General features: G+C 44.1%; 86 protein-coding genes (1 of these 86 running past the window's edge). 55 read left to right on the forward strand and 31 right to left on the reverse strand.

What is annotated here, in order from left to right:
- Positions 1–771: 771 nt before the first annotated feature.
- Positions 772–1,347: an imm11 family protein gene (locus R7F07_RS05125; protein ID WP_171343171.1), complete on the forward strand. Its 576-nt coding sequence runs from the start codon at positions 772–774 to the stop codon at positions 1,345–1,347.
- A gap of 139 nt (positions 1,348–1,486) precedes the next feature.
- On the opposite strand, the gene R7F07_RS05130 is transcribed toward R7F07_RS05125, so the two are convergent.
- A complete protein-coding gene (locus R7F07_RS05130) occupies positions 1,487–3,847 on the reverse strand; it encodes an EAL domain-containing protein (RefSeq protein WP_171343172.1) in 2,361 nt (786 codons plus the stop codon).
- 473 nt (positions 3,848–4,320) lie between these two features.
- On the opposite strand from R7F07_RS05130, the gene rbsD reads away from it, so the two are divergent.
- The 13 genes from rbsD to vctC all read left to right on the forward strand — a co-directional run bounded on the left by rbsD (position 4,321) and on the right by vctC (position 16,932).
- Entirely contained in the window at positions 4,321–4,740 is a 420-nt protein-coding gene (gene rbsD, locus R7F07_RS05135; RefSeq protein WP_005382620.1) for a D-ribose pyranase, read from the forward strand.
- A gap of 23 nt (positions 4,741–4,763) precedes the next feature.
- Positions 4,764–6,269 carry a ribose ABC transporter ATP-binding protein RbsA gene (rbsA, locus tag R7F07_RS05140; RefSeq protein WP_005373147.1) on the forward strand — a complete coding sequence of 502 codons (1,506 nt, stop codon included), beginning with the start codon at positions 4,764–4,766 and terminating at the stop codon, positions 6,267–6,269.
- Positions 6,266–7,249 (forward strand): ribose ABC transporter permease, encoded by a 984-nt coding sequence (rbsC, locus tag R7F07_RS05145; RefSeq protein ID WP_025767873.1) that lies wholly within the window; start codon positions 6,266–6,268, stop codon positions 7,247–7,249. The genes rbsA and rbsC overlap by 4 nt, the downstream gene beginning before the upstream one ends.
- 87 nt (positions 7,250–7,336) lie before the next feature.
- On the forward strand, positions 7,337–8,215 hold the full coding sequence (gene rbsB, locus R7F07_RS05150; RefSeq protein ID WP_005373143.1) for a ribose ABC transporter substrate-binding protein RbsB: 879 nt from the start codon (positions 7,337–7,339) through the stop codon (positions 8,213–8,215).
- Positions 8,216–8,437: 222 nt separating this feature from the next.
- The gene (rbsK, locus tag R7F07_RS05155) at positions 8,438–9,355 is read left to right on the forward strand and encodes a ribokinase (protein ID WP_318110453.1); all 918 of its coding nucleotides are present in this window, start codon (positions 8,438–8,440) and stop codon (positions 9,353–9,355) included.
- Positions 9,356–9,390: 35 nt separating this feature from the next.
- Positions 9,391–10,413: a substrate-binding domain-containing protein gene (locus tag R7F07_RS05160; protein ID WP_025767871.1), complete on the forward strand. Its 1,023-nt coding sequence runs from the start codon at positions 9,391–9,393 to the stop codon at positions 10,411–10,413.
- Between the two features lie 499 nt (positions 10,414–10,912).
- Positions 10,913–11,644: a nicotinamide riboside transporter PnuC gene (pnuC, locus tag R7F07_RS05165; RefSeq protein WP_025767870.1), complete on the forward strand. Its 732-nt coding sequence runs from the start codon at positions 10,913–10,915 to the stop codon at positions 11,642–11,644.
- A 10-nt stretch (positions 11,645–11,654) separates the two neighbouring features.
- Complete coding sequence (locus R7F07_RS05170; RefSeq protein ID WP_017635382.1) at positions 11,655–12,386, forward strand: nucleoside phosphorylase; 732 nt, start codon at positions 11,655–11,657, stop codon at positions 12,384–12,386.
- A gap of 134 nt (positions 12,387–12,520) precedes the next feature.
- A complete protein-coding gene (locus R7F07_RS05175) occupies positions 12,521–13,201 on the forward strand; it encodes a Crp/Fnr family transcriptional regulator (RefSeq protein WP_171343173.1) in 681 nt (226 codons plus the stop codon).
- 163 nt (positions 13,202–13,364) lie between these two features.
- Entirely contained in the window at positions 13,365–14,273 is a 909-nt protein-coding gene (locus R7F07_RS05180; protein ID WP_065275234.1) for a siderophore ABC transporter substrate-binding protein, read from the forward strand.
- A gap of 22 nt (positions 14,274–14,295) precedes the next feature.
- Complete coding sequence (vctD, locus tag R7F07_RS05185) at positions 14,296–15,231, forward strand: iron chelate uptake ABC transporter permease subunit VctD (protein ID WP_017820306.1); 936 nt, start codon at positions 14,296–14,298, stop codon at positions 15,229–15,231.
- Positions 15,224–16,174 (forward strand): iron chelate uptake ABC transporter permease subunit VctG, encoded by a 951-nt coding sequence (vctG, locus tag R7F07_RS05190; RefSeq protein WP_005376631.1) that lies wholly within the window; start codon positions 15,224–15,226, stop codon positions 16,172–16,174. Before vctD ends, vctG begins: the two co-directional genes overlap by 8 nt.
- Before the next feature lie 2 nt (positions 16,175–16,176).
- On the forward strand, positions 16,177–16,932 hold the full coding sequence (gene vctC, locus R7F07_RS05195; RefSeq protein ID WP_017635379.1) for an iron chelate ABC transporter ATP-binding protein VctC: 756 nt from the start codon (positions 16,177–16,179) through the stop codon (positions 16,930–16,932).
- A 42-nt stretch (positions 16,933–16,974) separates the two neighbouring features.
- Here vctC and cueR read toward each other — a convergent pair whose 3' ends face one another.
- The gene (cueR, locus tag R7F07_RS05200; protein WP_171343174.1) at positions 16,975–17,361 is read right to left on the reverse strand and encodes a Cu(I)-responsive transcriptional regulator; all 387 of its coding nucleotides are present in this window, start codon (positions 17,359–17,361) and stop codon (positions 16,975–16,977) included.
- Between the two features lie 87 nt (positions 17,362–17,448).
- On the reverse strand, positions 17,449–18,417 hold the full coding sequence (locus R7F07_RS05205; RefSeq protein WP_171343175.1) for a helix-turn-helix domain-containing protein: 969 nt from the start codon (positions 18,415–18,417) through the stop codon (positions 17,449–17,451).
- Positions 18,418–18,533: 116 nt separating this feature from the next.
- On the opposite strand from R7F07_RS05205, the gene R7F07_RS05210 reads away from it, so the two are divergent.
- Both R7F07_RS05210 and R7F07_RS05215 read left to right on the forward strand, forming a co-directional pair.
- Complete coding sequence (locus R7F07_RS05210; protein WP_005382608.1) at positions 18,534–20,540, forward strand: TonB-dependent siderophore receptor; 2,007 nt, start codon at positions 18,534–18,536, stop codon at positions 20,538–20,540.
- Between the two features lie 41 nt (positions 20,541–20,581).
- Positions 20,582–20,863, forward strand: coding sequence for a DUF2218 domain-containing protein (locus tag R7F07_RS05215; RefSeq protein ID WP_005376622.1), 282 nt, complete (start codon positions 20,582–20,584; stop codon positions 20,861–20,863).
- 88 nt (positions 20,864–20,951) lie between these two features.
- Here the strand turns inward: R7F07_RS05215 and R7F07_RS05220 are convergent, their stop codons facing one another.
- Complete coding sequence (locus R7F07_RS05220) at positions 20,952–21,203, reverse strand: YgjV family protein (RefSeq protein ID WP_005376619.1); 252 nt, start codon at positions 21,201–21,203, stop codon at positions 20,952–20,954.
- A gap of 861 nt (positions 21,204–22,064) precedes the next feature.
- Here R7F07_RS05220 and R7F07_RS05225 point away from each other — a divergent pair.
- Complete coding sequence (locus tag R7F07_RS05225) at positions 22,065–40,682, forward strand: retention module-containing protein (RefSeq protein ID WP_318110454.1); 18,618 nt, start codon at positions 22,065–22,067, stop codon at positions 40,680–40,682.
- Between the two features lie 184 nt (positions 40,683–40,866).
- Here the strand turns inward: R7F07_RS05225 and R7F07_RS05230 are convergent, their stop codons facing one another.
- The 3 genes from R7F07_RS05230 to yccS form a co-directional block, all read right to left on the reverse strand.
- A complete protein-coding gene (locus R7F07_RS05230; protein ID WP_171342898.1) occupies positions 40,867–41,169 on the reverse strand; it encodes a hypothetical protein in 303 nt (100 codons plus the stop codon).
- 80 nt (positions 41,170–41,249) lie between these two features.
- The gene (locus R7F07_RS05235) at positions 41,250–41,480 is read right to left on the reverse strand and encodes a hypothetical protein (protein WP_005376575.1); all 231 of its coding nucleotides are present in this window, start codon (positions 41,478–41,480) and stop codon (positions 41,250–41,252) included.
- A gap of 189 nt (positions 41,481–41,669) precedes the next feature.
- Entirely contained in the window at positions 41,670–43,823 is a 2,154-nt protein-coding gene (yccS, locus tag R7F07_RS05240; protein WP_005376573.1) for a YccS family putative transporter, read from the reverse strand.
- Positions 43,824–44,147: 324 nt separating this feature from the next.
- Between yccS and helD the strand changes: the two genes are divergently transcribed.
- Complete coding sequence (gene helD, locus R7F07_RS05245) at positions 44,148–46,217, forward strand: DNA helicase IV (protein WP_005376572.1); 2,070 nt, start codon at positions 44,148–44,150, stop codon at positions 46,215–46,217.
- Between the two features lie 77 nt (positions 46,218–46,294).
- On the opposite strand, the gene R7F07_RS05250 is transcribed toward helD, so the two are convergent.
- The gene (locus tag R7F07_RS05250; protein ID WP_005376571.1) at positions 46,295–46,750 is read right to left on the reverse strand and encodes a methylglyoxal synthase; all 456 of its coding nucleotides are present in this window, start codon (positions 46,748–46,750) and stop codon (positions 46,295–46,297) included.
- A gap of 64 nt (positions 46,751–46,814) precedes the next feature.
- Positions 46,815–47,864, reverse strand: a complete 1,050-nt coding sequence (gene torT, locus R7F07_RS05255; protein ID WP_081051359.1) for a TMAO reductase system periplasmic protein TorT — start codon at positions 47,862–47,864, stop codon at positions 46,815–46,817.
- A gap of 43 nt (positions 47,865–47,907) precedes the next feature.
- Between torT and torS the strand changes: the two genes are divergently transcribed.
- The gene (torS, locus tag R7F07_RS05260) at positions 47,908–50,871 is read left to right on the forward strand and encodes a TMAO reductase system sensor histidine kinase/response regulator TorS (protein WP_005376567.1); all 2,964 of its coding nucleotides are present in this window, start codon (positions 47,908–47,910) and stop codon (positions 50,869–50,871) included.
- A gap of 50 nt (positions 50,872–50,921) precedes the next feature.
- Here torS and R7F07_RS05265 read toward each other — a convergent pair whose 3' ends face one another.
- From R7F07_RS05265 to R7F07_RS05275, 3 genes are all read right to left on the reverse strand, one after another.
- On the reverse strand, positions 50,922–51,113 hold the full coding sequence (locus R7F07_RS05265) for a hypothetical protein (protein ID WP_005376565.1): 192 nt from the start codon (positions 51,111–51,113) through the stop codon (positions 50,922–50,924).
- Positions 51,114–51,132: 19 nt separating this feature from the next.
- A complete protein-coding gene (locus R7F07_RS05270) occupies positions 51,133–53,487 on the reverse strand; it encodes a fatty acid cis/trans isomerase (protein ID WP_171342899.1) in 2,355 nt (784 codons plus the stop codon).
- An 80-nt stretch (positions 53,488–53,567) separates the two neighbouring features.
- Positions 53,568–53,954 carry a winged helix-turn-helix domain-containing protein gene (locus tag R7F07_RS05275; RefSeq protein WP_005376561.1) on the reverse strand — a complete coding sequence of 129 codons (387 nt, stop codon included), beginning with the start codon at positions 53,952–53,954 and terminating at the stop codon, positions 53,568–53,570.
- Between the two features lie 306 nt (positions 53,955–54,260).
- Between R7F07_RS05275 and R7F07_RS05280 the strand changes: the two genes are divergently transcribed.
- Positions 54,261–55,808 carry an arylsulfatase gene (locus R7F07_RS05280; protein ID WP_005376560.1) on the forward strand — a complete coding sequence of 516 codons (1,548 nt, stop codon included), beginning with the start codon at positions 54,261–54,263 and terminating at the stop codon, positions 55,806–55,808.
- 135 nt (positions 55,809–55,943) lie between these two features.
- Here the strand turns inward: R7F07_RS05280 and R7F07_RS05285 are convergent, their stop codons facing one another.
- Complete coding sequence (locus tag R7F07_RS05285; RefSeq protein ID WP_005376559.1) at positions 55,944–56,801, reverse strand: LysR family transcriptional regulator; 858 nt, start codon at positions 56,799–56,801, stop codon at positions 55,944–55,946.
- A 141-nt stretch (positions 56,802–56,942) separates the two neighbouring features.
- On the opposite strand from R7F07_RS05285, the gene R7F07_RS05290 reads away from it, so the two are divergent.
- The 11 genes from R7F07_RS05290 (at position 56,943) to yegS (ending at position 69,048) form a co-directional block, all read left to right on the forward strand.
- Positions 56,943–58,469 (forward strand): arylsulfatase, encoded by a 1,527-nt coding sequence (locus tag R7F07_RS05290; protein WP_171342900.1) that lies wholly within the window; start codon positions 56,943–56,945, stop codon positions 58,467–58,469.
- A 106-nt stretch (positions 58,470–58,575) separates the two neighbouring features.
- Positions 58,576–59,877 carry an anaerobic sulfatase maturase gene (locus R7F07_RS05295; RefSeq protein ID WP_137282694.1) on the forward strand — a complete coding sequence of 434 codons (1,302 nt, stop codon included), beginning with the start codon at positions 58,576–58,578 and terminating at the stop codon, positions 59,875–59,877.
- An 85-nt stretch (positions 59,878–59,962) separates the two neighbouring features.
- Positions 59,963–60,946 (forward strand): AAA family ATPase, encoded by a 984-nt coding sequence (locus R7F07_RS05300; protein WP_005376549.1) that lies wholly within the window; start codon positions 59,963–59,965, stop codon positions 60,944–60,946.
- A gap of 12 nt (positions 60,947–60,958) precedes the next feature.
- A complete protein-coding gene (locus R7F07_RS05305) occupies positions 60,959–61,921 on the forward strand; it encodes a DUF58 domain-containing protein (protein WP_054577822.1) in 963 nt (320 codons plus the stop codon).
- On the forward strand, positions 61,922–62,500 hold the full coding sequence (locus tag R7F07_RS05310; protein ID WP_005376546.1) for a DUF4381 domain-containing protein: 579 nt from the start codon (positions 61,922–61,924) through the stop codon (positions 62,498–62,500).
- A complete protein-coding gene (locus tag R7F07_RS05315) occupies positions 62,493–63,563 on the forward strand; it encodes a vWA domain-containing protein (protein ID WP_171342901.1) in 1,071 nt (356 codons plus the stop codon). The genes R7F07_RS05310 and R7F07_RS05315 overlap by 8 nt, the downstream gene beginning before the upstream one ends.
- The gene (locus R7F07_RS05320; RefSeq protein ID WP_318110455.1) at positions 63,556–65,286 is read left to right on the forward strand and encodes a VWA domain-containing protein; all 1,731 of its coding nucleotides are present in this window, start codon (positions 63,556–63,558) and stop codon (positions 65,284–65,286) included. Before R7F07_RS05315 ends, R7F07_RS05320 begins: the two co-directional genes overlap by 8 nt.
- A complete protein-coding gene (locus R7F07_RS05325) occupies positions 65,283–66,584 on the forward strand; it encodes a BatD family protein (RefSeq protein WP_171342903.1) in 1,302 nt (433 codons plus the stop codon). The genes R7F07_RS05320 and R7F07_RS05325 overlap by 4 nt, the downstream gene beginning before the upstream one ends.
- Positions 66,585–66,633: 49 nt before the next feature.
- Complete coding sequence (locus tag R7F07_RS05330) at positions 66,634–67,059, forward strand: bifunctional diaminohydroxyphosphoribosylaminopyrimidine deaminase/5-amino-6-(5-phosphoribosylamino)uracil reductase RibD (RefSeq protein WP_171342904.1); 426 nt, start codon at positions 66,634–66,636, stop codon at positions 67,057–67,059.
- 172 nt (positions 67,060–67,231) lie between these two features.
- Entirely contained in the window at positions 67,232–68,137 is a 906-nt protein-coding gene (locus R7F07_RS05335) for a LysR family transcriptional regulator (RefSeq protein WP_171342905.1), read from the forward strand.
- 8 nt (positions 68,138–68,145) lie between these two features.
- Positions 68,146–69,048, forward strand: coding sequence for a lipid kinase YegS (gene yegS / locus R7F07_RS05340; protein ID WP_151515638.1), 903 nt, complete (start codon positions 68,146–68,148; stop codon positions 69,046–69,048).
- 81 nt (positions 69,049–69,129) lie between these two features.
- On the opposite strand, the gene R7F07_RS05345 is transcribed toward yegS, so the two are convergent.
- The 4 genes from R7F07_RS05345 to R7F07_RS05360 all read right to left on the reverse strand — a co-directional run bounded on the left by R7F07_RS05345 (position 69,130) and on the right by R7F07_RS05360 (position 73,205).
- Positions 69,130–69,465 carry a YgiW/YdeI family stress tolerance OB fold protein gene (locus tag R7F07_RS05345; RefSeq protein ID WP_042520734.1) on the reverse strand — a complete coding sequence of 112 codons (336 nt, stop codon included), beginning with the start codon at positions 69,463–69,465 and terminating at the stop codon, positions 69,130–69,132.
- A 15-nt stretch (positions 69,466–69,480) separates the two neighbouring features.
- Positions 69,481–70,128 (reverse strand): AcfA family outer membrane beta-barrel protein, encoded by a 648-nt coding sequence (locus R7F07_RS05350; RefSeq protein ID WP_149192062.1) that lies wholly within the window; start codon positions 70,126–70,128, stop codon positions 69,481–69,483.
- A gap of 163 nt (positions 70,129–70,291) precedes the next feature.
- Positions 70,292–71,905 carry a VRR-NUC domain-containing protein gene (locus tag R7F07_RS05355; protein ID WP_171342906.1) on the reverse strand — a complete coding sequence of 538 codons (1,614 nt, stop codon included), beginning with the start codon at positions 71,903–71,905 and terminating at the stop codon, positions 70,292–70,294.
- A gap of 67 nt (positions 71,906–71,972) precedes the next feature.
- Entirely contained in the window at positions 71,973–73,205 is a 1,233-nt protein-coding gene (locus R7F07_RS05360; protein WP_171342907.1) for an OFA family MFS transporter, read from the reverse strand.
- A gap of 576 nt (positions 73,206–73,781) precedes the next feature.
- Here R7F07_RS05360 and R7F07_RS05365 point away from each other — a divergent pair.
- On the forward strand, positions 73,782–74,138 hold the full coding sequence (locus tag R7F07_RS05365) for an NADH:ubiquinone oxidoreductase (protein WP_318110456.1): 357 nt from the start codon (positions 73,782–73,784) through the stop codon (positions 74,136–74,138).
- A 103-nt stretch (positions 74,139–74,241) separates the two neighbouring features.
- On the opposite strand, the gene dcuC is transcribed toward R7F07_RS05365, so the two are convergent.
- Together dcuC and R7F07_RS05375 are read right to left on the reverse strand one after the other, a co-directional pair.
- The gene (gene dcuC / locus R7F07_RS05370; RefSeq protein ID WP_005376528.1) at positions 74,242–75,609 is read right to left on the reverse strand and encodes an anaerobic C4-dicarboxylate transporter DcuC; all 1,368 of its coding nucleotides are present in this window, start codon (positions 75,607–75,609) and stop codon (positions 74,242–74,244) included.
- Between the two features lie 358 nt (positions 75,610–75,967).
- A complete protein-coding gene (locus R7F07_RS05375; RefSeq protein ID WP_017821552.1) occupies positions 75,968–77,092 on the reverse strand; it encodes an acyl-CoA desaturase in 1,125 nt (374 codons plus the stop codon).
- 271 nt (positions 77,093–77,363) lie between these two features.
- Here R7F07_RS05375 and R7F07_RS05380 point away from each other — a divergent pair, with 271 nt between their 5' ends.
- The gene (locus tag R7F07_RS05380; RefSeq protein ID WP_104980607.1) at positions 77,364–77,912 is read left to right on the forward strand and encodes a GNAT family N-acetyltransferase; all 549 of its coding nucleotides are present in this window, start codon (positions 77,364–77,366) and stop codon (positions 77,910–77,912) included.
- An 89-nt stretch (positions 77,913–78,001) separates the two neighbouring features.
- Here R7F07_RS05380 and R7F07_RS05385 read toward each other — a convergent pair whose 3' ends face one another.
- Positions 78,002–78,619, reverse strand: coding sequence for an HAD family hydrolase (locus R7F07_RS05385; RefSeq protein WP_171342909.1), 618 nt, complete (start codon positions 78,617–78,619; stop codon positions 78,002–78,004).
- A gap of 363 nt (positions 78,620–78,982) precedes the next feature.
- Here R7F07_RS05385 and R7F07_RS05390 point away from each other — a divergent pair, with 363 nt between their 5' ends.
- Positions 78,983–81,028 (forward strand): response regulator, encoded by a 2,046-nt coding sequence (locus R7F07_RS05390; RefSeq protein WP_137282685.1) that lies wholly within the window; start codon positions 78,983–78,985, stop codon positions 81,026–81,028.
- Positions 81,029–81,131: 103 nt separating this feature from the next.
- Here the strand turns inward: R7F07_RS05390 and cqsA are convergent, their stop codons facing one another.
- Both cqsA and ylqF read right to left on the reverse strand, forming a co-directional pair.
- Positions 81,132–82,313, reverse strand: a complete 1,182-nt coding sequence (gene cqsA, locus R7F07_RS05395) for an alpha-hydroxyketone-type quorum-sensing autoinducer synthase (protein ID WP_053349163.1) — start codon at positions 82,311–82,313, stop codon at positions 81,132–81,134.
- A gap of 337 nt (positions 82,314–82,650) precedes the next feature.
- Positions 82,651–83,595 carry a ribosome biogenesis GTPase YlqF gene (gene ylqF, locus R7F07_RS05400; protein ID WP_005376521.1) on the reverse strand — a complete coding sequence of 315 codons (945 nt, stop codon included), beginning with the start codon at positions 83,593–83,595 and terminating at the stop codon, positions 82,651–82,653.
- Between the two features lie 447 nt (positions 83,596–84,042).
- Between ylqF and R7F07_RS05405 the strand changes: the two genes are divergently transcribed.
- The 5 genes from R7F07_RS05405 to R7F07_RS05425 all read left to right on the forward strand — a co-directional run bounded on the left by R7F07_RS05405 (position 84,043) and on the right by R7F07_RS05425 (position 91,872).
- The gene (locus R7F07_RS05405; protein WP_318110457.1) at positions 84,043–87,708 is read left to right on the forward strand and encodes an ATP-binding protein; all 3,666 of its coding nucleotides are present in this window, start codon (positions 84,043–84,045) and stop codon (positions 87,706–87,708) included.
- Positions 87,692–88,858 carry an EAL domain-containing response regulator gene (locus R7F07_RS05410; RefSeq protein WP_318110458.1) on the forward strand — a complete coding sequence of 389 codons (1,167 nt, stop codon included), beginning with the start codon at positions 87,692–87,694 and terminating at the stop codon, positions 88,856–88,858. The genes R7F07_RS05405 and R7F07_RS05410 overlap by 17 nt, the downstream gene beginning before the upstream one ends.
- Positions 88,851–89,447 (forward strand): response regulator transcription factor, encoded by a 597-nt coding sequence (locus tag R7F07_RS05415; protein ID WP_017635347.1) that lies wholly within the window; start codon positions 88,851–88,853, stop codon positions 89,445–89,447. The genes R7F07_RS05410 and R7F07_RS05415 overlap by 8 nt, the downstream gene beginning before the upstream one ends.
- 9 nt (positions 89,448–89,456) lie before the next feature.
- Positions 89,457–90,827: a GGDEF domain-containing protein gene (locus R7F07_RS05420; protein ID WP_017635346.1), complete on the forward strand. Its 1,371-nt coding sequence runs from the start codon at positions 89,457–89,459 to the stop codon at positions 90,825–90,827.
- A 157-nt stretch (positions 90,828–90,984) separates the two neighbouring features.
- Positions 90,985–91,872: a LysR family transcriptional regulator gene (locus R7F07_RS05425; protein WP_017635345.1), complete on the forward strand. Its 888-nt coding sequence runs from the start codon at positions 90,985–90,987 to the stop codon at positions 91,870–91,872.
- On the opposite strand, the gene R7F07_RS05430 is transcribed toward R7F07_RS05425, so the two are convergent.
- The gene (locus R7F07_RS05430) at positions 91,869–92,477 is read right to left on the reverse strand and encodes a response regulator transcription factor (protein WP_017821556.1); all 609 of its coding nucleotides are present in this window, start codon (positions 92,475–92,477) and stop codon (positions 91,869–91,871) included. The two genes, R7F07_RS05425 and R7F07_RS05430, sit on opposite strands and share 4 nt — an antisense overlap.
- A 684-nt stretch (positions 92,478–93,161) precedes the next feature.
- Between R7F07_RS05430 and R7F07_RS05435 the strand changes: the two genes are divergently transcribed.
- Entirely contained in the window at positions 93,162–94,142 is a 981-nt protein-coding gene (locus R7F07_RS05435) for a chemotaxis protein (protein WP_025998672.1), read from the forward strand.
- Between the two features lie 49 nt (positions 94,143–94,191).
- Here R7F07_RS05435 and R7F07_RS05440 read toward each other — a convergent pair whose 3' ends face one another.
- The gene (locus R7F07_RS05440; RefSeq protein WP_005376513.1) at positions 94,192–94,722 is read right to left on the reverse strand and encodes a prepilin-type N-terminal cleavage/methylation domain-containing protein; all 531 of its coding nucleotides are present in this window, start codon (positions 94,720–94,722) and stop codon (positions 94,192–94,194) included.
- Between the two features lie 444 nt (positions 94,723–95,166).
- Between R7F07_RS05440 and R7F07_RS05445 the strand changes: the two genes are divergently transcribed.
- The 4 genes from R7F07_RS05445 (at position 95,167) to R7F07_RS05460 (ending at position 98,020) form a co-directional block, all read left to right on the forward strand.
- A complete protein-coding gene (locus tag R7F07_RS05445; protein ID WP_005390054.1) occupies positions 95,167–95,889 on the forward strand; it encodes a sulfite exporter TauE/SafE family protein in 723 nt (240 codons plus the stop codon).
- Positions 95,890–95,991: 102 nt separating this feature from the next.
- On the forward strand, positions 95,992–96,897 hold the full coding sequence (gene rarD, locus R7F07_RS05450; RefSeq protein WP_258495792.1) for an EamA family transporter RarD: 906 nt from the start codon (positions 95,992–95,994) through the stop codon (positions 96,895–96,897).
- A 209-nt stretch (positions 96,898–97,106) separates the two neighbouring features.
- Positions 97,107–97,493 carry an MAPEG family protein gene (locus R7F07_RS05455; RefSeq protein ID WP_005376510.1) on the forward strand — a complete coding sequence of 129 codons (387 nt, stop codon included), beginning with the start codon at positions 97,107–97,109 and terminating at the stop codon, positions 97,491–97,493.
- On the forward strand, positions 97,487–98,020 hold the full coding sequence (locus R7F07_RS05460; RefSeq protein ID WP_033906497.1) for a hypothetical protein: 534 nt from the start codon (positions 97,487–97,489) through the stop codon (positions 98,018–98,020). The genes R7F07_RS05455 and R7F07_RS05460 overlap by 7 nt, the downstream gene beginning before the upstream one ends.
- A gap of 284 nt (positions 98,021–98,304) precedes the next feature.
- On the opposite strand, the gene R7F07_RS05465 is transcribed toward R7F07_RS05460, so the two are convergent.
- Positions 98,305–99,669, reverse strand: a complete 1,365-nt coding sequence (locus tag R7F07_RS05465) for an endonuclease/exonuclease/phosphatase family protein (RefSeq protein ID WP_258495791.1) — start codon at positions 99,667–99,669, stop codon at positions 98,305–98,307.
- Positions 99,670–100,063: 394 nt separating this feature from the next.
- Between R7F07_RS05465 and R7F07_RS05470 the strand changes: the two genes are divergently transcribed.
- On the forward strand, positions 100,064–100,378 hold the full coding sequence (locus tag R7F07_RS05470; RefSeq protein WP_005376506.1) for a DMT family transporter: 315 nt from the start codon (positions 100,064–100,066) through the stop codon (positions 100,376–100,378).
- Between the two features lie 79 nt (positions 100,379–100,457).
- Here R7F07_RS05470 and R7F07_RS05475 read toward each other — a convergent pair whose 3' ends face one another.
- On the reverse strand, positions 100,458–101,363 hold the full coding sequence (locus tag R7F07_RS05475) for a DMT family transporter (RefSeq protein ID WP_005376505.1): 906 nt from the start codon (positions 101,361–101,363) through the stop codon (positions 100,458–100,460).
- 169 nt (positions 101,364–101,532) lie between these two features.
- Here R7F07_RS05475 and R7F07_RS05480 point away from each other — a divergent pair, with 169 nt between their 5' ends.
- The 3 genes from R7F07_RS05480 (at position 101,533) to R7F07_RS05490 (ending at position 104,206) form a co-directional block, all read left to right on the forward strand.
- Positions 101,533–101,991 carry an NUDIX hydrolase gene (locus tag R7F07_RS05480; RefSeq protein ID WP_005376504.1) on the forward strand — a complete coding sequence of 153 codons (459 nt, stop codon included), beginning with the start codon at positions 101,533–101,535 and terminating at the stop codon, positions 101,989–101,991.
- A 104-nt stretch (positions 101,992–102,095) separates the two neighbouring features.
- Positions 102,096–102,668: a GNAT family N-acetyltransferase gene (locus R7F07_RS05485; protein ID WP_033906501.1), complete on the forward strand. Its 573-nt coding sequence runs from the start codon at positions 102,096–102,098 to the stop codon at positions 102,666–102,668.
- Between the two features lie 125 nt (positions 102,669–102,793).
- On the forward strand, positions 102,794–104,206 hold the full coding sequence (locus R7F07_RS05490; protein ID WP_033906502.1) for a coniferyl aldehyde dehydrogenase: 1,413 nt from the start codon (positions 102,794–102,796) through the stop codon (positions 104,204–104,206).
- 175 nt (positions 104,207–104,381) lie between these two features.
- On the opposite strand, the gene R7F07_RS05495 is transcribed toward R7F07_RS05490, so the two are convergent.
- The gene (locus R7F07_RS05495) at positions 104,382–104,861 is read right to left on the reverse strand and encodes an aminoacyl-tRNA deacylase (protein WP_171342915.1); all 480 of its coding nucleotides are present in this window, start codon (positions 104,859–104,861) and stop codon (positions 104,382–104,384) included.
- Between the two features lie 156 nt (positions 104,862–105,017).
- Between R7F07_RS05495 and R7F07_RS05500 the strand changes: the two genes are divergently transcribed.
- The 4 genes from R7F07_RS05500 (at position 105,018) to R7F07_RS05515 (ending at position 110,010) form a co-directional block, all read left to right on the forward strand.
- The gene (locus tag R7F07_RS05500; protein WP_005376500.1) at positions 105,018–106,559 is read left to right on the forward strand and encodes a glutamate synthase-related protein; all 1,542 of its coding nucleotides are present in this window, start codon (positions 105,018–105,020) and stop codon (positions 106,557–106,559) included.
- A gap of 186 nt (positions 106,560–106,745) precedes the next feature.
- The gene (gene katG / locus R7F07_RS05505) at positions 106,746–108,920 is read left to right on the forward strand and encodes a catalase/peroxidase HPI (protein WP_005376499.1); all 2,175 of its coding nucleotides are present in this window, start codon (positions 106,746–106,748) and stop codon (positions 108,918–108,920) included.
- A 165-nt stretch (positions 108,921–109,085) separates the two neighbouring features.
- Entirely contained in the window at positions 109,086–109,538 is a 453-nt protein-coding gene (locus tag R7F07_RS05510) for an antitoxin Xre/MbcA/ParS toxin-binding domain-containing protein (protein ID WP_005376498.1), read from the forward strand.
- A 1-nt stretch (position 109,539) separates the two neighbouring features.
- The gene (locus R7F07_RS05515; RefSeq protein WP_005376497.1) at positions 109,540–110,010 is read left to right on the forward strand and encodes an RES family NAD+ phosphorylase; all 471 of its coding nucleotides are present in this window, start codon (positions 109,540–109,542) and stop codon (positions 110,008–110,010) included.
- Between the two features lie 79 nt (positions 110,011–110,089).
- Here R7F07_RS05515 and R7F07_RS05520 read toward each other — a convergent pair whose 3' ends face one another.
- Positions 110,090–111,940, reverse strand: a complete 1,851-nt coding sequence (locus R7F07_RS05520) for an acyltransferase family protein (protein WP_005376496.1) — start codon at positions 111,938–111,940, stop codon at positions 110,090–110,092.
- Positions 111,941–112,181: 241 nt separating this feature from the next.
- Here R7F07_RS05520 and R7F07_RS05525 point away from each other — a divergent pair, with 241 nt between their 5' ends.
- Positions 112,182–112,457 (forward strand): nitrogenase-stabilizing/protective protein NifW, encoded by a 276-nt coding sequence (locus R7F07_RS05525; RefSeq protein ID WP_005376494.1) that lies wholly within the window; start codon positions 112,182–112,184, stop codon positions 112,455–112,457.
- 117 nt (positions 112,458–112,574) lie between these two features.
- Here R7F07_RS05525 and R7F07_RS05530 read toward each other — a convergent pair whose 3' ends face one another.
- Entirely contained in the window at positions 112,575–113,675 is a 1,101-nt protein-coding gene (locus R7F07_RS05530; RefSeq protein ID WP_005376492.1) for an alkene reductase, read from the reverse strand.
- Between the two features lie 11 nt (positions 113,676–113,686).
- Positions 113,687–114,073, reverse strand: a complete 387-nt coding sequence (gloA, locus tag R7F07_RS05535; RefSeq protein ID WP_005376490.1) for a lactoylglutathione lyase — start codon at positions 114,071–114,073, stop codon at positions 113,687–113,689.
- A 211-nt stretch (positions 114,074–114,284) separates the two neighbouring features.
- Here gloA and R7F07_RS05540 point away from each other — a divergent pair, with 211 nt between their 5' ends.
- Complete coding sequence (locus R7F07_RS05540) at positions 114,285–114,713, forward strand: PaaI family thioesterase (protein ID WP_005376488.1); 429 nt, start codon at positions 114,285–114,287, stop codon at positions 114,711–114,713.
- Between the two features lie 26 nt (positions 114,714–114,739).
- Positions 114,740–115,129 carry a MazG nucleotide pyrophosphohydrolase domain-containing protein gene (locus R7F07_RS05545; protein WP_005376487.1) on the forward strand — a complete coding sequence of 130 codons (390 nt, stop codon included), beginning with the start codon at positions 114,740–114,742 and terminating at the stop codon, positions 115,127–115,129.
- 43 nt (positions 115,130–115,172) lie between these two features.
- On the opposite strand, the gene R7F07_RS05550 is transcribed toward R7F07_RS05545, so the two are convergent.
- A protein-coding gene (locus R7F07_RS05550) for a universal stress protein (protein ID WP_005376485.1) crosses the window boundary here: on the reverse strand, positions 115,173–115,343 show its end. The gene runs 705 nt beyond the window's last position; only the last 171 of its 876 coding nucleotides appear in the window; the start codon falls outside the window, past its right edge; the stop codon is at positions 115,173–115,175.

Below are 115,343 nucleotides of genomic sequence, written 5' to 3' on the forward strand. Positions count from 1 at the left end.
AATGTTTCTTATTGCACGCTTAGGTGCTTGATATTGGGTTGACGATAAGTTTTCGAGTTAAAAACTAACTGATTGAAACTTATATAAAATATGAAGTTTAACGATGGTTTCTATAAACTTCGGCGTAAATAATATCTGATATATGTAATTAATAAAACTGTGTTTAAGGATATTTGTGAAGTTGCTAATTTATAAAAACGGCGTTTTATTTTTCGTACTTTAGAAACTCTTTTTATTTCAATGTGTTTTCTTTTTCTACACTTTATCCAATACCTCAAAAGTTTGTGATTTAACTCGTAACAAATCGTAACGCCGGATCGTTATGTGTATAAATGCATTTATAATGTATGAATAAACAACAGGGTGGTAAGAAAAGGCAGTAAAACAACGGTGAATCGGTTGTTTTTAATTCACGATTGACAAAGCTAAGTCTAAGTCGTACAAAAATTGAACTTGTGAATGTATCATTTAAGTGAGGGTGATGAGCTCAACAAAAGTGAAGTGACGCGTGCTACTGTTTATTTTCTAATTTATTCGATTACATAAGGAAGGGTACATAGTAAAAATTGAAAAAATAATTCTATCGTGTGGATTAAAATATATAAATAATAAAACTTCGAAATTAAAAGATAAGAACGCCAGATCTTAATTCATTAAATTTTTGAACATGAAATTAAACTCTATCTATTATGCTTGGTTTGGTTTGGTTTGGTTTGGTGTGAAAGCGCTCATCTCATTAAGAAAAGCGCTAGAATTTATTTAAGGACGGTTATGACAGCATTTAATAAAGTGTTTATTGTCTCTCCCAATGTTAATGATTTTGCAATGTTGCAAGAGTCGCCATTGGAAATGTCTCTTCAAGTAACGGCAAGCAAACCTATCCAACTCTATGGAGAGTCTGTTAAAGCCAGTTGGAAAAGTATTGATATTGAATGGTTAGACGTTATGGGTGAAAAGCCATTGCCCAGGCCTGATATTGCAGCATGGGGATCTTTTACTCTTGCTGTATCCGCTTCTATTGCGGATAAGCTCGATGTGTTGAGCGAGAATGTCGAATTTTTACCATTAAATCTACAAGGAAAGCCTTGGCGAGCATTAAACATTGTCACTCAAATTGATGCCATTGATACCTCTGCTACCGAGTATAATCTTCGTCATGGTAAGCTAAGTCGTGCTAGACCGTTTAAGAAACTCGTTTTGAATAGAGAAGCCGTTAATGAATCTGACTTGTTCAGAGTAAAAGGTGCTGGGCTCAGAACGTTTTGCACGGACAAAAAAGGTGGCTTGTACGATAGCGTCAAAGCGCTGAATTTGACCGGTTTGGATTTCAAGGAAGTGCTGGTTTAAAAACGAATAAATAGTGATTTACTCAACTAAAGTCATAGATATAGGTATGGGGGAACAAAAGCTGAGCATCTATCAATGAAGCTCATATACAGCTAAATACAGCCGCCACAGTTGTGACTGCTGTACGTCTCCCCTTAACTTATGTTCTTGAAACCCTAATTGAGCTGACCATGGACGCATCAAATCGACTGTCGTCATTTGCCGATTGCCACCACAAGCTCAATTGTTCTTTAGTCATTGGTTTGCCAAATAAATAGCCTTGCATATAGTCGCAGCGGTATGCCGATAGCCATTCATGCATCATATTGTGTTCAATACCTTCTGCTGTAACCGTTTTATTTTGGGCATGGCATAGCTCAATAATAGGTTTGATCACATGGCCGTTGTTGGTGTTCATCAATGTAACGAGGAACTCTCGATCAAATTTGATTTTTTGAACCGGATACTGAACGAGCTGAGTTAACGATGTGTAACCAGAACCAAAGTCATCAATTGCAAGACGGTAGCCACGTTTTGATAGCTCATCAAGTAGAGCCGTGCCTTGTTGTTCTGCGGCAAAGGTTTCGGTTATTTCTATCTCAATACATTCTGGTTTAACACTGTGCAGTGTCGCTTGTTCATGGATGTAGTTTGCCATTTCTATCGAGTTTAGCTCTGCTGATGAAAGATTGACCGAAAGAACAATATCCTTACCGAAAATATTCCTTAATTGATGGTATTCCGCCGTTGCATTGGCGAAAACCCAGCGGTCAATTTTATCAAATAATCCGGCTTGCTCTGCAATTGGAATAAACTCCTTTGGGGGGATAGGGCCGATACCTTCGGCTTCCCAGCGCAACAAGACTTCTAACCCCTCAATTTCATTGCTTCGATTGTTCATATAGGGTTGAAAAACAAGGTGGAATTCTTCCTCTACATTGCTTTTTCGGAGCGCACGTTCAAGCTGACTTCGTCTTTGAGACTCAATATTGAGAGCGGCTGAATAATAGGCGTATTGATTTTTCCCTGCCCGTTTTGCTTGATACATAGCCGCATCGGCACTGGAGAGTAACTTCGCGATGTCAGTACCGTCTTGAGGATATTGTGCAATACCTACGCTTGCCGTAACGGGAAATGAATTACTCCAAGATGAACTGAGATTACTAATCGGTTTTAGTAACTCTGATGCAAGCAAATCAGGCAAGCGTTTTACCTCTTGATTTGAGCTCAGCAAAATTGCAAATTCGTCACCAGACAACCTGGCGGCAAAGCAGGGGCTGTTGTAATCGTGCGAGAACTTTTGACAAGCATTCTTGATGTGTGATGAGAACACTTTTAATAAGTTATCTCCCAATTCATGCCCGTATTTATCATTCACGTATTTAAAGTTATCAAGATCGACGTAAACAACCCACAGAAACTGCGAAGGGGAGATAAGTTCACGAGTGGCAATCTCATGAAAACGATGGCGATTGGCGAGTTGCGTCAGGTGATCCGTTTCAGCTAGGCGTTTTGTCTTTTTATAGATGACATTAAGTTCCTCATACATATCAAAAAAGCGTGCAGAGAGGCGTCCTATTTCATCGTTTGTTTCTAGCTTTTCAATATTGTCACGTTGATTAGATTCAAGTTCGTTCAGCTGCTTATCAAGGCGAGAAACAGGGCGCAACACATAGCGGTACAACACCAAAATGATTAATGTGATAGTGAAAAACGCCGCTACGCCAAAGGAGAAAGCAAGTTCTAGCCACACTTTATCGACTTTATTCCACATTAAATATTCGGCAGGAGAAAGCACGGCATAAAAGTGCGGCAGCAGCTCAATGGTTTGAGCGAGAGGAATATCAAGATAAATGGGTTTGTCGGCGAAAGTAATCACGCTGTGCGTGTCAAACTCGATGTCATGCTTAATCTCGTTAAAGGCTTCAAGTGATACGGAAACTACCACAAAAAACACATTTTTTGAGTCAAAGCTCAAAGGGTGAGTCCCCGTTCTTTTGTCGACGACCTCATATTGAAGAAGAATGCTTTGTCCACTGGAGTTATAAATAAAGCCAGTGTGACTGAAAGCCTCTCTCTCATTGAAACTTCGTGATATGTACTCTAACACCTTTGGGTCGACCACACCTGATGATTCGTAATATTTGTTTTCTGTGTAGTAGAGAAGGTTTTGTTTGCCGTCGAGGATCGCCATGCTCGCATCGCCTTTGTAACCATGGCTTAATACTTCAGCGGTCTCGTCTAATCGATTAAACAAGACTCGCTCACGATAGGGGTTGTTATGATTAACCAAATAGTCTTGTAATACATCACTTTTACTGAGCGTATAGGCATAACTATTAAGAAAAATATTCGCTTGTCGAAACTGCCCGGCGAGCTTTTCCATTTGCAACTGAATATAGCTATCTTCCCGCTTGATGAGCGTCACTTTTTGAATGCTATAAATAATATAGCTAGATACTAACGCGCTTAATAAGATCACTGGCGCGACAAGCAAAATGACTCTATTGCTTAACTTCATTATGGTTCTTAGTTTCCGTTTGTGTCCCTACAAACGTCGCGTACCAGGTAAGGTACTGAACGGATGATGTGTTTTGGCAAATTGTAACCAGATTGTAAGGTGAGCGTTCTCCAAAATCAGGCAGCTATCTAAGAATTGTGATGACGTGAAAGGTTTCGAGCTTATTAACTAGAGGTTTTCTCAGTAGTTGGACGTCCCTTTTCCTTCCTCCCTGTATAAAACCTAACCGTAATGACAGGGAAATACCGTCATCGAAACGTTTCGATGGTAAAGTGTGACTCAAGTGCACTTTTCCTATTCAATGACAATTGAATTACAGATCATTCTCACACCTTATCGATCTCACACTGGTCAAATTGCGATGACGAATTATTATTCTATCGAAACGTTTCGATGAGTTTTCTGTTAATAACGAAAACACTTTAAAACAGGCGCTCATGGTTGTATGAACGTGTAACCGAAAGGTCGATGAGATGAAAAAAAGTACCCTAATTAACTCAGATATTTCTTACTTGGTGGCGACGCTAGGCCACACCGACGAGATCACGATATGTGATGCTGGTCTACCAATCCCAGAGCATGTTCAGCGAATCGATTTGGCGCTAACGCATGGGGTACCAAGTTTTCTTGATACTGTTCGCGTAATTCTATCTGAGTCCCAAATCGAAGGGGTCATCATTGCGGAAGAGTTCTCTGATGCAAGCCCAGTTTTGCATGAAGCGTTGCTCAACGAACTGAGCAAAGAGAGTGAAGAAACGGGCAAATCTATTGAGGTGAGCTACGTGTCACATGAAGCGTTTAAAGCACGCACGGCCCAAAGTCGCGCTATCGTAAGAACGGGCGAATGCTCGCCATATGCGAACGTTATTTTCCAAGCGGGCGTGGTTTTTTAAGCCAGAGATATTGAGGACAGATTATGACTCAAGCCATTCTACAACTAAGCGAAATTGAGAAGGCGTTTCCGGGCGTAAAAGCACTCGACAAAGCAAGCCTGAATGTTTATCCAGGCCGTGTTATGGCGCTGATGGGTGAAAATGGAGCAGGCAAGTCAACGTTAATGAAGGTGTTGACAGGCATTTACCACATGGATGCGGGGAGCATTCAATATCAAGGTCAGCCGGCGGCCTTTAAAGGGCCACGCGATTCACAGGAAGCTGGTATTAGCATTATTCACCAAGAGCTGAACCTGATTCCTGAACTGACGATTGCCGAAAATATTTACTTGGGACGAGAGTTCACTGGCTCCTTAGGGCGTATCCAGTGGGGCAAAATGTATGACGAAGCTGACAAGCTTTTAAAACGTCTGAATGTAAAGCACTCATCAAAAACATTGCTTGGCGATTTAAGCCTTGGTGAACAACAAATGGTGGAAATTGCAAAGGCACTTTCGTTTGAGTCGAAAGTCATCATTATGGATGAGCCAACGGACGCATTGACCGATACCGAAACGGAATCACTATTTAAAGTGATTAATGAGCTTCGCGAGCAAGGATGCGGCATCGTATACATCTCGCATCGTCTTAAAGAAATCTTTGAAATCTGTGACGACATTACCGTGCTTCGTGATGGTAAGTTTATCGGTGAGTGCAAGGTGTCCGACACTGATGAAGATGGCCTAATTGAAATGATGGTTGGCCGAAAATTAGAAGAGCAATATCCACGTATTGATGTCCAACATGGCGAAACTTGTCTTGAAGTCATTGGTTTGACTGGGTCTGGCGTTCAGGATGTGAGCTTTACTCTCAAGCGTGGTGAGATTCTTGGAATTTCTGGCTTGATGGGCGCAGGCCGCACTGAACTCATGAAAGTCATTTACGGCGCATTACCTAGTGAGCATGGTGTTATCAATCTTGATAACAAAACTATTAACCCGGTTAGCCCGCAAGATGGTTTGGCAAATGGTATCGCTTACATCTCTGAAGATCGCAAAGGCGATGGTTTGGTTTTAGGTCTTTCGGTTAAGGAGAACATGTCACTTTGTTCGCTAAACCAGCTGACCAAAGGCTTCCAGATTCAACACAGCGACGAAGTGATTGCTGTGGAAGATTTTATTAAGTTATTCAACATTAAAACCCCAACGCGAGATCAAATCATCGGCAACTTATCTGGTGGTAACCAGCAAAAAGTTGCGATAGCGAAAGGGTTAATGACGAAGCCTAAAGTTCTGATTCTGGATGAGCCGACACGTGGTGTTGATGTCGGAGCAAAAAAAGAGATTTATCAGCTCATCAACAAGTTTAAGGCCGAAGGCATGAGCATCATCTTGGTTTCTTCCGAGATGCCTGAAGTGCTCGGCATGAGCGACCGTATTTTAGTGATGCATGAAGGTCGTATCACTGGCGAATTTGATGCGAAAGACGCCGATCAAGAAAAATTACTCGCCTGTGCCGTAGGCAAAGAGATCAATGAGGAAGCAGCATGAGTACGAATACCATGAGCAAACCAACCGAAACTGGCAACAAGAAGTTGTTCACAAAAGAGTGGCTGATTGAACAAAAATCACTGATAGCTCTGATCTTTCTGATCGTTGTTGTGTCATTTTTGAACCCGAACTTCTTTACGGTCGACAACATTCTCAACATTCTTCGTCAAACCTCCGTGAATGCCATTATCGCAGTGGGTATGACATTAGTTATTTTAACAGCAGGCATCGACTTAAGTGTTGGTTCGGTATTGGCGTTGTGTGGTGCCTTTGCGGCAAGCATGATTGCGCTTGAAGTCCCGGTGCTGGTGGCGGTTCCCACTGCTTTACTTGCGGGCGCAGCGTTAGGTGCGATCAGCGGTATCATTATTGCGAAGGGCAAGGTGCAGGCATTTATCGCTACGCTGGTTACCATGACGTTACTACGTGGTGTGACCATGGTGTACACCGAAGGTCGACCAATCTCGACAGGCTTTACTGACACCGCGGATGCGTTCGCATGGTTTGGTACTGGCTACGCGCTAGGCATTCCGGTTCCTGTTTGGTTAATGGTGGTTGTGTTTGCAGCGGCTTGGTATTTACTTAACCACACGCGCTTTGGTCGCTATGTTTACGCACTAGGCGGCAATGAGTCTGCGACTCGCCTATCAGGTATCAATGTAGACCGAGTGAAGATTGGTGTCTACGCCATCTGCGGTATGTTAGCAGCGCTTGCAGGCATTATTGTAACGTCTCGTCTTTCTTCGGCGCAGCCAACAGCGGGTATGGGCTACGAGCTAGACGCTATCGCAGCGGTTGTTCTTGGCGGTACCAGCTTGATGGGCGGTAAAGGTCGTATCATGGGTACCTTGATTGGTGCGCTGATCATCGGTTTCTTGAACAATGCACTTAACCTACTTGATGTTTCTTCCTACTACCAAATGATTGCAAAAGCAGTGGTTATCTTGCTTGCGGTATTGGTAGACAACAAAAACAAGTAATTCATAACAATCTGTATATATAAAACAGTGAATACAAACCGAGTCAGGGGACGTGTACTGGCTCACCCTACACAAAGGACTAGAACGATGAAAAAACTTGCAACTCTTATCTCTGCTGCACTTCTTTCTTCAACCGTATCGGTAGCGGCGCAAGCTCAAGATACCATGGCGATTGTGGTTTCGACGCTAAACAACCCGTTCTTCGTAACGATGAAAGACGGTGCGGAAGCAAAAGCGAAAGAATTGGGGTACGACTTAATTGTACTGGACTCGCAAAATGACCCGAGTAAAGAACTGTCGAACATCGAGGATTTAAGTATTCGCGGCGTAAAAGCAATTCTTATCAACCCAACGGATTCTGATGCAGTGTCTAATGCAATTCGTATGGCGAACCGTTCTAAGATCCCTGTGTTGACATTAGACCGTGGTGCAAGCCGTGGTGAAGTCGTGAGTCACATCGCGTCGGACAACGTAATTGGTGGTGAAATGGCAGGCCACTACATCATGGAAAAAGTCGGCGAAAAAGCAAAAGTCATTCAACTTGAAGGTATTGCAGGCACATCGGCAGCGCGTGAGCGCGGTGAAGGCTTTATGAATGCCGTGAAGGGCAGCGATATGGATCTTCTTGCTAGCCAACCGGCTGACTTTGACCGCACGAAAGGTCTAAACGTAATGGAAAACCTGCTAGCGGCTAACCCGGATGTACAAGCGGTATTTGCACAGAATGATGAAATGGCGCTAGGTGCACTTCGCGCAGTTCAAGCTTCTGGCAAAGATGTCGTTATCGTTGGTTTTGATGGTACGGAAGACGGCATTGCAGCAGTTAACCGTGGCAAACTAGCGGCAACTATTGCTCAGCAACCAGACCTTATCGGTGCTTTAGGTGTTGAAACGGCTGACAAAGTTTTGAAAGGTGAAGAAGTAGAAGAGTACATCCCAGTGCCACTAAAAGTAGTCACTAAGTAAGTTTTAAGTTCAATAAATCATCCTAATTTTTGCTCTCTCCTCCGTTTATATCTGTCGTTTAGGAGGTGAGGGCAAGCTTACCCAAAATACTGCAAAGTGTGGGGTATAGATGCCTTTGGCTTTTTGTCGAGACTCCTTCGTCAGGAAGAGAAGTTAAAGTCATCTAATGTATTTTCCTAAACAGTTTTTAAAAAGGGTTCATTCAGAACCGAGGATAACCGTATGAATAAGTTAGTGGTGTTAGGTAGTGTAAACGCTGACCATGTTCTTCAAGTGCCTTCTTTCCCTCGCGCAGGCGAGACGCTGCATGGTCGCAACTATCAAGTTATCCCAGGTGGCAAAGGTGCCAACCAAGCCGTCGCGGCGGCGCGATTAAATGCAGACATCGGTTTTATCGCTTGTGTGGGCGACGACTCATTCGGCATTAACATTCGCGAAAACTTCAAAATGGATGGCATCGATATCACTGGTGTGAAGATGCAGCCAAATTGCCCGACAGGTATCGCGATGATTCAAGTGTCGGACAGTGGTGAGAACAGCATTTGCATTTCAGCTGAAGCGAACGCCAAACTGACAGCAGAAGCGATTGAGCCAGATTTAGAGCGTATTCGCCAAGCAGATTACTTGCTAATGCAATTGGAAACGCCGATGTGCGGCATTGAGAAAGCCGCGCGAATCGCGAAAGATGCCAAAACCAACGTAATTTTGAACCCTGCGCCAGCTCGTGAATTGTCTGATGAATTACTGTCTTGCATTGACGTGATTACGCCAAATGAAACCGAAGCTGAAGTTCTGACAGGTATTACTGTAACAGACAACGAAAGCGCGCAAGAAGCGGCGAATGTGCTACATGGTAAAGGTATAGAAATTGTCATGATCACACTCGGTGCAAAAGGCGTTTGGCTAAGCCAAAACGGTCGAGGCGAAATCATCTCGGGTTTCCGCGTTGAAGCGACGGATACTACCGCAGCGGGCGATACATTTAATGGGGCATTCGTCACTGGTCTCCTAGAAGATTTACCTTTAGAATCAGCGATTAAGTTTGCACATGCGGCGGCTGCAATTTCTGTGACCCGCTTTGGCGCGCAAACGTCGATTCCAACCCGCGAAGAGGTGGACGCGTTTCTCGCTGAACAATAAGGCGCACAACGCCTCATTAAAATAGGAGTAGTAACATGGCGACGATGAAAGACATCGCAAAACTGGCAGGGGTTTCCACTTCAACAGTGAGCCATGTTATTAACAAGACGCGTTTTGTGAGCGAAGAGATCTCTGAACGCGTTAACAATGCCGCAAAAGAGCTTAACTACTACGCGCCCTCTGCGTTGGCGCGTAGCCTCAAAGTTAATCGTACCAAAACCATTGGTATGCTCGTGACAACCTCAACCAACCCATTCTTTGGCGAAGTCGTAAAAGGCGTCGAACGCAGCTGCTACCAAAAAGGCTACAGCCTCATTTTATGTAACACCGAGGGTGATAACGAACGTATGCGTCAATCCATTAATACGCTATTGCAAAAGCGTGTCGATGGTTTGATCTTGATGTGCTCGTCGCTAGAAGGAGAGCGTATCGATGTATTTGAGCGTTACCCAGATATCCCAGTTGTGGTAATGGACTGGGGGCCAATGCTATTTACAAGCGATAAAATCCAAGACAACTCACTTCGTGGCGGTTACTTAGCGGCGAAATACTTAATTGATTGCGGCCATACCGAAATTGGGTGCATCACAGGCCCTTTGATTAAACACCAAGCGCAAATGCGATACGAAGGTTATAAGCGAGCAATGAACGAAGCTGGCTTGGAATTTAATGCCAATTGGATCATTGAGTCTGACTTCGAATGTGAGGGTGGGTATCAAGCGTTCAAAAAAATGGCTCAACGTGGCGCATTACCTAGCTCGATTTTCGTCTCTAACGATATGATGGCGATGGGGGTGATTAACGCCGCAAATGAGCTCGATATTAAAGTGCCGGACGACCTGTCCATTATTGGTTACGATGACATCCATATCGCGAAATTTATGTCGCCATCGCTAACTACCATTCATCAGCCTAAGTACCGTTTGGGGCAGGCTGCCGTTGAGACTCTTGTCCGAAAGTTGGATGAAAAGTCAACAGAGGCACAGGTCGTACAATTAGAACCGACTCTAGTGGAACGGAAAAGCGTCAAGAGGTTAAAGTCAAACGTCACTGAATGACGTGTGATGTTGAGCTAAAAAATTAAAAAAGTCGTTTCTCTTTATACGATAAAGCCTTACTATCGTCGTTGATTATAAATAAAACTATTAATTGTTGTCTGGCGGATTAGTTAAATGTTATCAAAAGGTTACGCTAAGTTATCTGTAAAACACCCTTGGTTTCACCGAGTTAATGTTATTACAGTTGTATTGATTTTTTTTGTGAGCTGCTATCAGCTACTGGTTAATGAAGCATTTGAGTACGCAATTGGCTTTATTATTACACTTTTGGCGTCAGCTTTATTTGCATCAGCTTCTGCATTCAAAAAACGCTATCTAGGCTTGGATTCATAGGCACGTCTATTTCCAACATCGTTCAATAGCATCATTTATTGCTTTCAAGTAAACATTGAACTGAATTATGATCGAGTGCATCAAGAGGAGGACAAATGTCCTCCTTTTTGTTGGGGATCACGCTCTAATATAAGCGTATTCCAAACAAAATAATAAAGGACATGTTATGGACCTCTTTGCCTTACTCGATATTAATAATACTCTCGTTAACATTCCGATCGGCGACGGCTACGCAATGAGTTGGATCGAAGCTTTCGGTACAGTTTTTGGACTGCTTTGCATTTGGTTTGCCAGCCAAGAAAAAACCATCAACTACTTATTCGGTTTGCTGAATGTCACGCTTTTTGCCGTTATCTTTTTTCAAATTCAGTTATACGGATTATTGCTTCTTCAATTGTTTTTCTTCTGTGCGAACATTTACGGCTGGTATGCGTGGACTCGTCCAAACGCACAAGGTGAAACGCTGGAGGTTCGCTGGTTAAATAAACAGAAACTTATTACTACTGCCTCTATTAGCGTTGCATGTATCGCATTATTAACGATCTATATCGACCCATTTTTCTTTGCGCTAGCAAACATTGCTGTTGATAGCTTGAATCTCTTTGGTGCTGGCTTGGCTGAACCGGTGCTTGAACCTGACGCGTTTCCGTTCTGGGATGCAACCATGACAGTACTTTCTGTTGTTGCACAAATTCTGATGACACGTAAATACGTCGAAAACTGGATTCTATGGGTCGTGATTAACATCATCAGTGTGGGTATCTACGCGACGCAAGGTGTTTACGCAATGTCTGTTCAGTACGCGATTCTTATGTTCATCGCTGCCAATGGCACGCGTGAGTGGGCTCGTAGCGCTAAGCGCAATGGCGATAAAACCTTAGCGCACGCTGCTGCGTAAGGAACGAAAAATGGCCAAACAACCTCATATCGGAGTGGATGAAACACAAATCGCTCCCCTCGTTATTGTATGCGGCGAGCCAGATCGAGCGAATCGTATCGCGGCATTATTTGATGATGCAGAAATGGTGTCGGAAAACCGCGAGTACCGTGTGTTTACCGGCAACTACAAAGGCAAGCCTGTTTCAGTGTGTAGTACAGGTATAGGTGCGCCATCGATGATCATCGCAGTGGAAGAGCTAAAACAGTGCGGTGTGACTCATGTGGTACGCGTTGGATCTGCGGGGGCAATGCAATCAGGCATTCATCTTGGCGAGTTGATCATTGCCGAAGGCGCGGTAAGAGATGAGGGCGGCTCTAAAGCGTATGTCGATTCGTCTTATCCAGCCTACGCAAGCTTTTCACTGTTAAAGGAAGTTGAGCGTTACTTGTCGATGCAAAAAGTGCATTATCATTTTGGTGTGGTGCGTTCTCACGACAGTTTCTATACCGATGACGAGGATGCAATATGCCAACATTGGAACAAGAAAGGCATCTTAGGTGCAGATATGGAAACCTCTGCGCTGTTTACGGTCGGTCGACTACGAGGCCTTCATGTGGCTTCGATATTAAACAACGTGGTGCTGTATCAACAAGATGTGAAAGAAGGGGTTGGTCAGTACGTTGATGAGGCCAAAGTAATGATGCAAGGTGAGAAGAGTGCCGCGATTACGGCATTAGAAGCCTTGGTTGCTCAGCGTTAGCCAGTCTCTATCTCAGTAAGTCACATAAACAGAATAGATGTAAAGCGACAGGTCACTGTCGCTTTTTTATTTGGAGTTACGGGGTACAATCCACCTTAAATAGTTGTCCGTAACTTTTTCTGAGAGAGCAGAAAATGAAAATCAGCCCTTATCCGACTGGTCGCTTCAAAACATACCTTGAAGAAAAGAGTACCACCTTTCGCGATTTGATTTATCAATGCCAAATAAATTCGCGTTACTTTGATGCTGGGGAAGCAATTCTCCGCCAAGGTGAGCAACTTCAGTACTTGTATGTTGTGCCAGTAGGTCGAGTCTCGATGAACATATTGGCCGCAAATGGACGACGTTTTCAATTAGGGGAAGCTAACTGCGACTATCATATTTATGGTGAAATGGAGTTCTTCACTCAGACCCCTTGTCAATGGAATGTGATAGCAGATGAACATATGCAGGTTGATGTTATCTGTATCCAAAAACTAACCGAAGCTCTGCAAAATCATCCTGAAATGATGGTGTTCTTCGCTTCAGCATTGGCTGAGGATTATCAAGACTCCATGGATATCTACACTAATCGTTTGTTGCATCCCATTACTTACAACATTGCCTATGATCTTCTCGTCCGTAATCAGACGGATAAGCTCCTTGGTGGCTTTGATAAAGTGAACCAAGAGGCTGAGCGGTTTGGCACCTCAGGCCGAGTCTATCGACGTGCAGTTAAGGACTTGATTGAAAAGGGATTGATTACCAAAACAGACAACGGTTTGGAGATTATTGATGAGCTGGCACTCAAAGCGTTTATTGAAGCGCATGAATGATACGCCCAGGTATTGAAACTAATGGGTTTTATAAGTCTTTGATATATCTAAGTCTTGAGTAAACGTAACTAATGTAAAGTACCTTAAATTTTGTTGAATGCATTAAAGAGTAGCGTTATATTGCGAACGCGTATGATAATAGATCTCATTAAGGCTTAACAAAATGAAAAAATTCGTCGGTGCGGCTATGCTGTCGTTATTTACTGTTTCTCCTTCTTTCGCTGCTAAAGTTGTGATTGACCACTACATGGGTCAAACAGAGCTAGAACAATCCCCAGAGCGTGTGGTTGTGATTGGCTTTGGCCCGCTAGATGCGCTGGACAACTTTGGTATCGATCCCGTTGCAGTATCTAACTCTTCTAATCTTCCTAGTTACCTTTCAAAATACAGCAAAGATAACTACACCTCTGCGGGTAGTTTGTTTGAACCTGATTTTGAAACCATCTACATGCAAAAACCGGATTTGATTTTGGTTGGTCCGCGAGCGTCTGCGAAATATGAAGAGCTGAGTGAAATTGCCCCTACAGTTGTTTTCGCGGCGAAAGAAAACCAAGGCTATTGGGAAGGCACGCAAGCGCAATGGCGCAATATTGGTAAGATCTTCAATATCGAAGAAAAAGTAGAGCAGAAAATTGAAGCGTTAGATACTCAATTCAAAGCAATCCGCGACTACAACCAATCGAACAAAAATGATGCATTAACGATTTTAAGCATGGGTGACAACATCAGCGCGTTTGGTGCCCAGTCGCGATTTGGCGTCATTTATAACGACTTTGGCTTCTTGGAAACGGTTGAGCACGTGAAAACGGGCACTCACGGAGATGTCATTTCTTATGAGTTTATTCGTGAAGCTAACCCGAAAAATATTCTCGTGGTTGACCGAAATTCTCTGACAGGTACGCCGGATAACGATATTCGTAAATCCATGGATAACGACTTAGTCAAAGCGACTGCGGCATATAAAAATCATAAAATCACTTATTTAGATGTGGACGCGTGGTACTTGTCGATGTCTGGTGTGACAGCAACAGAAAAAATGGTCAGTGAGATAAAGCAAACCGTTGAACTGTAATCCAAGATAGCAGAGGTTAACTTTGAAGAAGTTATTGCTAACCCTTGTGGTTTTAAGCACGGTTTCGTTATTTGTTGGGGTGGCAAACATGACACCCCAACAACTCTTTTCAGGTGATGAGAAAGCATTAGAACTTTTCTTTACCAGCCGTATACCACGTTTATTTGCCATATTGCTTGCTGGTGCTGGCTTGAGTATTGCGGGTCTTGTCATGCAGCAAATCAGCCAGAACCGATTTGCTGCACCTTCTACAACTGGTACGATCGAATGTGCCATGTTGGGCTATGTACTGAGCGTGGTTTTCTTTGGTAACGACAATCACCTTTGGCTCGTATTCGGCATCTCGGTATTTGGGACGCTGGCGTTTGTTTTCTTTATTCAGCGCATTCAATTTAAGAGCGTGGTTTTTGTGCCGCTTGTCGGGATTATTTTCGGCAATGTCATCCAATCCATGACTACGTTTATCGCTTACAAATATGATGCACTTCAAAGTCTGAATGCTTGGACAGTCGCAAACTTCGCTAACATCTTGCGTGGTGATTTTGAACTGCTGTACATCGCGGTACCAATGGTTATCCTCAGCTATCTTTTTGCCGCAAGGATCTCCGCCGTAGGTATCGGAAAAGATTTCGCGATTAACTTGGGTTTGAATTATCAGCAGGTTGTGACGATTGGCGTGCTATTGGTGTCCATCATGTCAGCAAGTGTCGTGATGATTGTTGGCCAGTTGCCATTCTTAGGGCTGATTGTACCGAATCTCGTGAGTCACTTTTATGGCGATAACCTCAAAAAGAACATTCCGCTTACGGCCATGTATGGGGCCATTTTAGTGTTGTGTTGCGACTTGGTGAGTCGTTTAATTATTTTCCCTCATGAAATGCCAATCTCTATCGTGATCAGCATATTGGGTGGAGTGGTATTCATCGCTATGTTGTTGCGAGGTAAGCAACATGCGTGATTCAACGAAAATCCTGCTGCTAGGTGGCATTGCGATTCTTTTCGCGTGTCTGTTTATTGGTATTGGGCTAACGGCTGACAACTACCAATATTTTTTGTCTCGTAGAGTTCCTAAAGTATTGGCGATAGTGCTAGCGGGTGTGGCCATTGCTCAGTCTTCACTTGTATTTCAAACCATTACGCACAACCGAATTTTAACGCCAAGTATCATGGGTTTTGATGCGCTGTATGTGTTAACCCAAATTTTGATCGTGTTGATTTTTGGTGGGTTGAGTACCTTAGTTCTTAACTTGTACGTCAATTTCGCGATTGCAGTCATTGTAATGGTGTCGTTTTCGCTACTGCTGTTTGGGTTTTACTTTTCAAAAGGCAGCAAGAACTTGATTACGTTGCTATTGGTCGGCTTGATCTTTGGTCAGCTATTTTCCAATGCGGCGTCATTCTTTTCTTTGCTGATGGACCCAAACACATATGCAATTGTTCAGTCGAAACTGTACGCCAGTTTCAATAATGTCAAAGTGAACTTGGTTTACTTTAGTGCTCCGGCTTTGATGTTTGCATGTTGGTTGTTGTTTAGGATGCATCGCACTTTAGATGTGTTTTGGCTCGACCAAGACAATGCGAAAAGTTTGGGTGTTGATGTACCTAAAGTGACGAGAAATGTGTTTATTATCTCGGCGGTTTTGATTGCTATTTCTACGGCTTTGGTAGGGCCAATCATGTTCTTTGGTTTACTAGTGACCAACTTAAGCCGAGAAATGTTCCGAAGTTACCAACATAAAACGCTATTGGTCGGATGTTCGTTTCTATCCATCAGTTCATTACTTGCTGGGCAATGGATAATCGAAAACGTGTTCAGTTTTGAGACGACGTTGAGTGTCGTAATTAACTTTATCGGCGGTGCGTATTTCTTATACCTGCTGCTGAAAAACAAAGTTGTATAAATATGATAGTAATAGACAAATTAACGAAGGCTTTCGGTTCAAACAAAGTCGTAGACGAGGCCAATACTCAGTTTGAAAAGGGCAAGGTAACATCGATTATCGGTCCAAATGGCGCGGGAAAGAGCACGCTGTTATCTATGGCCTCGCGCTTAACGGAGCGAGATGGCGGTAGTGTTATCATTGATTGCAAGGAAATCGCGGAATGGGACACAAAAGAGCTAGCGAAAAAACTGGCAGTACTTCGCCAAGCTAACTCGATTACAATGCGGTTTACCGTAAAAGAGTTAGTCTCTTTTGGTCGTTTCCCATACTCTAAAGGAAATCTGACTAAAGAAGATCATGAGGTCATAGAACAAGCGATCGACTACTTAGATTTGCAAGATATTCAAGACAAATACTTGGATGAATTAAGTGGTGGTCAGCGACAGCTTGCATTTATTGCTATGGTGATTGCACAAGATACAGATTATGTCTTTCTTGATGAACCTCTTAATAACTTAGATATCAAACACTCTCTTCAGATCATGAAAGTTGTGCAGCAGTTAGCCCATGACATGAATAAAGCCATGGTGGTCGTGATTCATGATATTAATTTCGCGGCGTGTTACTCAGATGTCATATTGGCGCTTAAGAAAGGCAAGGTTGTGGCGAGTGGTGCGGTTGAAGAGGTTATTCAAGCGTCTACGCTAGAGGACATCTACGAAACGCCATTTAACATCATAGAATTGAACGGTAAGCGCATGTGTACTTATCATTAAGCGAGCTAGTTCGTTTTTAACGAGACCAATAGATAGGCGGGCTTACTTGGTGAGCTCGTCTATGATTGGGCATCGGCTCTCTGCATCTCCAGGACAAGAAGAAACCCAACCTTCAAGTTGCGTTTTGATCTCCATGAGGTGTGCAATTTTTTCTTCAACCTCTCTCAGTTTGTCCATGGTTCTTGCTTTTACTTCACTACTTTTGCGGTTGGGGTTATGAGCAAGTTGTACGAACTCTTTGCATTCTTGCAACGAAAAGCCTGCGCTTTTTGCGCGTGATACCAAGTTAAGCTCTTGAATATGATTATCTGAATATTCGCGATAGCCAGAGTCGCTACGCGCTGGTGGAGATATGATCCCTTTGTCTTCATATAATCGAATCGACTTAGATGAAAGCCCTGTGAGCTTCGCGATAGCACCAATATTCATGTTTAACCTCCATAACGTTTAAGGCGAGTATATACCGATGTTGTGGATAAGACACTCCTAAATAACAGTCAGTTACCTAGAGTCCCCTTACTCTTTAATCACTTCATGTGGTGGCACACCAAATGCCTTTTTAAAGGCATAAGTGAAGTTAGAAGGGTGGTGGTATCCGGCTTCATAGGCGGCTTCTGTTATCGTCACTAGGCCACGTTCCAAATGTTGCTTAGCAATCTCAAGACGTCGAAAACGAATGTAGCCGTTTATGGTCATATTAAGTGATTGTTTAAATCGGCGCTGCAGGTTTGAAACACTCATTGAGAATTGGCTCGCCAACTTTTCCAAGCGTAGTTCTTGATCAAGGTGAGTTTCAATATAGCTGACAATATCCTCAATCCGACCATCAATGTGTCGTTCAATACTGCTGTTTTTAGCACTGAAATTCTTAGGAATTTGCTTGGTGGCTTGATGTAATATTTGATAGATCAAGCTTTCGACCTCTAGCTTCTCTTGAAACTCTTGCGGTGTTTCTCTATTTGTTAACGTTTCAGCCAGCTCGCATAGCGTCTGGTTAAGCTCCAACTGTTGAAACGCCTGATGAGAGTTAAAAAAGGCTTGATGACTACAATTTTGCTCAAGGCGGGCCTCTAGCCATTGGGGCTTAACCAATATGTTGATCTTATTAATGAGGTTATCTTTGAGCAGTGAACGACGAAAATTTGCAGGTTTGAGTAAGTTCACCACTACACCCTTAGGGCCGTCGCTCGCGTCTAAATCAAATTGCAAATCGTCGTAGCCAAACGAGAGTCTACCTTCTAAAAGAATAGTGACCAGCAGTGAGGCGTGTGCAGTAGAAACAATATTCGAATCAATAAGTTCTAGACAACGCCCGCCATGAACAAAAATTTGATCATTATACTGATATGATAGGAACTTACCTTCGGCCAGTTGAGTTTGACAAGGTTGGCCTTGCGTGACAATCCATTGTTTCTCTGTCGCCTCTAGTCTTTGGGTTAAAGCTATCTTGGCAATTTTAGTTCGTTTTGTTGTGACTTCCTGCATTTGACACTTCCTCATAACACTTGTGCGATTTCGCATAACCAAATCGCCTTTGTATTTATAAAACTCATGCTTATTATATCTGAGAATTATTATCATTAATATTTAGGAATGAAGTTATGGAAAGCCCTGCTTGTTCACCTATCAAGCTTTCAAGCCTTTGCCTTGCAGTGGGAATGGCGCTATCAACCCCTGTTTTAGCTCAAGATACTGAGTCACATTTTGAAGAGGTCGTTGTATGGGGAACGAAAGTTTCCAGCAACACTGAGTCGATGTTTGCGGACGACATGTCACTGAAGCAAGCGGATCATATGTCTGATTTACTGCGCGATATTCCCGGTGTGGATGTTGGTGGCACACACTCTGTGAATCAACGTATTACGATTCGTGGTTTGAGCGAAACCGATTTGGACATTCGTCTTGACGGTGCTTCTCAGCATGCGAGCATGTTCCATCATATTGGTAACTTGACGTTGAACCCTGACATTCTCAAATCTGCGGACATTCAGGTAGGTAATAACTCTGTGACTCAAAACGGGTTAGGCGGTTCGGTCTACTTTGAAACGAAAGACGCTCGTGACTTACTTCGTTACGATGAAAAGTTTGGTGCGCGTGTTTATGGCGGCTATGCATCCAACGACAACCAACAAGGTTCGTTGACACTGTACGGACTTTTGTCCGAAAACATTGATGCGATGGTCTATGGCCATTACGTTACGCGTGATGATTTTGAAGATGGTGATGGCAATAAAACCTATGGTGCTGCAGGTGATGTTTACAACATTCTGGCTAAGCTGGGGTATGAACTAAATGACATCCATCGTTTTGAGCTCTCTTATGACATGTACCGAGACAGTGGAGATTACAGTCCGCGTCCTGATATGTCGGGTAGTGCAAATAATAGCCTGTCGAGCAAGTTACTTATCCCTACGGATTATGACCGCGATACCGTTACCTTGAGTTACGAGTTGCGAGGCGAACAACACCAAGGAAACGTCACTCTTTATAATACCGAGACAGAAATTAAACGTGACGAAACGGTGATGGCCCCTCGTTGGCCCTCGAACCGTTTATCAAAGAACACCGCCAAAAACCAAAACTTTGGTTTGAATGGCAAATTCCAGTCAGATGTTATGTTAGGTGAGTTTGATAATCGAGTCACTTATGGCTTCGACTACATGGATAAAACGTCTTCGAGTTACTACGGTAGTCGTAAGTTTATGGACGAATCGGCGATTTCAACCGCACTGTTTGTAGAAGATCAGTTCTTCTTCTCTGATGCCTTCTTTATTACCGCAGGTATGCGCTTTGATGATTACAAACGCAAAGCTGAGACAGGAACCAGTAATTATGATGATGTGACTTGGGCTCTAGCAGCAGAGTGGGCGGTGACTCAAGATTGGACGTTGTTTGCGAGTGCACGCTCTCTATTTAAAGGTCCAGAGCTAATGGAAACCTTTATTGCTTACCAAGACGTTGCATTTTTAGAGGATGGGTTAAAGCCAGAAACGGGATTGAACACGCAGGGTGGTGTTCGTTTTGATAAAACCTTTGATAAGCATTTCTTTGGGGCGAATATTACGGTATTCCAAACGGAAATTGATGATTACATTGCAGATCAGTACCAAAACGCGACTCAAACTTACCTGATTTACAACTTAGGTGATGTTGAGATTAAAGGCTTTGAAGCAAGTGCTTCTTATGGTTACGACAAGTTTAACAGCAAACTTTCTTACTCTAAGTCGGACACCAAAAACAAGAATACTGGTGGTCCTGTTGCTGGGGGCAATGGGCGTAGCATTGATATGGGTGATAGCATTGCTCTAACTTTGGATTACCAGTCAGACGCTTTAGAAACGATCTTCGGGTGGAACTCAATGTTTGTTCTAGAGGAAGACAACGTCTTTGATGGTCAGCCAAAGAAAGCAAGTTATGATGTGCATAATCTATACGCTCAATGGGTGCCGTCTGATATTGATGGGCTGTCGGTGACCTTTGGTATTGATAATGTATTTGACGAGTTGTACAGCTCTCATGCGTCTCGTTCGGGTACTGCACGTGGCTTCACGCTTGATGACTACGAGCCGGGTCGCAACTTCAAGCTCTCTGCAGCTTATCAATTCTAACAAGGTTCTTCATAGGACGTTTCAAAGTAACGAGTAAGTTCATGATTAAAGAAAGCACCCGAATAGATAGCGAACACGCTGACAAATACTTAGTGACGCTTTGTCGGCATTTTGGACGAAAAGTTCCTGCTACTTGGAATGAAAATAGCGGTTTGGTGACATTTCCGACGGGAAAAGCGGAGTTTAACCTTTGTGCATCTAGCTTAACTATAACCTGTGAGGCGGATTCAGAAGAGAAACTGAATACGGTTAAGGCGATCATTTCATCGCATGTGGACATGTTTTCTCGTCGAGAAACATTAGCACTTAGCTGGGTTCGTTAGCGCTCGTTTAAGGATGCTGTGATAGAAAGGGAATGTTAAAAGCAAAAGCCCGCAATCTTATGATTTGCGGGCTTTTATTGTTTGAATGCTATTGCGCTTTCTCAGGCTCTAGGCTTTTTTTTTCCTGCTGCATTTTTGCTAGGAAGTAGATGTTAACGCAAGCTATAAAACCGTTAGTTAGTACTACAGGCCAAGAATCAATCATTAGTCCGTAAGCAGTAAATAGCGCACAACCAATAAAGTTAAGGATACGAAGCTTAACAATATCTTTCATAGTTAGCGAAATAGCGACCATGATTGAAGCTGCATAACCTAAAATCTCAACCATATTCATGTCCATTTTTTGACCCTCTTAAAATCTGCCGAATTTTGTCGGTACCAATTCTTCTCATCTTGAGATTAATGAGGAAGCTCCATGCCTCGAATGGTCTTTTTTTGTTGTATGGACGCACTATATCAATGGAAAAACCGTGATAAAAGCCTCAAATCAAGGTTAAGAGAAGGTTAGCGATTACGCAAACGTTTAGGACTGGAATTACTGATAATTTTACTTATTGTGTTGATTGATAATAACGATGACATTAATAGCTCAAACACCATTGAAAGTAAGGGAATATTTACATATGATTGAAAATGATAATTATTTTCAAGTGCTGTGTTTATGTATTTTATTATTAGCTTGCTCGTGTTTTTTTTGCTGTATATCAGAACAAAACCGAACTCGTGGTGTGCGGGGATTCATATCGTAAGCCACATTTTTATCGTTGCATTTTGTCCTGCAATTTATGTTGTTCAATATTTAATCGTTACGTTTTTTTCGTCACCGATATTGATTAAGCTGTCATCACGCTCCGGTGTATACAACATTCTCATTGCTTTTCTTCCATTATTGATCGCAACCGGCAGTCTGGCGTTTAGCTGAATGATTTCATCTCTCTTCTTTTCTTAAAACAACTACACTTAATTAGAATAAGGTATCAATTTCATATAATTATTCGATATCTACGTGTTAGCACATGTGTCACATTTCTGTGACTACGAGTAAGTTTTACTTATGTTGCTCGGTAGTAGGGTATTTATCGATTGTTTAATGATTCAATACTTAGTTTAATCGCATAAAGGTGTGCAGTATGCCGCACTAAATTAATAAGAAATTATCTAAAAAGGTTAATGGGAAACGTAAGCCATTAGCGGAGGTCAGATGAGTACGCACACGGTACCGCAGAGCGCGATTGTAAATGCTGTCAAAGGTGAAGTTTTGGTTTTGGGCCTGGATGGAAACGTTAAGGTCATAAAAGCGGGGGATGAGTTAAGACCTGGCGAGATTATTATCACAGAAAATAATGCTTCTCTCGACGTACAGATAAATAATGAGCTTTATCTGGTCGATGCAAATTGTGTTGCTTGTCTTCCTGTGCCTTCTTCTGAATCACTAGAACCAGTATTGGTACAATCTCCAGTTAATGGCTTGGTGACTTTTGACCCAACGGCTATTGGAAGTGCTGACTTCGACGCCAACGATATTGCCGCTATCCAGCAAGCTATTTTAGACGGAGCTGACCCTACCGCTATCTTAGAAGCAACAGCTGCTGGCGCAGGTGCTGAAGGCTCGGCTAATGCTGGCTACGTGACGGTTGAATATAATAACCCGGAAGTACTCGCGTCTACTTTTTTTGAAACGTCTGCGACTCGCAGCGGAGAAGATGATCGCGACGAAGATGACGGTTTGAATGTCACGATTTTTGCTGATGGTGGGCAGTCACTGCAATCTAGCGTAACAGAAGGCTCAATTTCTCTATCTAGCTACCCGCAAACCATTTCTTCTAGTGTGCTGGTTGAAGCAGGGGATCTCGCACTTGATACTGCTTCATTTGTACCTGAAACGTCCTCATTAGAGTCTTTGTTAACCGAGTTAAATAGTGACATTACCTCTGGTGGTCAGCCAGTAGCGTTCGTTTACGACGAAGCGCAAAATGCCATTATCGGCACTCAAGGTGGTAACGAAGTGCTTCGTATCGAGATCGAAGCGACATCTTTAGGCCGTGATTTAGAGTTAGAGGTCGTTACCACGATTAGCCAGGGTATTGACCATGTGGCGTCCATCGCTGATGGCCAAGTATCTATCGTCGGTGATCAAATCAATATCGCTTTTGATATTACTGGCGCAGATATTGGTGGGAACAGCATTCAAGCGCCTATTGATTTTACGACAACCGTTATTGATGGCGATGATCCTGCGCCGCAAAACGTTACTTTTGAAAACGTTGAATCTTCTTCTACACCAATCACTGGCACCTTTGTTGATATTGGTAGTGATCAATTGGCAACGGTCACGTTTAATCAAGAAGGACTTAGTCAGTTCGATGGCCTATTGAGTGATAATCAGGCGACAGAAGCGGTACTCTCTGAAGACGGCAGTACTATCACCTTGTCCATTGCTGGCTCGAATGAAACCGTCTTAACCATCAGTCTGAATACTGATGGTACCTACCAATTTGAGCAATTTAAGCCGTTAGAACAAACAAACGGTGAAGATACGATTGAGCTCTCTTTGCCAACCACAATCGTCGACTTTGACCAAGATACAGCAAGCAACACCTTTACGATGACCATCCTTGATGGCGATAATCCAGTGATTGAGAACGTGACGGGATTGTCTTTAGACGAGGCGGGTGTTGACCAAGGTTCACAGGAAGGCGCGGTAGTAACAAGTGGTACTGGGGCGATCACGACAGCGGTCGGTAGTGACATCATTGATCACTATGAGTTGGAACCTACAGAGTTCAATGTTGGTGGAGAACTCCAATCTCAAGGGCAGGTTGTTCAACTAGAACTAGCGTCCGAGAGTAACGGCGTACGTACTTACGAAGGCTTCATTGAGCTGGATGGTGTGCGTATTACCGTATTTGATGTGGCGATTGATGCACCTGCATTGGGCGAATACCAATTCAACTTGTATGAACAACTTGACCATACGGGTGCTAACGATGACTCGCTCACTTTCTCACTGCCAGTTTACGCGGTAGATGCGGATGGTGACCGCTCCTCTATTACCGAAGGTTCGAACACACCAGAAGCTGCGCAAATTGTCATTCAAGTTCAAGATGACGTTCCTTCGATTGATGGCGTTGATGCGCTAGCCGTCGATGAAGACGATTTATCAAGCATTGGCTCCGATCAAAGCGACTCTGTGTTCGCGCAAGGTAGCTTCACGACGACTCAGGGCTCAGACCGTGTTGTAAGTTATCAATTAGAGAGCGGCACTGATCCACTCAATGGGTTGGAATCGCAGGGGCGATCTATCTCTCTGACGGAAACAACCAATTCAGATGGCAGCTTTACCTATTCTGCAACGGCAGAAGGGGACGCTATTTTCACCTTACAAGTGAACCCTGACGGTTCTTATTCATTTACCCTTGAAGGTCCAATCGATCATGCTGTGGGTAGCGATAGCTTAACTCTAGACTTCACTATTGTCGCAACGGACTTTGACGGTGACACCAGCTCACTTGTTCTACCGGTTACCATTACTGATGATGTGCCAACTATTAATGACGTTGTCGCTCTTAACGTCGATGAAGATGACTTAAGTTCGGTAGGCTCAGACCAATCACAGCCAACATTGGTTGAAGGTCAGTTCACGACAACTCAAGGTTCTGATGGCGTCGTACAGTATCAGTTGGATGTAAACGCTGATTCTTTAAATGGCCTGCAATCTCAAGGTCAAACCGTTTCCATTGCCGAAACGCAAAATGCAGATGGCAGTTACACCTACAGCGCAACGGCAAATGGCAGTGCAGTTTTCACATTAATTTTGAATACCGACGGCTCGTACAGTTTTGAGCTGCAAGGTCCAATTGACCATGCGGCAAATAGCGACAGCTTAACCCTTGATTTTAGCGTTATTGCTACAGACTTTGATGGTGACACAAGTCAAATCGTATTGCCTGTTACCATTGTGGATGATAAGCCGACCATTACCGATGTCGATGCGATTACCGTTGATGAAGATGATTTGGGCACGATTGGTTCGGATCAGACTGACCCGATTTCAATCGATGGTAACTTCACCACCACACAAGGCTCTGACCGAGTAGTGAGCTATCAGCTTGATGCTTCAGCAACACCAGTGGCTGGACTCACATCACAAGGCGTGGCAGTCACACTGACGGAAACCGCAAATGGTGATGGCAGCTTTACTTACGAGGCGACAGCGGGGACTGAAGCGGTCTTTACGCTGACAGTGAATACTGATGGTAGCTATAACTTCACGCTTGAAGGTCCAATCGATCATGCTGTTGATAGCGACGAGCTGACACTGAACTTCCCAATCATCGCAACAGACTTTGATGGCGATACCACAAACGCCACGATCCCTGTGACGATCGTGGACGATAAGCCTGTTATTACCGACGTCGACACCATTACGGTTGATGAAGATGATCTAGCGTCAATCGGTTCAGACCAAAGCAATCCAATTTCTATTGATGGTAACTTCACCACCACACAAGGTTCAGACCGAGTGGTGAGCTACCAACTCGATGGCACATCAACACCAGTTGACGGTTTAACATCGCAAGGTGTAGCGGTAACGCTGACTGAAACGGCAAACGGTGACGGCAGTTTCACTTATGAAGCGACTGCGGGTGGAAACCCAGTATTTACTCTGACAGTAGATACTGATGGCTCTTACAACTTCACACTTGAAGGGCCAATTGATCATGCGGTTGATAGTGATGAGTTGACACTGAATTTCCCAATTATCGCAACCGACTTTGATGGCGACACCGTTACTGAAACCATTCCAGTCACGATTGTTGATGATGTACCGACCATCACAGCGGTGGATGCGTTAAGTGTCGATGAAGACGATCTTAGCGGTGTGGGTTCCGACCCTGGCGGCGATCTGTTCGTTGAAGGCGCGTTTACGACCACTCAAGGCTCTGACCGAGTGGTGAGCTATCAACTGGATTCAACTGCTGATCCTGTTGCGGGGCTAACCTCTCAAGGTGAGGCGATTACCTTGGTGGAAACCGCGAATGGCGACGGCAGCTTTACCTATGTGGCGACCGCTGACGGTAATCCAGTCTTCACGTTGAATGTCGCAACAGATGGTACGTACGACTTTACGCTGCAAGGTCCGATTGACCATGCAGCTAACAGCGACAGCCTGACGATTGATTTCCCAATTGTTGCCACCGATTTTGATGGTGATACGACCACGGCAACCATTCCCGTTACGATCACGGATGATGCACCAATCATCGATAATGTTGTGCCTCTGGCTGTAGACGAAGATGATTTATCAGGTATTGGCTCAGACCAAACTGACGCTGTGTTTGTTGAAGGCGCGTTCACCACTACCCAAGGTTCAGACCGCGTGGTGAGCTACCAACTTGATTCAACTTCTGATCCTGTTTCGGGGCTAACCTCCCAAGGTGAGCCAGTTACTCTGGTAGAGACGGCGAATGCCGATGGCAGCTTTACTTACGTGGCTACCGCGGATGGCAATCCGGTTTTCACCATGAACGTGAATGCAGACGGTACATACAGCTTCCGTCTAGAAGGTCCGGTTGATCATGCGTTAAACAGCGATGAACTAGTTCTGAACTTCCCAATCATTGCAACAGACTTTGATGGCGATACGACGACCGCGACCATTCCAGTCACGATTACTGATGACGTTCCAACCATCGATAACGTTGTCCCACTAACAGTAGACGAAGATGACCTTGCCTCAATTGGCTCAGACCAAAACGATGATGCGTTTATGTCGGGCTCTTTCACCACAACTGAAGGCTCGGACAGTGTTGTTAAATACCAGCTTGATGCAACAGCAGATCCAGTAGCAGGGTTGACCTCTCATGGTGAGCCTGTCGTGCTTACTGAGACAACAAATGGTGATGGCAGCTTTACTTACACTGCCACAGCAGATGGCAATGCCGTATTTGAATTGGTGGTGAAGCCAGATGGCAGCTACACCTTTACTCTGCAGGGCCCACTAGACCATGCGGTGAATAGCGACGGTCTGCAAATCGACTTCCCGATTATCGCAACAGACTTTGATGGCGACACCTCATCGAAGACGTTACCTGTCACCATCGTTGATGATAAACCAACCATCACTGACGTAGACGCAATCCGTGTGGATGAAGATGACCTAGCGACGATTGGCTCTGACGGCTCAGATCCAATTTCAATCGATGGCAACTTCACTACAACGCAAGGCTCTGATGGGGTAGTAAGCTACCAATTAGATACTGCTGCAACGCCAGTTGATGGCCTAACATCGCAAGGTGTGGCAGTGACGCTGACGGAAACTGCAAACGGCGACGGTAGCTACACTTATGAAGCGACAGCAGGAACTGAAGCCGTATTTACGCTGACCGTGAATACGGATGGTTCATACAACTTCACGCTTCAGGGGCCAATTGACCATGCGACAGACAGTGATGAGCTGACACTGAACTTCCCAATCATCGCGACGGATTTTGATGGTGATACCACCACAGAAACGATCCCAGTCACCATCGTGGATGATAAGCCGACCATTACCGATGTCGATGCGATTACCGTTGATGAAGATGATTTAGGCACGATTGGCTCAGATCAAACTGACCCGATTTCAATCGATGGCAACTTCACCACCACACAAGGCTCGGACCGAGTGGTGAGCTATCAGCTTGATGCTTCTGCAACACCAGTTGACGGCCTTACATCACAAGGCGTGGCCGTCACGCTGACTGAAACCGCAAACGGTGATGGCAGCTTTACTTACGAGGCGACAGCGGGTACTGAAGCGGTCTTTACGCTGACAGTGAATACTGATGGTAGCTATAACTTCACGCTTGAAGGTCCAATCGACCACGCAGTAGATAGTGATGAGTTGATACTGAACTTCCCAATCATCGCGACCGACTTTGATGGCGACACCACAAATGCCACTATCCCAGTGACGATCGTAGACGATAAGCCAGTTATTACTGACGTGGATTCCATTACGGTTGATGAAGATGATCTAGCGTCAATTGGCTCAGACCAAAGCAACCCGATTTCTATTGATGGTAACTTCACCACCACGCAAGGTTCAGACCGAGTGGTGAGCTACCAACTCGATGGCACATCAACACCAGTTGACGGTTTAACCTCGCAAGGTGTGGCTGTCACGCTAACAGAAACTGCAAATGGTGATGGCAGTTTTACCTACGAAGCAACAGCGGGCTCTGAAGCGGTCTTTACGCTGACAGTGAATACTGATGGCTCTTATAACTTCACGCTAGAAGGGCCAATTGATCACGCGGTTGATAGTGATGAGCTGACACTCAACTTCCCAATTATCGCAACCGACTTCGATGGCGACACCGTTACTGAAACCATTCCAGTCACGATTGTTGATGATGTACCGACCATCACAGCGGTGGATGCGTTAAGTGTCGATGAAGACGATCTTAGCGGTGTGGGTTCCGACCCTGGCGGCGATCTGTTCGTTGAAGGCGCGTTTACGACCACTCAAGGCTCTGACCGAGTGGTGAGCTATCAACTGGATTCAACTGCTGATCCTGTTGCGGGGCTAACCTCTCAAGGTGAGGCGATTACCTTGGTGGAAACCGCGAATGGCGACGGCAGCTTTACCTATGTGGCGACCGCTGACGGTAATCCTGTCTTCACGTTGAATGTCGCAACAGATGGTACGTACGACTTTACGCTGCAAGGCCCGATTGACCATGCCGCTAACAGCGACAGCCTGACGATTGATTTCCCAATTATTGCCACCGATTTTGATGGTGATACGACCACGGCAACCATTCCAGTCACCATTACGGATGATGCGCCAATCATCGATAATGTTGTGCCTCTGGCTGTAGACGAAGATGATTTATCAGGTATTGGCTCAGACCAAAGTGACGCTGTGTTTGTTGAAGGCGCGTTCACCACTACCCAAGGTTCAGACCGTGTAGTGAGCTACCAACTTGATTCAACGGCTGATCCTGTCGCAGGTTTAACTTCTCACGGTGAGCCTGTTACTTTGGTAGAGAATGCGAATGCTGATGGCAGCTTCACTTACGTGGCTACCGCGGATGGCAATCCGGTCTTCACCATGAATGTTAATGCTGATGGCACATACAATTTCCGTCTTGAAGGGCCGGTGGATCACGCGTTAAACAGCGATGAATTGGTTCTGAACTTCCCAATCATTGCAACAGACTTTGATGGCGATACGACAACCGCGACTATTCCAGTCACGATTACTGATGACGTTCCAACCATCGATAACGTTGTCCCACTAACAGTAGACGAAGATGACCTTGCCTCAATTGGCTCAGACCAAAACGATGATGCGTTTATGTCGGGCTCTTTCACCACAACTGAAGGCTCGGACAGTGTTGTTAAATACCAGCTTGATGCAACAGCAGATCCAGTAGCAGGGTTGACCTCTCATGGTGAGCCTGTCGTGCTTACTGAGACAACAAATGGTGATGGCAGCTTTACTTACACTGCCACAGCAGATGGCAATGCCGTATTTGAATTGGTTGTGAAGCCAGATGGCAGCTACACCTTTACTCTGCAAGGTCCACTAGACCATGCGGTGAATAGTGACAGTCTACAAATCGACTTCCCGATTATCGCAACAGATTTTGATGGCGACACGTCGACGGAAACACTACCTGTCACCATCGTTGATGATAAACCAACCATCACTGATGTAGACGCAATCCGTGTGGATGAAGATGACCTAGCGACGATTGGATCTGATGGCTCAGATCCAATTTCAATCGATGGCAACTTCACTACAACGCAAGGCTCTGATGGGGTAGTGAGCTACCAATTAGATACTGCTGCAACACCAGTTGATGGTCTGACATCACAAGGTGTGGCCGTCACGCTGACGGAAACTGCAAACGGCGACGGTAGCTACACTTATGAAGCGACAGCAGGAACTGAAGCCGTATTTACGCTGACCGTTAATACGGATGGTTCATACAACTTCACGCTGCAAGGTCCAATCGACCATGCGACGGGTAGTGATGAGCTGACACTGAACTTCCCAATCATCGCGACGGACTTTGATGGTGATACCACCACAGAAACGATCCCAGTCACCATCGTGGATGATAAGCCAACCATTACCGATGTCGATGCAATTACCGTTGACGAAGATGACTTAGGCACGATTGGTTCGGATCAGACTGGCCCGATTTCAATCGATGGCAACTTCACCACCACACAAGGCTCTGACCGAGTAGTGAGCTATCAGCTTGATGCTTCAGCAACACCAGTGGCTGGACTCACATCACAAGGCGTGGCAGTCACATTGGCTGAAACCGCAAATGGCGACGGCAGCTTTACCTATCAAGCAACAGCAGGCACCGAGTCGGTCTTTACACTGACAGTGAACACTGATGGCTCTTATAACTTCACGCTTGAAGGCCCAATCGATCATGCTGTTGATAGTGATGAGTTAACGCTCAACTTCCCAATCATCGCAACCGACTTTGATGGCGACACGTCTGCTGAGACAATTCCTGTCAAGATCGTTGATGACAAACCGACACTTGGTGGCATCGAAGCAACAAGTGTGCAAACGGTTGACGAGGACGATATCCCAACAGTCGGATCTGATGGTACGCAGTCGAACAGCATTGCAGGTAACTTCATCGCGACTGATGGCTCTGATGGCATTGTGGAGTACAGCGTTTCTGACCTAACCACGCCAGTACAAGGCCTGACCTCTGGTGGTCAATCTCTGGTTATGGTTGAAGTATCAAACGCAGGTGGCGTTTCAGTTTACGAAGCTCGTATTGATGGCACGACGACACCAGTATTCCGTGTGACTCTCGATGCTTCTGATGATAGCTACACTTTCGATTTGCTTGCTCCTCTCGATCATCCAAATGCTGATGGCCAAAATGAACTGGTCATCAATTTACCGATAAACGCGACTGACTTTGATGGAGACGTGTCGAACAACATCACCTTACCAATTACGGTTGTGGATGATGTTCCGACCATTGACGGTTTACTAGCAGGCAGCGAACAAACCGTTGATGAAGATGACCTACCAGCAGGTACGGATGCTGCAAGTGCAGAAGATACTGTTATTTCAGGTACTTTTGATATCACCGAAGGTGCTGACCAAGTTGCTTCTATTCAGCTGAGTGACCTGACCACGCCTGTTGCGTCACTGACTTCAGATGGTGAAGCTATCACCTTAGTTCTGTCTTCTAGCGCAAACGGCGTGAACGTATACCAAGGTGTCGCAGGCAATCCTGCTGAAGTGGTGTTCGAACTGACGTTGGATGCAACGAACAACACCTACGAGTTCGATTTACAGAAGCCGCTTGATCATCCCGATGGTAATCAGCAAAACGAGATTGTTATTAACCTCCCTGTGACGGCGACAGATAATGATGGTGATACTTCACCAGCCTTCACATTGCCAATTACCGTTGTGGACGATGTTCCAGTTGTTACCAATATTGAAAGTCTACGTGTCGACGAAGATGACTTACCTCTTGGTTCTGATGGAACGAAAGAGCCATTAACGGTATCAGGTGAGTTCGAAGTCACTAGCGCAGATGGTATTGATGCTTTCGAATTGGATCTAAGCTCAAATCCTATCCCGAATCTGAAATCGGGTGGAGAAGAGGTAACACTTTCTCAAGACGTTGGCGCTTCAACTGCTGACGCGCTTGTTTACGTGGGACAAACACCGGGTGGAGTGACGGTCTTCACGTTGACACTTCATCAAGATGGTAAATACGACTTTGAGTTATCTGGTCAGTTAGATCACGCGGTTAACTCTGATGAGATTTTGTTGAATCTACCTGTGAAGATCACGGATGGCGACAACGATACCATCACTGCGACCTTGCCAGTTACGATCGTAGATGACAAACCAACCATTGATGCTATTAGCTCTGGTAGTACCTTGTCTGTGGATGAGGATGATATTCCAAGCCAAGGTTCGGACGACACGCCAGAATCCAATATCATTGGTGGCAACTTTGACGTTACTGATGGTGCCGACTCTATCGTTAGCTTCCAGTTGGATAGTTTAACATCGCCTGTTTCTGGCCTTACCTCAGGTGGTCAACCGCTTGAGTTGGTTGAGTTTTCAAATTCAAACGGTGTGATTGAGTACCGAGCTTATGTACAAGGTACGACGGACACCGTCTTTAAACTGACGCTAAATGGTTCAGCAGACAGTTATGAATTTGAACTGTTGGGTGCACTTGATCATCCTGCGGGTAACGATGAAAACTCGTTGGTCATTAACTTCCCAGTCAACGCGACTGATTTTGATGGCGATGTGTCCAATAACATCACCTTGCCGATCACCGTGGTGGACGATGTCCCAGCTATTGTGAAAGTGACAGACTCTAGCCAACAAACCGTTGATGAAGATGATCTTTCCGGTGGCTCTGACACGACAAGTAGTGATTCAACGGTATTGAACGGCGGATTTGAGGTCGTTGCTGGTGCAGACAAGATTGTCAGCTACCAAGTTTCAGACCTCGATGCAGTCGTGTCTGGTTTAACGTCGAACGGCAGCAGCATCGAGTTGAATCTAGTAAGCACGAATGGTGGAGTAACCAGTTACGAAGCGGTTATTACTGGCACATCAACTAAGATCTTCACGCTGTCTCTTGATGCGAATAATGACAGCTACCAATTTGAGCTGTTGGGACCAATCGACCATGACGCTGTTCAAGGTGAAAACAACCTTGTCATTGATATTCCAATTACAGTAACAGACTTTGATGGTGACACGTCATCATCACTGAATCTTCCAATTACCGTAGTTGATGACATTCCCGAAATTAAATCAGCAGATGCTTTGGCTGTTGATGAGGATGACCTTGCCAACGGCTCTCAGGCAACCAACAAAGACAGCCTAGAAGCAACGGGCAATTTCGATACGGTGGAAGGGGCAGATACCGTTGTCTCTTATCAGCTGGATCTTACTTCTAACCCGATACCAGGAGTAACTTCAGGTGGTTTTGCGGTGACGTTAGTTCAAACCGCGGTAAGCAACAACAACTTTACTTATCAAGGTCAAACACCTGATGGTAACTCAGTGTTCACACTAGTTTTGAACGCTGACGGCTCTTACAAGTTTACGCTTGAGGGTGCGCTAGATCACTCAACTCAAGGCGAAGATACACTCATACTTGATCTCCCAGTCTTTGCGACCGATGTCGATGGTGATACGGCAGGTATTAACTTACCAGTGACGATTACCGATGATGTTCCAACCTTGCACGATGCATCTATTTCGCGTGTTGAGGGGCAAGGCAGCCGCACGGTTCGTTTATTCCGAGACCCTGTAGAGGGGGATGATGACCTTGGTGCTGACGGCGCACAAGTGACTTCATTCTCGGCTGATGATTCAGGCATTTACTTTAAGCAAAACGGTGTTGATTCTGATTCTGTCGATTTGAACGGCAGCGACCAAGTCGTATTTGTTCACAAGGTTCTTGACGGAGTGGATACTGAAATCGGTCGTTTGGTTGTTCGAACCGATGGCAGTGTGTCATTCCGTCCGAATGACGATCTTGACCATACCGAAACCGACTCGATTGATTTCACCATCAACGTTGTTGCAACCGATGGTGATGGCGATATCGCAGATGCCGATGTGGATATCTCGATAAGAGACCGCAATGCGCAAATTGACACGTCTACCGTTACTGCGTTCGAAGACCAAGGGCGTGATGGTGTCGTTGTGGGCGTTGACTCTGCAAATACTCAGGACAACTTGTCGACGCTGGATGTTAACCCTGCGAAAGTCGACTTGGTTATCAATTTACACGATATCGACCGTAACGAGAGCTTAGGTGACATCACTATTCGAGATGCTGATACTCACAACGGTACGTTCTACTACCGAGACGGCAGTGGCAACTACATTGAATTAACATCTGTGGGCAATACGGTTGTTCTCGACGCATCAAATGTTGAGCAGTCATTCAATGGTGAGCTTGTCTCGTTAGATAACTTGTACTTCGTACCAGATCGTCATACATCAACCGATGCTTCTGGTATCGATCCTCGTATCCGCGTGGAAATTCTTAACAATGGTACGCCAGATCATACGATTAATGGTCGTTTAGACATTGAAGTTGCTGCCGTCGCAGATATTGCAACGTGGACGGCAAGCAGCGAATTTAACTACTCGGTTGATGAAGATGGAAACAATGTCGCACTTAACATCACGGCTGAAACCCAAGACACTAGTAACCCTGAAGGCATTGTGTACGAGCTTGTCTTTACACAAGGAGAAGGTAACGCAGAGTTAGTCTATTCAGATGGTAGTGCGATACCAAAATCCGGTGGTGTTTATCTGGTGGATGCAAGCCGAATTGATGAAGTTCAAGTTGATCCGATAGATAACTTCTCGGGCGAAATCAGAATTGATGTCACCGCTATTACGACGGAAAACAACAATCCACTGCTTGGGAAAGATACTGCTCGCTCAGAAACCGAAACCATCATTATTGATGTAAACCCAGTTGCGGATAAAGGTAGTTTTACTGTAAATCGAATTAATGTGTTTGAGGATAACGCTCGAACTCAAAATACGGTAGACCCTGTCACTGATCACGACCCACTCCAATTAAGTGAAGTGATCACCATGAAACCATCAGCGGACTTAGATGGTTCTGAAGCGTTATTTGTGCGCATTTCTAACTTCTCAATTGATGGGGTTACTTTGGTGTGGCTGGACTCAGCAAACCCAAGTCAGATAGTAGAAGTGACCGATTCAGGCGGCAATGTACTTTATTACGAAGTGCCAGAGTCTGAATTAGCGAACGTCGAAGTTCTTCCTCCGTTGCACAGCAATGATGACTTTACTTTCAATGTCGAAGGCATTGTGAAAGACACAGCATCATTGTCTACCGGTACGACAGAAGATGTGTTGTCACTGGGCAGTAAGACCGTCATCGTTGGTGTAAAAGGTGTTGCTGACATACCAGACACGGTATTAATTGACGCGGGGAACGTTTGGAACCGATTCGTAGACGGAGATGTGGCCGGGATAGAGACGACTATTGAAGAGAATGGTGTTGTAAACCTCAACTTCTCGGTTGTATCAGGTGAAGTTGCCGATAGACCACAGGATGATTCAGAAGCCATTACTGTTATCCTGTCCAACATCCCCGACGGTGTTCGTGTCGTAGATTCAGACGGTTCAAGCGTTGACCTCACCTTTGTTGGCTATGATGGTAACGGTCAACCGATTTACGAAGCAAACATCACTGGGCTGAATTTTAATTCCGGTATTCAAATTATTCCAGAAGCCTCTTCAACCGAAAACATTGCGATTACAGGGACGATCATTGTTACCGAAAATGATGGTCATAGTCGTGTGATTGAAAGAGAGGTAAGGATCAAGGTCGAACCCGTTATTGACGCTCAAGATAACTACGTTGTTCGATCGGAGGGAGATGAAGATACGCGCTTTGACATCGATTGGAAACCGACGCTCGTACAAAGCCCTGATACCGATGAATTCTTTAGTGATGTAACCATCTCTGGATTTCCTCCAGGCAGCACGGTCTATGTAGATGGTGTGGCACAAGCGCTTGTTTCTGGAACACTAACGCTTTCACCGCAAGCTGGTGAATCAGAGCAAGATTTTTCCGCTAAAATCTCTCAAAGTGGCTATGTTCAAGTCCAGTTGGAGCAGGATTCAAGTACTGACTTTGACTTGACCACGACCGTCACTGTGAAAGAGATTGACCATGAATATGTTGACGCTTCGAATCCCGGTGAAGGTATCGCTGAGAAAACCATCAATGGTACGGTGAATGTCCAAGTTAATCCAATCGTTGAGCCAGAGGATAATACGGGGGCAATAGATGACCAAACCCGTCTGCTTGTCACTGAAAGTGGTGGTGGTGCTACCGATATCGTGAAGTCAGATGATCAAGGTAACATTGACTTTACGATCAACACTTCTATGGGGGGCGAATCTGGCGCTCATATCATTAAATACCAAGAGTTTGATGCGTCTTCAGATGAAGTGGTGACTCAACTTGTTGTTCAATTTCACAATGTGGACCCTGAGATCCTCAACCAATTGGTTATCGTCGGTGCACTAAATGAAGGTGGAGGTCGTTGGACAGTAACTAATGAAGACAACTTCTCAATTAAAGCGCCGTCTGGACTTGATTTAACACCAAACGATGACAGTGACGATGGCGATAACGGTGGTCTCTCTCAAATTGGCTTAACCATTTACGCAGAAGTGAATGATTTGGGCGAAGATTTGGGCAACGAAAAAGATGCGACGGTCGTGCGTCAAACGGATGTGACACTAGAGTTTCCAACCGTCCTCACACCGAAAATGAGTGTAGCGGCAGAGATTCAGGTGGCTGATGATGTCCAAATTCAAGCGTTGGAAGACAATTCTATTAACCTTGGTGCTCAGTTGACGTCGAAAGTCGATGCGATTAATGCAGATGGTGTGGAAGATGTCTTAACTATTATCGTCGACCCGACAGCTCCTGGCATTCCTCCTGGTTTGGTGATCACGGGGACGGATGTTGATTTTGTCAATGGTAAATACGTGTTCCAAGCCCATATCGATGCGAGTGGAAATATTACTGGCCTTGATGGCTTGACGATGCACTTGGCAGAAGATTACGCAGGTGATTTCGAATTACCAATTCGGTTTGTCACTAAAGACACTGAGTCCGGTGATGAAAAAGAAAATAATGTCCAGTTTCCAGTTCAGGTTTTACCGGTTGCAGACGTTCCGAGTTCAGCCGGGGATCAGCCGTTGGATAGCGATGTCACACCGAATGTAAAAGTAGATATCGTTGGTACTTTCGGCTTGGATGCAAACAAACAACCTGTAACTGATCTAAATAACGACGTTCCCACGGCGGATGGTGTTGGTTACGAAGATGGCTTAATCCAACTTAACTTGAGTGTTGATTTTGCCGATCAATTTAACAACACTCAAGGTGGTCGAGAAACACTAACGAACATCAAGTTAGAGCTTGATGACACAACATTAGGTGAGTTTGTTGATGCCAATGGTAACAGCTTAGGAACCAGTATTGAGTTTAATGAAGCTGAGATTTTAGCTGGTGCGCTTGACAATGTTCTGTTTAAGCCAAAAGAAAATTACCCCGTAGGTGGTGGCCAAAATACCGTCAAGATTAATATCGAGGGAGAAATTACTGATGAAGCTGTGTTTGATCAGTCTATCTTGAATAACTCTGGCGATAATATAGATGTGAGAACCTTCACTGACGATGTCACATTTGAAGTTACGCCAGTCGTTGATGACATTACCATTACAGGTGCCGATCCGACGCAGCCAATCACGGTGATTGGTGACGAAGATACTTTAATTTCGCTGAATCAATCGGGCTCTGGTGTTTCGATCAGCCTGAACGATAATGACGGTTCTGAGAGTTTCGTTTCACTCAAGTTAACGGGGCTTCCTGATGACTTTATCGTTAAATCCAATTCCTCTGATTATGTTGTTAAGAACAACGGTGGGGGCGAATGGAGTATTCAACTAAAAGATCTCACTCAGACGTCCATTGACCTGAGTGACATCCAAATTAAACCGCCAAAACACTTTAGTGGCGAGGCTGAGATAGGTATTACGGTCTTCATTCAAGAGGAGTTGCTACAAGTTCCAACGGAACGAAACAACAACTTTACGCTTATTGTCAATCCTATTGGTGATGATGTTGATGTGAATCCCGATACTTCGGCTGCAGGTAATGAGGGCGAAGACATTGTTATTAATGTAAATGCGTTAGTGGTTGATAACAAAGAGTCCATCGGAGATGGTGCAAACTACCAGGAAAATGATCCAGAGACGCTGAGAGTTGAGGTCTCCAATGTCCCTGATGGGGCGAGTGTTTCATTACCTGATGGGACAGTATTTACTGACCAAGGCGGCGGCGTTTTTGTCTTAGAAATCAATGCTCAAGACTTGGATCAAGTGGTGTTTAATTCTGGTGATCGCAACGATAACTCATGGGATGGTTCGCTGCATTTCAAAGTGCAAGCCGTTGATACTGGGCTCGATGGCAGTCAAAGCTTGGGCTCCGCAGAGGAGTTTGATGTCACTGTTGATGTTGAAGCAGTGAACGATCGTCCAGAGTTCGTCAATACCGTGGATGTGGAAACACCAGAAGATACGCCAATGCTGCTTGATGGTTTCAGCATTACCGATATTGATGCCGTACTCGATGATCCGAATGCTGAATATGTACTCAATGTGAACGTCGACAGCGGTATCTTGGAGCTTAATCCAACGCTCATCGCTACTTACAACCTAACAGTGAGCGGTGATGGTACGGACTCCGTTGAACTGAAAGGTACAGTGGCCGATCTAAACAATGCCATTGCAGACGGTCTGATTGAGTTTAATCCAGAGCTGAACTTCTTTGGTGACGTTCAGGTGGACGTGACAGTCGATGACCAAGGTAATGAAGGTATCGTAATTGGTGGGGTAGATGACACCCTAAATACCAACAGCAGCAGCTTCAATATTGAAGTGACAGCGGTGAATGATACCCCAGAAACTACGCCAGTGACGCTACCGGATATTGAAGAAGATAGTGGTGTGTTCTCCATCTCTGAAGCGGATCTTATTGCGAATGCGACAGACGTAGAGAACGATAATCTCACGGTTAGCAATGTTCAGTTAACGGATCCGAATTCGGGCAGCATTATTTTCAACAGTGGCACGGGAGAGTGGGAACTTACCCCAGCACCAGATTACAACGGTCCAGTTGAAATCACGTACACCATTACAGATGATGGCACGACAAATGGTGCATCCGATCCTAAATCGGTTAACGGCAGCGCATCGTTCAACGTAACGGAAGTCAATGATGCTCCAACGACGTCTGAAGTGACACTTTCTGATATCGCAGAAGACAGTACGGCGGTTGATATTACCCAAGCTGATTTGTTGGCGAATGCGTCTGATATTGAAAACGACACCTTGATGGTGAGCAATGTCCAGTTGGTTGATCCAAGCAGCGGCACATTGGATTTCGACAACGTAACAGGTACATGGTCATTTACTCCTGCGCCTGGCTACAACGGCAAGGTCGATCTGACCTACAACATTACCGACAACGGTACAACGAACGGTGTTTCAGATCCTCAAACGGTGTCAGGAACGGCGACCTTCGAAGTCACTGAGGTGAACGATGCACCGGTAACATCAGAGGTAACGTTGAGTAGTACCGAAGAAGATGGTGGTTCGGTAACTATTACGGCTACTGAGTTGCTGAGCAACGCAAGTGATCCTGAGTCAGACAACTTGACCGTCGATAATGTTGCGTTAGTGGACCCAGCTTCCGGCACGTTGACTCAAGTGAGTGCGACAGAGTGGACGTTTGAACCCGCAGCAGATTTCTTTGGTGACGTTAATTTCACTTATGAAATCACAGATGACGGAACCACTAACGGCGCTCCAGACCCAATTACAATCGCGGGCACAGCAGTGTTGAATGTTGAAGCGACCAATGACGCACCTGAAATCACTGCAGCATCGGTAACGGATACGATCAACGAAGCCGATGGCCAGAAAATAACGGGTATTAGTGTAAGTGACATCGACTTCACTGGTGCGCAGGCGAATGAAATCATGACGGTGACTCTTACAGTTACCGAGGGCGACCTTCGTGTCGAGCCGCCAGCAGGTAGTGGTGTGACTGTTGGGGCGGGGATGGCTGGTGAAATAACCCTAATGGGCACACCAGATAATATTAACTCCGTTCTTGGAGCAACAGACGCTTCTGAGGGTGTATTTGTGGATGCAGGAGATGTCAACGCAGCTTCAATCACTTTATCGGTGAAAGTCGAAGACAACGGCGTGTACTTCGAAAATGCGGGTACCGCATTGGAAGCGAATCAAGATTTCACTATCAATGTGACACCTGTAGCTGATGCACCTACATTGAGTATAAATCCTCAGTTTAATTACATTCGTCAAATTGCGGCTAGCCAAATCGCGAGCAGTCAAGGTTTAGCGATTGTCGGAATCATGGCGGCGCTTACTGATATTGACGAGGTGCTGTCTTTGGAGCTAACGGGCGTACCAGCTAGTGCTGAGGTAACAAGTGGCGTTTCTCCATCAGGCATTAGCTTCGATGGTACCACTTGGACAGTACCAAGCGATGAAATTGATACGCTAGAAATTGTCGCAACAGATACTAACAGTGGTATTGATGTCGGTTCTTACGATATTTCGCTTACGGCGATATCAACGGAATCTAATGGCGATGAAGCGCAGTCTTCACCTGTCCAAATTAGTTTGGATGTGAGTAGTGATAGCGACGATATTGACCAGTCAACCGCAGTGGACGACAGCTATTTAGTCGGTGGAGACACAGGTATCAACTTGATTGGTGGCGACGGTGACGACGTTATTCTGGGTGGCGATGGCGATGACGTGCTTATCGGTGGCTTAGGTTCAGATATCTTAACGGGTGGAGACGGCAGCGATATCTTCAAGTGGACGGTAGATTCCGTTGATGAAGGGGCAGTGGATACCATTACTGACTTCACTGTTAACGAAGACAGTATCGATTTACGTGAAGTTATCTCTGATCTCAATAACTCAATGATCGACATGGATGATCTGCTTGGTCACATTTCGGCAGACTACGATGCATCGACGGAAAGTGTTTCTCTGAACATTACGACGGATGCAAATGTTCAACAGACTATTGTCGTGGAAAACTTAGGTACTTCAATCGACTTCAACGGTCTCAGCTCCAACGAGATTGTAGAGTCATTGCTCAACAACGGTGTTATTGATAACGGATAAACCTGTATGCAACATAAAAATGGGCGGTTCTGATAAGCCGCCCATTTTTTTCGGGAAAGCTTGATTTTAAACAGGAGATATTTGAATCGAAATAGAAAGCAAGAACGAAGCAAAGGGGTTATCTTGTTACGACGTTATAGTGATAGTTGGAAATTAAAATAGCGATAATTTGATGTTAAATCGCCTAAACGTGGATGTCTAGCAAGCTGCCAATGATTTCATTGTTTTTCTCTATGACAGACGCGCCAACTCGGTTATAACCAGCGGCTTGTGCTAGGTTGATGAGAGATTCAACTTTTTGAGAGGGAAGGCTAGGTGTTGAGGCTGTTATTGCGACATCCGCAACCGCAGCTAAATCGATGTTGTGATCAGAAAGCTCTTCTTTAACCTTACTTACATTATTGCTAATGCCATGTGCAGCTTTCTCGGCTATTTGTTGTGACATCTGAACGATGTGGTGTCCAGATTGAATTCCCGATACAGGCATATCACTACTCCCAACATTATGATAGTGAGAGCATAGGTGGACTTTATAAAACGTTCAAGTGTTTTATATCAATGACTTGATTAGGCAAACAGTTTGGCAAGCATTTCTCTTTCTTCACCAGATAGAACCGGTTTTTGCGCTTTATTTAGTTTCACGCTGATCTCACCTTGTAATGACTTTAACTGACTTGCCGTTAAATCACTGAGCTTTTGTTTAAGTTCATTAAATTGTTGTGCGTTCATCTCAATACCTTCGTCGTGATTCGGTTTATCCGTCGTTGCCCGAAATTCTTCATCCTTTGGATACAACATATTTATTCAACCAAAATAGATTAGAATTTGATCGATTGCTTTTTGTCCGAATATTGTCAAGGTGTGTTAAGTGATACGTCAGATTTTTCCTAAGAAGGTACATAATTACCCACTTTGGGGTAGGTGGAAACGTAAAAATAAAAAGGGAAGCGATATAGCGCTTCCCTCTTACATATGGTTTGAATGTTACTAACTTACTCTGACGGCAAACTTGCTAGCAAGTGAATGAAGCTCTGGGAGCATGCGATAGATAAGATGGAGTTGTTGCAATACCATGCGGGCAGAGCTGTCGTCTTCATCGCGCCATTCATTTAAGCGTTGCTCGAGTCCAGCATCATCAATATTAGATAGGTCACACTCCTCACAATGCTGGTGAAGCTGTTTATGAAGTACATCCAGATGTTGATGAATACAACGGTGAGCATCTAAAACGAGTTTATGAATTGACTCATCTTCGATGCGAGTTCTGTGCGCGCCTAATGCAGAAATATAGTTCAACATTGCGTGATTTAACGTTAGGAAGCGAAAACTTTCATCAACAGCTGCGCGATATTTGCCAGGCTCCGCCAGCATCGTACTAATCGCAGAAGAGAGTGAGGCATCATTATTGTGGGCCTGGCGGCGAGCGATACGGTAGCTCAAATTGTCTTTCTTGCCGATTCTATACTGACCAATGATCTGATCGAGATACTGCTTGTTCGCCTCTATCGCATCCGACATAACTTTGTGAAGCCTTCTCGACTGCCAGTCGGGCAAAATAACTAATACAGCTCCTACTGCAAGCACACACCCGATGAGGGTATCTGCTAGTCGAGGAAGGACAACTGCGTAACCTTCACCTAGTTGATTAAATAAGAAGAGGACGAGCAGTGTAATAAAACCAGTCGCGTACCCATAGTTGTTCATCCGGAAGGCGAAAAACATGACTCCAGAGATAACGATAAATACTAACTGGCTTTCTTGAGAAGGGAAAAAAGTCAGCAATGGTACACCAATCAACAAACCAGCTAATGTACCTATTACTCGCGCCGTCAATTTTTGGCGAGTGGCACTGTAGTTCGGTTGGCATACGAATAAAGTGGTTAAGAGTATCCAGTAACCTCGGTCGATGTTGAATATTTGAATGATTCCATAGCCAATCGTTAAGGCAATTGACATACGTAATGCATGCCGAAACAGCATCGAATCTTTGTGTAAATTTGCTGATATACGCTGCCACATCGCCTTTAGCGTGTGTGGGTTGGTATCGGCGAGGGTATCTTCTTCGAGGCCTTCAACATCTGGGTTGTTAATGTTATTAAGTTGTTTTTCTACCGTCGCTAAGTTATTGAATAAATATGTTAACTGCATCAGCAGACGTTTCCAGTGCCCTTGCTTTTGTTCTTCTAGATAAGCAAGAGAGTTTTGTACTTCAGCTAATGCCAGAATAGATTGATCGGTATGGGAGTATTCATTTCCTAGCTGAATGGCTAGTGCAATATCACGACACGCTTGGGCTTGAGACTCCAAAAGATATTTAAAACGAAACAGCACATCAGAACGTTCAAATTCGGTCGCTAAATCCTGATAGCGATAATGGCTAGAACTGACGCGTTCGTGAATGTCTTGAGCGATGAAATAAATATTTAAAAATCGGTCACTAGGCCCATCAATGTGACCCCGTTTCGATCGGTTAAGTAATGTGGTTTTACAAGCGTTTAGTGCCGTAACCGTGGCAGCATTGCATTTTGCAGCTTCAATCCGTAGCGGTTGTGGCGTCAAGTTGGTCACAGGGTGAAAAAGCTTGGCTTTCGCATCAAGATAATTCGCCATTTGGAAGAACACATTGGCTAAGCTTTGTTGCACCGGTTGAAGAGGCCAAAATATCTGCCAAATCATGGACATGAAGTAATACCATGCGGCACCAGTCAAAAGCAGTAGTGGCTGAAACCAAATGTTGGTGCTTTCATGTGCGCCAAGCATAGTATAAATAGCGATCAGCAACGAACCAAAAGCAATACTCGCGTACTTAGGACCTATCGCTCCAAGAATGATGAAGCCGAAGGTTGAGATAAATAATCCCAACGCAAAAGCCCAAGGGGTATCGAACAAGATTTCAATTGAAAAAGCAGCAAGCGCAAAACAGAGAAAGGTGAGAATCAGAGCCTTGATGCGTCCAGTGAAACTGTCATCACTTTCAGCCAAAGCAGCAGCAATAACGCCTAATATTAATGGCGTTATCAGCGTGTTTTGCTCGAAGTACCAAGTTGGGATAACCACACCCAGTAAGGTAATAAGGATAAGAACGCTGTAATTTATCGTCTTGTTTGCCCAATATAGCCGAAATTTAGAAGTTGCTTGCACAATGCGCCTTATGTTTCCGATGAAGAACAGGGGGAATACTACCAGACCCACTATAGCGCGTTTATGATTTACTTTAAGAAAAATTCGTGGTTGCTGATAAAATCAGCAGGGATGTCATTGACTTATATTAAAACTGCCAGGTCATGTATTGAGGATTGTAAAGCCAGCTTCAAATAACCTCAGCTTTAGGTTATTAAATCGACAGTAATGTGAATTTTATTAAAGAATAGAAGAAGAAGCTTACTTAGGTGCTCGCCGTTGCTACAATTTAGCGCCTTAAAATGATATAAATCGACAACTTCTAAACTAAAAGGCGCACGTTTCATGCAGCTTACTGCCACTAGCAAAGCACAGTTTTTTATTCAAAATGAGTACCATCACGTCGAAATAAAAGAGAACAGTGTTTTATTAAGCTCGATAGGCAGTGAAGAACATATTCCTTTTACGATCTGGAATGGCAAAGTTAGCGTAAAGCGTGGGTTATTATGGAGCTCTTTACAGTTTTTTGCTCATGAACACGAAGGCAAACAACAAAGCTGGCTAGTCCAAGGTTTACCGTGGCCGCAATGCCGAAAGTTTGCGCTTGAGGCCGTTCGTCAATATCAAGAGTGGCACAACACTCAGTGCCGAAAACTGGCTGAGTATCTACCTAAGTGGGAAGAAGAGCTTTACAAACTAAAGCACTTGCCTGCTTACTTATCGCATTCTCAAGTGGTCTCCTGGGTTGAAAGCCTTAACCAAGAGTTAAGCGAGATGAAAACCACCCTAGAAGAAGCCAAAATGCGAATGCCGAATCGTATGTCGCAAATAGAGCCTTGGCTCATTGATACCTCTGAGGCGCTTGGTGAGCGTAATCGCGATTGGCTAGAAGCAGAACGTCCAAATTGGGAAGTGCTGTTTAATCAAATTGAATCCTCTCCTTTGAATTTATCCCAGCAATATGCGGTATTGCTCAACGACGACCACAACTTAGTTCTTGCTGGGGCCGGCTCGGGCAAAACCAGCGTTTTAACCGCACGAGTTGCCTATTTGTTGCAAAGCCATCAAGCTCAAGCAGAAGAGCTTCTCATGTTAGCGTTCGGTCGTGATGCGGCGACTGAAATGAAAGAACGCTTAGTAGATAAAGTGGGCATGGCGGCAGACGGTGTGCGCGTCAACACATTCCATCAGTTGGGCTTGTATATTCTTAAACAAGTCGAACAGCAACCTGTCGAAATTAGTCCTTTAGCGTTGGACGAAAATCAACGAACAGCATGGTGTGTAGACTGGTTGAAAAAACATTGGATGACACCCACCAACTTTAAACGTTGGCAAAAACATTTAGACAAATGGCCGATTGCGTACCTAAAAGGGGATGATGAGTTAGGAAGCCATTCAGAAAATCCAAAACTGATCGCTTGGCTAGATTCGCAGCTGTCTCATTTAGCGGCGGTGGGCTTGACCAAAAAGCAAGTACAAGAAAAGCTCGTAAACCACCAAGACTATACGCGTTTAAATAGTGAACTCGCCTTATGCTGGCCATGTTTTACAGCGTGGCAGAAAATGCTTAAAGAAAGCAACCAAGTGGATTTCCCAACCATGATCAGTCGTGCGACAGATTATGTGAATAAAGGGAAGTTTGTCTCGCCATGGCGCTTTATTATGGTCGATGAGTATCAAGATATCTCTCCAGATCGTCTGGCATTGATTGAAGCACTGTGTGAATCCACTCAGAAACAAGCAGGTGCCACGTTATTTGCTGTTGGCGACGATTGGCAAGCGATCTATCAGTTTGCAGGAGCGGATGTCGATCTTATCACTGGTTTTAAAGAACGCTTTGCTCACTCAACCGTTCATCACTTAGATACAACTTATCGTTTCAACAATCAGATTGGTGATGTAGCGAATACATTCGTGCAGCAAAACCCATCGCAGTTGCCGAAAACACTAAACAGCCACAAACAACGCAAGCAGAAGAGCGTACATACCGCGCCGAGCAATCAAGTGGAAAAGATCTTGGACCACTTGAATCAACAAGCCAAGCAAACCAAGTCAGTTTTATTGCTAGGACGTAACCATTATCATAAGCCCGATTTGTTCGACGATTGGTTGCGACGTTTCCCTAATCTCGATATTCGCTTTATGACTTGCCATGCGAGTAAAGGACGCGAAGCTGACTTTGTGATTATTCTTTCTGTGGATGAGGGGCAATTCCCCGCTAAGAAGAAGCAAATTCACATTGATGGTGCGTTGACGGAGTCCAAAGACAAATTCCCTTACGCAGAAGAGCGCAGGCTATTTTACGTGGCGATTACACGTGCGAAAGAGAAGGTTTGGATTACGCATACTGGTGCGGGATCTGCATTCGTTCAAGAGCTCGTTAATGGTGACTATCCCATCGTGACTTCTCGTTAAATGCAACGTTTAGAATGTTAAAAACAGTAAAGGCGATACTTGGTATCGCCTTTGCTTTATTTGGTTAGCATCAAAGCTTACATGCGCTCAGCAAGATAGGCTTCGTAATCCGGCACTTCGATGTCTACTTCTTGCTCAAGAAGAGGGGAGTTAAACAGGAACTTAGCGGTGGCTCGGTTCGTTGCTACAGGAATATTCCAAACACTAGCAATACGAAGAAGCGCTTTAACGTCTGGGTCGTGAGGTACGGCATTCAGTGGATCCCAAAAGAAAACGAGAACGTCGATTTTGCCTTCTGAAATAAGAGCGCCTAGTTGTTGATCACCGCCCATCGGACCACTGATCATGCTCTTGATCGCAAGTCCAGTTTCTTTACTTAGCATGTGTCCTGTCGTGCCAGTTGCGTAAAGGAAGTGACTCTGTAGCTTTTCTTTGTTTTCTTTTACCCAGCGAAGTAGCTCAGGTTTGCAGTTGTCGTGAGCAACCAAAGCCACATGTTTATGGGTTGGCATGGTACGAATGGTTTTTTGCATCAAGATGTTTCCGTTTGTATGATTTTAAAATTGTTGTGACTCAATAGAACACGTTTTTGGTCTTTCAATCAACAGCCTTAACACGGAATGTCGGCCTATATTCTGACGGAGATAACGATTCTTCGATCGTGTCGTCATGAAGCGTCTTCGGAGTCAGTGGTTTGATGGTTGGTGAGGCATGTTTGTCATACGTTTTACCTCTTAAGTAATGCGTTGCTTGCATCATGGAAAGCCGACCTTGCTGCACCATTTTATCTGTTGGTGCGAAGAGCACTTTGTTACGTAACAGGCCTCGATATACACCATGACTTAAGTACACAGAAACTAAACCGATCTCCTCGGCTTTGCCGGCACTGCGCAGCTCACTGATGGCCGCTTCAATCGCCACTGCACTGCCAACAATGTAATCTATATTTCCCATATCGATCACACGTTGAACTAGGTTACGTTGTAACTCCTTGTCGTTATCTGCCCAAAATGAGTCAACAATGTTGATATCACTTCCCTGTATCGCTTCATAAAATCCGGCAGTAACGGGTTTCGTACCACCACGAGTTCGCGGCCCCAAAAGTAAGGCAATGTTGGTTTTTCCTGACCCCTTTGGATGGCGAGCTGCCAAATATTGACCCGCTTCGTATCCCATCCAATGCCAGTCAACACCGACAGTCCCTTTTAGCAACTCACTTTGTTCTTCATCCAAGTCGAGTTGGTTCACAGTAGCAAAAACGGGAGTATTCCCCACCCAATTTTTAAGTGAATGCTCGTAAGCCTGTGGGTCCACGGTCCCAAGGATAACCGCATCTGCTCCCCATTGGTTACACAGTGCGAGTTGTTGTTCTTGACGGGTTTTGTTTGGGTAGCCGCCCGCTTCAAGGACTCGTAGCTCGACACCTTCTCTTTTCGCTTCGGACACCATTCCATAGTTTACTGACAACCAGTATGAATCCTTTAGGTGAGGGTATATTGCACATATTTTCTCTGCGGCAACCGCTGGCAAAGAAGCAACGAGGGTTAAAGTGGCTGCAGAATGTTTGAAAAATGTGCGAAATGCGTGTTGATTTTTAACCATGAAATGAAGTTCGTTGGCATAGATTAAGTAAACACTGCAAAATATAACGTAATATGTCGCTGAACACGAACATTAAGGTCATGAAAATATGCTGCTAGCAACTGCAAGCATCGGTCGTAAACTTTTGTTGTCTTTCATTGCGATGGCAATACTGGTCATGTTATCGGCACTTATTGGTGTGTCTGGATTTTCTTTGGTTGCCAAAACCGAAAGAAATGTCGTGGATTCTGCGATTCCCGCCATGATTGAGGCGAGACAAGTCTCTGAGTTGAGTACTCGTATTATTTCGTCTGTACAAATGTTGTCGAACGCAAGAAACGAGCAGGAAAGAAAGGAGTCAGGGCGAGTGCTGTTCGAACAGCTCGAGTCTTTACTCACTCACATCAAGGAGCTCGGGAGTGAGTCGTTCGATTCTCAATTGTTAGAAGCTTTAGAGAATAACGTCCAGAACGTTATCGACAATTTGGCAGAACTCGGTGTTTCGGTTGAAAAAAAGCTGTGGCTTGCAAAAGAGATAGATACTCGTGTTGAAGAAATGCGTCTGCTCAGTGAAGAGCTAGAACAACTAACTCGTACGCAAGTTCAGAATACAAGCACCATTGCTGTTGCTAACGTCACGCATATTTATGACTTATTAGAATCGAATAAAAAATCGCAAGTTTATCAGGCGCTAGATGCACTGGTGGAGGTCGATCTTGATCTGACTGAGCGATTGCATGAACTGCACTTGTTGGCCTTTAAAATGTTGAATCAGATTGAAGAGGCTCGGACATTAACGAATATTGAGCGAATTCAACAGGTTCAAAGTGATTTCGATAGCAACCTCAAAATCATGCAACGCCGTGTACTCGCTGTGGAAGATCCTACGCGCTCTAAGCAAATGAGCCAACTGCTCATAGAGCTTGGTAAGCGTCAGGTCGTATTTTCTATACTGATGCAGCAATACGAGAATAACGAACAGTCACAACAACTGATGCAAAAGACATTAGAGTTGTTCTCAGAGCTTAATGGCACGGTCAACAAATTGGTTGATGATTCAAACAAAACCACTACCGTCGCTGTAGACCAATTGACCAGCACACTGAAATTCGCTCAGTGGTCTTTAACCGTTATTTCAATTGTTGGTTTGATTGTATTGGTGCTGATTTTATGGCGTGTGGTGTACCTTTCTGTTGTGAAGCGGTTAGCTGAATATTCCGCTGCGTTGCTGTCTGTGGCGCAGGGTAACTTAGCGGTTGAGTTGGAAGTGAAAGGTAAAGATGAGTTGGCGCATATGGGGCAGGCCATCATCACGGCTCGTAATACCGCGCAAGCACTAAAAGTGGTAGCAGAGGGTGAAGCTCAAGCCAAGCGAGAGCTTGAGGAGCATAAAGAGCATTTAGAAGAGCTCGTTGAGCAGCGCACTTCGCAGTTAAAACAAGCAAACCGCCGTTTGAATGAAGAGGTTTTGAATCACGCTAAAGCTCGCAAGCAAGCAGAGCAAGCGAGCCGAGCAAAATCGGCATTCTTGGCGACGATGAGCCATGAGATAAGAACGCCAATGAACGGAGTGTTGGGGACAGCACGCTTGTTGATTGACTCAGGCCTCAACCCAATTCAAAAGCGTTATGCGGAAATCATTAATCGTAGTGGTAAAACGTTGCTCGCGATCCTTAATGATGTACTGGATTACTCCAAGATTGAAGCGGGGCATTTAGAAATTCGTCACATGGGCTTTGATTTACACCAAATGGTGGAGGACACTTTCCAGTTAATGAACAGTCGAGCACAAGAGAAGAAGCTGCTGTTCTCCTACCATATTGAAAGTGATGTTAGTCGCTACTGGAAAGGGGATGTCACCAGAATCAGTCAGGTGCTGAACAATCTCGTTGGTAACGCGATTAAGTTCACTGACGAAGGAGAAATTGATATCTACGTTAGCCTGAACCCTGAGGACGAGTCGCAAGTCCTGTTTGAAGTATCAGACACTGGAATAGGAATTGCCAAAAAATACCAGAGAACGTTGTTTGATGCCTTCACGCAAGCTGAAGGTGGGATGAGCCAAACTGGAGGCACGGGGCTTGGACTTGCCATCAGTAAGCGAATCATTGAAGCGATGGGCGGTGTTTTAGAAGTCGATTCCGAAGAGGGAAATGGTAGCCGATTCTGGTTCTCTATTCCGTTAGAGGAAAGCGAACCTATTGAAACAGGAACCGTGGCAACCGCACGTTGCAAAGTGAAAGCAAAGGTCTTGCTAGTAGAAGATAATGAAGTCAACCGAGTGGTCGCGGAAGGCTTTCTAGAAAGCATGGGGCACCAAGTCGTGATGGCAGAAAACGGCTCACAAGCAGAGCAACTGATCAGCACACAAGATTTTGATATCGCTTTGGTCGACATCAACCTCCCTGATTGTGATGGAACTGAGTTGATCCAACGCTTAAAGCGGATTGAGTGTGATAAGCCGGCCAATAAAGCGCTTGCCGTCACGCCAATGATTGCAGTGTCTGCGCACGTTTTTGCGGAAGAAGTTGAGCGCTATCTAGCCGCTGGTTTTGACGGATACTTGCCTAAGCCATTGGCAAAAGAGGCACTCGCGGCATTGATTCAGGATGCGCTAGACGGAAAGCCGTTGTTGTTGCCACAAAATGCCGACTGTACCCCGTTTGATCAAATTTCGCCTCAAGAACAAGAGCTACAATCAAAGGTCGTTCAAGCACCTAAAACAAAGGAACCCGATGTGGTTATCATTAATCCGAGCGTGATTGAGTCCGATATGAAAATCTTGGGCAGAGATAAGATGTTGCACATTATTAATCTGTTTAGAGCCACCAGCACCGATGTATTAAGCAAGCTGCAAGCGTCTGCTGAGGACAATGATAGTAAAGAAGTAAAGAACCTTGCCCATAAATTAAAGGGCAGTGCAGGAAGTTTAGGACTAACTGCGCTAATGAACGCTTGCCAAGCAATTGAAGCCGCGCCTCAACCTCTAGATACCTATAATGCGACTAAAGATGATTTAGTTTCTCAAGTGTCTGCATCAATTCAAGCTCTGGATGAGTTAATGGCGAAGTAATCCATCGAGCATTGAAAATAAAAAAACCTCCGGCTTTCCGGAGGTTTTTTCTATTCGGTCATGTCATCTTCCCACTCGAATCGAGTGTCTAGGGCATAAGGGTCATCATCAAAAGGATGTTCCACTTTGCCACGCAAGTATTCGAGTTGATGCTCAAGCATATTGACCGTTTCGTAGTCTCCCTCAGAACAAGCAACGTAAATCTGTTGTTCAAGAGCGGCAATGTTATCTCGGATACCCATGAGAACCCCCTTTAAATCATCATCGATTCTCAAAACGATTATAGTCAAGTAATCCAAATTCGATCGGTTGTTTTGTACGGTACCAATTATGTAAACGATCGCTAAATGACCAGAATTTTTCTGAGCTTCTACGAATCGCAAAATTATCCAATAACTTAACGTAATCGGACTCGTTTTGGATGGCACTAAATTGATCGACAAAATCTTTTACTTGGTTTTCGTTGATCGAGAAAAATGCCGCAGGGTAGCTTCCCACAACGCCGCGTACAATGGTCATATCATCGTTAGCAAAGTCACGGTTACTTTCTTCATCAAACAAGCTAGAGATGTTTGTGTGTGCATTGTTGTGAAGTAAGGTGAACAGTTCATCTTCCCCTGATTGACTTCTCACCATAAGCATAGTGATTTGCGGAACGGTTTTTAGGCCTTCACCACGAACGTGGTCAATACGTTTTAGTTGCTTTTCACTACTCGCAGAAAGAGCCGTGTCTTGAATTTCGTAGCGAGGCAGAAGCACATCTGAAACATGTTCGCTCAACAACTCCACCAACTCCGTTTTTGGATCGTAACTCTTATACTGAACGCTGGTTGGTTGGTTAAACGGCTTCACATTTCGTTGTAAAAAGTCACTCAACTGCGGGCTTTGATCTTTATACCAGCTAGATTGCAGTTCATGGCGCATATCGGCGGGTAACAACGAGATAAAGTTACTTTCGCCTTCTAGACGCAAGAAGTCCATAAACATTCGTGTCATGAGCTGATGGCCGAAGTTACCGTAAACGTCAAACCCAGCAACAAGCAAATAGTGGATACGCTCTAGTAACGCGTAGTCAAGAATCCACACTGTTTTAGGCTGCTCACCAACTAACCCTTGAACAACAGAAGCACTATCAAAATGGCGGAATATCGTTAATGCCGCATTATGGTTGGTGCCATTACCGTCCCAAATTACATCGGTGGATAGGTTTTCACCTTCTTTAAACCAGTTATTAGTGAACTCAGATTTAGCCTCTAGGTAGCGAGCTTGCTGGCGCGCGTACTTGACCCAGTTGGTAACAGGTAGCGTGTTACTTTCTTGTTCTGCCGGTAGTTTTAGGTTATCAGCCTGAGATCGGTAAAACTCATTTACTTCTGGGATGTCTGCTTTATCTGGATCAAGGAAAAACACCCAAAAGCGATCATTGATAACATTCAATGCCAGTTGGCCACGACAAACTGGGCCTTTGATGTATGCCATTATTGTATTTTGTGCATTATCTAGCATGAACTTAAAGCGCGATTTCACTGGAAGGTCGATGAATGATGTCATCGGGTTTGCAGCAACTTCTGGTGCATAACTCGGTAGCTGGCTAACCGTGTAATCAGCATCAATAAACCAAGTTTTCCAGTTCTCTATGCGTTGCTTGTTTACCGCGAATGGCATGTGAGTTTTATCTACTATGGTCCCTTGCTCTGGAATAATTCGATAAAACACACGTTCAACCCCTGGATCATCGTACGGGCGACGCGTTGAAATACGTTTGACGGGCTGTCCTGGTGGTGTAGCAGAGCGGACGAGCGTGAAGAATCGGGGATCTTCATCGAGTTCTGAAAAGTAGAGATGAGATAAAAACAAATGCTCATATATATACCTAGCCATCAGCTGATTTTTCAAATCAGAGTGGTTAAGTAATGTTTCGTACTTATCTATTTGCGCTTGCTCATTCTCACTAACAGGTTGGTGAACGTTCATTATTGCGCCGTTTTCCAACCAAGTCATGAGTGTGTGGTATTCACTGTTTGATAGATTTGGCATACCAAAAGGCATGCCCCAGGTTGGGTTATCCTTCTCGTATTGCTCGTATTCTTCAATCGTCGGACAGGTTTGCTCTCGGTCTATCGAAAAGTCAAAGCCTTCTAACTGGACTTGGTCAGGCAATGGGTGGCGCTCTTTTTGTTGTAGCAAACGTGCGATAAGTCCTGCATCAATGTTGGCTGCCATGCTTTGATCACGTTCGTTGAGAACCGGATGAAAACCCGCATCGCGCCACTCTTGGGTTGTTTCTGCATCTTCGAATAAGCGTGTTGGTGCTGCGGCTGTGAGTCTTGTTCCTTCATATACCAGTGCTTTACTCGCACCACGGTCAATGCCCTCAACAGAAGAGAGCTTAAGTTGGCATGGTGCATCGTAGCACGCGTGGCAGACGACACAGCGGTTATCCATAATGGGTTTAACTTCGCTTTGGAAGAAGTTTGCTTGAGGGGTTTCCACGTCAACTGTGCGTTCACGCACGAGCTGTGGACCAAACAGTTGGTCATAGTTAAGACCAGCATAGGTTGCACAGCCGGCAAACAAAGTAGCAATGCAAAGTGTAAAAATTAAGCGCAAATTCATTGAGTTATTTTACGTGATTAGAATTTGCATTAATTAAAGCAAAATAAGCGGTCAATTACCAAAAGTTGGGTCAATTAGCGTTAATTTTTCTGTTGATTGTCTGAGCGCTTGAAAATGTAACCCTGGCGGTGGACTGTCTGAATTCTGTCTGTTGGAACGCCTTCGTGAACTAGACGCTTTCTCATTCTGCTCATGTGCATATCGAGTGCTCGATCATGTTCAGTAAATTCACGTTTTAGTACTGTTTCGTAAAGAAAATGCTTACTAAGCACTTGATCTTGATGGTGAGTGAGAGTTTGCAGCAGCTTAAATTGAATGCTTGTTAACTGAACAGATTTCTTGTTTGGCAAGTAATTGAGTACCACAGAGTGAGTGCGCTTATCTAGTAATAGCTCCTCATCATTATGGTGAACGCCGTTGTGTTGGCATTGGGAAGTTTTTCCATTTGAAACCTTGGAGTCAAGCACACGGGTACCTTAATTATTAATAGTAGTAAAACGTATTATCATTAATATTTATATAAAAGCAATCAGGTACTTTATGAGCACTGTGATATGCGTAGACAATCTTAATACTTGAGATTACCAGTAGTGATGAATGATGCGATGGCGCTCTGAACTAAAGTGCTATTGGAGTGCGTATTAGCTACAAATAACGGTGTAATGTTAGGCAAAGATAGAAAGAATTCTCATTTAGTAAATTCGCTTATCCGCCATTTGTGAACTATACATTCTGTTGCAGGAAGCACTTTTCTAATACACACAGAGGTTTATATGACAGCGAAATATGGCGTTAAACGCCGATTAGCGATTCTTGCCGCCGCTTTAATCGGTGCGACAAGTAGCAGTATCGCAGCAGAGAAACCAAATATTCTCGTCATTTGGGGTGATGATATTGGCCAGTCCAATCTCAGTGCTTACACGTTTGGCTTGATGGGGTACAAAACACCAAATATAGACAGTATCGCCAAAGAAGGCATGATGTTCACTGACTATTACGGTGAGCAATCTTGTACAGCGGGCCGTTCTACTTTCATTACGGGCCAAACCGTTCTTAGAACAGGTTTGAGTAAAGTGGGGCTTCCAGGTGCTGATCTTGGCTTGAAGGAAGAGGACGCAACCATTGCCGAAATGCTGAAGCCGATGGGCTATATGACAGGGCAATTTGGTAAAAACCACTTAGGTGATAAAGATGAGCACCTTCCTACTAATCACGGCTTCGATGAATTTTTTGGCAACCTTTATCACTTGAACGCCGAGGAGGAGCCAGAAAACGTCGATTATCCTAAAGATCCTGAGTTTCGTAAAAAGTTCGGTCCGCGCGGCGTTATCCGTTCGTACGCTGATGGCAAAATTGAGGATACAGGACCTCTAACTCGCAAGCGCATGGAAACCGTGGATGAAGAGACGTTAGATGCGGCACTCGACTTTATGGATCGTGCAGTCAAGGCTGAAAAACCTTTCTTTGTCTGGTGGAACGCAACTCGTATGCACTTCCGTACTCATGTGAAAGAAGAGAACTCTGGAAAAACAGGCATCAGCGAGTATGCAGATGGTATGGTCGAGCATGATAATCATGTAGGTCAGCTGCTGAAAAAAGTGGATGATTTGGGTATTAAAGACAACACAATCGTCTTTTACTCCACCGATAATGGCCCACACATGAACTCGTGGCCAGATGCAGGCACAACGCCATTCCGTGGAGAGAAAAATACCAACTGGGAAGGTGCGTACCGAGTTCCTGCGATGGTACGTTGGCCGGGTAAAATTAAAGCTGGCTCTGTTTCGAATGATATCATGCATCACATGGACTGGATGCCAACGTTCGTTGCTGCCGCGGGTGATGACAATATCAAAGAGAAATTGCTCAAAGGTTATAGTGCGAATGGTAAGAAATTCAAAGTTCACCTAGACGGCTATAACTTCCTACCATATTTGACTGGTAAAGAGGATAAGGCCCCACGTGAAGAAATTTTTTACTTCTCAGATGATGGAGACTTAACTGCACTTCGTTATAACAAATGGAAGCTGGTCTTTATGGAGCAACGAGCAAAAGGTACGTTGCGTATTTGGGCTGAACCATTCACCACACTTCGTGTTCCTAAGATCTTCAACTTGCGTATGGATCCTTACGAAGTGGCTGATATCACTTCTAACACTTACTACGATTGGATGCTAGACCGTGCTTACATGCTTGTTCCTGCGCAAGCTTACGTAGGCAGATTCCTTGAAACGTTTAAAGAGTTCCCACCAAGGCAAAAAGCAGCAAGCTTCTCGCTCGATCAAGTGATGGAGAAACTAAAAGAGAACCCAAATAAGTAAGAAAAGCTAAGTGAAGTTCCACATCTAGAAAGAGGCTCATTAAAGTGAGCCTCTTTTTTTATCTGTAAAATTCTATCTATTAAGGTTTGTAGAAAGCTTGATGACGAAAACGCCTAACGCTTCAATTGACAAGATTTATAAACAAATTGGTTCGTAGTGGGCTGCCGTTAAGTTGGCTTTGATTTTTTCACGTAGAGCGATGTGGGCTGGGTTGTTTACCTCTCGCTTATGGTAGACGAACTTGTAAGGGATAGAGCGTATCGAAATGGGGCAGGGCAAAATTTGAAGTTTGAGCGCTTTGCTCCACTTGTTTGCAAAAGATTGAGACACGATCCCTAAACTGTCTCTTTGGGCGACATACAGCGCCATGCCCGCTAGCGAAGATGTGATCAAGTCGACTTTTCTTTCTTGAATTGTTTCCTTTGCTAGTTGCTCGAACCCCGACATGTTGTTCCATTTTCCTGAAAATAAACAGTGAGTTTCCTCATAAAATTGCTCTTTTGTGAGCGTGCCGTGTACACGGGGATGGTTCTCACGACAGATAACCACGGCTTCTTCCTCATAGGCATCTTCAATAATAAACGCTGCATCTTTCGTGATCACCGTATCGATTACTAGATCGACTTTTTGTTGTCTTAACAGCTCAAATAATAGGAATTTTTCGGGTGGTGATTCATAAAAAATAGTGTTCTTTATCGGGTCCATAATGTGCAACAAAATTTCCGAACAACACACTTCAAAATGATTTCTATCAGATATCGCATTGTCAATAATACTAACCGCTTGCTGGAATTGCGGCAGTAATTGATAAGCGGTGGAGGTTAGTGCGATACCTCGTCCTTTTTTAACGAATAATTGCTTATCTACGACTTGCTCTAAACGCTTTATTGCAGCGCTCACAGCAGGTTGTGTAAGCCCTAATTGTTCCGCGGCTTTTGTATAAGATTGAAACTCCGCAACAACAAGAAAAGTTTGGATCAAATTCAAGTCCATAACGTCACTCATAAATTTAATTTATAGGTTAACTAATTTTGACTGCATTTATCGCCTGAAATTAGTGCTTTATCTTATATCAACAATGGTATTGAAAAGCGAATACCGTTTTTTACGCACTAGCGAACTCTTGGAGATAATATGAAAAATGCGACCAAAACGAGCAGTAAAAAACTCGTACTTAACGCATGTACGTTAGCATTAGGCGCTGCATCTGCAGTTGCACATGCAGCGGACAAACCCAACATTCTTGTCATCTTTGGTGATGATGTTGGTTACTGGAACCTTAGTACCTATAACCAAGGCATGATGGCGTACAACACGCCAAACATCGATAGCATTGCTAAAGAAGGTGCGAAGTTCACTAACTTCTACGCACAGCAAAGCTCGACAGCAGGCCGTTCTTCATTCATCACTGGTCAAATGCCAAAACGTACAGGTCTATCAAAAGTGGGCTTACCAGGCGCTCCGGAAGGTATCTCGGAAAAAGATCCGACGATTGCAACCGTGCTTAAACAAATGGGTTACGCAACTGGACAATTTGGTAAGAACCATTTAGGTGACCGAGACGAGCATCTTCCTACCAACCACGGTTTTGATGAATTCTTCGGCAACCTATACCATTTGAACGCAGAAGAAGAGCCAGAGAACGTGGATTACCCTAAAGAGCCGGAGTTCAAGAAGAAATTTGGCCCTCGTGGCGTTATCCATTCTTACGCTGACGGCAAAATCGAAGATACCGGTCCACTAACGCGTAAGCGTATGGAAAATGTTGATGGTGAGTTTCTTGATGCCGCAGAGAGCTTCATAGAAAAGCAAGTAAAAGCGGACAAGCCGTTCTTTACTTGGTTTAACACCACTCGCATGCACAACTTCACACATGTTCCTGAAGAATACCAAGGCAAAACAGGCGCTGGTTTCTACGCGGATGGTGTTAAGCAGCACGATGACCAAATCGGTCAGCTACTTAACAAGATCAAAGAGTTAGGTGTGGATGACAATACAATCATTGTTTACACCACTGACAACGGCCCTATGGTTGATTTGTGGCCGGATGCTGGGATGACACCGTTCCGCTCAGAGAAAAACACTGGCTGGGAAGGGAGTTTCCGTGTGCCAATGTTGATTAAATGGCCTGGAAAAATTGAGGCAGGTAAAACATTCAACGGCATGATGTCATTAGAGGACTTTTTCCCGACACTAGTTGCTGCGGCAGGTGATACCAAAGTTAAAGACGAATTACTAAAAGGCAAAAAAGTTGGCGATATGGACTACAAAGTTCACCTAGACGGTTACAACCAACTGCCATATTTAACGGGTAAGTCAGACAAATCCGCACGAAATGAGTTCGTTTACTGGAGCGACGACGGCGATCTTGTGGCATTGCGCCAAGGAAAGTACAAGTTCCACTTTATGATTCAAGAGAATGAAACGGGTATGGATGTATGGCGTAAGCCGTTCACTAAACTTCGTGTGCCACTGATCTTTGACTTGAGCATTGATCCATTTGAACGAGGCGATCAAGGCATGGGTTATTCTCGTTGGATGTACGAGCGTTCATTCTTAATGATGCCAGCAATGGATACAGTGAAAGAGGTGATGGGTACATTCAAAGAATTCCCGCCTCGTATGGAAGCAGGTTCGTTCGTACCTAAGTCTTCTAAGTAAATTAAGATTATATAGCGCTTTTTGGAGCGCTATATACCCAAATAGCTTCACTTTTGCTGTACAGCGCTCACGAGGTTATTTGGGTATATGTAATAGTGAGAAACGTATGAGTAAGATTTCCCCTCGCCATTCTACTACTATGCCTATTGTTCCTCTTAAAACGGCGTCTAAAGCGCCTGTTCTGGGCGCGTATGACCGTCGATTCCATGTGATGGCAAAGCCAGGTGGAGCAAAGTGCAACATCGATTGTCAGTACTGCTTTTATCTGCATAAAGAAAATCTACTGCACCAAGAAAAGCAGCCAAAAATGGACGACGCAACACTGGAAGCGTTCGTGAAAAGCTATATCGAAAGTCAGGATGGCGAAGAAATTGTATTCTCATGGCAGGGCGGGGAGCCGACGCTGCTTGGGTTGGACTATTTCCGCAATGTCGTAGCTTTGCAAAAGAAATATCAGCCGAAAGGCGTTCGCATTGAAAACGACCTTCAGACCAACGGCATTTTGCTAAACGATGAGTGGTGTGCGTTTTTAAAAGAGCACAACTTCCTAGTTGGCTTGTCGATTGATGGACCACGAGAGCTGCACGACAAATATCGCAAAACCCGCAGCGGTAAGCCAACGTTTGATCTCGTGATGAAAGCGGTAGATAAGCTCAAAGCGCATGGCGTGAAATTCAACGCGTTGGTCACGGTGAATCGTCACAATGCGAAATACCCGCTCGAAGTATATCGATTTTTAACCCAAGAATTGGGTGTGACTTATATTCAGTTTGCGCCGGTGGTAGAAGCCAACAACTTCCAAACAACCGCGCCGCAGTTTTGGAACGAACAGATGATCCCAACCAAAGGCAGTGATCTGGCTAAACCGGGGCATCCTATGTCGATTGTAACGGATTGGTCAGTCGATCCTGAAGACTGGGGACGCTTTTTAATGGCGACCTTTGAAGAGTGGGTGAATAACGATCTTGGCCGTGTGCTGGTTAATCTGTTTGAAACCGCGGTGGCGCAAGTAATGGAGAAACCGTCTCAGCTTTGCGTGACGGCGGAGTTTTGTGGCAAAGGGTTGGCGATTGAGCACAATGGCGACGTGTTCAGTTGCGACCACTATGTGTATCCAGAATACAAACTCGCCAACATTCATGAACACTCACTGAATGAAATGGCCTTCTCTACAAGACAATATACTTTTGGCATGGCAAAACGCGATTCATTGCCGACGTATTGTAAGCAATGCCCTTACTTGCCTTATTGTTGGGGTGAGTGCCCAAAAAACCGTTTGATCAAAACGCCGAATGGTGAGAGTGGTCTAAACTATTTGTGTTCGGGAATCAAAATGTTCTTTGATTATGCGTTACCGATGTTGGTTGGTCTTGCACAACTTCTCCAATCTCAAGAACCGCAAAGATAACATAGTGAATATAACCTTAAGTTATTTCATTTGTTCTTATACTTAACTATCGAAAAGACGGCTTAAACCATTGAAAAGGTATCCTATGAACCACGCACAACAAGCGATAAAAGAACTCATCGAACAAACAGAAAAAAGCGTCATTGGACAAAGCCACGTGGTTCGAGCTTTAGTCATCGGGTTATTAACAAATGGGCATATTCTGCTAGAAGGTTTACCGGGAACGGCAAAAACACGTTCCGTAAAATCGTTGGCGAACTTGTTAAACACCAGTTTTGGTCGAATCCAGTTTACGCCGGATCTTTTACCATCTGACGTGACGGGTACTGAGGTTTATCAAGAGCTGGATGGTAAGCCGCAACTCCACTTTCAACCTGGGCCCATTTTTAACAGCATTGTACTTGCTGATGAGGTCAACCGTGCACCTGCCAAAGTACAAGCGGCACTGCTTGAAGCCATGGCCGAAGGCACAATCACAGTAGGCGATAAAACTCACGTATTGCCAGACTTATTTATGGTGCTTGCAACGCAAAACCCAGTAGAGCAAGAGGGCACGTACCCACTGCCAGAAGCGCAAATGGACCGCTTTATCATGAAGGTTACCGTCGATTATCCAGAAGATGACGCAGAACGTGACATCATTCGTTTGGTGCGCAGTGAAGAATTGGGTGCGGAAACCAGCAGCGAAATTATTACGCCAAAACACATCGAGCCAGACGTGGTGCTAGAAGCGCGCCGTCAGTTACCAAACATCGTGGTATCAGACCTAGTGGAAAACTACATCGTTGCGTTAGTGATGGCGACTCGTAAGCCAGAGCGTTATGCTGATTCAAACTTAGCAAAATGGATTGAGATTGGCTCTAGTCCTCGTGCTTCCATCGCTCTCGACAAGTGCGCTCGTGCGTATGCGTGGATGCAAGGACGTGACCATGTGACTCCTGACGATGTGCGTGCCATGGTTCCGTCTGTATTGGGCCACCGTTTTTCTTTGACCTACGATGCACTAGCAGACGGAGTCGATCACCAACGAGTCGTGCAAGAGCTGCTAGATTGTGTAGAAATTGGATAAGTGGGAGGCATTATGGCTAAGCCAACTCTTGCGCCAAAATCACAGGGGATGGATCCCCGTTTGTACTGCGATTACGCTCGTTTAGTACGTCTGCAAGCACAAGCAGAATCATTCAGTTTACTTCCTCACCTAAAAGCGGGTAGTGTACTCTCTGGTCGACACAATTCGCTGTTTCGCGGTCGTGGATTGAACTTCGAAGAGCTGCGTCATTACCAATTAGGTGACGATATTCGTAACCTTGATTGGAAAGTTACGATGCGTACGGGTAAGCCGCACGTACGCAGTTATACAGAAGAAAAAGATCGCAACGTAATCGTGTGTGTCGACCAGAGAAGCACAATGTTTTTTGCTTCGACGCAAGTAATGAAATCGGTTGTCGCGGCAGAGATCGCAGCGATGTGTGGGTGGCGAGTATTAAAAGATGGCGACCGAGTCGGTTTTGTCATCGCATCCCAGCAGGCGTTGTTTCACAGCAAGGCACAGCGTTCGCAAAACGATCTTCTGGCGCAACTTAAACGTCTCGCTAAAGCCAATCAATCGCTCAATGTGGACTCCCGCAATTCCGAAAAAGTAACGTTCAGTCAATGGATTGAGCTCATTAAACGTATGAAGCTCAAGCAATCCACTTTGATTTTTATCAGCGACTGGAGCGACTGCGAGGAGCACCATCTTGATCACCTTAAACAGCTGCAACAGCACAATGATGTTCTCGCAGTGATGGTTAGTGACCCATTAGAACAAACGTTACCGGACGATTTGGCAAAATCGAAATGGGTGGTTGGTGATGGGCAGTATCAACTCAACTTAGACAGCAAAGCAAAGGTAGAAGCTGCGAGCGCAAAGCTTGAGGCTCGAACTAGCTTACAGCGTCAATCACTCTCTCAACTTATGGCGATGAAACACCTTCCGCACATCGAACTCGATACGACAGGCGAGCACATTAAACAATTTCAAAAACTGGTAGGAGGGCGTTAAATGAGTGATCTTCCTACGCCTCCGAGTACCTACATACTCAGAGAGCTGCATGATGTGGCCGTACCATCTAGCGTGAGTTGGTACCCGCAAACTATTGGCTGGAAAATTTTAGCGGCGGTTGTGCTCATTGCATTGGTGTACGTCGTATATCGATTGGCTCGGCAATGGTGGCATAATCGTTACCGAAAAGAAGCTCTACTGGCGATTTCGCAAATCAAATCGAGCGACAAAGACATGCCAAAAGTATTGTTCTCTGTGCTTAAAGTAGTGCTGATTCATATTGATAGCCGCAACGCGAAATTGTTTGATACCGCCTTTCTGCGCAAGCTCGATGCGCTGTATCCGCAAACCGAAGATTCTCAAGCAAACTCGCAAATGGTTTTTAACGATGAGCTTTCAAAGTGCTGGCTACAAAGTATTGTTGACCCAAGCGTTACGCTAACCAACGAAGAGCGAGTAACGCTTATTGCTCGTGCGAAAAACTGGGTGAGTGAGCACCGTTGTGATGCTCAAAAAAGCGCGGCAAATAAATCACCACGATTGAAACGCAAAGCACATCAGGGAGGTCAACATGAATGATCTTCTTGCATCGATAACTGGTTTGTCTGGTTTTGAATTTGCTCACCCAATGTGGTTTCTGGTTTTGCCCTTGCCGTTGGTGGTGTACTACTTGGTGCCCGCATATCGCACTAAGCAAATGGCGATCAAAGTGCCGTTTTTTAGTCAGCTGGTGGAAGCGATTGGCGAGACGCCATCAGAAGGTGCAAGCCAGTTGACCCCGAGTTGGTGGCAGCGAGCAACGTTAATTCTTTCATGGCTTTTGGTGGTGTGTGCGATGGCAAAACCCACCGTGTTAGGCGAGCCTCAAGTTCGCGCGAGTTTAGGCCGCGATGTGATGGTGGTGGTGGATCTTTCGGGCTCCATGGCCGAGCCAGATTTCACCTCACGTACAGGCGAAAAAATTTCTCGTCTTGATGCGGCAAAAGAAGTGCTGTCGGAGTTTGTTCAGTCTCGTAAAGGTGACCGATTAGGCTTGGTGCTTTTTGGTGATGCTGCTTTCGTGCAAACGCCATTTACCGCAGACCAAAAAGTGTGGCTCGAACTGCTTAACCAAACCGATGTGGCAATGGCAGGGCAGAGTACCCATCTTGGTGATGCGATTGGCTTAGCGATTAAAGTTTTTGAGCAAAGCGATAAGTCGCGTAGTGCTTTAGAACAAGACCAAAACCGTGAAAAAGTCGCGATTGTATTAACCGATGGTAACGACACGGGCAGTTTTGTTGAACCGATTGATGCGGCGAAAGTTGCGAAAGCCAAAGGCGTGAGAGTACACGTCATTGCGATGGGCGATCCGGAAACGATAGGTGAAACCGCGTTGGATATGGACACGATTCATCGCATTGCGAAAGAATCCGGCGGTGAAGCGTTTGAAGCACTCAACCGTGATGAACTATCGGCTGCCTACGACGAAATTGGCAAACTGGAACCTCAACTTTACGAAAGCACTACATACCGCCCAAAACAAAGCCTTCATCATTACTTGATGGCGTTAGTGGTCATCATGCATTTGCTCGCGTTCAGCGTCGCAACACTCAAAAGAAGGGCTGTTACACGATCATCATTAGGAGAGAGCGATGTTTGATTCTCTTAGTTGGACGCAATTCTTTACGCAGTTTCATTTTATTCGACCACTGTGGTTACTGGCTTTGGTCCCCATGTTTTTCTTGGTGTGGTTACGCTGGCGAGAAGAAAGCAAGCCAAGCTGGAAGGATATTCTGCCCGAACATTTACGCAATGCTTTGACGATAGGTGAGCGAGGCTGGCGTAAGCAACTGCCGCTTAAGCTCTTGATACTGATTGTGTTCATCGCCATTGTGATTTGTGCAGGCCCAACGTGGCAACGAGAATCTTCTCCCTTTGGCGAAGATAAAGCCTCTATGCTTGTGGTGCTTGATAACAGCGACTCGATGCTGCAAAAAGATCTCCCACCAAGCCGCCTTGAGCGTTCCAAACAGAAAATACGCGATTTGCTAGTCGCGCGAAAAGGCGGAAAAACGGGTTTAGTCGTGTTCGCGGGCAGTGCTCATGTCGCGATGCCTATAACTCAAGACAGCAAAGTATTTGACGCGTTTTTGGCGGCCATTACGCCAGAAATTATGCCCGTGCAAGGTAAGCTTGCCGAAAAAGCATTGCCGTTAATTGACCAACAATTGCAAGGTCAACCAGGCTCCACTGTTCTGTTGGTGAGTGATGGCGTTAATCCAGCCACGATTGAGCAATACCAAGCGTATTTCTCGGGCAAACCTTATCAACTGTTAATTCTTGCGGCAGGGAATGCTGACATTGTGAGTAACAACCCAATGGATTTGGATTCTCTACAAAAACTGGCTAGTCAGACTAACGGTCGATTGGTGGAAGTGACCGTCGATAATAGTGATATCGAGCAACTGAACCGATACGTTGAGCGCAATATGCAGCTTAATGGCGAATCTTCAATGCCTTGGAAAGACATGGGATATCAGCTTCTGTTCCCAATCGCGCTGATCATGATGCTGTGGTTTAGAAAAGGGTGGTTAGTGCAGTGGTGCGTGATTGTAATGGTGAGCGGCACGTTATTGATGCCAACCAGTGCGTTGGCGGAGAACATTTCTGTTAAAGCCGAGCAGCCACAAGTTGTGCAAAAAGTGACGGCTTTCGACAAGGTAGCGCAATGGTGGTGGGATTTGTGGCTAACGCCAGACCAACAAGGACAGCGTTTGTTTAACAAACAAGCGTATTTAGAAGCCGCGAAACACTTTGTCAATCCATTACGCAAAGGCACGGCGTACTACTACGCTAGCGAGTTTGAACTCGCCCACAGTGCGTTTTTGGAAATGCAAAACGACCCGTCCGAAGAGGTTCGAGATTACGGTCTTTATAATGCGGCGAGTGCATTGGCGCGTCAGCGTGAATATTTGGCTGCACGTGACTTGTTAAAATCCCTAGCCAACAAGCCAACGTTGAGCGAGAGGCTAAGACCGGATGTTGAGCATAACTTGAAAGTGATTGGTGGTATTGTAGAGGACATCAACCGGATGAGTGAGAGTCAGGCAGGAACAGAGCAAGAAGCATCAACCGAGCTAGGCGATAACCCTCAAACCGCAGAAGGGGCGGATGAAAAAACGTCAGCGGAGTTGATGATTAAAGAGACGTTAAATGCAGACGACATCATAGGTAGCCAAGAATTAGCCGACAAATGGTTAAAGCGAGTCGAAGCGGATCCTAAATACTTCTTAAATGCGAAGTTTCAGATTCAATTGCGTTCAATAGAAACCGGAGAATCAACCTCTACTGCGAGCGAAAATACAGAGGAGGCGGTGCAATGATGAAAAGCCACCGTTTTACGCCCTTTGCTTTACCCTTGTGGGTAGTTATCTGTTTCGGTTTCCTCCTGAGCAGTAGTGTGTTAGCTCAAGATATTCGTGACGTTCAACGAGAGCATGGTGTAGAGTTACAAGCGTGGGTTGGTCAACAACCAACGGCTGGAGAGAAGCGTAAAACACCAAGCTTTAGCGTCAATGAGCAAGTTATTTTAACCATCGAAGTGGCAACGCCGCGTTGGTTTACGGGTGGTACGAGAATTGGCAATATTGAAATGCCCAATGTTATCGCCAAACAGCGTAATCAACTAGCAACCAACTTTACTGAGCAAAAAGAGGGACAAACTTGGTCGCGTCAACGATGGGAAGTGACTTTGTATCCTCAAGCTTCTGGTGATTTTGTGATTCCACCTGTCGCAGTGGGCGTTCAGGTGTCTGCGCCGGACGGCGAGAAGGTGTCAGGCACACTTTACACGCAGCCGATTAAGTTCAAAACCGTATTGCCATCGGGCCTGCTGAGTGGTGAGACACCTTGGTTTGCTGCAACAGATGTAGAGGTAAAGCAAGATTGGGATACCTCCACTGAGTCACTCAAAGTTGGGGATGCAATCACGCGTAAAATCACCATTTCTGCTCAAGATTCACTATCTGTATTGCTACCAGACTTGTTGAAAGGAGAATCAACAACCCGTTATCAAGCGTATCCTCAACCCCACCGTTTGACAGATACGCAAACACGTGGTGATTACCAGTCAACACGCGCAGAAGAGAGCGTGTACGTGATTCAACAAGGTGGTGAATTAACCCTGTCGGATTATGAGTTCCGTTGGTGGAACAGTAAGACTCAGCAAGTGGAAACGGTGATGTTAGAGGGCAAAACTTTTGCCGCGAAGCACACGTTGAAGTCCTTTATCAGAACATACTTTGCATGGATTGTTTCCACGCTTGTGTTGCTGGGTTTTGTGATTATTTCATTGGTAGCCATTAAACGTTACTACCGCAACAGACCGACACCAGCATGGCTGACGTTCCACCGTTTGTTAAAGGCTAAACGTTGGTCTGAAGCAAGGACCATATTGTACAAACAATTGCGTTTAAATACGGCAGAGCTGGAAATGAACAAAGCCGATACGAGTGAATCGTGGCAAAAAAGTGCGTCGCGAATGCAAAATGGTGAAAATAGCGCTCATTTACTGAAGTCGATGTGGCGCAAAATCCAGACCAAACAAAAACGCTTTAAATTCCGTATTCCGCGAGCGTTACCAGAACTGGACAAAGTCATTGGAAGAGATGGCAATGAATAAAACGGGGCGCTAATATAGCGCCTCGTTTTTATTAGAGAATAGAGTTCAAATGAGCCAAGAGTTTATGCGCCGCGCATTAAAAGTGTCCAAAAATGCGCTTCCTGAATGTCAACCCAACCCGCCGGTTGGCTGCGTGTTAGTGAGAGACAATCAAATCGTTTCTGAAGGCCATACTCAAGCGATTGGTGGCAATCACGCGGAAGTGGAAGCGCTGAATGCGTATCAAGGCTCGTTAGAATCGGTGACGGCATACGTTACGCTGGAACCGTGTTCGTTTGTTGGTCGCACGCCAGCTTGCGCGGTGACATTAGTCAAATCCGGCATAAGCAAAGTCGTCGTAGCCATATTGGACCCCGACCCACGCAACAGTGGTCGAGGTATCGAGATTCTAAAACAAGCAGGTATAGAGGTAGAAACGGGTTTGTGCGGCGAGGAAGTCAGCGAGTTTCTTACCCCTTACTTAGGCAAAGCCTAATCCAAGCTTTACGTTGCACTACGGTGCCAGTTTATATAGTGAATGAAGTGCGTCAAAATTGAGTTAAAACTCATTAAAACAAGCGATACCGCCCATTTATTGCACTTGGCTACGTGAAGGATCATGCTGTTAGATTAAAATAGAGAAAGTGACTTTTGAAAAATTTAATAGCATGAAACCGACCGACCTTAATCTTATTCCCATTTTCACTGCCATCTATGAAGAGCGTAACTTGTCTCGGGCGGCGGCGCGTTTAAACATCACCCAGCCTGCGGTGAGTAAAGCGCTAGCAAGGCTACGTGATATCTACGATGATCCATTGTTTCATCGTTGCGTTAAAGGTGTCGAGCCTACCTCGTTTGCGATGGATATTTATCCTGCTCTTCTAGCTTCAGTACAAAATTTCACTTCGACATTATCGGCCTCTAGTGGGTTTGACCCTAAAGTGTCGAATAGAGTGTTTTCTATTGCCTGTGTGTCCGTTGCAAGTTTTGAGTTGCTACCTCAAGTCATGAAACAAATCCGTGTGTCGGCGCCAAATGTTGCATTAGAAGTACATCCGCTTTTTACGGAAGATTTTGAAAGTGATCTGCGGTTACAACGATACGATTTGATCATTGATATCACACCAAGAGCAAGAACGGTGCTAAAACTGGAAACTGTACTTACGGAGCGTTTGGTGGTGGTATGTAGCGAAGCGCATCCCCGCCTCAATGACGAGATTACGGCTGAACAATTTTTTGAAGAAGAACACGTAGTAGTTTCGCAGTGGCAGAGTCGTAAGAGCCTGTTAAACGCCGATGACATTGTCGACTTGGACAAGAGAAAGATTAAGTATCGAGCCTCAGGCGTACTAGAAATGCTCCCAATTATTTGTGGTAGTGAATACATTGGTTTAATGCCAGAGTCGATGATCAACTTGTTCAATAACACCTATCATGTTAAATCTTTATCAATGCCATTTGATGAACAAATGTATGAGCTTTGTACAATCTGGCATCCTAGTCGCACAAACGACAGCGCCCATCAGTGGTTGCGTTCACAGATTAAGCAAGCAGGAAAAGTCATCAACCAATAGGAAGTGCAATGAAAAAGACAATACGTGCCATCCTTAACGGAAAAAAAGCTGGGAATCCAGAGTTAAGAGATGCAATCATGAAAATGAGAGAAAAAGGCATCGACGTACAGGTGCGTGTGACGTGGGAATCTCAAGACATGCCGCGGCTAGTGAAAGAAGCGGTTGCTGAAGGCATTGAACGTATTGTTGTCGCTGGTGGCGATGGGACTGTCAATGAGGCGGCTTCTGCGATTATTCAAATTGACGAAGTAAAACGCCCTGAGTTAGCCATTATTCCCCTTGGTACTGCCAATGACTTTGCTACCGCTATTCAAGTACCTAATTCCATTAAGGCGTCTTTATCTCTTGCTGTTGAGGGGCAGTCCGCTTTGGTCGATTGCGTCAAAGCGAACGATCGCTGCTTTATTAACGTGGCAACAGCAGGGTTTGGCGCAGAAGTTACAGCAGAAACGCCTGTTGAACTCAAAAACTTTCTTGGCGGCGGAGCTTACACGCTAACTGGTGTTGTAAAAGCACTTGGCTTTAAACCATATGACGGAACAATAACGATTGAAGGTGGCGCGTATCAGGGAGAAATGTTGCTCGGTGCGTTTTGTAATGGGCGCCTTGCTGGAGGTGGGCAAGAGTTAGCTCCAAAAGCGATGATTAATGATGGGATGATGGATCTAACATTGGTGCGCCCATTTTTACCTCATGAGCTGCCTAAAGTAATCGACGAGATCAATAACCCGAGTGAGAAAGGAGAGTTTGTGAAGTACACTAAAGCAAGCTGGTTGGAGATAGATTTTCCGAATCCATTGCCTCTTAATTTAGATGGAGAACCTTATCATTCGAGAACCATTAGATTTGATGTTCAGCCTAAGAGTATACGATTAGTCGTACCGCAAGATTGCCCTTGCTTGACTAGCTAAACGAGCGTTTTCCATGATTATTGCGTAACACAGCCACTAAAATGTGGCTGTGTTGTTTGTGTTGAGGTATTAGTCAAATTCTTAACGTTTTTGAATGGTCTCAACGTCTATTTGCGTAGTTGTCCAATCTGCGTCAACCTCTCCTCGAATCATTACGGTATCTTTTGGTGTCACTTCTTGACCCATCCAATCTTCGTTGTCGATCTCTACTTCGATCTCACCAGTGTTGTCTTTGAACAAGTAAGTCTCGTTACCAAATGATTGAACAATATGCCCGGTTAGCACTACAGCGCTGTCGTCGGTTGCGTTGCGCGCCTCTTTCACCGTATTGATTGCACTGACTTCTGGACCATTAAACGCGGCGAAAACCGAGCTTGAAAGTAGGGCAAGCATGGATGTTAACAATACTCTTTTCATTATCATCTCCTTATATTAGAAGTAATAAGTTGTGCCTACGTTAAAGGATGCAGTGTTTGCGTAGCTGTCTAGTTGGTATTTAGCGTTTGCACCAATGGTGAGCTTTGGCAACACTTGGTATTCTGCGCCCACAGAGAACATTGCGCCTAACTCGTTGCTTTTCTCCGAGCTATGGAAAAGCGTGTTGCTTATTTCCACATCGTCATTCGCGACAAGCTCATATTCTTGATGTTGAGCAACCTTGGCGTCGTATTGCGTGTAAGTTAAACCCGCTTTGAATTTTGTTGTCCATTTATCACTTAATGCATAGCTAAACACTGGTGCTAGCGAGACTTGTTTGGCTGTGATAGAGGAATCCCAATCCATTTCATGATTGTAATCTTTGCCATCAATTGTCTTGATACCAAGGTCCTTAGAACGGCCGTCATCAAGGTCAAACTGGCTGTAACCTAGCTCAATTGCCCAATTGTCATTAAACGAGTAACCGATAAATCCTGAGAGAATACCATCCTCAAGTTCTGGGTTAAGTGTTACATTTTCAGCTGAAAAGTGAGGTTCCAAGTCATGGTCAGTGGTGCCTAGTCCATATTCCAGACCTACATAAGGAGCCGCAGATACCGAAACTGAGCAGGTAACGAGTAACGCAAGAATGGTTTTGTTCATTTTATTTTGCCTCTTCAAATCAACTTAATGAGTAGAAGCGCATTGTGTGTGATGAAGCGTGAAGTGATCGTGAAGAAACGAAAATATTTCAGAAAAAAAGCAAGGTGCGGTAAAGAAGAAATTGTTTTAATGAACATGCGCCAAGCTCTTTATATAGAGTAAGTTAAGTTGCTGCGACGTAACACACCGCAAACGGGACATTAAGGCGAGTAAACTCTTTGATCCAACGCCATTGGTTATCCTGGAGTTTATCGCCAGGGCCTTTCACTTCAATCCACTCGAACTCGTTTTCTTTAAAAGCAATGAGATCCGGCATCCCATTACGGTAAAGCTTAAGGTCGCTCAATTGTATTTTGAACAGCGCCATCAGCATATTGGTTGGGATAGTGTTGAGTGCTGTTTCGAGTAGCTCTTTACTTATTAAGTTCCAATGTACAAATGGATTACTGATGCCAAACTTCTCATCGTATTTTGTCAATAACATCTGGGTGTTGCCCGCTTCTAGTTCGGCAAAAGCGGTGTCTATCAAAGCTTGGCGCTTGGTAACAAAATCCGAGTGATATAAATCTAAAGGACGGTGTTGATAAGCGTTAATGAATGCCCCTTCAATAGGAGCAAAAATCGCATCCCAAAAAGTGAGACCAAGTAATGCATTAAGCAGTGCATTTTCGGCGTAAAATACAGTCCAGCCTAAGGACTCAAAATACGCTTTGCTGGCGAGTTCGACTCTCTGTTGAGATAAATCCAGTTCAAGGCGGTATTCCGTACAGGTTGGCTTCGTCACTCTTGGCACTTTCTCGCCTTGTTTTCGTTTTAACCGTTGCTCAAGTTTTTGTGCAACTTCGAGCTCAGACACATCGATCGGTGAGTGAAGCATACCTGTGACAATGTCACCAAATAAATCATCATGGTTTAATTTGTCATAGATACGTGCGCGTCGTTCTCGGCTCGGTGTGAGTTGAGTTTGCCCAAATAGAGATAGGGCGGTCTCTAGATCATTAAGCCGTTCGTAATCACGTGCTATGTCATTCAACATGTGCTCGCGTTTACGATCTACGTAACGGTGTTTAACGGGCTGAGGCATTGCCTCAATTAATAAGTCGAGATTGGCTTTGTCTTTTCGGTCAAATTGCCAGTACAGGTTGGCCAACTGGCTCAGTTCAATTAAACGGTCTATTTGCTCACGTGAATCAAAGAAACGGCGCACTTTACTCAATTGATATTGCTCGAACTGATGCAAACCTAAGTCATCAAGCACAAACTGACTTAAGTCTTGATGGGTGTTGGCAAAAAACAGAGTGAGCAACACGTCGATCATATGAGCAGAATTGAGTTTGACGATCGTAAACTCAAGCTTCTCTGTACGATCAAATTCCGCATTACTCAAACGTTCGACAAGGGCGTCTTTCTTGAGTGATTTCGGCAGTTCGGGATAAAGCGTGGAGATTTCTGGCTTGGTCAGTAAATTAGCCGCTAACTCTTGATGAGAAAGGGGTGGGGAAAGGGCTACAAACTCATGCTGACTCAATTCTGCCAGTGCTTCATTGATAGAAGGTATTTCTGGATAACTCAGCTTATCACTTCGAAACCAACACCCCTTTCGGCTGTATAAACGTACCAAAAGGCACTGGGCGTGTTTGCTCAAAGAATCAAACGAGCAAAGCCATGCGTGTTCTTCCTTGGTCAGTAAATCGCTGTACCAAGTTACTGCGTGATGAGTCAGCTTAAAGAAGTTCTCTAGATAGTAGTCTGGTGCAAGTTCGATAGGGCTTTCCATAAACGACCGATAACAAAAAAGGCTTAACCCATAGGTTAAGCCTTTTTGCTATCAAATCAATTCGCAATTATGCGTTTTTTAGCTGTGCTACTTTCGCTGCAGACAATGGCTTAGTGATGAACGCTAGTACGATACATACTGCCATCATTGCTGAAGAAATTGTGTAAGCCAAGGTGTAGCCGTCGCCATTTGTCATCGAGAAACCAACAACCGCTGCGCCGATTGCACCACCGATACCCCATGCTGTGTAAAGCACGCCGTAGTTAGTGCCGTAGTTTTTCAGACCGTAGAACTCAGCCGTTAGAGTAGGGAATACCGCTAGAAGTGTGCCGTAACCTACCGCTGCGATTGCTGTACCGATGATCAGTGTAAACTCAGAGTCGAACGTCGCGAACAGCACCATGTTTACGCCTTGTAGAACGAACGCGAGTAGAAGCGTACGAACACCGCCGATTTTATCTGCAAGCATACCCGCGGCAACACGACCGCCAGAGTTAAATACAGCAAGAATAGACGCTAGGTAAACCGCGTTTGGCAAGTTTGCTTGAACGCTTGCGATTGTCGTGATGTTACCAATGATCATTAGACCAACAGAAGCTGCAAACGCGTACATGATCCATAGAGAGTAGAACTGTGGCGTTTTCAACATTGCTTTCCAAGTTAGGTCATCTGACTTTTTCACCGCTTTAGGTGCTTGGCCTTCTTTTACTTTAGGCTCCGCAGGTGTGTAGTCTGCTGGTGGGTTGTTGATGGTTGCTGCAAGAGGAACCGCAATCGCTAGGATACCAACACCAAGAATCATAAAGCTAGTTTGAATGCCCATGCTGTCTATTAGCGCAGAAGTTACTGGCGCAAGGTAAATAGCCGCTAGACCAAAACCTGCCGCAATAATGCCGTTAACCATACCTTTCTTCGAAGCGTGGAACCACTTCATCGCAGAAGGTGATAGGCATGCGTAACCAAAGCCGATACCTGCACCTGTGATCACACCGAATGTAATGTTCAACATTAGTGGAGAGTTCACAAAGCCAGAAGCGATCATGCCCAGACCTGTAAGAACAGTACCTAGGATAAGGATCATTCGAGGGCCCATGCGGTCTTGAAGAATACCTGCAATAAGAAGACAGATAGAGAAAGTGATGGTTGCAGTTGCGTAAGGTGCAGAAGCTTCTGCAGCACTCCAGCCTGATTCAGTTACCAGTGCCTTGTTGAATACACTCCAAGCATACAGGATGCCAAGACAAAGGTTGATACAGAACCCTGCTAACAGGATGCGCATAGCTTTATCAATCTTGCTCATTTTTATTCTCAGTTTTTCCTCTTATTGGCAATGCCGCAAAGAAGGTTGGTTTAAAGATGTTTTTTCTCAAAATTAGTTTGCGTTTTTCAACGTTTAACGCAATGAGCGCGGATTATAACCAATAAATATGTGATTGGAATCTCTTTTTACGGTTACTGATAAAATAATTTGCAACATTAAAAGTGGATGTGAATTCATGGTTTTGTATGTAGTAAGAACGTTGTAAAAAAGTGATATTTTTTGTTCGCTAATAACGAATGATGAGTCAAGACAGAGAGGTTTTACGCTGTTGAGTGCACAGTTCACATTTCAAATAAAAAATTTCAAAATGTTTCCATGTTAACCATCTGTAACAAAAATGGCGAATTTATCATCTAACTGTCGTAAGTATCAGATGCAAAGGGTTTCTTAATTTTTAATTGTTAACCTTTTGTAATAATTGAAGCTGATTAGCTTTTATGTTCATTAAGTGAGCAAAAAAGTAACTTGTAATTGCTGATTTTAGGCGCAGAATATAGTGAAAAATGAGTTTTCATTTATGAAGGGATGCTTTTTAGATTTGTTGTGAGGTGACTTATGAAACTGTTCCTATTACTCATGGCTTCGGTATCCGCTGGTATCGCATCAGCAGACCACATCCATTCATTTATGTTGGGCTTATCTATTGCTTCTTTAGCTGTAGGTAGCTGTTATTTCCTCGCATTTCGCAGCTCGCGTTTTCCACAGTTTGCTTTATTCCTACTCATTTGCGGTATGCTTTCTAAGTTGACGATAACCGTAGTCGGTGTGATGTGGGGAATGTCCGCGGAATTAATCACGTCTCCAATCGTATTCGCACTTTCATATTTATTCTTTTCGCTTGCCGTTACCTACTTATGGTTTAGCTACAGAGAGAGCATCACTAAGATTCCTGACCGATTTAAGTCAGCGTAAATCAACACATTAGAATAAAAAAAACGCCAGCACATTTGCTGGCGTTTTTAATTAAACGTAATTTTGTTCGGATATTGCTTTTAGTTTGATCGTGGCAATACCGTTAGGCACTCATTGGAACAAGCACCATAGTACCAATAATCACCGTGATAAGGCCTGCTAGAACTGGAACGGATGTGCGTTTTACAACTTCAAACGGGCTGATGTTTGCCATACCTGATGTCGCAACGATTACGCCAGATACTGGTGAGATAGTACGGCCTAGGTTTGATGCTTGAAGCATCGGGATAATTAGGAAAGCAGGGTTTAATCCCATTTTCGCAGCCAAAGATGGTGCTAACTCCACGAACGCATAAAAAGGCGCGTTACCCGAACCCGTTGCAATTGCTGCTGCAACTGTCAATGCAGTTAGAATAAGCATTAAAGCAACGCCGCCTGCACCAGCATTATCTGCTAGATGAAGTAGGTTATCGATAGCTCCGATAGACATCAGACCTTGTGCAAAAACCCCTGCGGCAACCAAAAGCATCACAACGCCTTTGAACGCGTCAGCCATGCCTGCGTAACAAGAATCTAAATCTTCTAGTGATTTCTTACCATCGAACTTATTTACAACATAATGGATCAGAGCTCCAAGGAAAATCGAACCAACCACAATAGTGTAGATGTCTAGACTAAGTCCTGGAATGGTACGACCGTTGAATAGGAAAACGCCGATGATAGGTAGAAAAGGAAGAGCTGCATAAAACGCTGGTGCGTCAGCTTTGATCTCTGATACATCAATTTTTTCCATTGGTGTATTTTCTTTCTTATCTAAGTATTTGTTCCAGAAGAACGCTGCCGCTGCCATGACGATGATTGCGCAAATAGAAACAGGCAACACAGTTTGTACCGCAAACACATCAAGCTCTAAACCAGACTTTTCTGCTGCGATAACAACATCACCAGAAGTAGGAGAAAGGATGATTGCCGCTGGAGAGGCACACACTGCAACGGCTGCTGGACGAGAAATGCCCATCGCGACCATCATTGGGAATAATGTCGCCATTAATAGTACGCCAAGGCCTGTTGCAGAACTTACCGCAAGAGACATTAAACACGCCACAATGTAAGCCGCTACCAAAAGGACGTAAGGAGACTTGATGACAGAAAGCGGTTTAGAGAACTGTTTCACTACCACGTTGTTCGCGCCGATATGGGTCATGTATGACGCAAAACCACAAAGCAGCATGATTTGCATACCAAGACCGCCACCGCGGTATTGAAGCATGTATTTCACGTATTCAAGCGCATCTGTCACCATGTTACCAGTTGAGGTGATTTTTGACGGCAGCACATCGTGCCCCAAAACGCCAGTCATAAGAAGTAAAGCAATACCAGCTGTCAGTAACACGCCCGCAGCTTTATAGCCTTTGACAATAAAGTAACCCACCGCAATGGTAACCACTAAGCCAATTAAGAGCTCTAACATAGGGATCTCCGAATGTTATGTAAAAAAGAAAGAAACTGTTTCAGTTTATGACAAGGAATTTACAGAATTCTTAGCTGTGGCACGAGACAAATATGGGGCTTGCATGATCTGAGACAAATAATAATTTAATAAATAATTTCGTTAGATTGTATTGTTGGAATTTGGTTTTCTAAGTGTTATGTGCTGGTTTGAAGCTATTTATAGGAAGGAAAATATGACTAGGAAAGTGAATGAATAAAGAGTGAATTGATTCACAATAGGAAAAGACTTTACTCAGTAAGCAATTATTGGAAAACACTCTTCACAACAAAAAAGCTTCGCCGAAGCGAAGCTAAGTAATCGTAAGAATGAGGATAAACTATGCGTATCGACGAACCATAAGGTTCCAACTACGTTGCTGCCGTTCGAACTCTGCTTTAATTTGCTGGTACTTCATTTTCGTTACAGAACATTCGTATTTCTTTACCACACTGGCAGTTTTGGCACCGAGTACTTCTTTGCGCATCTCGTAGTATTCCTGCATGTGATGAACTAGAGTATCAAACTCGTGCTGTAGCTGATCGAGGATTGTTTGCGTGTTCGGTTTCGATTCTAGCTTTTCTCTTGCTTTCTTCAAAAGTTGACTCGCACGGGCTTTTTCAATTCTAAATGTAGGCGTTGTGCGCAACTTAGATGTGAGTCCTAGCCAAGAACATGACTTTATCAACCACTTCGTTGGGTCGTAATGCCACCAATACACGCCATTGCGATAGTCATTCTCGAAAATATGATGGAAATTATGGTAACCCTCTCCAAATGTGAAAAAGGCGAGTACACCATTATCGCGAGCAGTGTTTTTGTCTGTGAAAGTTTGCTTACCCCAAATATGTGCGAGGGAGTTAATGAAAAAAGTCGTATGGTGACTCATAAAGAGTCGAGCCGCACCAACGACCAATAACATCCCCCAGATATCACCGTAGATCAGTCCGAGCATGACTGGGAAACCAATATTAGTCAGTAGGGCAAGTGGAACATAATACTTATGCTGCCACATGACGATTTTGTCGCGCTTTAGATCACGGCAGTTTGTATATTCGTTTTCCTTTGATTTATTGTAATCACGTAACATCCACCCAATGTGAGAATACCAAAAACCCCGCTTGGCTGAGTACGGATCTTTATCGTTATTGTCGACATGTTTGTGATGCACACGATGATCAGAAGACCAATGTAATGCACTATTTTGCAAAGAAAATGCTCCTCCAATCGCAAAAATGGCGCGCAAAATAGGATGAGCTTCGTATGTTTTGTGGCTCCAGAGACGATGATAGCCTGCTGTAATAGAAAGGTTAGTAAAACTAAATGCAATCACTCCCCAAATTAGATGTTCCCAACCCAGTCCAAAATGATATGCATACCAAGGCATTACAATAAAAGTTAGAACAAAACTGGCAGAAAATATTAATGTATTCAACCAGATAACAGGTGGTTTGTTTTGAGTCACAGGTGTATCCCTAACTTTGAGCTAACAACTGTTCGCCAGAATATCAGCGTACACATGTAAGTCAAATTAAAGTTAGACAAATGTGATGATTCCTTTGGGTATAGATTAAGGAACTTGATGGGATATTTTGCTTTTAATTGAATAATGAGTAGTATTAAAAAATGAGCTCTGGCTTAAGGTGTATAAAATCTGCCAAGAAACAAGTGTTATAAAGGTGGAATATACCGAGACTCTATAAAGAAGCAAAAATGTAAGAAAATAGGAATACGTAATGGATTTACGATTAGCGGAATATAAGGACTACGAGCGCATTGCGCATCTTCATGCGGATAGCTGGAAGCGTCATTACCGTGGCATTCTTAGTGATAACTATCTTGAGAAAGAAGCGATTGACGACAAACTACTGATTTGGCAAACCCGTTTGACCAACCCACCATTCAATCAGCACATTGTCTTGGCGGAGGAGGGAGGTTTGCTACTTGGCTTTGTTTGTGTGTTCGGCAACCATGATTTCGAGCGTGGAACCTTTATTGACGCATTGCATGTTGATGACAGTTACCGTGGTCGTGGGATTGGTAAGCAGCTATTACTTGCTGTCGCAGAATGGCAACAGCAGTACTTTCAAGACACAGGTCTTTATTTAGAAGTTGTGTCGCAAAACATTTCTGCGATTGAATTCTATCGCCACATTGGTGGACAAGAGGATCAAGAGCGAACTTGGCGCGCACCTGATGGCAAAGAGGTGTTAGAAAAAGTATTCCGTTGGAAGAACGCCCAGTCATTAGTTAGTGGGATTGAGGAAAACGTGATTTACTCCTAACCTAGCGTTCTAAAACATTAGATAAGAGCAGTCTCAACACTGCTCTTTTTTGTTTATGCACCCTAACGTTATGTTTTATTAAAAGCTTTCTAGAAGTTAACCCCCATAGCTTTTAGTTCGAGCTCACATTGCTGAGCATTTTCAAACTGAATAGCAGCCATGCCAACTGCTCGGGCACCTTCAACATTGTAAGGCATGTCATCAATAAATACTGTCTCTTCGGGGTTAAGCTGATAATTTGAAAGTAGAGTTTGGTAGATCTCCACTTGTGGTTTTAGTAATTGAACTTCAGAAGAGATGATTGCTCCATCAAACAGTGGCCAAAACTCATAGGTAGTACGAAGATGTTCCACAATTTCGTTGATGTTGTCTGTGAGCGCATATACGCCATATCCGGCACTTTTTACTCGTTTTAACAGCTCTATACTGCCGTAAAGTAGTATTTGAGTGTGTTTTACATAATAAAAGAAGCGGTCCATTTCTTCCGTCGTTACTTGGTGTTCACGTTGATAACGCTGTTTTGCTTCCCTTTCGGAGATCGTCCCTTTATTTAAATCTTTCCAGATTTGTGATGAAAATAGCATCTGAGCCATTTTCTCTGACTCTACGGAACCACCAAATGTTAAGCGAACGATTTCTACTGGAGACCAGCGTACCAATACATTACCTACATCAAAAATGACATTTTTTATCTGGAAAGAATTCATGACACACCCCAAGCCAATTGTTTGTCACCGCGCTATATGCGGTGAGTACTGTTTTTGAATCGTTGGAAAGTCGTGCCAAAGGCGCGACTTAAGTTTCTTGCACAAAATGAGATTAACATCCAATTGGATACAGAGCGATTATCGCAAAATTGCACTAAACTATATGCAACTTTGTTTATTTGGTTGTAAATCAAGTGTAGCTGTCTTAAAAGATTGAAACTAAAGATAAGTATTGCGAACTGTTTACGTCATTTCGCGCTGCTTATAAATGATGATTAATATATAATTAGTTAATAATAAAACGATAAAAGTGAATCAAAATCACACTATTGTGCGTCAGGCGGAGTAAGCAAAACAGATTATATGGACTCGATACGTAAGGTTTATCAATATGCAGAACCAAACCTAACTCTCGTTGGCTGGATGGGGTTTCTTGGCTTTCCGCTGTACTACTTTGTCTGGGAGTTTGCCTTTCCACAGGCTTATGAAAATTTACCCCTTAGATTGTTTTGTTCGTTATTGTTTTTCGGAATCATTTTTAGAAACCGCTTATCATCGACTTGGAGAGATTATGTTCCTATTTATTACCAAGTGACGATAACGCTGTGTTTACCGTTTTTCTTTTTTTATATGTTACTGATGAATGACTGGTCCAATGTATGGGTTATGTCGTTTATGTCTGCAATTTTCTTACACATTTTACTGGTTCATGTTACTAGGGTCATGTTTGCTCAAACCTTTGCTGGGATAGGCTTGGCCACATTCTTCGCTTGGGTTGCAAAAGGGTTCCATCTGGACCTGACCATGGATTGGACTCATGTGCCAATCTTTCTGTTTATTTATGTCTTCGGTAATTTGTTCTATTTTCGTAACCAAGTTGAACATGAAGCAAAAGTCTCGCTGGCAAAATCATTCGGGGCAGGGATTGCACATGAAATGCGTAACCCGTTGAGTGGGCTTTGCACTTCAATAGATGTTATCCAGTCGATCTTGCCCAACATGAAAGAGGCAGGAAAAGAGCAGTACGTCATGAGTGTAGAAGATGTCACCTTATTACGTGAAGTGAGTCAGGATGCAATGAACATTATCCAATCGGGTAATGAAACCATCGATTTATTGCTGACTTCGATTGATGAAAATCGAGTTTCTCGTTCTAGCTTCAAAAAATATTCAGCTCACTCGGTCGTTGAACAGGCAATTGAAAGCTTCAGTTATAAACGTGCCACTGATCGATTTGCCATATCGTTGGATGCGAGAAGTGAGTTTGAGTTTCTAGGTAGTGATACGCTGCTTAAATACGTTATGTATAATCTTTTCAAGAATGCCTTCCATCACCGTAAATCTGAAGATTTTCACATACATGTATCCATGATAAGTTCAGAACGCTTTAATCAAATTGTTGTAACCGATAATGGTGCTGGTATTGCTCCTGATGTTCTACGCAATATCTTTCAAGACTTTTACACCACCGGCAAATCAGGAAGTTATGGTTTGGGCCTACCGTTTTGTAAAAAAGTCATGCGTTCATTTGGGGGGAACATTGAGTGTCAATCTCAGTTAGGGGAGTGGTCTCAATTTACGTTAACTTTCCCACTAACGACATCTGATACCGTTACTGAAATCAAAAACGATCTGACTAAACTCAAAACCATTCTAACGGTGACTAGCCAAGATATCTTGGTGTCTAAAGTAACAGATATTAGCCGTTTTATGGGCTTTGACTCGACGATTTTAGATGCCAACCAAGTACTCAAAAAGAAAGAGTACGAGTTCGAATTCGATCTGATTTTTATCGATCTTGAGAGCTTAGATCCAAGAGCAAACCAATTGGATAGATTAGAATCTCTCTTGTCTTTCACTGAAGCACGCATAGTTTATCTTTTTGAGCATCATCCGACTCAGAGAGCACGTAAGGCTGCATATGAACCTATTTGGATCGAAACGCAAGCCTGGTTATTGAATACTAAACCAACTATTGAGCGTCTCTTATATGATTCAAGCTATGTATCGACACCAACGGCCTCGGTGACGTTAGATAATTCAAATAAGCGCACAATTATGGTCGTGGATGATAATGAATCTTTGCGTAAATTCACGGCAATGTTACTTGAAAAGCAAGGCTTTGAAGTGATTCAGAAAGAAGACGGGCAGCAGGCTCTGGATACACTAGAGCAAGAAGATGTTGATCTCATTCTGATGGATATCGAAATGCCAATTATGGATGGTGTAGAAGCGTCTAGGCGAATTCGAAGCTCGGATAAAAACTATGCGTCGGTACCTATTATTGCGCATACAGGGGATAGTTCACCTGTCACGTTGGACAAAATTGGGTCTTCGGGTATGTCTGACTTCATCGTAAAACCGGCGGATAAAAATCGTTTGTTCGATAAAATCGCAAACTGGATCTAATCATTCGCGACTTGTTTTCTTGAGGCGAGTTGCTCACAACGAATAACACGAATAAAGAGCTCAGCAAAACTGTTGAGCTCTTTAGTTTTATCTACACACTAACTTACACAAACTCTAAGTCAGGGTGTGCAAATGCTTGTTGGCAGACAGTGAGTACATGATCAACTTCAGCAGCTGTCATGTCTGCATTGACTGAAAAACGGATGATGTTTTTGTTCCTTCCAGTTGCAGGGCGGCAAAACACTGCGCCGTAAACATTTCGCTCTTCGAGAAAGTCGCGGACTCGCTCAGTGTTTCTCTCGTTACCACATTCTAATGCGATAATTTGTGATTCACTGCGAATAGTAAATCCAATGCGTTTTAAACCAACGGCTAAAGACTTGGCTCTTTCAAACAGAATATCTCGCTTATCATCTGATTTTCTTATGACGTCCAGTGTTTTCTCTAGCCGAATGATCTCTTGCGGTAATACGGTAGAACTAAATATTGCAGGGTACGCCACAAATGGAAGCGTCTTCGCCAGTTTTTCTGGGCCTAAAATCGCGCCAGCACGATAAGCAAATGTCTTGGCAAGACTAACGGTAATAAAATCTACCTTATGAGTTAAGCCAAGACCCTGCAGTATCCCCGCACCTTGTGGACCGTGTGTACCTAAAGAGTGTGATTCATCTACAACCAGGCCGCAGTCAAACTCCTGTGCTATTTCGTAGATATCACGTAGAGGAGCGATGGTCCCGATAGTGCTGTAAACCGAATCCACAACAATGATCCCTGAACCGTGACGTGAAATCTGTTTTCTTAGGTGACTGGTGTTGTTATGCATGAACGGATGAATTTGTGCTCCGGCAATACGTGCGCCTTCCCACAAAGACATATGTGCAAAGAAATCAATGTACACAGGTATGTTCGGTGCACAAATAGTCTGCAATAAACCGACATTCGCAGCCCAACCAGATTGAGAAAGTAGACAACTAGGCATACCAACGAAACTGGCTAGTTGCGTTTCAAATGCAGGTTTCGATTCATCATCTTGTAAGAAAATCGCGGACATCACGACGTTGTCATCGTGCTGGGAAATCGCATCACGATGCGCGTTTTGAATCTCCTTATTATGAGACAGTGCAAGGTAATCATTGCTTTGCAGGACAACGGCATTACACGGTGGGCGTTTACCAAGAACAAGGTGTTTTTTGTTCTCATTCGGTTCGATTAGATCTTGAATATAAAAATCTAGGCGTTCCTCGATAAAGGAGGGAAGTGGTTTGCTTTGTATAGTTTCACTCATAATAAATCTCTTCTTCATATGGAAAAACGCCAGCGCTGACACTTATTCATATTGCGGATTTTGGGGAGAGTGTCACTAACCAGGTTGCATAAGTTTGCAGACCCTTGCAAACTCGACATTTGAGGGTTGGATGGTGGCTGTAACTCTATAGGGGCCCGGGGTCTAAACTAGTTTGTGCTTAAAGTTTATACGGCGATTTTGCGGTGTTTTTTCGTGCTTCATATCTGGGATTTTGGATGAGGAATATAAAGTTTGAAAAGTGAAAAAAATGGGCGCATTAGATAACAAAAAAGGCGCGAAAATCGCGCCTTGAAACATGAGTAGATAAGAGACAAGCTTATCGCTTATTACGTAAATAGCGCTTACGACGCTCTTCTTTACGCTTCGCTTTTTCTTCTTCTTTACGGGCGGTCTCAATCTCGACTTCAATCAGCTCTTGAGTGATCATTTCTGGGCGTTCTAATGTAATTTGGCCCAAAGTGCCTTGACGAAGTTCGTGCAATAAGATCTCTGATACTTTGTGCAAGTCAACACGTCCACCTGCACGTAGTGCACCGCGGCGACGACCAATTTCTTCCATGATCTCGATATCTGATTCTGGAAGCTCTTCAATTTGATAACGCTCTTTAAGCTTGTCTGCATAATGAGCTGCTAGGTATTCAATGGTATAGAATGCGACTTCGTCATATTCCATCGCTGTATCTTTTACCGCGCCGGTAGCCGCAAGGCGGAAGCCACTGTGTGGATTTTCCACTTTTGGCCATAAAATTCCTGGAGTATCAGATAATACGATGCCATTTTGCAGGTTGATACGTTGTTGACGACGTGTAACCGCGGGTTGGTTACCTGTTACAGCGATTGTTCGACCTGCGAGGGTGTTAATGATCGTCGACTTTCCAACGTTTGGGATGCCCATGATCATGGTGCGAATGTTTTTACCAATTTCTTCTCGGTGTGGGGCAAGTTTGCGGCAAAGCTCCATGATTCGATGCACTTCTTGTGGTTCAGAAGTCGTGATCGCCATTGCTTTTACATGTTGCTCTTGCTCCAAGTGCTCAATCCACAGTTGAGTTAATTCTGGATCGGCCAAATCACGTTTGTTCAAAACTTTAACGACAGGTTTGTCACCACGGATTTGAGAAATCAAAGGGTTTTCACTACTGAAAGGAATACGAGCATCCAGTACTTCGATGATCACATCCACTTGAGGGATTGCTTCTTCGATCTCTTTACGTGCTTTGTGCATGTGGCCAGGAAACCACTGGATTGAGTTATTAACCATTTGAATTTAATACCTTAATTTTTCTAATGCTCCAGCGGTTGTAAAAGTAGCAATGTGAGTCTTGAGTAATACAATACTAGAACGCATTTTCTAAAACTGTGTTTACTTCAAGCTGCTCGAAACCGCGGAGTTGAGCTTTCTTTCATGTTAATACGCCAGTTTATCATGGAATGATGATGAATCATTCAAGATGAAAGTAAAAAGCTATGGCGTGTAAACCTAAAAGCACACATCCCTTATGTATACCGACTCGCAGTGAATATCCGTCTGGGTGAGAGACCGAACGCAAACGCTGTGTAGTCAAAGGTGGATTGTGTTGTCAGATTGTTCTGACGAATTTTGGTTTTTTACTTTTATATCAGAGTGTTATTTTTATTTCACTATTGAGCTAAGTTTGACTTTTATCTGACAAAAACTAGTCTGAGCTTCCATTCAGAGGAAGCAGTCATGCTCAGTATTCTTAGAAGTATTACGGTATCGTCCGTCGCCTTAATTTTTTTAGCGAGTTCTTTTTGCTCAACTGCCAAACAGAGTCCTAAACCGAAGGTCATCGTTGGTGTTATTGCGCAAGACGAAGCTAAAGACTCGTTTGACGGTAGCGTTGGTCCTTCGTACGGAATTAGTCTTGAGTATTTGTCTAACATTACTAAAGCTTTGGATTATGAGTTAGAACTTCGGACTTACAAGCATATTCCGTCTTTACTTGCGGATGTCGAAAGCAAGAAGATTGATGGTGCGGTTGGATTTAGTAAAACAGCAGCAAGAGAAAAGCGTTTCTTGTTTTCGATGCCTTTCTTTTCGAGCACTATCGCTGTTTGGTATCGGAATGCCACTTACCGAGATAGTGATGCGCGTGATCTTAAATGGGTGTGTGTTGAGGGCAGTGTGTATTGTGACAACCTCACTGAACGTGGTATCGATAAGATACATTATGTTAAAACACGTTTAGAGGCGTTTAATGAAGTTAAGCGAGGTAAAGCGAACGCGCTGATTTACACTTATGTTGGTATTACCCAATATTTGGATTTGAATGACATTGTAAAAGGGGTTGTCGATATTCCCAGTTGGTTGAAAAACGAAGAGGTGAGTTTTATCGCTTCGTTGGACAAACAGAGTCTGATCGATGACATCAACAAAATCCTTCAGTGGGAGCAAAATGGAAAAAACATTCGCTCCGTCGCCTCGAAAAATCCTTACCATATCAGTGATAAGTTATTGGTAGATTACCGACGTAATCATCAAAACAAACTAGTGATAACTTACAGCAGCAGTGACGAAGCTTATCCGTTTCTCTACCGAGATTCGCAAACGGGCGAGTTAGATGGCTTCTTTCCAGATTTTGTCGACTTATTGCAGTCTCGTACTGGCTTGAGCTTTAAGTATGTGAAGCCGACGTCGAGCCTTTCAAATGGATTAACGGCATTTGATGCCGATATAGTCCCCATCTCTTATGTGGGTGAGCTACCTAAGTCAGATTGGTTGTTCACTAAACCATTCATGCACAGTAATTACGTGGCTATCCAAGCGGAGCAGAGCAAGCGCGATAAATCTGCACTGAAAGAAGCGGGTATTCTGCTCACTTTGAAAAAGCAAGGGTTAGTTCATTTGGGCACTTGGCAGCAAGGCCAAGTTGATCATTATGATGATTTGAAAAAGCTGCTTACCGATTTGAAATCGGGCGTTTTGGATGTGGCTTACATTCCTGACGACATCGTTCACAACATGATTGCACAAGATCAAGTCGATGGCTTGGTGATCAATGCGGAGGACGTTTTGACGTTCTCTAATGCATTTGCGGTTGCAAACCACAATACACAACTTCAACACATGTTGAACAGCATCATCGAAACCATTGATTCTAACGAGATCGAAAAACTGCTGCGTTCTCACCGAAGCTTCAAACTGACTTATGGCTATGACGCGGAGCAGATCGCTACATTTGTTGTTGCTGGTTCATTCATATTCTGTCTCATGTTAATTGCGGCGTATTTCATCTTATCTCACATGCGACTTAAAGTGAGGTTAGCCGAATTTAATGCTGACAATGAGGAAGCGGAAAAGCAATGGCTGATGGACATCATCAAAGAGATCAATAGCTTGGTTTTTATCCATAGTGAAAATAACCATATGGAGATGAGCAATTGTGCCAACTACAACAGTAAACAGTGCCAACAATGTAAGTTGAAAAGTGATTCTGCGCACGCTCCTCTGGTGAATAATTTTGATGAACTGACCACTGTTATCGCTGGAAAGCGTATTTCAGAAGAGGTTGCCTCGTCGGGCTGTGAACTTGATATTAAACATGTATATCGAGAACGCAAAGTCATCGCTTCTCCTAGCGGTAAGAACAAGTTTGTACTGACTGTTATTCAAGATATTACCCAGCAAAAAGAACGTGAGCAGGCGTTAATCGATGCGCAAAAAGAAGCGCAAACCGCGGTACGTGCGCGCGAAAACTTTTTGGCAACCATGAGTCACGAATTAAGAACGCCATTGTCGGCAGCACACGGCATCCTCGATTTGCTAAATCGCCAAGTGACGACAGATTCAAATCGCGAGTTAATTGCCCAAGCCATACGCTCGCTCAATCATTTGAATACGCTAGTAGACGAAGTACTGGATTATTCAAAATTAGAGGCAGGGCACTTAACCGTCGCCCCAGTTAAGACCGACTTGCTTAAAACCTTGTGCGATGTGTTTCGAAGCTTTGAACCACGAGCGCTTGCGAAAGGTTTGGATTACAAAGTGACAATCAAACCATTTTCGAATGCTTTCATTGAAATCGACCCGCTGCGATTGGTACAAATTACCACCAATCTACTCTCCAATGCGATGAAATTCACTGCCGAAGGAGAAGTTGGAATCAGTGTCATTCTTCATGAAAAGCAGCTTATTTTGAAAGTGGCGGATTCAGGTATCGGCATGACGGATGACCAACTCGAAGGCATTCTCAATCCTTTTGTTCAAGCGGATGACACTATTACGCGTAAATATGGCGGTACTGGATTGGGGCTAAGCATTGTTGACCGATTGATCGACTGCATGGGCGGCGTGCTCTGCATCGATTCACAATTTGGCTTGGGCACGACGATTACTGTCAGACTGCCAATTGAGCATTGCGACTCTGAGCCAGACGTTTGTTTGAACTGGACGTATAGCGAGAGCTTACCACTTAATATTCGCCAGTGGTGTGACGCGTGGAAAATGCGTCCAGCGACGTTAAAAACAATGGTGGCGAACCTTCACCCTATACACGACAGCGATGCCAGTTTTAATGGCCTAATGCTGCGTGACGAACAAAGGGTACTTGGCAGTCTTACGCTAAGAGAGATTCAATATCCAGATACATTGTTCAATTTGCTCAGCCAAACGCAGCAAGAAACCAAGCTTAGTGACGTAAATCAAGAAGTGGTTTCTTGGGTTCTCGGCACGGTACTGGTCGCAGAAGATAATCCCATTAACCAAAGTGTGATAGCAATGCAGCTTCATGAACTTGGAATCGAACCTGTCATTGTGAATAACGGCCGTGAAGCATGGGAATACATCAACCAAGATGAAAACGTTGTGTTGCTGCTGACCGATTTTCATATGCCAGAAATGGATGGCTATGAGCTTGTTAGGCACGTGAAAAACTCCGAATTTAAAGCAATTCCAATCATCGGTGTGACAGCAGAAGATGCTCGTCTTGCCATTGAACGTACACAGGATATCGGCATTGATGATGTGCTCTACAAGCCCTATGACCTTAATCAATTAAAAACCGTTTTGATTCCATTTATTGGCGAAAAAGAGAGGGGTAGGCTGCCCGGCTGGATTAAACGGTTCAAAGCACAGGACGCAAAAGAGATTGCGCGCGTGTTTAGTCAATCAATGTCTACAGATATAAAAAACTTAAACGCCGCATCGACTGAGCGAGACAAAAAACGGGTCATTCATGGCATCAAAGGAGCGGTTGGGGCGATAGGGGTAAGCATGCTGACTGAGCTTTGCATTGAGGCAGAACGAGTTACTGCTGCGGAGTTTGACAGGCGAACAGCGGAGCTAATTTTACGAATCGAGCAGGAGATCGAAAACATAAACTATTGGGTAGAGACAAATGAATACACAATTTAATGTGATGGTGATTGATGACCATCCGCTACAAACCACAATACTTACGCAAATATTGGATCGCTATTGCGCGCAAGTCATCCCTTTTAACTGTGTGGATGCCGCTATTCAGAGTGTGCAGGAACAACATTTTGACGTAATTTTTTGTGATATCCAAATGCCCGGAAAAGACGGCATCGATATGATGGAAATGCTCGATAAAGTCCAGTACCAGGGGCAAGTTGTACTGGTCAGTGCAATGGAATTGACCATTATTTCTGCGGTAAGAGCCATGTGCGAGGGATTTAGCTTTGAAGTATTAGGGAATCTGCCTAAGCCATACGATGAAAATGAAGTCGTTGATTTGTTGGGTAAAATAAAAGATGAAAAAGCGAAACAAGTCAGCTTTGCTCAACCTATTGAAGTGGAAGATCAAGAATTCCTGTTTGCTCTGGCTGAAGGGCGAGTGAAAAATTATTACCAGCCTTTAGTCGATGTGCAAAGTGGGGAAGTGCTTGGGTATGAAGCGCTCGCGCGTTGGAATCATCCTATTTATGGTGTGTTACCCCCTCATTATTTTTTGCCAATTGTAGAGCGTTGCCGCCTTTCTGGAGAGTTGTTTCAAGCTGTATTGAGTAATGTTATCTATGACATGAAACACCGCGGATTGACGCAAAACGTATCCATCAATGTAGACCATGAAAATTTAGAAGATACGGCGTTCTCTCATTACTTTTTACAGCAATGTTTAGAGAGCGAGATTGACCCATCACAAATCACCATTGAAATTACAGAGCGAGATACATTTCAGACTAGCGCGTCCCTGTACAAGAATTTACTCAAGTTGAGGATGAACGGTGTCACTGTCTCAATAGATGATTTTGGCACGGGTTCATCAACGTTTGAAAAACTGGCTCAACTGCCATTCAACGAGTTAAAAATCGATCGTTCGTTTGTACAAGGTGTCGAATGCGACATCAAAAAACGCAACATCGTTGTTGCTATTTGCGCGTTAGCGAAAAGTTTGAATATACGACTGGTCGCGGAAGGTATTGAAGACGAAGTCACACTGCAAGCGATACGTGAGTATGGGATTGATCTTTGCCAAGGCTTCTACATTGATAAACCCATGCCACTAGAAGCCATAACCATACTAAATGAAAGATATGAATAAATTGAATTACTTGATCTTTGACGATCATCCTCTCGTTTGTGTTGCAATCAAGTCGTTGTTGGAAGAGTTAGGGAAAACAAATGGGGTATTTACTGCAACATCAGCGAAGATGGCATTACAAATATTGAAAAAGGAAGAAATTCAACTGTTGATCTTAGATGTGAACTTGGCAGATTGCGATGGGTTTGATTTCTACAAACGTATCAAATCCCATGGTTATGAAGGCAAAGTCATTTTCTTCTCCGCTGAAACTAGCCAAATGTACAGCCAAATGGCTTTTCGTTCTGGCGCTGATGGCTATGTGTGTAAATCGGAAAATCACGACATTCTTAAAGACGCGATAGAAGCGGTAGAGAAGGGGTATACCTTCTTCAAATTTAAGCAAGTTGTTAACAGCGTTCGAGAAATGCCACAACTTTCAAGCAGAGAAAGTGCAGTAATGAAGTATTTACTACAAGGAAAGTCCAATAGAGAAATCGCTTCAGTGCTATCAATAAGTGACAAAACAGTCAGCACATACAAACGCCGTCTATTGGATAAATTTAACGTAAAGAACATTGTTGAGCTAACAAGAGTGGCGGGGGCGTAAGACCGCATCATGACACTTAAAAGTATCGCGTTGTCTCTTTTCATCGCAACATTACTATTCGTCACTTCTGTCACAATGATTGGTGCGGTGTTAATTTCTTATGAAGTAAAGCAGTTCAACACTTACGCGAATAATTTAGCCAAAATAAAACAAAAAGTAATTCTCATGGGGCTATTGACGGAAGCGCAGCTCGAGCAATACAAAGGCATGAGCGTGAGTGAAGTAGAAGCGCAAACAGAGCTGAGCTTTCAAGATGCGATTTACTCCCTGTCACGTTATGAAAAACTTAATTACGTTGAAGCTGTTGCACGGAAATCGCTTCATCAGGCTGAAGCGTATTTATCAAATGCGTTCAATCGACAAAATGCCGTTATGTATTTTCGTTCTTATACTGGAAACAAACTCATCTTAGAGAGACCGATTGAAGCGCTAGAGGGAGTGAAAGCCACATTTGATGTTGATTGGTGTAAAAGTAACTATTCTTGTGTGTTAGCCGCGTGGAAAGAGCAACTAACGGACCGGGTATTGTTTTCCCTACCATTTAAAACGACATACTCCGATGACATGGCGATAAGCATCATGAGTCCGGTTTACTTTCAAGGTGAGTTAGTGGGAGAGTTTTCGGAACAATTGTACCTCTCGCCGCTTTATAATGATGGGAAAGCGGTGGATGTTCAAATTGCGAATGGGAACAAGCAAATGGTGATTTACTTCGCTGGCTACCCCTTTCCATCATTCGCGTACACCCAATCATATGTCGCAGACAACAACAATCTCATTGTTTACATGTACCCATTCAGTAAAATTGTATTGGATTACGTGTTCTTGTTTATCATCTTCTTTTTCGTAACCTTAGCGTATTACAACAAAGCTTATGAATCTAAAGAGAGCAAACTTCGCCTCGCGAAAGCACTGACGAACGTGACGAAAGATGATTTAACGGGATTGTTTAACCGCAGAGTTTTTCAAGATAGCGAATTCAAACGTCGTTTGGAAACCGCGCCATATTCCGTCATTGCAATAGATGGCGATAGGATCAAGCGAATCAATGACCATTACGGTCACCATGTAGGGGACGAAGTTATTGGGATTATTGCTGATGCTATGTCTAAAGTGTTTCGAAATAGTGATTATCTAGTTCGAACTGGTGGTGATGAGTTTGTTGCGATTCTGCCGGGTTGCAGTATCAGTCAATCTTCAATATTGGCGAAGAAGCTTCGTAGTGTCGTTAAAGATAACCGACTAAAGACCTTGGATATCGAAGTTAGTGTGAGTACTGGTATCGCGGCGAATGAGTTACACGAAACGCTTCAGGACGTTATTGTACGTGCAGATGAAGATCTCTATGAGATGAAAAAACACAGACAAAAGTCCCATTAAGCAGGTCTGGTATTGACTAAATGCAAAGTTACGGAACATAACCATGACATAACTGTTTGATTAATTTGACCAAACAGAATGAGTGGTCTTTTATATTAGAGCAGTCAACAAATAGTGATTGCTCTATTTATTCTCGACCTTACATCTGGTGTCGCACGTGAACAAAGATCTCGACTTAAACTTACTTAAAATACTTGTCTTACTGGATAAGCACCGTCAGCTCAAGCCCGTTGCGAAAGCGATGGGGAAGAGCGAAGCGTCAATTAGCAAATACCTTGCCCGATTGCGACTCCAGCTAAACGATGAATTGTTTATTCGGCATCCTCACCACATGGAACCGACGGACTATTTAAAACGTCAATTACCTAAAATTTCCGATGCACTCGAGAAGCTTGAAACTTGTCTAATTAGAGATGAGTTTGAACCGGAAAATTACGAAAAAGACATCACCATTTGTTTACCGCAAACCGCTCAATACTCATTTGGGCATTTACTTGCAATGGATTTAATGGCGCTGTTTCCCAAGGCGCACATTTCGATAGCAACGATTACAGAGTATACGATAGAAGAGATAATCCTAGGCAAAGTGGATGCGCAGTTACATTACTTCAACGAGGATGTTCCGAAATCTGTTTATCAGAAGTTCATCGGCTATGCGCCTGCTGTGGTAGTTGTCCCTGAAGAGCTGGGAATTACCACCCTAGAAGAAGCAGCCAAACTTCCCTTTATCATGTTAGAGATTATCGGTTGGAAAGAGAAAGAGCAGCTCGTTAAGCGTGCAATGGAAAGCCACGGTATGGTCATCAACCGTATTGCGGCTCTAGACAACGTAAGCAGCGTATTGAAGCTAATTAAACAAAAAAGCGCCGCAACCGTATTACTTGAATATCAGGCGCCAATTGATGGATATAAATTTATAAGAGTGCCAGAGCATTTTTACCCAGATGGCTGGCCAAAAGTGGTTGTACAGGTGAAGCAAAGCTTAAGACATGATGCAATGCACCAGTTGTTAATCGGTGCTATTGCAAAATACATGAGCGCTTAGCGGCAAAACTCAATGTTTTCTGACTGAGGAATAGTATGCAGAAGTTCAATCAACGTGTCCGCATGGTACTTTTTCAGAATACGCGTTTTGTAGGTGCTGATTGTTTTAGCGCTGAGTGAAAGTTGTTCAGAAATCTTCTTATTTGAGTAGCCTTGTACAAGATAATGGAACACCATGGCTTCGCGATTTGAAAGTGTTACGTTACCCGACGATGGTGTGTGAGTCGACTTAAACATTGAGTAACCGCGTGAAACACTCACAATTGCGTCGATAATGGTTTCTCTTGTTTCATGCTTGCTTAAGAAGCCGTTTGCGCCCATTTCGTACGCTGCTTTAGAAAGACTCGAGTAGTCGCGTGAAGAAACAAATAACAGTCGGCCACGATATCCCGTCGCTAAAATGTTTTTGGCTAAACGCATACCATCGCGGTCGCCAAGCACTACGTCTAGAATAATCAAATCAATCTTTTGGCCTCGAACAAGATCCATCACTTCCGCACTGTCAGTGGTTTGAATCACTTCAGCTGCGTTGATTACGGATTCAACTAGAGAAGCAAGTGCTTCGCTATACAATGGTTGAGCGTCGATAATAAGAACATTATTCAAAGTTAACCTCACCTAATACATCAACTAGTGTGCTGTCAGGCGACAGCGCAATTGGATGAATAGGATTGTAGGAAAAACCTTGCTAAGAGGAAGGAAAATGACTCTTTCCAAAAGTGAAAATCAGTGTCTTGATTATGGGAATAGCGATGTCAGGTATTGAAATACCTAGTGATAGGATGATTGCTTAAAACTTACGTTGACAGAAAACTAACAAACTGAAAGTGTTCTTTCAGTGTTCTATGCCTTCAGATTTTCTTGTGATGTTTCTAGCGCTTCGATTTAAACCCGTGTGTTAGCAAGCGCAGTTTTATACCAAGCCACTTGAAGAGAGCTTGTTCTAAACCAGGCATGAGCACGGTAGCCAACTTTGTACTAATATCTGTTAGATAGGTTTGGCTATTGACGCTGAACATCACTTCAAATTATTTCTAAACTTTTCATTGACTCGGCCGCTAAAAGTGGAGGTGTTAATTCGCACTTTGGCCACTCATAATGTCGTGTTCAAAAATGAGACAATTTTACATGGTTTGGTATGGAAATGTGCGTTAGCCGTCCTTTTGATGGTTTACAAATTTTGTTGTAACGACTAAAAAGGACTTTTGGATTTTTAGCCAGAGAATGGCTTCTCATGGCGTTTGCATCAAACTTTTTCTGATGCGTATTTTTGGTTGGATAATTGGCTTTATGAGTAACGTAACCAGCACCATTTTGACAGAAAGTGGTACCAATGAGCTTGAAATCATCGAGTTTCATTTAGAAAAAACATTGCCAGATGGCAGCACAAAAACTTGTTATTACGGCATTAACGTTGCGAAAGTACGAGAAGTGATTCGCGTGCCAGAAACAACCGATTATCCAAACGCACAACCTCATATGATTGGTGTGTTCTCATCCAGAGATGTACTGACGCCTTTAGTGGATTTAGCTGGTTGGTTAGGTGTGCCAACACGACAAGATCTGGAGCGCAAGTTTGTAATCGTTACGGATTTCAACAAAATGACCAATGGCTTCTTAATTGACAGCATTTCGCGTATTCATCGTATCTCTTGGAATGATGTGGAATCACCAAGTCAGTTTTTGGAAGCGGGCGAACAAGATTGTGTAGTAGCCGTTGTCCGTAAAGAAGGCAACCTGATCATGATTCTCGACTTTGAAAAAATCATCGCAGACATCAACCCAGAACTGAGTATGGAAAAATACGATGTGAAAGGGGACAAGTCGGTGGATCTCAACCAGAGAATGGTCGGTAAGCGTAATGCTAAAACGATCATGGTGGTGGATGACTCAGCATTTATTCGCTCTTTGATCCAAGATACATTAGCTTCTTCAGGTTACAATGTGATCACATGTAAAGACGGTGGTGAGGCGCATGAGAAGTTGATGAGCTTGATCGAGGTTGCGAAAGAAGAAAACTTGCCAGTTAAAGAGCTATTAGATGCGGTGGTTACGGACGTAGAAATGCCTCGAATGGATGGTATGCACTTAGTGAAGAGACTACGAGATACCGAAGCGTTTCATGAAATGCCGATCATTATGTTCTCGTCATTGATGAGTGAGGATAACCGAGCGAAAGCACTATCTCTTGGCGCAAATGATACGATTACCAAGCCAGAGATTGGCCGCATGGTGAATATGATGGATAAATACGTGTTTAACTTTGCGTAAAAAACCGATCAGATGAAACAAATAAGGCTGCCGATTGGCAGCCTTATTTTTATTGAGGGCAGGGAAGAATATCTAAGGTGTAACTCTCGTTTGGAGTCTGCGGTGGCCCATATAAAATTCCACATTGTGTAAGGCTAGCTCTTTTTTCGTCGGCTGCAGCAATGACCATTTCGCGAGTTGTTGAACCAGCCGGGTGATGAAATGTTTTCCAATCCGAGTCTTCTTCGTTCAGTCCTTGCACGAGTAACTTCATCGATTCGCTATCAGAATCAGGATATCCATATAAAAAAACACAGCGCTTTGAACCACCAATATTACAGCCGTCAAATGGTAAATCTGCCATTAAAGCACTGTCTACGAAGTTTGAAACGTAAGGCTTGCTTTCCAATCCCGCAATCGCCATTTTCCCATAACCGACGCCTAATGCTGACGCAATAGCGCCTTTCATTCCTTCCAAACGAGCTTCACGTGCATCACTTTGAAGGTTTAAAAAGCGTGGCGCGGCAGTGACAGCAAGAATACCGAGCACGACAATAACTACGACTAACTCTATTAGAGTAAATCCCGTTTGTTTTTTCATATTATTTTCACAGCAAGTTAAAGGTAGAAAAACACTGACCGTACACTTGTTTATTGTGTAAATAAGTACGGTAATGATAAATCGATCAGTAGTATAAAGAGGTGAGTTGTAAAGTGCTATACCGACGCCGCACTAATTGACTGAATCCATTAAATGCAATGGAGAATTCACGGGTCTAATTCTGCTAGATTTTAAGAGGTCATTAATTCCGCTGAAGAAATGCTGCGTGAACAGGCGAGCATGAATCCTCTTCGATGTAAGCAAACATGTACATCAGCGGAATGAAATACAAAATGCAAATGAGGGCGAACCGCACAAATGGATTGTCTTTTTATTCACTTTGATGAATGCTACGCGGAATTCATATCGCAGTATGCCTGAGGTATTCACCATGTGAATGTGCTTTGGTTTTGTGTTTATTTTTCAAATATAAGAATAATCTAAATGGAATTCGATTCGATAAACTTCCTTGCAATAGGTTTGATATTTCTTGGCTCTTATGTCCAGACCGCAATCGGTTTTGGCTTGGCTATTGTTGCCGCACCTTTACTGATTCTTTGGGCGCCAGAATATGTTCCTGCGCCAATCTGTTTAGTCGCGTTATTTATTTCGTTGATGAATGCGATGAAGCACCGCAGTAGTGTTGAAATCGGCGGCTTAAAGATGGCGTTGATTGGGCGAGTGCCGGGATCAATTGCTGGTGGCTTGCTACTCTTTTTTGTATCTACACAAACTCTCACGCTTTGGATTGGTTTGTTGGTGCTGTTTGCAGTCTTGGTGAGTGTTTTACCGTTTCGGGTTGAGCCTACGCCTTCGCGTATGACATGTGCTGGCTTCTTTTCTGGGTTGTTTGGTACCAGTTCTGCGATTGGAGGCCCTCCGATGGCGTTATTGTTGCAGCATCAAGAAGCAAATCAGTTACGCGGCAACTTATCGGCTTTTTTTGTTTTCAGTTCGATTATTTCACTAATAGTACAAATCCCAGTGGGCTTCTTCACATTGCATCATTTGGTCATTACTATTCCTCTATTACCTGCTGCGGCGCTTGGTTACTGGCTAGCAATGAAAACTACCCAGTCGTTACCAAAAGAAAAGATTCGGTTTGGGGCACTTATGTTGTGTTTTGTGAGTGGCTTTACCGCCGTCGTACAAGCGTTGAGCCAATAATGCCATCTGCATCATAAAGTCACTGCGGGATTGCATTCCTTTTTATGTATGGCGGACTTGTTTACTTACGCCAAATTGGTCGTTTAGATGGGCGATAGTTTTATGAATAACACTCGTTATGGCACTTTTATGGCAGCATTCTCCTTTGTGATCTGGGGATTGCTACCAATTTATTATCGTTATTTACCAAATGCTTCTATGGATGAGTTGCTAGCATGGCGAATCATTGGGTCTGTACCTGTCGGGTTTCTAATTGTACTTGGGATAACCCGTCGAGGGCTGAATTGGAAAGAAATCTGGCTTGATAAAAAATCCTTGTGGTACACGTTTGTGGCGAGCAGTTTGATGTGTATTTCTTGGAGTGCGTTCACTTGGGCTTTGACCCATCATCGGGTCATCGATGCCAGCTTAGGCTTCTTTATTGGGCCATTAGTATCTGTTGCACTAGGCGTATTTATTCTTGGGGATAAGCTCTCAAAAGGCAAACTTATTGCAATCGTGCTGGCAACAATTGGTGTTATGTACCAAGTGATTCACTATGGTCAGCTGCCCGTTATTGCACTAACGATGGGGTTGTTCTTTGCTTTGTATGGGCTGTACAAGAAGAAGATAAATTATGACTGGAGTACAACCTTGTTTGTTGAAGCATTGTTACTGACTCCAGTTGCACTCGCCTATTTGCTCTATAAACAATGGGCAACTGGTGAACTGGCTTCGGGCACAGATACCACAACATTGCTTTTGTATTTTGGCAGTGCACCTATCACACTTTTACCACTTGTATTTTATTCTATCGCAATACGTATAACTAATTTATCAACCGTCGGTCTAATGCAATACATCGAGCCAAGCTTGCAGTTTGTGTTGGCAGTTATGTTTTTTGGCGAGTTGTTTGACGAAGTGAAAGCGGTGACCTTTGCATTTATTTGGGTAGGGCTGTTGTTAACAATTTTTGAAAGTATTATCAAAGGGCATCGGCGCAAAAAGCTGGTCAAACACCCCTTATAGTGGTTTCAATATTCTCACATATTAGCTTCTTTATTCTTATGCCCTCCATTCGAGGGCATTTTTAATGTCATGAAGCATTGGCTTTCGTTTTTTGCCCGAATAGAAATCATAACTTGAGATTATTTGACGCATTATCATAATGATACCGCTATAGTTATAGCCAAGTGACACGCTTATATAAGTGAAAACCAGATCAAGAAGGACGACATATGATCACAGCTCTGTATGCCAACATTCTCGCAATACTCATTATTTGGTTGGCTGTTCAAGTAATTAAGCAACGTCGCTTAAATCAAATTGCTTATGCCGATGGTGGGGTAGAGGCTCTACAAATTGCTCGTAGTGCCCAGAGCAATGCGACAGAATATATCCCCATCACCCTGATTTTAATGGCACTTTTAGAATTCAATAGTGCTTACCCAACATGGATACATCTCACCGGTATTATTTTTGTAATTGGTCGAGTTATTCATGCTAAAGGCATATTGAAAAAAGACTTGAAAAAGCGCATTAGAGGGATGCAGGTGACATTTCTGGTGATACTTTCATTGGTTGTGTTAAATATGATTTACCTGCCATACGATAAGTTATGGTAAGTCTGCGACGTTACATTCCACCACCTTGGGTACTCGTTCTGATTGGATTAGTACTGAATATTGGCGCGATCATCGTTACTAGCTTAGTCCTTGATAAGTTGGGTAAACAGCACTCGCAGCTCGCAGAGCAAACAGCAGAAAACTTGTATTCCATCCAACTCGCATGGAACAGTGTGGAAACCCTAGAAAGGAAAAGAGAAGCTTTACTGCTGCATGTGCACATAAGTCAGAGCGTAGCGATACCTTTAGAGCTAGAAGAGGTATTAGCAGGGCATTTATCTTCTTGGGTTCTCAACGAGTCGGATGAAATAAAAATTGATCAACTTCCTCAACTAATGTCAAAGATAAATCAGGCACAAGCTTCGTATAGAGACCGCATCGATAATTACTACATTGAGAATGTAGAGCTCAATGAGGTAATGGCAAAGCAGGATGAAAAGATCGCTTGGTACAAGAATATCGGACTCTTCTTGCAAGTATTCGGACTTGCGTTAATCCTTGCACGCGACTTAGCTAGGAAGCAATAAAAGCAAGAGCTAAAGATCAGGTTTATTGCGAAATGCCAATGGTAGTTTGCAAATTGCAATTTATTCTGTGAGCAAACAGTAGCTATTGGTTAAGTTTTAATGAAAGTGATTAAATAACAACCTGTTTTTGTGCGCTGAAAAGTTGGCACGCCTCATGCTTTAGTATGAGTGACCCTTTCTAAGCCGAGGGTCACCTAGCCAACTGACGTTGTTAGTGAACCATCTTGTTCACAAATATATACAGCCAATCACGACTCCTTGTGGTTGGCTTTTTTTTATGCGGTCTAGAACTGTGCTTTAATCCAGATCATGCGATGGTCGGAAGATACATCCTTACCATCACCATACTTACCGATACGTGCATCGTTAAATAGTTTACGGCCTTCTTCATAAGACGCTGACCAGTACACACCAGAGTCTATTACATTCAAATTTGCTGAAGGCAAGGCATAGTCTACCCCTAAGCCAAACGTTGAAGTGATGCGATTCGGATATGGGTGAGTTGAACTGCGGTCAACAGCGTGTTCAGCTGCACCAAAGCTTGTTGGGTAAAGCTCACCATTCATCACGGTTTGATTAACCAATGGATCGTTGTGCAGCTCTTGCATTACAGAGCTAATACCGTCACCAGCCACTGGATCAAGGTTTTGATCACCCATCATTACGAATTTAGTGCCGTTCGTTAAGCCACCTGTTTTACCCGCATCGTCGTAAAAATAGTCTTTGCCTTGAATGTAATGATGCCAAAACTCCACTTCTGCTGCGTTTTGCGCTTTGTTTTTACCGGTGTCGAATACTGGTGGAGTAGGATGAGACATCAACAAGTGTACAACTTCTTCGCCATTGCGAGTTGGAATGATGATTGGCGCGTCGACGTGATTTTTCGAAGATAGACGCACTTGATCCCACTCTTCCGCTGAGTACCATTCATCACCACACTTCATGCCGTCTGGAATCTTTTGCGAACCGTCACAGATAGTAATGGTTGGAATTGTCGCACCTTCCATATCTTTCCATTTAAATGCTTGGAATGTACGTGTGTTTGCCGTGTCAATTTTATACTTAGACATAAGGGCAAATGCATATTGACCATGGTACATGCCAAAGCCCCATGCATCACCTGGCATTTGACCTGCGGTTCCGTTGTTGTCGAGATCAAACTCACTCAACAACCCTGTATTAGTTGAGTAAGATTCAGCATAAGGGTATTCAATAGGCTCAAGGTTTGCTTCACCGCCCGCGCCATTGATGCTTTGCGCGACAGACAGGTAGTTCTTCTGGAATCCTTCAATGGCTGCTTTGTTTTCACCTGTTCCATCGTTGTTGTATTCCGCCATCATGAGAACATCAGGACGATTCTTTTGAATGATTGCTGCAACGTTACGAATTTGAATGACTTTTTCCGCAGTGGTTTTGTCTTCGGCTGCGATTGAACCGTCTAAATAAGAGGTGACCAACGCAGCTTGCTGCGTTGGTTCAATTTGCATTTCATCTACCAAAGTTTCGAAGGTAGCGCGGTCAAAAGAGAGGTTGTAAGTCGCTATTTTTACTTCTTTAGGCTGAACATTGACGTATTCAGTATCGTCATTACATCCAGATAGTAGAGCGGCGCCAACAAGGACAGCGATAGAGGTTTTGATTGCTTTCATGGGTACGTCATACCTTATAATTAATTCGGCTGAATATTAAAGTCATCAGTCATTGTTTTAAGCGATATTAGTCACACAAACGTTTTCATATTTACATGTTCAATTAGTTTTTGTGTGATTTGTGCAATAAATGCAACACTTTCAACACCAGAAGGTTATATGTAAATTGTTAAAAAACGGTGTCGTTATTGATGCGAAATAGAGAGTCCGCCACCGTTAAAAAGAAAAGCGTAGAATTTAAGCGTGCATGAGATGTTTGAGTTGTATGCTTATCGCCGTGTTTTATTTTTTATGTTTAAATTTCTGTATATAATAAGCAGTCAATCAGAAGTGAGGACGACCTCACCGCTCTATCTTTTCTCGGGGACGACCCCATCTCGTTGGGAAATGTGACATGGCTTGGGGAATTCTCTTCATTGCGGGCTTGTGTGAAATCGCATGGGCTGTCGGTCTTAAATATTCACAAGGGTTTACCAAATTCGGTGCTTCGGCATTCACTATTGTCTTTATGTTATTGAGCTTTTGGTTGCTTGGCATTGCGTTAAGAACCTTGCCTTTAGGCATTGCTTATGGAGTATGGGTAGGGATTGGCGCAATAGGCACGGCAGTCGTGAGTATTTATCTGTTCAATGAGCCAGCAACACTTATCAAAGCCTTAAGCTTGCTAATGATTGTCGCTGGTATCGCAGGGTTAAAAATATCAGCTTAACGTTAGGCTAAACACAAAACAGCCAGAGTCACTCTGGCTGTTTTTCTAAATGTCGTGTTTACGGTTCTAGGTAGGTATATCAAGCGTTGCGCTTAATAAAAGGTAACCGTAAGTGATGACCAAACGCATTAATTAATGCGCCTGTAACAATCAGACCGCCACCGACGTACGTCCAAATGATCGGAACCTCGCCAAAGAAAATGATGCCCAACAACACAGAAAATACGATCTGGATATACGAATAAGCGGAGGCTTTACCCGCTTGTTGAGTTTGCATCGCTTTGGTTAACCCCAATTGCCCAATTTGGGTAAAGACACCAACTAGAACCAACATGAAAGTCAGATATAGATCGGGCATTACAAAATCGTCGCCAATCAGTAAAAGTGAAGCGGGGAGAGCAACCAACGGGAAATAGAAAATGATCACTGAGCTGTCTTCTGTCTGACTCAGTTTTCTGACAATGACGTAGGCAATTGAGCTACCAAATGCGCCTAAGATCGCAATCATGACGCTAAACATTGGTAAAGCGCTATCTGAGCCTTGCCCCGTTTCTGGGCTTACCATGATATAGATGCCGAGTAAGCACAACGCAATACAAAGGAAAGTTGACGGCTGGATGCGCTCTTTCAAGAAAAATACGGCGAGTAGTGCAGTAAACACCGGATGAATATATTGGAATATCGTCGCTTCTGCCAAAGGTAAGGTGGTCACTGAATAATATACACACATCAGAGCCATCGTGCCCACAGCACCGCGTGCAAATAGTAATGGCTTATTATTGCCCCATACAGAAATTCGTTTTCGCTTTACATCGAAATAACTAATGATAAGTGAAACGAGCGCTCTTGCTGCAACGATTTCAAAAACGGGGATACCGTAGTTGCCGACGTGCTTTACTGTAGCCGACATCAGAGCAAAGCCGAACGCGGAAAGCACCATAAAGCGCACACCGATGGGAATCATAGTGTTGAATGAATTGGACATTTTACTGCTCATTTGTTGCGACAGATCTCACTTTAGCATACTTAGTTAGCGATTAAATCCTCTCAACTCAAACACTTCTGTCGACAAGATGAATAAACAGTAGAATACGTAGCAATTAATCTGCCTCTCTTCAGCGTAACAATAAAAACTCGATATTTAAGGAGCTTACATGATCCCGATAAAAGCAACGCATGTTTCAGGTGTTGTCATTTCAAAAATTGATGGCATAGAAAAAATGCTGTTACTCAAACGCGTAAAAGGTGGCTATTGGTGCCATGTTGCAGGTGGTATCGAAGCGGGTGAAGCCGGGTGGCAAACCATTTTAAGAGAGTTAAAAGAAGAGACACTAATTGACCAAGTTGAGTTACATACAGCAGACTTTCTAGAGCAGTTCTACGAAGCAAAAAATAACCGTATCATGGTTATCCCATGTTTTGTGCTATTTTGTCCGCCTAACCAATCAGTTGTTCTTAACGAAGAGCATACAGAGTATCGCTGGTGTACGCTTGAAGAAGCTAAGCAGCTGGCTCCGTTTGCCAATCAGCATCACCTCTATGAACATGTATGGAAGCATTATGTAGATGTGGCATCACTAACGCCATTTACGCTGATCGATCAAAAGGGCTAAATGAACGGCAACGGCTTTGATTAGTTTTTATAGAGAGGTTTGTTCTCATAAAATGAAGCGTTAGGATTTGCGCTGAGCGTTCACAATAAAAAGGAATAACATCTATGGATGAAGTTACATGCCAAGAGACGTATCAAGGAAATCACTTACAGAAGCGTTTTTCCGTCTCGCAAAGGGTCTCAATTGAGCCCCTCAACACGAAACACGCGTCCGCTTTACTAGAGGTTGTGAACACTCACCGAGAGAGCCTTGAGGGCTATCTACCTTGGACGGATTCTGTCACGAATCATAGAGAGGCCGTGAACTACATTTCCCTGCGAGTGAACAGTAACGCGCTGGATTCCCACTGGTGTGCAATTTATTTTGATGAGCAGCTTACGGGTGTTATTGGCATTAAAGGTGTGGATTTACATACACGTGTTACTGAAATTGGCTACTGGCTTGCCAATAATGGGCGAGGCCATCGTGTGATTGATCAAGTACTCGCAGTATTGATCCCTTTTTTGAAGCAGAAAGGGCACGCACAATTCATTCAGTTCCATTGTATGGAAGATAACATCGCTAGCATCAATATTGCTGAGCGTGCAGGCGCCACATTAAAAGAATACGTTGATCATGAGTTTGATATGCTTGACCGCTCTCAACGACTAGGCATTTATGAACTACGTTTGATGTAGTATCCACCCCAGAGATATTTTAATCAGAGTTCGAACTCTAACTTCACGAGCGCTACAATAGTAACATTGTTGCGCTCGTGTTAACTTGGAGCGTCATTGGTAGAAACTAGGCTAGGAGAAGCATCATGAACGCAATCACAGAGGTTGAAGTAGATAACTTGTTACAGCAAAGCCTCGAACGCTTAAAAGCGGCATATGCAGCCGAGCCTTATCCTAGTTTGGATGAACGTAAACAGCGCCTCGTTTTGTTAAAAAAATCGCTGCTTGAGAACAAACAAGCTTTGGTTGAAGCGTTAAGTGACGATTTTGGCTATCGTTCAGAATTTGATACCGCCATGACCGACGTTTTGCCAACGGTCTCGCATATTAATTATACCCTCAAACGACTAAAAAAATGGTGCAAACCCAGCAAGCGCGAATCCGGCTTATTGCTCGCACCTTCTAAAGTCACCGTTCAGTATCAACCGTTAGGTGTCGTCGGGATCATTTCACCGTGGAACTTTCCTGTGATTTTGAGCCTTGCGCCTTTAGTGACAGCATTGGCTGCTGGCAACCGCGTGATGATGAAGCTCAGCGAATTTACGCCAAAAACCAATAAAGTCATCGTCGATATTTGCCGTGGGTTGTCTGAGTATGTCGAAGTTTTTGAGGGTGAAGCAGACGTCGCACAAGCATTCAGCCAACTGCCATTCGATCACCTTTTGTTCACGGGTTCTACGAGTGTTGGTCGCGCAGTGGCAAAAGCGGCAGCGGAAAACCTTACCCCGGTGACGTTAGAGTTGGGTGGAAAGTCCCCGGTGATCATTGCAAAAGATGCAGACATGAAGAAAGCCGTTGATGCTATCTTGTTTGGTAAATGCATTAATGCAGGCCAGATTTGTGTCGCGCCTGACTACGCGTTTGTACCGCAAGAACGTGTCGAAGAGTTCATTTCGTTATTCTTAAAACGTTTTGAAAAGCTCTATTTAAAATCCAACAAGAATCAAAAGCTGACCCATATTGTCAACCAACGACAATATGATCGTTTGACTGCGCTACTTGAGGATGCAAAAGCGCAAGGTGCTAACCTTCACACTGTTGAAGCGTCGCCCCAAGAGGAACGACTTCTGTATCCTCATTTGGTCACGGATGTGTCGCCGAATATGCGAATCATGCAAGAGGAGATCTTCGGGCCATTTCTACCTGTTAAGCCCTACAATGCCGTTGATGAAGCGATTGACTACATTAATCAGCGCCAAAGACCACTTGCGCTGTATGTTATGTCGGACGACAAATCGACCATCAAACATATTGTACGCAACACCCACAGTGGTGGCGTCGGCGTTAATGATACGGTTTTACATGTTGGCGCTGAAGATGCGCCTTTTGGTGGCGTTGGTGAATCGGGTATTGGGCATTATCACGGAGAGGAAGGATTCAGAACTTTTAGTCATGCGAAAACCATTCTTCACACACCGAAATGGTTGCCAAGAACGAGCGTATTAATGCGCCGTAGGGCTATGGCGATAAAAGCGATCCAAAAGATCTTTGTTCGATAATAATTATGATTTGATTGATAAAAAACCGCCCGAATAGGCGGTTTTTTGTTTCTATATGCTCTGAAACGCTGGGCACCAAAGTCCGAGAAACTTCCATCGCGTGCTACCAACAAAACAAAGAAAGGCTCTTGTTGAAAGAGCCTTGTTCAGGAAATGTCGAAATATCTTGGCAAGTTTAATGCAGAACTTCACTGCTGAATCTTAGATATCTACAGTCGTTCATCAGTTCTTTAAACGCCTTTCGCTCCAGCTTAATCAGAGTTTCATGATCGCCAGCTTCAAGGTAGACATGTTCCAAGTTTGCTAGTCTTTCATCGCAAACTGTCGACATGTGGTAAGGACTACCAATCGGTGGAATAGCGCCGTGTTCACAATCGGTGAAGAGTCGGTAAACCATACGCTCTTTCACCAAGTGGAAGGTGGCATTAAATTCGTCGTTTAATCTCGACAAACTGATTTTGTTGTTGGCAGGTAAGACCGCCATCATATGACGCCCTTCATGATCCTCTAGAATCACACCTTTTGCGATATTCATTAAAGGCACATCTGCTGCAACACCACTTTGTAGCGAGCTATGACTGTGGCTGTGATTCACGGTTTGAAAGTGAATGTTATGCTCAGTCAAATATTCATCTAATCGGGTTGCAATAGTCATATAGCCTCCACGTGTATGAGACCCATAAAAAGTATAGGTTAGTCGGGCGACAATCGCGCATTTTACTCGGCGACACTGACGCTCTTTACGCTCCTGTTCTACGCTTATTGCAAGCCAGCGAGAAAGCATGGTTAACAATAATAAATAGGGGGCAACATGAGCAAGCCAATCATCGCTGATAACAAGCCGATCAAAGTAGAGTTGAAAGCTGGGCAAGAATATTACTTCTGCCGATGTGGGCGTTCTAAAAATCAACCTTACTGCGATGGGTCTCATTCGGGGACCGGCTTAAAGCCAATGAGCTTTAGTGCGGAAAAAGACGAAGATGCCTATCTCTGCCAATGTAAGCATACCGCCAATGCTCCTTTTTGTGATGGTACACACAAGCGGTTTACCGCAGAGCAAGTCGGTAAAGAGGGACCGGAACAAAAGCGAGAGAAAAGAGACAAACCAACAGCGTCTGCTTCACGAGAAGAACCAACCCTCGAGTTTATCCACCAATTAGCGAGAGAAGGACTCTCTAAACTCGGTCATCATGGTCCGATGGCTGCAATGGGGGTTCCTAGGCATTTGCTACCACATTGGGATGCTATACAAATCATGGTGGCGCAAATGGCGACACAACCGTTGTTGGAAGACGTTCCTGTGTCTACCGAATTGATTGTGGGGCCAAACGCGCGTAAGCCGCTCAGACTCGCTATTCCTTTGTTGGTGTCGGACATGAGTTTTGGCGCACTTTCTGAAGAGGCGAAAATTGCACTAGCAAAAGGTGCAGAGTTGGCGGGGACTGGGATTTGCTCTGGTGAGGGTGGCATGTTACCGGAAGAGCAGGCCGTTAATTCACGGTATTTCTATGAGCTTGCTAGTGCTCAATTTGGCTACGACGAATCTAAGCTTCTTAATGTTCAGGCGTTTCACTTCAAAGGCGGGCAAGGAGCAAAAACGGGCACGGGTGGTCATCTGCCTGCAAATAAAAATGTAGGTAAGATCTCTCAGGTGAGAGGCATCCCCGAGGGACAACCAGCGATATCACCACCAACGTTCAAAGATCTTCACACTACTCACGATTTCAGAAAGTTTGCTGACAGAGTTCGTGGCATCACAGGCGGTATTCCAATTGGATTTAAACTCAGTGCCAACCATATTGAGCAAGACATTCAGTTTGCGCTTGATGCTGGAGCTGATTATATCATCTTAGATGGTCGCGGTGGTGGCACGGGTGCGGCGCCAACTATGTTCCGTGATCATATTAGTGTACCCACCATCCCTGCTTTAGCTCGTGCACGTAAGTACTTAGATGAAAAAGGCGTAAGTGACCGTGTCACATTAATCATCACCGGTGGGTTGAGAGTTCCTACGGATTTTGTCAAAGCGTTGGCACTTGGAGCAGACGGAGTAGCGATAGCAAACAGTGCGATGCAATCGATCGGTTGTGTCGCGGCTCGCATCTGCAACACCAATAATTGCCCGGCAGGCATTGCGACACAAAATGCCGATTTGAGGCAGCGTCTCGACGTTGAAAAGTCATCCCAGCAACTGAAAAATTTCTTCGAATCTTCTGTTGAGCTCATGAAAGTCATGGCGAGGGCGTGTGGTCATCACGCTCTGAATGAATTTAGTCATCATGATTTAGCGACCTGGGATCACAACATGGCGAGGCTGTCTGGGATTAAGTATTCAGGTATGGACTTAAACTGATCTCTATCCATATTTTCTGCATATAGGTACATGTTTGATAACAATTATTTATTCGCTGAAATGTTTGAAATTTTGACTTGGCGTTAACTAAAAAAACAGTGTATGAACTACGCTGTTTGAGGTGGATATTCGATTTATTGAATAACAAAGAGTGGTTACCACAACCACGACACGAAGGAGCATTATATGAGCAAAGCAAACGGCGGTTCGGTAGGTAAATGTCCAGTTATGCATGGTGGGCAAACATCTACAGATAAGTCGGTGATGGATTGGTGGCCGAATGCCTTGAACTTAGACATCCTGCATCAACACGACTCCAAAACCAACCCATTTGGTCAGGACTTTAATTACAAAGAAGAACTGGAAAAGCTAGATGTCGAAGCACTTAAAAAAGATTTAAAAGATTTAATGACTGATAGCCAAGACTGGTGGCCTGCCGACTGGGGACACTACGGTGGTTTAATGATCCGAATGGCATGGCATGCAGCGGGTAGTTATCGTATTGCGGATGGCCGTGGCGGTGCTGCTACAGGCAACCAACGCTTTGCTCCTCTCAACTCTTGGCCAGACAACGCCAACCTCGATAAGGCTCGACGCCTTTTATGGCCAATCAAGAAAAAATATGGCAACAAACTAAGTTGGGCAGACCTGATTGTCCTTGCCGGTAACATGGCGTACGAATCCATGGGCTTTAAGACCTTTGGCTTTGCGTTTGGACGAGAGGACATTTGGCACCCAGAAAAAGACACTTACTGGGGGTCTGAGCAAGAATGGTTAGCCACAAGTGACGCTGATAACAGCCGCTACTCTGGTGAGCGAGATTTAGAAAACCCGCTTGCTGCGGTAATGATGGGTCTTATCTATGTGAACCCTGAAGGGGTAGACGGTAACCCAGATCCTCTCAAAACAGCACATGACATGCGAGTGACCTTTGCGCGAATGGCAATGAACGATGAAGAAACCGTCGCGCTCACAGCTGGTGGTCACACGGTGGGTAAGTGTCATGGTAATGGTGATGCCGCAAACCTTGGCCCAGAGCCCGAAGCAGCAGACGTTCATGAGCAAGGTCTTGGCTGGATTAACCACAAAACACGTGGCATTGGCCGTGACGCGGTAACGAGTGGCATTGAAGGTGCTTGGACAACACACCCTACACAATGGGACTACGGATACTTCCACCTACTATTTAAGTATGACTGGGAACTGAAAAAGAGCCCAGCAGGTGCATGGCAATGGGAGCCAATCGACATTGAAGAAGAAGACAAGCCTGTCGATGTTGAAGACGGTTCTAAGCGCTACAATCCAATCATGACCGACGCCGATATGGCGCTCAAAATGGACCCTGAATATCGTAAGATTGCAGAAAAGTTCCAAAATGACCCTGCGTACTTTGATGACGTTTTTGCTCGTGCCTGGTTTAAGTTGACACACCGCGATCTAGGACCAAAATCATGTTATTTCGGCCCTGATGTGCCAAGCGAAGATCTTATTTGGCAAGACCCAACGCCCGCAGGTAAGACAGACTACGATGTCGATTTAGTGAAAACAAAAATTGAAGCAAGTGGCCTATCCATTAGTGAGTTAGTAAGTACGGCGTGGGATAGTGCGCGTACCTACCGTGGCTCTGACCGCCGAGGCGGTGCAAATGGCGCGAGAATTCGCTTGGCTCCACAAAAAGATTGGCAAGGGAACGAACCTGAACGTCTAAGCCGTGTTCTTGCGGTGTTAGAAAAAATAGCAGCAGAAGAGGGCTGTAGTGTTGCAGACGCTATCGTGCTTGCTGGGAACGTAGGTATTGAACTGGCTGCGCGTGCCGCAGGTCATGATGTATGTGTGCCATTCGCGCCAGGCCGAGGTGATGCCACCCAAGAGATGACGGATGTTGAATCATTCGAAGTTCTTGAGCCTGTCGCTGACGGTTTCCGAAATTGGTTGAAGAAAGACTACGCGGTTAAGCCAGAAGAGCTTTTATTAGATCGTGCTCAGCTTATGGGGCTAACGGCGCCAGAAATGACGGTACTTATCGGTGGTATGCGCGTTCTAGGCAGTAACTACGGCGGTGGAAAAGAGGGCGTATTTACTGAGCGAGTCGGCACTTTGTCGAATGATTTCTTCGTGAACCTTACTGACATGGCATATACGTGGAAACCAGTGAGTGCTAATCAATATGAAATCCGTGATCGTAAAACCGACGCTGTGAAGTGGACGGCTACTCGAGTGGATCTTGTCTTTGGTTCAAACTCGATCCTGCGTTCGTATGCGGAAGTGTATGCGCAAGATGATAATCAGGAAAAATTCATCCATGACTTCATCGCCGCATGGACGAAAGTCATGAACGCGGATCGTTTTGACTTGCAATAAGTGAAACGATGCCTGTCGGTAGATGGGTTGATGAATAAGTAAGAGAGGCGGGCGAAAAGCTCGCCTTTTTCTTTACCTATCTTTTTACTTTGATTGTTACTTTGATTGAAAATTAAGCTCATTTGAACCATAATAACTGGACCATATGAACCATAGGAGCTTGATATGGCAACTGCAGCATTAAAAAGCTTCAAACCGAAACAACCTCATAAAGCCAATTTCTGGTTTATGTTGGGTATTGAAGACGCTGAAACAGGTCGCACTGATGCGGTTCACAAAGGCTTTGAGCCAAAGGTGTATCGCAATATTGTTGAGCGTGTGAAGCTTTCTCAGAGTGAGTTTCAAAACGTCACATTGATACCTGTCAGCACGGTCAAGCGTCGTCTAAAAAACGATGAGCGCTTCAATACGCAAGAAAGTGATGCAATCTATCGATTAGCGATGTTATTGAAACTCGCGACAGAACTGTTTGACGACGAAGAGCGCGCGTTAAAATGGATGAGAGAGAATGTGTATGGCTTAGGTGGAAAACGTCCACTTGATATGGTCTCGACCACGGTGGATTTTGAAATCGTAAAAGATTTGATCGGCCGTTTAGAGCACGGGGTATTCTCGTAATATGAAGCTCTATCGTCTCACACAAAAGAAATTTGCTGACACGCCATTCAGCCCCGTTGGCGCAAAGTTATTTGGAGGGCGATGGAACTCAAAAGGAACCGAAGCCCTCTACTTCTCTGAATCGGAATCCCTTTGTTCGTTGGAAGTGTTTGTTCACGTAAACAACGATCCTGCTATCACCAAACTTTACGATTTATATCGTATTGAAATGCCAGAATACCTCATCGCCACCTTAGATGAAGAAGATCTCCCTGTGACGTGGCGAGCAATACCGGCGAGCGAGTCTACGCAGTACATTGGTGATCAGTTTCTCAATGATCCTCATCCAGAGTTTGCCGCGCTGCAAGTGCCTTCAACGATTTCACCTCGTGATAAAAACTACGTGGTGAATCCAAATCATCCCAAAATGAAAGAGATCATCAAGAAAGCCGAAAAGCTCGATTTCGCGTTTGATCCGCGCATTTTCAAATAGACGCCTAGCTTTGTCTTGCTTTAAAGCATTCAGCGCTTACCTGAGATAAGCGCTGAAGCATAAAAGTTTATTTCCTTGGTTATTGTCGATCGTAAGTGAACTGTTGCGCTTCATTTGTAGTGTTGAGGTAATGCCCAAGCACCAACTCAGCACCTTTGTAAGATAAATGGCTGTCATCCGTATACATCGCATTGTTTGCTCCAACTCTCATTCGACATACGCCATTTCTGCAAATGGCATCGGTCAAGTCGACAAACTCAACGTGCTCAAATTGCTCAAAGTAGTTCACTAACTTCGCCACGTTTTGAGGGTGATGTTGTTTGGGAGAAAAGTCGCAGGCAGACTCTTCTGTCTCGCCAAACAAACGCGCTTTCCAAAGGCATTCTCCTACCGCAAACGGTGCAGAAGGGGTTGGACCGAAAACGACCACTTCCTTTCCTTTCAGTTCATTCAATAATTTGGTTAATGATGCTTCATAATCGGCTTGTGAAAGCTCTTTATTGAAATTAGAAGAGATAACAACGCGACGAATGGAAGGGGTACTTAGAATTGTATCGACAGCCTCATTGAAGAACTGTCGGCAAGAAATTGAGCCAGCAGCTTCTAGGATGTCGACATAACCGACCGCACAGGAATCTTGAGTAAGTTGCACCACGCCAGTTGGTGTTACTTCAGATAGACGCTTCACGTAAACCATGCTGTGACTATTGCCTAACACAGCGATGGCGGGCTGCGGCGCAGACGAGCACACATCGTTAACGTTGGTGTTGCCGTTGCAATCTAAACCATAACCGTTGTTAACGCGCATGGCCTCGAAAAATGCGCTTCTTTCTGGAAAACCACCGTTTTGATGACCGATAACGCCGAGCGTTAGCAAGGGCAACGTCAACAACACAATAACCGCGGACACAGTGCGCATGCTCATGGCTTTTCGGCTACGGAACGGCTTTTCAATAAAGCGCCAAGTGAAGTAAGACAGTACAAAAAGAGCGATAACGTAAAGCGGGATATTGACGTCTTGTGTTGTGTCCAACACGTAGCGGTAAAAGACAAATAATGGAATGTGCCACAAGTATAAGCTGTAGCTGATTAAGCCGACGAACACGACCCACTTTAGGCTCAGTAATCTACCGCAGACATTGCCTTTAGAGGCAAACAAAATCACCAACGCGCTACCGATGACCGGCACCAGCAGCGTAATGCCCGCGCCATCTTGCGATTTTTCAAACAAAAGCGCGGAAGCCAATATCAAAACGATGCCAATGGTTGCTAGAGTATCGTTAGATTGAACTTGGACTTTTCTCATCACTAATGCGAGTAATGAACCGGTTGCCAGTTCCCAAGCACGAGAGAAGATCATGTAAAAAGCGAAATCAGGATCGTTGCTCGCGTAGACAATAGTCATCAAACTCAGCGCAAATACCGCGATGAAAAAAGTCAGGTAAAACGCGTTTTTGCCACGAGCGAGTAGCATGAGTAGCAAAGGAATGACAATGTAGTATTGCTCTTCAACGCCCAAGCTCCAAGTGTGAAACAGCGGGTTGGCTTGATCTTCTAAACCGAAGTAATTGTGGCCTTTCAAATACAGAAGAATGTTGGATGCGGAAAGAATGGAAGACACTGCGAACTGACCAACGTCTTTGTGTGCTTGCGGCAAAAATAGCCACCAAGACATCAAATAGCTGACGGCGATCACCACTAGTAAGAGGGGGAGTATGCGACGAATGCGTCGCTCATAAAAATCACCAAGGCTGAACTTCTGGTTTTCTAAGTCGTTAATCACGATGGTAGTGATCAAATAGCCGCTGATCACAAAGAACACGTCGACGCCAATAAAGCCACCAGCGAATTGCTCAACTCCTGCATGAAACAAAATCACCAACGTGACAGCAATCGCCCTTAATCCGTCTACTTCTGCTCTGTAAGTCATATCGTGTTGCTCCAACATTCCGTTTAATGAAGTAGAGCAAAATATGAACCAGAAATAATGTTTATTTAAATCAGTGCCTTAAAGTGATTGTCAAAATGAAAATGCTAGGTGGGTTAACGAATTCCCAAATTGAATTTCAATATGGAAAACCCATAAAGAATGATCTTAAGAAGCGCTAAATCAAAGAACGTAAAGCGCGAGGCACTTAGACTTCATTGAAAATGATTACGCTAAAGAAACGATGACAGAGAATACGATTCAGGAAAAAATTGCCAGCTTTACTTGTATCGAAGAGGCTTTGGATTACTTCGACATCGAGTTTGATAGCCGATTTATCGAAAACAACCGAACCGAGTTGGTTAAGAGGTTTAACGGCTACTTAATCCTCACTAAACCGGATGATTGGTTTTCAGGTCGTCGTGCTTTAAAGAATGCTTACTGTAAAGTACAACGCAGTTTGCTCAGTAAAAAGACGCGCTCTGCGTGTCGAGGTTGTACATCTTGTCAAAGACGTTAATTCTGATGGCTTGCCTAAAAAGAACCCTGCATCTTGGCGTTACAGGGGGAAGAGCAAGGTTCTTTTGGTTTCGCTATTGGTTTGTCGCGAGTTGCGAATCAGCTTTACGTAGATGAATTAACCCGCGTGGTACGCAGGGTAGTCCACTAAGCCTTTTTCACCGCCGCCGAACAATGTGGCAGGGTCATGTTCTGCCAGTGGATAGCCATGCTTGATGCGGCTTGGTAAGTCGGGGTTTGCAACAAACGGACGGCCAAAGCCAATCATGTCAGCTAAACCACTTTCGATCGCGTGTTGCGCCTTTTCATCGTTGTAACGACCGGCATAAATCAGTGTACCTTTGTACGCCTCACGAACTGCGGTTTTAAAGTTGTGCGGAGTGTCTGGCGCGTCGTCCCAATCTACTTCTGCAATGTGAATGTAAACCACATTGAGTTTATCAAGCAGCGCTGCAGCGGCGGTGTAGGTTTCGACTGGCGTACTATCAACGGTGCCATTTAACGAAGTGAATGGCGCAAGACGAACACCAACACGCTCAGCTCCAATGGCTTGCGTCATCGCTTCTATCACTTCACCAAGAAAACGCAGACGGTTTTCAATAGAGCCACCGTATTCATCGGTGCGGTTATTCGCTTCAGAATCGATAAACTGGTTAACCAAGTAGCCATTCGCTGCATGAAGCTCGATACCATCGAATCCGGCTTCTATCGCGTTTAGTGCGGCTTGGCGGTACTCTTCAATAACGTTCTTGATGTCTTGTTTGGTCATTTCACGTGGCTCAACCACGTCGACAAAGCCCGGTTCGTCTGTGCCGTTATCGACAAATACTTTCACGTTTTCTGCTTTTAGCGCAGAAGAAGAAATAGGTTGCTCACCGCCAATGTTATCAGGGTGAGTCACACGACCAACGTGCCACAATTGCGCGAAGATAGTGCCGCCTTTCTCGTGCACTGCATCAGTTACTTTTTTCCAGCCAGCAATTTGCTCTGGGCTGTAAATGCCTGGTGTCCATGCATAGCCTTGACCCATTGGCGAAATTTGTGTGCCTTCAGCAACGATTAGGCCCGCTTCAGCACGTTGAGCATAGTAGGTCGCCATCATGTCGTTAGCGATATTACCTGGTTGAGAAGCACGAGAACGCGTCATCGGAGGCATAACGATACGGTTTTTTAATGAGAGAGAGCCAAGTTGAATGGGTTGAAATAATGCGTCTGTCATAGGAAACCTCGTTATTTTTGAGTTTGGATGAGCTCGATTTGGTAACCATCGGGATCTTTAATGAACGCGATGTGAGTTTCTCCGCCTTTCATTGGACCTGGCTCGCGAGTAACGTTGCCACCAAGCGCTTTAATTTTTTCGCAAGCGGCGTAAATATCTTCAGACCCCAGTGCCATGTGTCCGAATGCGTTACCCAAGTCGTAACTGTCGGTGTCCCAGTTATAAGTTAGCTCGATGGTCGCGCCATCTGGTTGATCAGGGTTACCAACAAACACCAGTGAGTAACGGTATTCTTGGTTTTCAAAACGATCCAAAACACTCATTCCCAGAACTTTTGTATAAAATTCGATAGATTTGTCTAGGTCAGCTACACGGATCATCGTGTGGAGAAACTTCATAAGTCGCCTTTTCATAACGTTGCGTAATCACTATGCAAACCATATCGCCACTCTAAATAAACTGGAAATTATCGTTAATTATTAAAATGATTATTTAGTGTTATGAAAAGCGAGGTTGCTGGCCCTGCAACATGCAAACAAAGATTACTCGCCGTTTCTTTTTAATTGTTGGCATATGCTAATTACTCTTTTGAGAAACCGAGTAACTATCATGTCCACAAACAGCTACTGTCATTACACTCACGAATATCATCATCAATGTGCGGTTTGTTCTTCAATTAATGTGAATCCGAACTCTTTGGCCGTGAACTACCAATACCTAGCCGATGGTTCTGTTGTCGGAGAGTTTCACGTTTTACCGCGTCATCAAGGTTACACAGACCTGTTGCATGGTGGTATTGCCAGTTCGCTTCTCGATGGTGCAATGACGCATTGTTTGTTATCTAGAGACATTCAAGCCCTTACGGCGCAGTTGGATGTGCGCTACCATGCACCTATTCAGTTAGATGATCGAGTCACGATTACTGCACACTGTGAAGGTGAACGACGCGGTATATATCAACTGGTGGCTCAATTGCGGGTCAATAGCGAAGTTAGAGTGACGGCTAAAGGGAAGTTTATTCGTCCTAAAAAGGCATAAATAAAAACGTGTTCTACGGAGAGGCAATGAAGAAATTTGATGAGCTGTATGCAATTGCGACGAGAAAATCTCAATATGACCAAACCAACACTTGGTTTAAAGGCGTAGAGACTTATCTGGAGGCCATTGGCAAAGAAGTTGATGAAGTCCGCGAAGAGATTCGTGAGGATCGCCTTTGTCATTTGGAAGACGAGTTAGGCGATGTGTTGTGGAACTATCTTAACGTATTAAAAGCGCTGGAAAGAGAAAAGGGTATAGATCCTGAGAAAGTACTCGAAAGAGCCTGCAACAAATACGATCAGCGTGTATCTGCGATTGAGTCGGGACGCAGTTGGGATGAGATAAAACAGCAGCAGAAACAAGCCTTGAACGCAGAGCATGAAGCCGCGCAGTTAGAAGATGTAAAGAGCCAATAACTGCGCTTGGTATTGAAAGGATAGGTTAATAGAGAATACCTAGTCAGCCCTTGGAGCTGTTGACCAACAGTAGGTCACAAGGTGGTTGATCAAGTAACGTGTCTACAGTGCTGCCAGACCAAAATTGAGATGACATGCTTCGTTTACATGCCCCCATAATCAAAATCGCTGCTTGTGATTGCTTAACTGCTTTTGGTAACGCCGTTTCAGGGTT

This window comes from Vibrio sp. YT-16 (assembly GCF_033337405.1).
In the GTDB taxonomy this organism is placed as follows: Bacteria; Pseudomonadota; Gammaproteobacteria; order Enterobacterales; family Vibrionaceae; genus Vibrio; species Vibrio alginolyticus.

What these genes read in the sequence shown, in the direction of transcription:
- R7F07_RS05125 (WP_171343171.1), top strand. Translation starts at nt 772, where the DNA reads ATGACAGCATTTAATAAAGTGTTTATTGTCTCTCCCAATGTTAATGAT.
- R7F07_RS05130 (WP_171343172.1), bottom strand. Translation starts at nt 3,847, where the DNA reads ATGAAGTTAAGCAATAGAGTCATTTTGCTTGTCGCGCCAGTGATCTTA.
- rbsD (WP_005382620.1), top strand. Translation starts at nt 4,321, where the DNA reads ATGAAAAAAAGTACCCTAATTAACTCAGATATTTCTTACTTGGTGGCG.
- rbsA (WP_005373147.1), top strand. Translation starts at nt 4,764, where the DNA reads ATGACTCAAGCCATTCTACAACTAAGCGAAATTGAGAAGGCGTTTCCG.
- rbsC (WP_025767873.1), top strand. Translation starts at nt 6,266, where the DNA reads ATGAGTACGAATACCATGAGCAAACCAACCGAAACTGGCAACAAGAAG.
- rbsB (WP_005373143.1), top strand. Translation starts at nt 7,337, where the DNA reads ATGAAAAAACTTGCAACTCTTATCTCTGCTGCACTTCTTTCTTCAACC.
- rbsK (WP_318110453.1), top strand. Translation starts at nt 8,438, where the DNA reads ATGAATAAGTTAGTGGTGTTAGGTAGTGTAAACGCTGACCATGTTCTT.
- R7F07_RS05160 (WP_025767871.1), top strand. Translation starts at nt 9,391, where the DNA reads ATGGCGACGATGAAAGACATCGCAAAACTGGCAGGGGTTTCCACTTCA.
- pnuC (WP_025767870.1), top strand. Translation starts at nt 10,913, where the DNA reads ATGGACCTCTTTGCCTTACTCGATATTAATAATACTCTCGTTAACATT.
- R7F07_RS05170 (WP_017635382.1), top strand. Translation starts at nt 11,655, where the DNA reads ATGGCCAAACAACCTCATATCGGAGTGGATGAAACACAAATCGCTCCC.
- R7F07_RS05175 (WP_171343173.1), top strand. Translation starts at nt 12,521, where the DNA reads ATGAAAATCAGCCCTTATCCGACTGGTCGCTTCAAAACATACCTTGAA.
- R7F07_RS05180 (WP_065275234.1), top strand. Translation starts at nt 13,365, where the DNA reads ATGAAAAAATTCGTCGGTGCGGCTATGCTGTCGTTATTTACTGTTTCT.
- vctG (WP_005376631.1), top strand. Translation starts at nt 15,224, where the DNA reads ATGCGTGATTCAACGAAAATCCTGCTGCTAGGTGGCATTGCGATTCTT.
- vctC (WP_017635379.1), top strand. Translation starts at nt 16,177, where the DNA reads ATGATAGTAATAGACAAATTAACGAAGGCTTTCGGTTCAAACAAAGTC.
- cueR (WP_171343174.1), bottom strand. Translation starts at nt 17,361, where the DNA reads ATGAATATTGGTGCTATCGCGAAGCTCACAGGGCTTTCATCTAAGTCG.
- R7F07_RS05205 (WP_171343175.1), bottom strand. Translation starts at nt 18,417, where the DNA reads ATGCAGGAAGTCACAACAAAACGAACTAAAATTGCCAAGATAGCTTTA.
- R7F07_RS05210 (WP_005382608.1), top strand. Translation starts at nt 18,534, where the DNA reads ATGGAAAGCCCTGCTTGTTCACCTATCAAGCTTTCAAGCCTTTGCCTT.
- R7F07_RS05215 (WP_005376622.1), top strand. Translation starts at nt 20,582, where the DNA reads ATGATTAAAGAAAGCACCCGAATAGATAGCGAACACGCTGACAAATAC.
- R7F07_RS05220 (WP_005376619.1), bottom strand. Translation starts at nt 21,203, where the DNA reads ATGGACATGAATATGGTTGAGATTTTAGGTTATGCAGCTTCAATCATG.
- R7F07_RS05225 (WP_318110454.1), top strand. Translation starts at nt 22,065, where the DNA reads ATGAGTACGCACACGGTACCGCAGAGCGCGATTGTAAATGCTGTCAAA.
- R7F07_RS05230 (WP_171342898.1), bottom strand. Translation starts at nt 41,169, where the DNA reads ATGCCTGTATCGGGAATTCAATCTGGACACCACATCGTTCAGATGTCA.
- R7F07_RS05235 (WP_005376575.1), bottom strand. Translation starts at nt 41,480, where the DNA reads ATGTTGTATCCAAAGGATGAAGAATTTCGGGCAACGACGGATAAACCG.
- helD (WP_005376572.1), top strand. Translation starts at nt 44,148, where the DNA reads ATGCAGCTTACTGCCACTAGCAAAGCACAGTTTTTTATTCAAAATGAG.
- R7F07_RS05250 (WP_005376571.1), bottom strand. Translation starts at nt 46,750, where the DNA reads ATGCAAAAAACCATTCGTACCATGCCAACCCATAAACATGTGGCTTTG.
- torS (WP_005376567.1), top strand. Translation starts at nt 47,908, where the DNA reads ATGCTGCTAGCAACTGCAAGCATCGGTCGTAAACTTTTGTTGTCTTTC.
- R7F07_RS05265 (WP_005376565.1), bottom strand. Translation starts at nt 51,113, where the DNA reads ATGGGTATCCGAGATAACATTGCCGCTCTTGAACAACAGATTTACGTT.
- R7F07_RS05270 (WP_171342899.1), bottom strand. Translation starts at nt 53,487, where the DNA reads ATGAATTTGCGCTTAATTTTTACACTTTGCATTGCTACTTTGTTTGCC.
- R7F07_RS05280 (WP_005376560.1), top strand. Translation starts at nt 54,261, where the DNA reads ATGACAGCGAAATATGGCGTTAAACGCCGATTAGCGATTCTTGCCGCC.
- R7F07_RS05285 (WP_005376559.1), bottom strand. Translation starts at nt 56,801, where the DNA reads ATGGACTTGAATTTGATCCAAACTTTTCTTGTTGTTGCGGAGTTTCAA.
- R7F07_RS05290 (WP_171342900.1), top strand. Translation starts at nt 56,943, where the DNA reads ATGAAAAATGCGACCAAAACGAGCAGTAAAAAACTCGTACTTAACGCA.
- R7F07_RS05295 (WP_137282694.1), top strand. Translation starts at nt 58,576, where the DNA reads ATGAGTAAGATTTCCCCTCGCCATTCTACTACTATGCCTATTGTTCCT.
- R7F07_RS05300 (WP_005376549.1), top strand. Translation starts at nt 59,963, where the DNA reads ATGAACCACGCACAACAAGCGATAAAAGAACTCATCGAACAAACAGAA.
- R7F07_RS05305 (WP_054577822.1), top strand. Translation starts at nt 60,959, where the DNA reads ATGGCTAAGCCAACTCTTGCGCCAAAATCACAGGGGATGGATCCCCGT.
- R7F07_RS05310 (WP_005376546.1), top strand. Translation starts at nt 61,922, where the DNA reads ATGAGTGATCTTCCTACGCCTCCGAGTACCTACATACTCAGAGAGCTG.
- R7F07_RS05315 (WP_171342901.1), top strand. Translation starts at nt 62,493, where the DNA reads ATGAATGATCTTCTTGCATCGATAACTGGTTTGTCTGGTTTTGAATTT.
- R7F07_RS05320 (WP_318110455.1), top strand. Translation starts at nt 63,556, where the DNA reads ATGTTTGATTCTCTTAGTTGGACGCAATTCTTTACGCAGTTTCATTTT.
- R7F07_RS05325 (WP_171342903.1), top strand. Translation starts at nt 65,283, where the DNA reads ATGATGAAAAGCCACCGTTTTACGCCCTTTGCTTTACCCTTGTGGGTA.
- R7F07_RS05330 (WP_171342904.1), top strand. Translation starts at nt 66,634, where the DNA reads ATGAGCCAAGAGTTTATGCGCCGCGCATTAAAAGTGTCCAAAAATGCG.
- R7F07_RS05335 (WP_171342905.1), top strand. Translation starts at nt 67,232, where the DNA reads ATGAAACCGACCGACCTTAATCTTATTCCCATTTTCACTGCCATCTAT.
- yegS (WP_151515638.1), top strand. Translation starts at nt 68,146, where the DNA reads ATGAAAAAGACAATACGTGCCATCCTTAACGGAAAAAAAGCTGGGAAT.
- R7F07_RS05345 (WP_042520734.1), bottom strand. Translation starts at nt 69,465, where the DNA reads ATGAAAAGAGTATTGTTAACATCCATGCTTGCCCTACTTTCAAGCTCG.
- R7F07_RS05350 (WP_149192062.1), bottom strand. Translation starts at nt 70,128, where the DNA reads ATGAACAAAACCATTCTTGCGTTACTCGTTACCTGCTCAGTTTCGGTA.
- R7F07_RS05355 (WP_171342906.1), bottom strand. Translation starts at nt 71,905, where the DNA reads ATGGAAAGCCCTATCGAACTTGCACCAGACTACTATCTAGAGAACTTC.
- R7F07_RS05360 (WP_171342907.1), bottom strand. Translation starts at nt 73,205, where the DNA reads ATGAGCAAGATTGATAAAGCTATGCGCATCCTGTTAGCAGGGTTCTGT.
- R7F07_RS05365 (WP_318110456.1), top strand. Translation starts at nt 73,782, where the DNA reads ATGAAACTGTTCCTATTACTCATGGCTTCGGTATCCGCTGGTATCGCA.
- dcuC (WP_005376528.1), bottom strand. Translation starts at nt 75,609, where the DNA reads ATGTTAGAGCTCTTAATTGGCTTAGTGGTTACCATTGCGGTGGGTTAC.
- R7F07_RS05380 (WP_104980607.1), top strand. Translation starts at nt 77,364, where the DNA reads ATGGATTTACGATTAGCGGAATATAAGGACTACGAGCGCATTGCGCAT.
- R7F07_RS05385 (WP_171342909.1), bottom strand. Translation starts at nt 78,619, where the DNA reads ATGAATTCTTTCCAGATAAAAAATGTCATTTTTGATGTAGGTAATGTA.
- R7F07_RS05390 (WP_137282685.1), top strand. Translation starts at nt 78,983, where the DNA reads ATGGACTCGATACGTAAGGTTTATCAATATGCAGAACCAAACCTAACT.
- cqsA (WP_053349163.1), bottom strand. Translation starts at nt 82,313, where the DNA reads ATGAGTGAAACTATACAAAGCAAACCACTTCCCTCCTTTATCGAGGAA.
- ylqF (WP_005376521.1), bottom strand. Translation starts at nt 83,595, where the DNA reads ATGGTTAATAACTCAATCCAGTGGTTTCCTGGCCACATGCACAAAGCA.
- R7F07_RS05405 (WP_318110457.1), top strand. Translation starts at nt 84,043, where the DNA reads ATGCTCAGTATTCTTAGAAGTATTACGGTATCGTCCGTCGCCTTAATT.
- R7F07_RS05410 (WP_318110458.1), top strand. Translation starts at nt 87,692, where the DNA reads ATGAATACACAATTTAATGTGATGGTGATTGATGACCATCCGCTACAA.
- R7F07_RS05415 (WP_017635347.1), top strand. Translation starts at nt 88,851, where the DNA reads ATGAATAAATTGAATTACTTGATCTTTGACGATCATCCTCTCGTTTGT.
- R7F07_RS05420 (WP_017635346.1), top strand. Translation starts at nt 89,457, where the DNA reads ATGACACTTAAAAGTATCGCGTTGTCTCTTTTCATCGCAACATTACTA.
- R7F07_RS05435 (WP_025998672.1), top strand. Translation starts at nt 93,162, where the DNA reads ATGAGTAACGTAACCAGCACCATTTTGACAGAAAGTGGTACCAATGAG.
- R7F07_RS05440 (WP_005376513.1), bottom strand. Translation starts at nt 94,722, where the DNA reads ATGAAAAAACAAACGGGATTTACTCTAATAGAGTTAGTCGTAGTTATT.
- R7F07_RS05445 (WP_005390054.1), top strand. Translation starts at nt 95,167, where the DNA reads ATGGAATTCGATTCGATAAACTTCCTTGCAATAGGTTTGATATTTCTT.
- rarD (WP_258495792.1), top strand. Translation starts at nt 95,992, where the DNA reads ATGAATAACACTCGTTATGGCACTTTTATGGCAGCATTCTCCTTTGTG.
- R7F07_RS05455 (WP_005376510.1), top strand. Translation starts at nt 97,107, where the DNA reads ATGATCACAGCTCTGTATGCCAACATTCTCGCAATACTCATTATTTGG.
- R7F07_RS05460 (WP_033906497.1), top strand. Translation starts at nt 97,487, where the DNA reads ATGGTAAGTCTGCGACGTTACATTCCACCACCTTGGGTACTCGTTCTG.
- R7F07_RS05465 (WP_258495791.1), bottom strand. Translation starts at nt 99,669, where the DNA reads ATGAAAGCAATCAAAACCTCTATCGCTGTCCTTGTTGGCGCCGCTCTA.
- R7F07_RS05470 (WP_005376506.1), top strand. Translation starts at nt 100,064, where the DNA reads ATGGCTTGGGGAATTCTCTTCATTGCGGGCTTGTGTGAAATCGCATGG.
- R7F07_RS05475 (WP_005376505.1), bottom strand. Translation starts at nt 101,363, where the DNA reads ATGTCCAATTCATTCAACACTATGATTCCCATCGGTGTGCGCTTTATG.
- R7F07_RS05480 (WP_005376504.1), top strand. Translation starts at nt 101,533, where the DNA reads ATGATCCCGATAAAAGCAACGCATGTTTCAGGTGTTGTCATTTCAAAA.
- R7F07_RS05485 (WP_033906501.1), top strand. Translation starts at nt 102,096, where the DNA reads ATGGATGAAGTTACATGCCAAGAGACGTATCAAGGAAATCACTTACAG.
- R7F07_RS05490 (WP_033906502.1), top strand. Translation starts at nt 102,794, where the DNA reads ATGAACGCAATCACAGAGGTTGAAGTAGATAACTTGTTACAGCAAAGC.
- R7F07_RS05495 (WP_171342915.1), bottom strand. Translation starts at nt 104,861, where the DNA reads ATGACTATTGCAACCCGATTAGATGAATATTTGACTGAGCATAACATT.
- R7F07_RS05500 (WP_005376500.1), top strand. Translation starts at nt 105,018, where the DNA reads ATGAGCAAGCCAATCATCGCTGATAACAAGCCGATCAAAGTAGAGTTG.
- katG (WP_005376499.1), top strand. Translation starts at nt 106,746, where the DNA reads ATGAGCAAAGCAAACGGCGGTTCGGTAGGTAAATGTCCAGTTATGCAT.
- R7F07_RS05510 (WP_005376498.1), top strand. Translation starts at nt 109,086, where the DNA reads ATGGCAACTGCAGCATTAAAAAGCTTCAAACCGAAACAACCTCATAAA.
- R7F07_RS05515 (WP_005376497.1), top strand. Translation starts at nt 109,540, where the DNA reads ATGAAGCTCTATCGTCTCACACAAAAGAAATTTGCTGACACGCCATTC.
- R7F07_RS05520 (WP_005376496.1), bottom strand. Translation starts at nt 111,940, where the DNA reads ATGACTTACAGAGCAGAAGTAGACGGATTAAGGGCGATTGCTGTCACG.
- R7F07_RS05525 (WP_005376494.1), top strand. Translation starts at nt 112,182, where the DNA reads ATGACAGAGAATACGATTCAGGAAAAAATTGCCAGCTTTACTTGTATC.
- R7F07_RS05530 (WP_005376492.1), bottom strand. Translation starts at nt 113,675, where the DNA reads ATGACAGACGCATTATTTCAACCCATTCAACTTGGCTCTCTCTCATTA.
- gloA (WP_005376490.1), bottom strand. Translation starts at nt 114,073, where the DNA reads ATGAAGTTTCTCCACACGATGATCCGTGTAGCTGACCTAGACAAATCT.
- R7F07_RS05540 (WP_005376488.1), top strand. Translation starts at nt 114,285, where the DNA reads ATGTCCACAAACAGCTACTGTCATTACACTCACGAATATCATCATCAA.
- R7F07_RS05545 (WP_005376487.1), top strand. Translation starts at nt 114,740, where the DNA reads ATGAAGAAATTTGATGAGCTGTATGCAATTGCGACGAGAAAATCTCAA.